The 114,039-nt window shown below is 72.2% G+C and carries 103 protein-coding genes and 2 pseudogenes; 45 read left to right on the forward strand and 60 right to left on the reverse strand.

The window, feature by feature from the left end:
• Positions 1–541: RNA-guided endonuclease InsQ/TnpB family protein (locus tag AC6EXY_RS06935; protein WP_499842315.1), on the forward strand; the 541-nt coding region annotated here is incomplete at its 5' end.
• 32 nt (positions 542–573) lie between these two features.
• On the opposite strand, the gene AC6EXY_RS06940 is transcribed toward AC6EXY_RS06935, so the two are convergent.
• Positions 574–1,347, reverse strand: a complete 774-nt coding sequence (locus AC6EXY_RS06940) for a helix-turn-helix transcriptional regulator (protein WP_165818450.1) — start codon at positions 1,345–1,347, stop codon at positions 574–576.
• 179 nt (positions 1,348–1,526) lie between these two features.
• Positions 1,527–2,051, reverse strand: a complete 525-nt coding sequence (locus AC6EXY_RS06945; RefSeq protein WP_101832564.1) for a hypothetical protein — start codon at positions 2,049–2,051, stop codon at positions 1,527–1,529.
• Positions 2,052–2,312: 261 nt separating this feature from the next.
• Here AC6EXY_RS06945 and AC6EXY_RS06950 point away from each other — a divergent pair, with 261 nt between their 5' ends.
• Positions 2,313–2,861: a histidine kinase gene (locus tag AC6EXY_RS06950; RefSeq protein WP_101832563.1), complete on the forward strand. Its 549-nt coding sequence runs from the start codon at positions 2,313–2,315 to the stop codon at positions 2,859–2,861.
• 73 nt (positions 2,862–2,934) lie between these two features.
• On the forward strand, positions 2,935–4,410 hold the full coding sequence (locus AC6EXY_RS06955) for a cytochrome P450 (protein WP_101832562.1): 1,476 nt from the start codon (positions 2,935–2,937) through the stop codon (positions 4,408–4,410).
• Between the two features lie 160 nt (positions 4,411–4,570).
• Here AC6EXY_RS06955 and AC6EXY_RS06960 read toward each other — a convergent pair whose 3' ends face one another.
• Positions 4,571–5,068 carry a hypothetical protein gene (locus AC6EXY_RS06960; protein ID WP_133150711.1) on the reverse strand — a complete coding sequence of 166 codons (498 nt, stop codon included), beginning with the start codon at positions 5,066–5,068 and terminating at the stop codon, positions 4,571–4,573.
• Positions 5,069–5,692: 624 nt separating this feature from the next.
• On the opposite strand from AC6EXY_RS06960, the gene AC6EXY_RS06965 reads away from it, so the two are divergent.
• Complete coding sequence (locus AC6EXY_RS06965; protein ID WP_499816878.1) at positions 5,693–6,544, forward strand: SAM-dependent methyltransferase; 852 nt, start codon at positions 5,693–5,695, stop codon at positions 6,542–6,544.
• Between the two features lie 103 nt (positions 6,545–6,647).
• Here the strand turns inward: AC6EXY_RS06965 and AC6EXY_RS06970 are convergent, their stop codons facing one another.
• The 9 genes from AC6EXY_RS06970 to AC6EXY_RS07010 all read right to left on the reverse strand — a co-directional run bounded on the left by AC6EXY_RS06970 (position 6,648) and on the right by AC6EXY_RS07010 (position 18,853).
• Entirely contained in the window at positions 6,648–7,655 is a 1,008-nt protein-coding gene (locus AC6EXY_RS06970; protein WP_499816879.1) for an Acg family FMN-binding oxidoreductase, read from the reverse strand.
• Positions 7,656–7,842: 187 nt separating this feature from the next.
• Positions 7,843–9,159 (reverse strand): acetyl-CoA hydrolase/transferase family protein, encoded by a 1,317-nt coding sequence (locus tag AC6EXY_RS06975; protein ID WP_499816880.1) that lies wholly within the window; start codon positions 9,157–9,159, stop codon positions 7,843–7,845.
• The gene (locus tag AC6EXY_RS06980) at positions 9,156–10,553 is read right to left on the reverse strand and encodes an ATP-binding protein (RefSeq protein WP_499816881.1); all 1,398 of its coding nucleotides are present in this window, start codon (positions 10,551–10,553) and stop codon (positions 9,156–9,158) included. The genes AC6EXY_RS06975 and AC6EXY_RS06980 overlap by 4 nt, the downstream gene beginning before the upstream one ends.
• A 74-nt stretch (positions 10,554–10,627) precedes the next feature.
• Entirely contained in the window at positions 10,628–14,365 is a 3,738-nt protein-coding gene (locus AC6EXY_RS06985; protein WP_499816882.1) for a protein kinase domain-containing protein, read from the reverse strand.
• A 47-nt stretch (positions 14,366–14,412) separates the two neighbouring features.
• A complete protein-coding gene (locus AC6EXY_RS06990; protein WP_499816883.1) occupies positions 14,413–15,987 on the reverse strand; it encodes a phosphotransferase in 1,575 nt (524 codons plus the stop codon).
• Positions 15,984–16,778: a hypothetical protein gene (locus tag AC6EXY_RS06995; protein ID WP_101832946.1), complete on the reverse strand. Its 795-nt coding sequence runs from the start codon at positions 16,776–16,778 to the stop codon at positions 15,984–15,986. The genes AC6EXY_RS06990 and AC6EXY_RS06995 overlap by 4 nt, the downstream gene beginning before the upstream one ends.
• 19 nt (positions 16,779–16,797) lie before the next feature.
• Complete coding sequence (locus tag AC6EXY_RS07000) at positions 16,798–17,658, reverse strand: vWA domain-containing protein (protein WP_101832945.1); 861 nt, start codon at positions 17,656–17,658, stop codon at positions 16,798–16,800.
• A gap of 68 nt (positions 17,659–17,726) precedes the next feature.
• On the reverse strand, positions 17,727–18,431 hold the full coding sequence (locus tag AC6EXY_RS07005; protein ID WP_499816884.1) for a hypothetical protein: 705 nt from the start codon (positions 18,429–18,431) through the stop codon (positions 17,727–17,729).
• Entirely contained in the window at positions 18,428–18,853 is a 426-nt protein-coding gene (locus tag AC6EXY_RS07010) for a hypothetical protein (RefSeq protein ID WP_499816885.1), read from the reverse strand. Before AC6EXY_RS07010 ends, AC6EXY_RS07005 begins: the two co-directional genes overlap by 4 nt.
• On the opposite strand from AC6EXY_RS07010, the gene AC6EXY_RS07015 reads away from it, so the two are divergent.
• Together AC6EXY_RS07015 and AC6EXY_RS07020 are read left to right on the forward strand one after the other, a co-directional pair.
• Complete coding sequence (locus AC6EXY_RS07015) at positions 18,854–19,228, forward strand: hypothetical protein (protein ID WP_499816886.1); 375 nt, start codon at positions 18,854–18,856, stop codon at positions 19,226–19,228.
• A 258-nt stretch (positions 19,229–19,486) separates the two neighbouring features.
• Entirely contained in the window at positions 19,487–19,870 is a 384-nt protein-coding gene (locus AC6EXY_RS07020) for a response regulator transcription factor (protein WP_165818484.1), read from the forward strand.
• Here the strand turns inward: AC6EXY_RS07020 and AC6EXY_RS07025 are convergent.
• Positions 19,852–20,538: a response regulator transcription factor gene (locus tag AC6EXY_RS07025; protein WP_243407748.1), complete on the reverse strand. Its 687-nt coding sequence runs from the start codon at positions 20,536–20,538 to the stop codon at positions 19,852–19,854. The genes AC6EXY_RS07020 and AC6EXY_RS07025 overlap by 19 nt on opposite strands.
• Positions 20,539–20,702: 164 nt before the next feature.
• On the reverse strand, positions 20,703–22,703 hold the full coding sequence (locus AC6EXY_RS07030; RefSeq protein WP_499816916.1) for a sensor histidine kinase: 2,001 nt from the start codon (positions 22,701–22,703) through the stop codon (positions 20,703–20,705).
• A 503-nt stretch (positions 22,704–23,206) separates the two neighbouring features.
• On the opposite strand from AC6EXY_RS07030, the gene AC6EXY_RS07035 reads away from it, so the two are divergent.
• The 3 genes from AC6EXY_RS07035 to AC6EXY_RS07045 are packed head-to-tail and all read left to right on the forward strand — an operon-like array spanning position 23,207 to position 26,438.
• Positions 23,207–24,376 (forward strand): DUF262 domain-containing protein, encoded by a 1,170-nt coding sequence (locus tag AC6EXY_RS07035; protein ID WP_101833000.1) that lies wholly within the window; start codon positions 23,207–23,209, stop codon positions 24,374–24,376.
• Positions 24,369–25,481 (forward strand): DUF3696 domain-containing protein, encoded by a 1,113-nt coding sequence (locus tag AC6EXY_RS07040; protein WP_101832999.1) that lies wholly within the window; start codon positions 24,369–24,371, stop codon positions 25,479–25,481. Before AC6EXY_RS07035 ends, AC6EXY_RS07040 begins: the two co-directional genes overlap by 8 nt.
• Positions 25,482–25,487: 6 nt before the next feature.
• Positions 25,488–26,438, forward strand: a complete 951-nt coding sequence (locus AC6EXY_RS07045) for a hypothetical protein (protein ID WP_499816887.1) — start codon at positions 25,488–25,490, stop codon at positions 26,436–26,438.
• An 81-nt stretch (positions 26,439–26,519) separates the two neighbouring features.
• Here the strand turns inward: AC6EXY_RS07045 and AC6EXY_RS07050 are convergent, their stop codons facing one another.
• The 4 genes from AC6EXY_RS07050 to AC6EXY_RS07065 are packed head-to-tail and all read right to left on the reverse strand — an operon-like array spanning position 26,520 to position 32,945.
• A complete protein-coding gene (locus AC6EXY_RS07050; protein WP_499816888.1) occupies positions 26,520–27,953 on the reverse strand; it encodes an NAD-dependent succinate-semialdehyde dehydrogenase in 1,434 nt (477 codons plus the stop codon).
• Complete coding sequence (locus AC6EXY_RS07055; protein ID WP_499816889.1) at positions 27,950–30,310, reverse strand: acetate--CoA ligase family protein; 2,361 nt, start codon at positions 30,308–30,310, stop codon at positions 27,950–27,952. Before AC6EXY_RS07055 ends, AC6EXY_RS07050 begins: the two co-directional genes overlap by 4 nt.
• An 11-nt stretch (positions 30,311–30,321) precedes the next feature.
• On the reverse strand, positions 30,322–31,488 hold the full coding sequence (locus tag AC6EXY_RS07060; protein ID WP_101832996.1) for an acyl-CoA dehydrogenase family protein: 1,167 nt from the start codon (positions 31,486–31,488) through the stop codon (positions 30,322–30,324).
• On the reverse strand, positions 31,485–32,945 hold the full coding sequence (locus tag AC6EXY_RS07065; protein WP_101832995.1) for an MmgE/PrpD family protein: 1,461 nt from the start codon (positions 32,943–32,945) through the stop codon (positions 31,485–31,487). The genes AC6EXY_RS07060 and AC6EXY_RS07065 overlap by 4 nt, the downstream gene beginning before the upstream one ends.
• 95 nt (positions 32,946–33,040) lie before the next feature.
• On the opposite strand from AC6EXY_RS07065, the gene AC6EXY_RS07070 reads away from it, so the two are divergent.
• On the forward strand, positions 33,041–34,201 hold the full coding sequence (locus tag AC6EXY_RS07070) for an RNA-guided endonuclease InsQ/TnpB family protein (protein WP_101832994.1): 1,161 nt from the start codon (positions 33,041–33,043) through the stop codon (positions 34,199–34,201).
• Between the two features lie 64 nt (positions 34,202–34,265).
• On the opposite strand, the gene AC6EXY_RS07075 is transcribed toward AC6EXY_RS07070, so the two are convergent.
• From AC6EXY_RS07075 to AC6EXY_RS07085, 3 genes are all read right to left on the reverse strand, one after another.
• Entirely contained in the window at positions 34,266–35,159 is an 894-nt protein-coding gene (locus AC6EXY_RS07075) for an NAD(P)-dependent oxidoreductase (protein WP_101832993.1), read from the reverse strand.
• Positions 35,160–35,247: 88 nt separating this feature from the next.
• The gene (locus AC6EXY_RS07080) at positions 35,248–36,066 is read right to left on the reverse strand and encodes an N-acyl homoserine lactonase family protein (protein ID WP_101832992.1); all 819 of its coding nucleotides are present in this window, start codon (positions 36,064–36,066) and stop codon (positions 35,248–35,250) included.
• Positions 36,066–36,824, reverse strand: coding sequence for a GntR family transcriptional regulator (locus tag AC6EXY_RS07085; protein ID WP_499816890.1), 759 nt, complete (start codon positions 36,822–36,824; stop codon positions 36,066–36,068). Before AC6EXY_RS07085 ends, AC6EXY_RS07080 begins: the two co-directional genes overlap by 1 nt.
• Before the next feature lie 215 nt (positions 36,825–37,039).
• Here AC6EXY_RS07085 and AC6EXY_RS07090 point away from each other — a divergent pair, with 215 nt between their 5' ends.
• From AC6EXY_RS07090 to AC6EXY_RS07100, 3 genes are all read left to right on the forward strand, one after another.
• A complete protein-coding gene (locus tag AC6EXY_RS07090; protein ID WP_101832990.1) occupies positions 37,040–37,261 on the forward strand; it encodes a type II toxin-antitoxin system HicB family antitoxin in 222 nt (73 codons plus the stop codon).
• Between the two features lie 32 nt (positions 37,262–37,293).
• The gene (locus tag AC6EXY_RS07095; RefSeq protein ID WP_279354670.1) at positions 37,294–37,485 is read left to right on the forward strand and encodes a type II toxin-antitoxin system HicA family toxin; all 192 of its coding nucleotides are present in this window, start codon (positions 37,294–37,296) and stop codon (positions 37,483–37,485) included.
• 139 nt (positions 37,486–37,624) lie between these two features.
• Positions 37,625–38,920 carry a serine hydrolase domain-containing protein gene (locus tag AC6EXY_RS07100; RefSeq protein WP_499816891.1) on the forward strand — a complete coding sequence of 432 codons (1,296 nt, stop codon included), beginning with the start codon at positions 37,625–37,627 and terminating at the stop codon, positions 38,918–38,920.
• A gap of 777 nt (positions 38,921–39,697) precedes the next feature.
• On the opposite strand, the gene AC6EXY_RS07105 is transcribed toward AC6EXY_RS07100, so the two are convergent.
• The 3 genes from AC6EXY_RS07105 to AC6EXY_RS07115 all read right to left on the reverse strand — a co-directional run bounded on the left by AC6EXY_RS07105 (position 39,698) and on the right by AC6EXY_RS07115 (position 42,803).
• Positions 39,698–40,837: a hypothetical protein gene (locus tag AC6EXY_RS07105; RefSeq protein ID WP_499816892.1), complete on the reverse strand. Its 1,140-nt coding sequence runs from the start codon at positions 40,835–40,837 to the stop codon at positions 39,698–39,700.
• A gap of 71 nt (positions 40,838–40,908) precedes the next feature.
• Positions 40,909–42,237, reverse strand: coding sequence for an IS607 family element RNA-guided endonuclease TnpB (gene tnpB, locus AC6EXY_RS07110; RefSeq protein ID WP_101832986.1), 1,329 nt, complete (start codon positions 42,235–42,237; stop codon positions 40,909–40,911).
• Positions 42,234–42,803 carry an IS607 family transposase gene (locus tag AC6EXY_RS07115; protein WP_499816917.1) on the reverse strand — a complete coding sequence of 190 codons (570 nt, stop codon included), beginning with the start codon at positions 42,801–42,803 and terminating at the stop codon, positions 42,234–42,236. Before AC6EXY_RS07115 ends, tnpB begins: the two co-directional genes overlap by 4 nt.
• Positions 42,804–43,018: 215 nt before the next feature.
• Between AC6EXY_RS07115 and AC6EXY_RS07120 the strand changes: the two genes are divergently transcribed.
• The 3 genes from AC6EXY_RS07120 (at position 43,019) to AC6EXY_RS07130 (ending at position 49,486) form a co-directional block, all read left to right on the forward strand.
• On the forward strand, positions 43,019–43,534 hold the full coding sequence (locus AC6EXY_RS07120; protein WP_101832985.1) for a pyridoxamine 5'-phosphate oxidase family protein: 516 nt from the start codon (positions 43,019–43,021) through the stop codon (positions 43,532–43,534).
• Between the two features lie 415 nt (positions 43,535–43,949).
• Positions 43,950–48,971: a putative adhesin gene (locus AC6EXY_RS07125; protein ID WP_499816893.1), complete on the forward strand. Its 5,022-nt coding sequence runs from the start codon at positions 43,950–43,952 to the stop codon at positions 48,969–48,971.
• Between the two features lie 65 nt (positions 48,972–49,036).
• Positions 49,037–49,486 (forward strand): DUF7919 family protein, encoded by a 450-nt coding sequence (locus AC6EXY_RS07130; RefSeq protein WP_499816894.1) that lies wholly within the window; start codon positions 49,037–49,039, stop codon positions 49,484–49,486.
• A gap of 176 nt (positions 49,487–49,662) precedes the next feature.
• Here AC6EXY_RS07130 and AC6EXY_RS07135 read toward each other — a convergent pair.
• Positions 49,663–50,415: pseudogene (locus tag AC6EXY_RS07135) on the reverse strand (IS66 family transposase); the annotation flags it as partial.
• 53 nt (positions 50,416–50,468) lie between these two features.
• On the opposite strand from AC6EXY_RS07135, the gene AC6EXY_RS07140 reads away from it, so the two are divergent.
• Together AC6EXY_RS07140 and AC6EXY_RS07145 are read left to right on the forward strand one after the other, a co-directional pair.
• Entirely contained in the window at positions 50,469–50,825 is a 357-nt protein-coding gene (locus AC6EXY_RS07140) for a nuclear transport factor 2 family protein (protein WP_101832981.1), read from the forward strand.
• Positions 50,822–51,325 carry an NmrA family NAD(P)-binding protein gene (locus AC6EXY_RS07145; RefSeq protein WP_101832980.1) on the forward strand — a complete coding sequence of 168 codons (504 nt, stop codon included), beginning with the start codon at positions 50,822–50,824 and terminating at the stop codon, positions 51,323–51,325. Before AC6EXY_RS07140 ends, AC6EXY_RS07145 begins: the two co-directional genes overlap by 4 nt.
• 21 nt (positions 51,326–51,346) lie before the next feature.
• On the opposite strand, the gene AC6EXY_RS07150 is transcribed toward AC6EXY_RS07145, so the two are convergent.
• Entirely contained in the window at positions 51,347–51,853 is a 507-nt protein-coding gene (locus AC6EXY_RS07150; protein ID WP_101832979.1) for a MarR family winged helix-turn-helix transcriptional regulator, read from the reverse strand.
• A 493-nt stretch (positions 51,854–52,346) separates the two neighbouring features.
• The gene (locus AC6EXY_RS07155; RefSeq protein ID WP_101832978.1) at positions 52,347–53,306 is read right to left on the reverse strand and encodes an alpha/beta hydrolase; all 960 of its coding nucleotides are present in this window, start codon (positions 53,304–53,306) and stop codon (positions 52,347–52,349) included.
• A gap of 132 nt (positions 53,307–53,438) precedes the next feature.
• Here AC6EXY_RS07155 and AC6EXY_RS07160 point away from each other — a divergent pair, with 132 nt between their 5' ends.
• The gene (locus tag AC6EXY_RS07160) at positions 53,439–53,660 is read left to right on the forward strand and encodes a sigma 54-interacting transcriptional regulator (protein WP_279354675.1); all 222 of its coding nucleotides are present in this window, start codon (positions 53,439–53,441) and stop codon (positions 53,658–53,660) included.
• A gap of 164 nt (positions 53,661–53,824) precedes the next feature.
• Here the strand turns inward: AC6EXY_RS07160 and AC6EXY_RS07165 are convergent, their stop codons facing one another.
• Positions 53,825–54,805 (reverse strand): aldo/keto reductase, encoded by a 981-nt coding sequence (locus AC6EXY_RS07165; protein ID WP_499816895.1) that lies wholly within the window; start codon positions 54,803–54,805, stop codon positions 53,825–53,827.
• Positions 54,802–55,137, reverse strand: a complete 336-nt coding sequence (locus tag AC6EXY_RS07170) for a DJ-1/PfpI family protein (protein WP_499816896.1) — start codon at positions 55,135–55,137, stop codon at positions 54,802–54,804. The genes AC6EXY_RS07165 and AC6EXY_RS07170 overlap by 4 nt, the downstream gene beginning before the upstream one ends.
• On the opposite strand from AC6EXY_RS07170, the gene AC6EXY_RS07175 reads away from it, so the two are divergent.
• Positions 55,033–55,398, forward strand: coding sequence for a helix-turn-helix domain-containing protein (locus AC6EXY_RS07175; RefSeq protein ID WP_499816897.1), 366 nt, complete (start codon positions 55,033–55,035; stop codon positions 55,396–55,398). The two genes, AC6EXY_RS07170 and AC6EXY_RS07175, sit on opposite strands and share 105 nt — an antisense overlap.
• Positions 55,399–55,402: 4 nt before the next feature.
• Here the strand turns inward: AC6EXY_RS07175 and AC6EXY_RS07180 are convergent, their stop codons facing one another.
• Entirely contained in the window at positions 55,403–55,753 is a 351-nt protein-coding gene (locus tag AC6EXY_RS07180) for a UBP-type zinc finger domain-containing protein (protein WP_101832975.1), read from the reverse strand.
• Positions 55,754–55,908: 155 nt separating this feature from the next.
• Here AC6EXY_RS07180 and AC6EXY_RS07185 point away from each other — a divergent pair, with 155 nt between their 5' ends.
• Complete coding sequence (locus AC6EXY_RS07185; protein WP_101832974.1) at positions 55,909–56,229, forward strand: DUF7919 family protein; 321 nt, start codon at positions 55,909–55,911, stop codon at positions 56,227–56,229.
• 107 nt (positions 56,230–56,336) lie between these two features.
• Positions 56,337–57,317: an aminoglycoside phosphotransferase family protein gene (locus AC6EXY_RS07190; protein ID WP_499816898.1), complete on the forward strand. Its 981-nt coding sequence runs from the start codon at positions 56,337–56,339 to the stop codon at positions 57,315–57,317.
• A gap of 53 nt (positions 57,318–57,370) precedes the next feature.
• On the opposite strand, the gene AC6EXY_RS07195 is transcribed toward AC6EXY_RS07190, so the two are convergent.
• Both AC6EXY_RS07195 and AC6EXY_RS07200 read right to left on the reverse strand, forming a co-directional pair.
• Positions 57,371–57,631, reverse strand: coding sequence for a Txe/YoeB family addiction module toxin (locus AC6EXY_RS07195; RefSeq protein ID WP_101832972.1), 261 nt, complete (start codon positions 57,629–57,631; stop codon positions 57,371–57,373).
• Positions 57,628–57,879, reverse strand: a complete 252-nt coding sequence (locus AC6EXY_RS07200; RefSeq protein WP_101833004.1) for a type II toxin-antitoxin system Phd/YefM family antitoxin — start codon at positions 57,877–57,879, stop codon at positions 57,628–57,630. Before AC6EXY_RS07200 ends, AC6EXY_RS07195 begins: the two co-directional genes overlap by 4 nt.
• 297 nt (positions 57,880–58,176) lie before the next feature.
• Between AC6EXY_RS07200 and AC6EXY_RS07205 the strand changes: the two genes are divergently transcribed.
• The 4 genes from AC6EXY_RS07205 (at position 58,177) to AC6EXY_RS07220 (ending at position 62,182) form a co-directional block, all read left to right on the forward strand.
• Complete coding sequence (locus AC6EXY_RS07205; RefSeq protein ID WP_101832971.1) at positions 58,177–58,407, forward strand: FitA-like ribbon-helix-helix domain-containing protein; 231 nt, start codon at positions 58,177–58,179, stop codon at positions 58,405–58,407.
• Positions 58,404–58,811: a type II toxin-antitoxin system VapC family toxin gene (locus tag AC6EXY_RS07210; protein WP_101832970.1), complete on the forward strand. Its 408-nt coding sequence runs from the start codon at positions 58,404–58,406 to the stop codon at positions 58,809–58,811. Before AC6EXY_RS07205 ends, AC6EXY_RS07210 begins: the two co-directional genes overlap by 4 nt.
• Before the next feature lie 297 nt (positions 58,812–59,108).
• On the forward strand, positions 59,109–59,417 hold the full coding sequence (locus tag AC6EXY_RS07215; protein ID WP_499816899.1) for a trypco2 family protein: 309 nt from the start codon (positions 59,109–59,111) through the stop codon (positions 59,415–59,417).
• Positions 59,418–59,434: 17 nt separating this feature from the next.
• Positions 59,435–62,182 carry a P-loop NTPase gene (locus AC6EXY_RS07220; RefSeq protein WP_499816900.1) on the forward strand — a complete coding sequence of 916 codons (2,748 nt, stop codon included), beginning with the start codon at positions 59,435–59,437 and terminating at the stop codon, positions 62,180–62,182.
• 27 nt (positions 62,183–62,209) lie between these two features.
• On the opposite strand, the gene AC6EXY_RS07225 is transcribed toward AC6EXY_RS07220, so the two are convergent.
• Together AC6EXY_RS07225 and AC6EXY_RS07230 are read right to left on the reverse strand one after the other, a co-directional pair.
• Entirely contained in the window at positions 62,210–64,726 is a 2,517-nt protein-coding gene (locus AC6EXY_RS07225) for a serine/threonine-protein kinase (protein WP_499816901.1), read from the reverse strand.
• Positions 64,727–64,757: 31 nt separating this feature from the next.
• Complete coding sequence (locus AC6EXY_RS07230; RefSeq protein ID WP_499816902.1) at positions 64,758–69,281, reverse strand: nSTAND1 domain-containing NTPase; 4,524 nt, start codon at positions 69,279–69,281, stop codon at positions 64,758–64,760.
• Positions 69,282–70,329: 1,048 nt separating this feature from the next.
• Between AC6EXY_RS07230 and AC6EXY_RS07235 the strand changes: the two genes are divergently transcribed.
• The gene (locus AC6EXY_RS07235) at positions 70,330–71,052 is read left to right on the forward strand and encodes a glutamine amidotransferase (protein ID WP_207770578.1); all 723 of its coding nucleotides are present in this window, start codon (positions 70,330–70,332) and stop codon (positions 71,050–71,052) included.
• A gap of 21 nt (positions 71,053–71,073) precedes the next feature.
• Here the strand turns inward: AC6EXY_RS07235 and AC6EXY_RS07240 are convergent, their stop codons facing one another.
• The 6 genes from AC6EXY_RS07240 to AC6EXY_RS07265 all read right to left on the reverse strand — a co-directional run bounded on the left by AC6EXY_RS07240 (position 71,074) and on the right by AC6EXY_RS07265 (position 75,874).
• A complete protein-coding gene (locus AC6EXY_RS07240; RefSeq protein WP_499816903.1) occupies positions 71,074–71,364 on the reverse strand; it encodes a helix-turn-helix domain-containing protein in 291 nt (96 codons plus the stop codon).
• Positions 71,365–71,387: 23 nt separating this feature from the next.
• Complete coding sequence (locus AC6EXY_RS07245; RefSeq protein WP_101835821.1) at positions 71,388–71,753, reverse strand: type II toxin-antitoxin system RelE/ParE family toxin; 366 nt, start codon at positions 71,751–71,753, stop codon at positions 71,388–71,390.
• A gap of 97 nt (positions 71,754–71,850) precedes the next feature.
• Positions 71,851–72,474 (reverse strand): nucleoside deaminase, encoded by a 624-nt coding sequence (locus AC6EXY_RS07250; RefSeq protein WP_101835822.1) that lies wholly within the window; start codon positions 72,472–72,474, stop codon positions 71,851–71,853.
• A 44-nt stretch (positions 72,475–72,518) separates the two neighbouring features.
• Positions 72,519–73,601, reverse strand: a complete 1,083-nt coding sequence (locus AC6EXY_RS07255; RefSeq protein ID WP_243408108.1) for a Rieske 2Fe-2S domain-containing protein — start codon at positions 73,599–73,601, stop codon at positions 72,519–72,521.
• A gap of 581 nt (positions 73,602–74,182) precedes the next feature.
• Positions 74,183–74,599 carry a nitroreductase family deazaflavin-dependent oxidoreductase gene (locus AC6EXY_RS07260; RefSeq protein WP_101835824.1) on the reverse strand — a complete coding sequence of 139 codons (417 nt, stop codon included), beginning with the start codon at positions 74,597–74,599 and terminating at the stop codon, positions 74,183–74,185.
• Positions 74,600–74,833: 234 nt separating this feature from the next.
• Positions 74,834–75,874: a hypothetical protein gene (locus tag AC6EXY_RS07265; protein ID WP_101835825.1), complete on the reverse strand. Its 1,041-nt coding sequence runs from the start codon at positions 75,872–75,874 to the stop codon at positions 74,834–74,836.
• A 763-nt stretch (positions 75,875–76,637) separates the two neighbouring features.
• On the opposite strand from AC6EXY_RS07265, the gene AC6EXY_RS07270 reads away from it, so the two are divergent.
• Positions 76,638–77,180 (forward strand): GNAT family N-acetyltransferase, encoded by a 543-nt coding sequence (locus AC6EXY_RS07270; protein ID WP_101835826.1) that lies wholly within the window; start codon positions 76,638–76,640, stop codon positions 77,178–77,180.
• Between the two features lie 64 nt (positions 77,181–77,244).
• Here AC6EXY_RS07270 and AC6EXY_RS07275 read toward each other — a convergent pair whose 3' ends face one another.
• Together AC6EXY_RS07275 and AC6EXY_RS07280 are read right to left on the reverse strand one after the other, a co-directional pair.
• A complete protein-coding gene (locus AC6EXY_RS07275) occupies positions 77,245–77,661 on the reverse strand; it encodes a nitroreductase family deazaflavin-dependent oxidoreductase (RefSeq protein WP_101835827.1) in 417 nt (138 codons plus the stop codon).
• Positions 77,658–78,122, reverse strand: a complete 465-nt coding sequence (locus AC6EXY_RS07280) for a MarR family winged helix-turn-helix transcriptional regulator (RefSeq protein WP_243408110.1) — start codon at positions 78,120–78,122, stop codon at positions 77,658–77,660. The genes AC6EXY_RS07275 and AC6EXY_RS07280 overlap by 4 nt, the downstream gene beginning before the upstream one ends.
• A gap of 392 nt (positions 78,123–78,514) precedes the next feature.
• On the opposite strand from AC6EXY_RS07280, the gene AC6EXY_RS07285 reads away from it, so the two are divergent.
• A complete protein-coding gene (locus tag AC6EXY_RS07285) occupies positions 78,515–79,279 on the forward strand; it encodes a hypothetical protein (protein WP_101835828.1) in 765 nt (254 codons plus the stop codon).
• Here the strand turns inward: AC6EXY_RS07285 and AC6EXY_RS07290 are convergent.
• From AC6EXY_RS07290 to AC6EXY_RS07300, 3 genes are all read right to left on the reverse strand, one after another.
• Positions 79,268–80,311 (reverse strand): NAD-dependent epimerase/dehydratase family protein, encoded by a 1,044-nt coding sequence (locus tag AC6EXY_RS07290; protein WP_101835830.1) that lies wholly within the window; start codon positions 80,309–80,311, stop codon positions 79,268–79,270. The genes AC6EXY_RS07285 and AC6EXY_RS07290 overlap by 12 nt on opposite strands.
• 137 nt (positions 80,312–80,448) lie before the next feature.
• Positions 80,449–81,630: a sensor histidine kinase gene (locus tag AC6EXY_RS07295; RefSeq protein ID WP_101835832.1), complete on the reverse strand. Its 1,182-nt coding sequence runs from the start codon at positions 81,628–81,630 to the stop codon at positions 80,449–80,451.
• Positions 81,631–81,663: 33 nt separating this feature from the next.
• Positions 81,664–82,392 carry a response regulator transcription factor gene (locus tag AC6EXY_RS07300; RefSeq protein ID WP_101835834.1) on the reverse strand — a complete coding sequence of 243 codons (729 nt, stop codon included), beginning with the start codon at positions 82,390–82,392 and terminating at the stop codon, positions 81,664–81,666.
• Between the two features lie 164 nt (positions 82,393–82,556).
• Between AC6EXY_RS07300 and AC6EXY_RS07305 the strand changes: the two genes are divergently transcribed.
• The 3 genes from AC6EXY_RS07305 (at position 82,557) to AC6EXY_RS07315 (ending at position 84,684) form a co-directional block, all read left to right on the forward strand.
• Positions 82,557–83,237 carry a glycosyltransferase family 2 protein gene (locus AC6EXY_RS07305; protein WP_101835836.1) on the forward strand — a complete coding sequence of 227 codons (681 nt, stop codon included), beginning with the start codon at positions 82,557–82,559 and terminating at the stop codon, positions 83,235–83,237.
• 74 nt (positions 83,238–83,311) lie between these two features.
• Positions 83,312–83,989, forward strand: a complete 678-nt coding sequence (locus AC6EXY_RS07310; RefSeq protein WP_101835930.1) for a TIGR04282 family arsenosugar biosynthesis glycosyltransferase — start codon at positions 83,312–83,314, stop codon at positions 83,987–83,989.
• A 5-nt stretch (positions 83,990–83,994) separates the two neighbouring features.
• Positions 83,995–84,684, forward strand: a complete 690-nt coding sequence (locus AC6EXY_RS07315; protein WP_115538038.1) for a class I SAM-dependent methyltransferase — start codon at positions 83,995–83,997, stop codon at positions 84,682–84,684.
• Between the two features lie 150 nt (positions 84,685–84,834).
• Here AC6EXY_RS07315 and AC6EXY_RS07320 read toward each other — a convergent pair whose 3' ends face one another.
• Both AC6EXY_RS07320 and AC6EXY_RS07325 read right to left on the reverse strand, forming a co-directional pair.
• Complete coding sequence (locus tag AC6EXY_RS07320; RefSeq protein ID WP_243408111.1) at positions 84,835–85,302, reverse strand: hypothetical protein; 468 nt, start codon at positions 85,300–85,302, stop codon at positions 84,835–84,837.
• A complete protein-coding gene (locus tag AC6EXY_RS07325) occupies positions 85,299–86,696 on the reverse strand; it encodes a molybdopterin-dependent oxidoreductase (protein ID WP_423748171.1) in 1,398 nt (465 codons plus the stop codon). The genes AC6EXY_RS07320 and AC6EXY_RS07325 overlap by 4 nt, the downstream gene beginning before the upstream one ends.
• Positions 86,697–86,809: 113 nt before the next feature.
• Here AC6EXY_RS07325 and AC6EXY_RS07330 point away from each other — a divergent pair, with 113 nt between their 5' ends.
• Positions 86,810–88,534, forward strand: a complete 1,725-nt coding sequence (locus AC6EXY_RS07330) for a glycosyltransferase 87 family protein (RefSeq protein ID WP_499816904.1) — start codon at positions 86,810–86,812, stop codon at positions 88,532–88,534.
• On the opposite strand, the pseudogene AC6EXY_RS07335 reads toward AC6EXY_RS07330, so the two are convergent.
• Positions 88,481–88,669 (reverse strand): annotated as a pseudogene (locus tag AC6EXY_RS07335) (GNAT family N-acetyltransferase); the annotation flags it as partial. The gene AC6EXY_RS07330 and the pseudogene AC6EXY_RS07335 overlap by 54 nt on opposite strands.
• Between AC6EXY_RS07335 and AC6EXY_RS07340 the strand changes: the two are divergent.
• Entirely contained in the window at positions 88,649–88,846 is a 198-nt protein-coding gene (locus AC6EXY_RS07340; protein WP_243408113.1) for a hypothetical protein, read from the forward strand. The pseudogene AC6EXY_RS07335 and the gene AC6EXY_RS07340 overlap by 21 nt on opposite strands.
• Here the strand turns inward: AC6EXY_RS07340 and AC6EXY_RS07345 are convergent.
• Positions 88,813–89,685, reverse strand: coding sequence for a GNAT family N-acetyltransferase (locus tag AC6EXY_RS07345; protein WP_499816905.1), 873 nt, complete (start codon positions 89,683–89,685; stop codon positions 88,813–88,815). The two genes, AC6EXY_RS07340 and AC6EXY_RS07345, sit on opposite strands and share 34 nt — an antisense overlap.
• Positions 89,686–90,481: 796 nt before the next feature.
• Here AC6EXY_RS07345 and AC6EXY_RS07350 point away from each other — a divergent pair.
• The 4 genes from AC6EXY_RS07350 (at position 90,482) to AC6EXY_RS07365 (ending at position 94,627) form a co-directional block, all read left to right on the forward strand.
• Complete coding sequence (locus AC6EXY_RS07350; protein ID WP_101835840.1) at positions 90,482–90,916, forward strand: VOC family protein; 435 nt, start codon at positions 90,482–90,484, stop codon at positions 90,914–90,916.
• Between the two features lie 197 nt (positions 90,917–91,113).
• Entirely contained in the window at positions 91,114–91,626 is a 513-nt protein-coding gene (locus AC6EXY_RS07355) for a PadR family transcriptional regulator (RefSeq protein WP_499842316.1), read from the forward strand.
• The gene (locus AC6EXY_RS07360; protein WP_101835844.1) at positions 91,623–92,330 is read left to right on the forward strand and encodes an ABC transporter ATP-binding protein; all 708 of its coding nucleotides are present in this window, start codon (positions 91,623–91,625) and stop codon (positions 92,328–92,330) included. Before AC6EXY_RS07355 ends, AC6EXY_RS07360 begins: the two co-directional genes overlap by 4 nt.
• On the forward strand, positions 92,327–94,627 hold the full coding sequence (locus tag AC6EXY_RS07365) for an FtsX-like permease family protein (RefSeq protein WP_101835846.1): 2,301 nt from the start codon (positions 92,327–92,329) through the stop codon (positions 94,625–94,627). Before AC6EXY_RS07360 ends, AC6EXY_RS07365 begins: the two co-directional genes overlap by 4 nt.
• A 14-nt stretch (positions 94,628–94,641) precedes the next feature.
• Here AC6EXY_RS07365 and AC6EXY_RS07370 read toward each other — a convergent pair whose 3' ends face one another.
• Entirely contained in the window at positions 94,642–95,574 is a 933-nt protein-coding gene (locus AC6EXY_RS07370) for an NADP-dependent oxidoreductase (protein WP_101835848.1), read from the reverse strand.
• 66 nt (positions 95,575–95,640) lie between these two features.
• Between AC6EXY_RS07370 and AC6EXY_RS07375 the strand changes: the two genes are divergently transcribed.
• From AC6EXY_RS07375 to AC6EXY_RS07390, 4 genes are all read left to right on the forward strand, one after another.
• Positions 95,641–96,066: a winged helix-turn-helix transcriptional regulator gene (locus tag AC6EXY_RS07375; RefSeq protein ID WP_499816907.1), complete on the forward strand. Its 426-nt coding sequence runs from the start codon at positions 95,641–95,643 to the stop codon at positions 96,064–96,066.
• 140 nt (positions 96,067–96,206) lie between these two features.
• Positions 96,207–96,986 (forward strand): pirin family protein, encoded by a 780-nt coding sequence (locus AC6EXY_RS07380; protein WP_101835851.1) that lies wholly within the window; start codon positions 96,207–96,209, stop codon positions 96,984–96,986.
• Positions 96,987–98,115: 1,129 nt separating this feature from the next.
• Positions 98,116–100,365, forward strand: a complete 2,250-nt coding sequence (locus tag AC6EXY_RS07385) for an MMPL family transporter (protein ID WP_101835853.1) — start codon at positions 98,116–98,118, stop codon at positions 100,363–100,365.
• A 234-nt stretch (positions 100,366–100,599) separates the two neighbouring features.
• Entirely contained in the window at positions 100,600–101,154 is a 555-nt protein-coding gene (locus AC6EXY_RS07390; RefSeq protein WP_243408114.1) for a DUF488 domain-containing protein, read from the forward strand.
• Positions 101,155–101,241: 87 nt separating this feature from the next.
• Here the strand turns inward: AC6EXY_RS07390 and AC6EXY_RS07395 are convergent, their stop codons facing one another.
• Together AC6EXY_RS07395 and AC6EXY_RS07400 are read right to left on the reverse strand one after the other, a co-directional pair.
• Complete coding sequence (locus AC6EXY_RS07395) at positions 101,242–102,090, reverse strand: DUF4097 family beta strand repeat-containing protein (RefSeq protein WP_101835857.1); 849 nt, start codon at positions 102,088–102,090, stop codon at positions 101,242–101,244.
• A 74-nt stretch (positions 102,091–102,164) separates the two neighbouring features.
• Positions 102,165–102,758 (reverse strand): ribbon-helix-helix protein, CopG family, encoded by a 594-nt coding sequence (locus tag AC6EXY_RS07400; RefSeq protein ID WP_101835859.1) that lies wholly within the window; start codon positions 102,756–102,758, stop codon positions 102,165–102,167.
• A gap of 274 nt (positions 102,759–103,032) precedes the next feature.
• On the opposite strand from AC6EXY_RS07400, the gene AC6EXY_RS07405 reads away from it, so the two are divergent.
• A complete protein-coding gene (locus AC6EXY_RS07405; RefSeq protein ID WP_101835861.1) occupies positions 103,033–103,239 on the forward strand; it encodes an AbrB/MazE/SpoVT family DNA-binding domain-containing protein in 207 nt (68 codons plus the stop codon).
• Between the two features lie 13 nt (positions 103,240–103,252).
• Positions 103,253–103,963 carry a Fic family protein gene (locus tag AC6EXY_RS07410; protein ID WP_101835863.1) on the forward strand — a complete coding sequence of 237 codons (711 nt, stop codon included), beginning with the start codon at positions 103,253–103,255 and terminating at the stop codon, positions 103,961–103,963.
• A 61-nt stretch (positions 103,964–104,024) separates the two neighbouring features.
• Here the strand turns inward: AC6EXY_RS07410 and AC6EXY_RS07415 are convergent, their stop codons facing one another.
• Positions 104,025–105,668 (reverse strand): carboxylesterase/lipase family protein, encoded by a 1,644-nt coding sequence (locus AC6EXY_RS07415; protein WP_101835865.1) that lies wholly within the window; start codon positions 105,666–105,668, stop codon positions 104,025–104,027.
• A gap of 249 nt (positions 105,669–105,917) precedes the next feature.
• On the opposite strand from AC6EXY_RS07415, the gene AC6EXY_RS07420 reads away from it, so the two are divergent.
• Positions 105,918–106,790 carry a TauD/TfdA dioxygenase family protein gene (locus tag AC6EXY_RS07420; protein WP_101835867.1) on the forward strand — a complete coding sequence of 291 codons (873 nt, stop codon included), beginning with the start codon at positions 105,918–105,920 and terminating at the stop codon, positions 106,788–106,790.
• An 82-nt stretch (positions 106,791–106,872) separates the two neighbouring features.
• Here AC6EXY_RS07420 and AC6EXY_RS07425 read toward each other — a convergent pair whose 3' ends face one another.
• The 7 genes from AC6EXY_RS07425 to AC6EXY_RS07455 all read right to left on the reverse strand — a co-directional run bounded on the left by AC6EXY_RS07425 (position 106,873) and on the right by AC6EXY_RS07455 (position 113,516).
• A complete protein-coding gene (locus AC6EXY_RS07425; RefSeq protein ID WP_101835870.1) occupies positions 106,873–107,883 on the reverse strand; it encodes a ketopantoate reductase family protein in 1,011 nt (336 codons plus the stop codon).
• Entirely contained in the window at positions 107,880–108,428 is a 549-nt protein-coding gene (locus AC6EXY_RS07430) for a DUF7700 domain-containing protein (RefSeq protein ID WP_101835872.1), read from the reverse strand. The genes AC6EXY_RS07425 and AC6EXY_RS07430 overlap by 4 nt, the downstream gene beginning before the upstream one ends.
• A gap of 58 nt (positions 108,429–108,486) precedes the next feature.
• A complete protein-coding gene (locus tag AC6EXY_RS07435) occupies positions 108,487–109,833 on the reverse strand; it encodes an LLM class flavin-dependent oxidoreductase (protein WP_101835873.1) in 1,347 nt (448 codons plus the stop codon).
• 82 nt (positions 109,834–109,915) lie between these two features.
• The gene (locus AC6EXY_RS07440; protein WP_499816908.1) at positions 109,916–111,022 is read right to left on the reverse strand and encodes an ABC transporter substrate-binding protein; all 1,107 of its coding nucleotides are present in this window, start codon (positions 111,020–111,022) and stop codon (positions 109,916–109,918) included.
• Positions 111,023–111,097: 75 nt separating this feature from the next.
• Complete coding sequence (locus AC6EXY_RS07445) at positions 111,098–111,979, reverse strand: TauD/TfdA dioxygenase family protein (RefSeq protein ID WP_101835877.1); 882 nt, start codon at positions 111,977–111,979, stop codon at positions 111,098–111,100.
• Complete coding sequence (locus tag AC6EXY_RS07450; protein ID WP_101835879.1) at positions 111,976–112,776, reverse strand: ABC transporter ATP-binding protein; 801 nt, start codon at positions 112,774–112,776, stop codon at positions 111,976–111,978. Before AC6EXY_RS07450 ends, AC6EXY_RS07445 begins: the two co-directional genes overlap by 4 nt.
• Positions 112,776–113,516, reverse strand: a complete 741-nt coding sequence (locus AC6EXY_RS07455; RefSeq protein ID WP_207770582.1) for an ABC transporter permease — start codon at positions 113,514–113,516, stop codon at positions 112,776–112,778. Before AC6EXY_RS07455 ends, AC6EXY_RS07450 begins: the two co-directional genes overlap by 1 nt.
• Between the last annotated feature and the right edge of the window lie 523 nt (positions 113,517–114,039).

Genomic DNA, 114,039 nt, shown 5'->3' on the forward strand with positions numbered 1-114,039 from the left:
CCGGCAGCGGGCAGCCCGGCTCGCGCGCATCCACGCCCGCGTCGCGAACCAGCGCCGCGACGGGCTGCACAAGCTCACCACCCGGTTGGCGAAGAACCACAACGTGATCGTGGTCGAGGATCTCCATGTCGCCGGGATGGTCCGTAACCGGCGCCTCGCACGCGCCGTCTCCGACGCGGGGATGGCCGAGATCCGCCGCCAGCTCGCCTACAAGACCCGCTGGTACGGCTCGCGGCTGCACGTCGCGGACCGCTGGTACCCGTCCTCGAAGACCTGTTCCGGCTGCGGCTGGCGAAACCCAAGCCTCACCCTGTCGGACCGTACGTTCACCTGCCAGTCCTGCGGGCTGGTAGCCGACCGCGACCGCAACGCCGCGGTCAACCTGGCAAACCTCGTCGCCGCCAGTACATCGGAGACGGAAAACGCCCGTGGAGTCGACCAGAAGACCCCGCCCGCGGGGCAGGTGGCTGTGAAACGGAAACCGGGCACGGCCACGGCCGGTCAGACCCGGGGTGCCCCACCGAAAGGTGAGGCGGCATGAACGCCAGCTATCTGGCGCCCTCACGCAACGGTTCAGCGCTCGGCGACGATGACGCAGCAGGCCGGGGCGACGCCCTCGCCGGCGACCCGCAGGTCGTCGCGCAGGCCGAGCCCGTCGATGACGCCGGCGACGTAGCGCTCGTTGAGGGTGCAGACGACCTCGGGATGTGTTGCGGACAGCCGCCGGAACGGGCAGTTGCGCAGCACGAGCCGCGGCCCGCCGTCCTCCCCGCCGACGGAGCCGACGCTCGCGCCGGCAGGCTCGTATCCCAGCTGGCGGAGCGCCGCCGCAGCCCGGCTGAGCGGCTTCAGTGCTTGCGGCGCCTGTGCTTTCGGCGCCTCATGTTCCGCTGAATCCCGCTCCCCGGCCGCGAAGGCGACCGTCTGTGCCCGCGCCTGGTAGTCCTCGCCGTCGAGGAGGTCGGCGCTCTGGACCAGGATCCTGGCCAGACGCTCATAGCGCCGCGCCGGGATGGCGACCTCAAGGTCGACCTCCCGTGCCTGGTAGAGCTTGGCGGGACGGCCCGCGCCAGGGCCACCCCGGCCCGCCGGCCGCGCGTAGGTCACCGCCAGCAGGCCGGACTCGGCGAGCCGGTCCAGATGGAAGGCCGCCGTGGTCCGGGCGATGGCGAGACCCGCGGCCACCTGGTCGCGGGACATCGGCGCCGTGGCACCCCGCAGGTGGGTGTAGATCGCGCGGCGCTGCGGGTCGGCGACCAGGCGCAGCGACGACCACGCCGCCTCGTCGACATCCCCGATCCCGCCCAGGTCTGCCGTGCCGACCCGGTCAGCGGGCAGTCCATTCACCGCGCGGCCCTCCGTCTCCTGGATTGCGGTTCCGCGATCTTGGCGCTTCATGCTACGAAGCCCGCCCGCGGCTGCCGTCGGCCGGATGCCGTCGCCGCCCGACCCTCCCGTGACGTGCGGCGGCGGCAATCCGTCCCCACCCCGCCGCCGAGACGACCGCACGGGTGGGCTCATCCCCGTCAGACGACAGTCGGTGAACCTGACGCCGACGCCGCGGGCACCCGCTCGCCCTCGGCGGACCCGGTCTCGGCGGACTCGCCCTCGGCGGACTCGGTCTCGGCGAGCGCGTTCCACACCTTGCTCAGCAGCACGTGCGGAGGAACGTCGACCTCCTCAGGGGCGGGCTCACCGAGGATGCTCGGGACGTAGCCGCGCCGGTCGGCGAAGATGTTGAGCATGAAGCAGCCGTCCGGCCCGGCCTCCTCGGGACCGTAGACGGAGCCCTTCTCCTGTAACCGGATGTCCCCCGGGCCGTACCACTTCTTGCCGACCCGCAGGGAGCCACGGAGGATCACCGACATGTAGTGGGTCTTGTGGTAGTGGACCGGGAACTTGTAGTTGGCGGTGACCTCCATCGGGAACACCGCGGGGTCGCTCGGCCCGGCACCGAGGAAGAAGGCGGCGAAGCGGGTGCCGTCCTCCATGGTGGTGAACTCGGGGTCGTCGAGGTTCGTCTCGTACCTGCCACGCGCGGTGCGTTCCATTCGAAGCTCCTTTGACGCCTGCCGGACGGCGGACCGTGTGCCAGCTCACACTGCCCACGCCCGACAGTAGGAGCGCGACCCCCCGCCTGTAAAGAGGAAGTTCACTTTCTTTAGAAGCCGCCGATCCGATCCGGCCCAGCCCCAGCTCACACGAACCTCACGTCTGGTCCGCAGGTGGCACGCATGCTGGCCGGGTGTCCTTGGCCTGTCGGCGTGCACCTCGCCGCCAGGACCATCCCGAGGGCAGGTGTTCCGATCCCGATGACGACGCGCACACAGCGGGCCGCGCGCGAGCCGCACAGGCCGTGGCGGCAGCGGCTGCTGCTGGTCGCGGCGGCGCTGGCGGTGCTGCGGGCGGTGCAGGCCGCCGTCGCCGCGCTCACGGTACTGGCGGTCACCGCGCTCGAGCTGGAGCGGCCGGCGCCGCGGTTGCACCTCGCCCGCCTCGGCGAGGTCGAGCCGCGCCCGCTGACCCCGCCGACCGCCCTGGTCATGCTCGCCGTGTCCACGGCCTGCTGCGTCCTGCTGTTGCGGGGCCGCGGCATCGCCTCGGCCTTCGCCGGTGTGAAGGCGTTCGCGCTGGTCGCGGCGGCGACGATCGCCGGCTGCCTGGCCGCGGGGCCGATGGGCACCAGGCTCGTGGTGGCGGGATGCGGCGCGAGCCTCGTCGTCCTGCTGTGGCCGGCGGTGCGCACCGCCGCCGTGAGGGTGCTGACGGCGATCGGCCTGCCCCACACCGACGGTCGCATCGCCGACGTCGCCCTCGCGCTCAAGATCGCCGTGCTCACCGCTCTGGTCCTCGCCCCATGACGGCGTGCCCATCCCGCGGTGGACCCGTGTCGCCAGGTCACCGAACCGGTACCGGACCGAAGGGTAGCTTCCGATGAGCAGTGCCACTGACACGTCTCACTCACCTCACGCGCATCACCCGCCCGCCGCCGCACCGGCGTCGGCCGCCCGGGATGCCGAGGAGGTGCCGGGCCCGACCGACGGTCCGGTCGCGTCGCTGCGGCGGCTGCGCGCCGATCCGCTCAACCGGTTCGGGGAGCTGGCCCGCGAACACGGGCCGGTGGTGCGGATCGCGCGCTGGCCGGTGTCGGCGTTCCTGGTCACCGAGCCGGAGGCGATCGCCGACGCCCTGGTCAGCGGCCACCGCGCCTACGCCAAGGGGGCCGTGCGGCGGCGTGGCCGCGCCGGTTCCCGGGAGACGGTGGTGCAGCCGCTGGCCCTGCTGCTCGGGCAGGGGCTGCTCACCAGCGCCGGTGACGTCCACCGCCGCCAGCGCCGGTTGATGCAGCCGCTGTTCCACAAGCAGCGCATCGCCGGCTACGCCGACGCGTTCGCGTCCATCGCCGCCGACACCGCCGCCGGCTGGGACGACGGGCAGCTGCTCGACCTGCACGCCGAGATGACCAGGATGACCCTGGCGATCATCGCCAGGACCCTGTTCGACGTCGACCTCGACAGCCGCGTCGTCGACGTGGTGCGCACCGCTCTCGACGAGACGATGCCCGCCGCCCGCCGCGCCCCGATGCCCGGCTTCAGCACCGTCGAGCGGCTTCCGCTGCCCGGCGCCCGCCGCCGTCGCGCCTCCCGCGACGCTCTCGACCAGGTGGTGCTCGACCTGATCGCGCAGCGCCGCGCCGCCGGGGCGACCGGCGCCGATCTGCTGTCGCTGCTGCTGAGCGCCCGCGACGCCGACACCGGCGCGCCGATGGACGACGCCCAGGTCCGCGACGAGGCGCTCACCCTGCTGCTCGCCGGCCACGAGACCACCGCGAACGCGCTGTCCTGGACGTTCCACCTGCTCGGCGACGCCGCCGAGGTCCGCGCCGTGCTGCAGGCCGAGCTCGACGAGGTTCTCGGTGACCGCCTGCCCACCATCGACGACCTGCCCCGCCTGCCCTACACGGGCGCGGTGTTCCAGGAGTCGATGCGGCTGTTCCCGCCGGTGTGGGCGATGGGCCGCCACCTCGTCGAGGACCGCGACGTCGCCGGCTACCGGCTGCCCGCCGGCTCCACCCTCGTGTTCAGCCAGTGGGTGGTGCACCGCGACGCCCGCTGGTGGTCCGAGCCCGACCGCTTCGACCCCACCCGCTGGCTCCAGCCGCCCGACACCGAGGCCGACGCCGCCAGGAGCACGCCGCCGCGGCCGCGCTTCGCCTACTTTCCGTTCGGTGCCGGTCCCCGCCAGTGCATCGGCAACACGCTGGCCGTCACCGAGGGGATCATGGCCCTCGCCACCCTTGCCCGCCACTGGACCTTCGCCCCGGTCCCGGGTCGGGTGGTGACACCGCAGCCCCTGGTCACGCTGCGCCCGCGGAACGGACTCCCCATGACCGCGCGCCGCCGGCCCTGACGGACTCTTCCCTACCGGGTCGGTGGTCGTCAGATGAACTCACCAAAGCCGAGAAGCCCCGGTCCGACCCACCCCATGTTCGGGCGGATCGGACCGAGGCTCCGGCGCCGGTTCGGGTCAGTTCGACCTCGGGCCGGGAGGACTCAGACCGACCACCGAATCAGTGCCGGAACCATTCGTCGGTGGTGTAGTCGGTCCGGCCGTCCGCAGCCGTGAAGTCAGTTCGGACATTCACTCTGAGCTGGTTTGTCCCACCACGCTTGTACACCTTCAGCCACACATAGCTCGTCGCGTAGCTACGCCGGTAGGTGGCAAGGATCCAGCCGTTTCCCCGGCTGACGGCGGAACGGCTGCCCCAGTCGCAGTCCGTCGGGTGACACTTTCCCCACACCCGGACGCCGTAGCCGCCGCCGCTGGTGGAGCAGTGCCCGTCCGTGTCGCAGAGGACCTGGTCACCGCATCCCTGGGTCACGGTCACCCGGGTGATCGACCGGGTGTTGGGATTGATGTTGCGCCAGGATCCCGCGAGCGGGGAGCTGACGCAAAGGGCATGCGCGGGCGCCGACGACGTCACGGCGAAGGCGCCGGTGAAGCCGACCGCGAGGATCAGGAGGACGAGTACGGCGCCGCCACGCCGAAAGGGGAGTGCCAAGGACACGATCGGTTCACCTCTGCGTTTCGTCGCGATTCTGTGTGCGCCCCCGACAATGGTCCGCACCAGACAGCGGATCAGGTCGACGATGAGGACGCGGCGCAAGTCCAGAAACCTGCCCTGAGGTCGCCACGATCGTACCCGGCCGAGATCGATTCACGTCATCGTTCGACGGGAATGGCCACGCACCCGCGATACAGGAGACAATCGTCTCCGCGCACCAGGACGAAGCCGCGCCATTCCGGGCTGAGCGCGACCGGCGTCGGGGGACGGCGGCGGTGGTCGCCGCGTCGAGCATGGAGTTCACCGCGCTGTGGGCGCCGTTCCCTGGCCGACATCGAGCCACTCGTCGCCCGGGTCCGTGCGGCGGATGTTGCCGGTCCGGCCGCGTACCGCGGGGACGGCGCGGGGGCTGTCGCCCGCGGCCGAGGCCTGGCCCCGGCGACGAGAGCCCCACCCCCTGACCGCGCAACCGGGCATCGCGGCGAACGGCGTCCAACCCAGAAGGCACAAGAAGCTGACTATTCGCACGGGCGGGCTGATTCGACGCAGAATGCCCAGCTACTCTTTGGCTTCGAGAGGCCGCGCACCGACAAGGGGCGCGCACGAACACGAGAAGGTGGTGCCTGCGTGACCGATGCCGTGGCCGACGACGCCTCCGCGGATGATGCCTACTCCTACGAGGAGGCCAGCAGGGCCGCCGAGCTCGACACCGGCGTGGCGCACACCGCCCGGGTCTGGAACTACTGGCTGGGCGGCAAGGACAACTTCGCGGCGGACCGCGCGGTCGGCGACCAGGTCGAGTCGATGCTGCCGCACATCGTGCCCACTGCCCGCGCCGACCGCGGCTTCCTGACCCGGGTGGTGCGCCACCTGGCCGTCGAGGCCGGCATCCGGCAGTTCCTCGACGTGGGCACGGGCCTGCCCACCGCGGGCAACACGCACGAGGTCGCCCAGTCCGCGGCGCCTGACGCGCGGATCGTCTACGTGGACAACGATCCGCTGGTGCTCGTGCACGCCCGCGCCCTGCTCACCAGCACTCCCGAGGGCGCCACCAACTACATCGAGGCCGACCTGCGGGACACCGCCACGATCCTCGCGGAGGCGGCCCGCACCCTCGATCTCGCCCAGCCGGTCGCCCTCACCCTGCTGGGCGTCCTGAACTTCATCCCGGACGAGGACGAGGCCATCGACATCGTCGGCCGGCTGGTCGCCGCGGTCCCCCCGGGCAGCTACCTGGCGATCGCCCACGCCAGCAACGAGGTGTTCCCGGAGGACGCCGAGCGCGTCCGCCAGTTCTGGAACGAGAACGCCACTCCGCCGATCACCTTCCGCGACGCGAAGCAGATCAGCCGGTTCTTCGAGGGCGTGGAGCTGCTCGAGCCCGGTGTGGTCTCCTGCTCGCGCTGGCGCCCCACCGCGGCGGATCTGGAGACCCCCGCGGAGGTCCAGCAGTTCTGCGGCCTCGGCCGCAAGGCCTGACGTCCGCGCCCGGCCCGTTGAGATCCTCACCTGACGTACCCGCTCTGGGGCCGTCGTGGGCGTTCGCGGGTCAGGACGGCCCAGGGACGGGCGAGGGGGTTGGTCAGGCGCCGAGGTCGAGGACGTCGGTGAGGGGGCGGCGGGGGGTGGGGGCCGCGGGGGTGGCGGCCGGGTCGGGGTAGCCGACGCGGAGGATCATCTGCGCCTCGCCGCTGCCGCCGGTCGCCTCGCGGACGAGGCCGCGGGTTGCCTGGATGTCGATCGCCTGGCCGAGCGGGGACGCGGCAACTCCCGCGGCGGTGGCGACGAGCAGCACCCGGCCCAGAGCCCGGCCGGCATGCAGGCGGTCCGTCGGGCTGTCGCCGTCCGTGCCGATGATGAGCACACCGGGGTGCTCGACCTGTAGCTCGCCGAGGTGCTGACCGGCCTCGCCGACCACGTCGAAGTCACGGACGGGGAACTCCGACTGGCGCGCCCGCTCATGGCCGACGACCACGTCGCGGGGAATGCCGTCGGTGGCGTTCGGGTCGGTGCGGCTCCACTGCCGCAGCTCCGGCTGGTATTCCGGGTCGTGCGCCTCGATCCAGTCGGCGTGCGCGAGCAGGACGGACAGCTCCACCCGGGCGTTGGTGCGGTCCATCGGGACCAGCCAACAGCTTTCCGTCTCGGCGGCGTGGCGCAGCCCGCGGACCAGCTCGACGGGCAGCGTGGCCGGGTCGAACGGGCGCCGGTCGGTGTGCCGGTGGACGATCGCGGTGAGCAGCGCCACATCACCCTGTGCCGGCTCACAGCGGCCGACGGCGCGCAGGGTGGCCAGCCGTCCGGTGGTGATGTCGTCGCCGTCCGGCAGTTCCTCGAGCTGGACCTCGAGGCCGGCGGCGCGCAGCGACAGCCAGGCGTTGAGCAGGGCCGCGCCGCAGCTCATCAGCAGCTGGCGGTGGTCCGGGTCGGCGACGGGAAGCGCCCGGGTGAGATCCGCGTACAGCTCCAGGGTGTCCTCGCGCAGCCGCCAGTGCCAGGGCTGCGAGTTGTGGATCGACGGCGCGAGGATCGCCGTCTCCACCGCCGCTCGGACCTGGTCGATCGACAGTGTGGTCGCCCCAGTGGTCATCGTTGCGCTCCTCCACCGCCCGGGCGGGGTTGTGCTGGCGAGCCGCCGGGCCGGTCCTCGTTCGAACGTGTCGTGTTCAGGCATGTTCAGTGTTCCCCCCGAGGCGGGAGCATGCGCCATCCGTACGCTGTTCAGTGGGAGGACGATGGTCCTGGGCAGAGGGGAGCTTCGGCCCCGGTCGCCGCCGTCAGCCGGTGAGCGCGGCGGTGAGCTCCTCGCGGGCGCGGGGATCGGCGACGGCATGGATGAGGGCGTCGGCCTGGTCGCGCTGGCTGCGGCCCCACAGCTCGGCCGTCCCGTGCTCGCTGACGACATAGCTGTGCTGGAAGCTCGTGGTCGGTTCGGTGATGGCGGGCACGATCGTCGACGTCCCCGACTTCGCGTGCCAGCTCGGCAGGGCGATGATCGCGTGACCGTCGGGGGCGTGCAGGGCGCCGGCGACGAAGTCGGGCTGGCCGCCGAATCCGGACCAGATCCGTCCGTGCACGTGGGAGGCGTTCGTCTGGGCGCGCAGATCCACCTGCAGCGCGGTGTTGACGGACGTCATGGTCCGTTGGCGGGCGATCTCGGCCGGATTGTTGACGGTCTCGGTGCGCAGCAGCCGGACGCGCGGGTTGCGATCGATCCAGCGGTACAGCTCGGCCGATCCCAGCACGAAGCTGGTCGTCAGCGCGCTGTCGGCGTCGAGGGCGCCGGCGTGTTCGAGGTCGAGGACGCCGTCGGAGAAGGTCTCCGTCCAGATCCGCAGGCCGCGCCGGCCGGACAGGGCTGCCAGGGTGGCGTCGGGGACGGCGCCGATGCCGAGCTGCAGGGTCGCGCCGTCGGGGACGAGCGCGGCGACCCGTTCGCCGATCGCGGCCCGCCCGGCATCCACCGGCCGCGGGGTGGGGCTCGCCAGGGGGAGATCGACCTCGATCGCCGCGTCGATCGCCTCGACGGGCAGTTCGGCATCACCGTGGGTGTAGGGCATCCGCCGGTTCATCTGGGCGACGACGAGGCCGCCGCCCGCCCGCGCCGCCTCGACGGCCGCCGGCAGGATGTTGACCTCGGTGCCCAGCGACACCCGGCCGTCGACCGGCACGCTCGTGTGCACGACGACGACGTCCGGCCGGCACGGCCCGCTGAACAGGCGCGGGACCAGGCTGAGCCGGCATGGCAGGTAGCGCAGCGCCGGATCGCCGCGCATCGCCGGCCCCACGAACGGCGTCGTGGGGATCACCCCGGCCCGCCGCGGGATGTCGCCGTGCGCGTTGAGGACGAACAACCGGTAGGACGCGACGGCGGCGTCGATCGCGCGCAGGGCGACGGATGGCGTCGCACAGTTCCCGGACGCGACCACCAGAGGTGGCCCCTCGGGCCCGGCGCTGGCGGCGGAGGCGGCGGAGGCGGAGGCGGAGGCGGCCGGGTCGGGGCCCGAGGCGCCGTCGGCGCGGTGGCGCAGCGCACTGGCGACCAGGGAGCCGAGTGCGTCGGCGGTCAGGCGTCGGGGGGCGGTGTTCGTCATCGGCCTGTGGGGAGGCGGACGCACAGCACGGTGCGGCCCGGCGCGGAGTCGATGGTGATCGTGCCGGTGTGGCGTTCGACGACGATACGCCGGGCGATGTCCAGGCCGAGGCCGGCGCCCTCGCCGACACCCTTGGTGGTGAAGAACGCGTCGAAGGCGCGGGCGGCGACCTCGGGTGGCATCCCCGGGCCGGTGTCGGCGACCTCGACGACGACGGCGTCCGGGTCGGCGCGCAGGGTCAGGCGCAGCGTCCCGCTGCCGTTCATCGCGTCGAGGGCGTTGTCGATGAGGCTGGTCCACACCTGGTTGAGCTCGCCGGCGTGCGCCGGGATCCGCGGCAGGCCGGCGGCGTAGTCGCGTTCGACGGTGACGCCGTCGCCGACGCGCGTGCCAAGGACGATCAGTGTGCTCTCCAGTCCGTCGGTGACGTCGATGTGCTGCATGGACGCGCGGTCCATCTGTGAGTAGGACTTGATGGCGTTCACCAGCCCGGAGATGCGCTGGGTGGACTCCTTCAGCTCCGCCAGCAGCGCGGTGGCACTCAGCGCCCCGGCGACCCATTCCAGACCCGGTCCCAGCGCCGATTCCCCGGCAACGGCGGCCGCCCGCTCGCACCAGGCGACATCGGCCCCGGCGGCCGCCAGGGTGGGGGCGAGGATCCAGTCGCGGTCGACGTCGTGGCGCAGCAGCCAGGACGACAGCTCGTCCTCGCGGTCGGCGAGGTCCAGTGGATCGGGGGACGCCGCGATGGTCGCGATCTCCTGGCGCAGCTCGTCCAGCGCGGCGAACTGAGCGCCCGTCAGCCCACCGCCCGCCGCACCACCGCCCGCCAGGCGAACGGCGCCGGAGAGCAGGGTCTCGCAGCTGGCGGCCAGATCGTCGACGGCGCGGGTCGCGGCCGCCGCCGGGTTGTTGATCCCGTGGGCGAGGCCGGCAGCCAGCGTGCCGAGGGCGACGAGCGACTCGCGTTGACGGGCCGTCGCCTCGATGGACCGGGCCGTTCCGTAGACGCCCTGGAGGAGATGACTGCCGAACGGGAACCAGGCGTCGACCCGGCCACGCAGCACGGCCGCGGGTATCCGCAGCACCCGGCCGGCCTTCGCGCCGCGGGCGGTGGCGAGGTAGATGCCCTGCTCGTCCCAGGCACGGAAACCGCCGGCCCACCGGCCCGGCACGTCCATCCGGCTGACCACGGTCTTCTCCCGGCCGATGTGCCGCTCCAGGTCGAGGGCACCCTCGACGAGCACCCACCAGTGGTCCGCGGGCTCGCCCTCGCGGAACAGCTCCACCCCGGGCTGCACGGACAGCTCGGCGCCGTCCTCGGCGAGCTGTCCGAGCTGCGGGTCAGTGAGCCCGGCAAAGACGCTCAGTGTACGGAGTTCGTCGACGCGCATCAGCTGATCATCCAGAAATGCCCCACCGGACAGACACTATCGTCCGTCGACTCCCGCCCGGACCGTCGCGATGGTCACCGTCCCCGACGGGGTGCCGCCCCGCGGCGAAGCGCGTACCAGGTCGCCCCCGCGACGGTCACGGTCAGCAGCAGGGCGGCCGCGAGATCGATCCCCCAGGTGCCGGCATCGTTCTCCCACATCGGGTCGGACTTCGGATTGAATTTTGTCGTGGCCCCGACCATCGCGAGGCCCCAGCGGGCCGGCATCAGGTCGCCCAGCTGCTCCAGCGGCGGATGACCGTGCAGCGAGATGAGCGTGCCGCCCAGCAGGAACTGCAGGAGCAGGATGACGACGAGGATCGGCATGCCGCGGTCGGCGTTCGCGATCAGTGCGGAGACCAGCAGCCCCAGGACCATCGCGGCCACCGAGACGACGATCAACGCGACGGTGACCTCGGCGAGCCCGCTGCCCAGGACGACCGGAGTGTCCGGCCCGGGCTGGCCGGCGAGCCCGACGACGGCCAGGATCACCGCCTGCAGCCCGGTGATCATGCCCAGCACGACGAGTTTCGACCACAGGTACGCGCCCCGGGACAGCCCGATCGACTGCTCGCGGTGGAAGACAGATCGCTCCTTGACCAGCTCGCGGAACGCCCCGGCGAAGCCGGTGAACACGCAGCCGAGGACGAGCACGACCATCATGGTCCCGATGCCCTCGCCGTCGGTGCCAGTTGCGGCGTCGTCGACGGACAGGCCATGCCTGCCGGGCAGGAGCTGCGCGAACAGGCTGAGCACCAGCGGCAACGCCAGCAGGAACAGGGCGTAGGCGCGGTCGGCCGCGATCACCGCGAGATACCGGCGGGCAAGTGCCGAGAACTGGCGCAGCGCCGGCTGCTGGCGCGGCGGCAGGTCGGGGACCGGTCGGCCCGGCTCCGCCGAACCTACGCCCGGCTGTGCGGCGCTTCGACCCCCCGGAGCCCCCGGAGCCCCCGACGCCGGCCCACTCGCGGGCCGCGCCGAGGAGCCCGGCATCCCGTATTTGGCGTGGTACGGCGAGGCGCGGAATCGCGCCGTCCAGTCGACGTTGCGATCCCGGTCGAGCAGCAGGAACATGTCGGCGAAGTCCCGCTCGCCGAAGTAGGCCAGCGCCTCCCCCGGCGGGCCGAAGTAGGCGAGCCGGCCGCCGGCGGCGAGCACGAGCAGGCGGTCGCACACGTCGAGCTGGGCCGGCGAGTGCGTGACGACCACCACCGTGCGGCCGTCGTCGGCGAGGGTTCGCAGCGTCTGCATCACCGACTTGTCCATGCCCGGGTCCAGGCCGGACGTCGGCTCGTCGAGGAAGAGCAGCGACGGGCGGGTGAGCAGCTCCAGGGCGACGCTCGTGCGCTTGCGCTGCCCGCCGGACAGCGTGCTGATGCGCTGGGCCGCCTGGTCGGTCAGCCCCAGTTCGCCGATCACCTCCTCGACGCGCGCGTGCCGCTCGGCGGCCGGGGTGTCGGCGGGGAAGCGCAGCTCGGCGGCGTATCGCAGCGCCCGGCGGACCGTCAGCTGGGAGTGCAGGATGTCGTCCTGCGGGACGAGCCCGATGCGCTGGCGCAGCTCGTCGTAGGAGGCGTAGAGATCGCGCCCGGCGTAGCGGACCTCGCCGGAGTCGGCCGGGCGCTGCCCGGTCAGGGCACCGAGCAGCGTGGACTTCCCGGCCCCGCTCGGCCCCACGACGGCCAGCAGGCTGCGCCGCCCCAGCGCGAACCCGACCCCGTCGAGCAGCCGCTTCCCCGAGCGCGTGACAACCAGGTCGTCGGCCTCGAAGGAGATGTCGCCCTCGTCGGTGTACTCGACGAGCGTCCCGCCCTGCAGCCGCAGCAGAGCGTGCCCGATGCCGACGATGTCGTCCGTCGAGACCGTGGCCTCGCCGACCCGACGGCCGTTGACGAACGTCCCGTTCCAGCTACCAAGGTCGACGATGCGCCACCCGGACCCGGCCTGCCGCAGCTCCGCGTGCCGGCGTGAGACGAGCGGATCGTCGAGCATGACGTCGCACTCGGGCGCCCGGCCGATGACCACCGACGCTCCCCCGACCGGATGCAGCGCGGTGGCCGGCCCCTGCCACCACCCTCCGCCACGGGTTTCCCCCGGCTTCGACCCCGTCGACGCGGGCGACGGACGCCGCACCGGAGGCGGGGCCGATGGCCCGATCGGCGCCGACTGCGAAGGCGCCGCTGTCCGCGTCGGCGTCGGCCCGGTGTGAGACGCACCGCCTGCCGCGGAGGCGGCAGCGGGCCACGGCGGCGAGGCGGCGGATGCGGCCGGCTGGACGGGCGGCGCCGACGGCTGGACACCGGGCGCGGCCTGCTGGACGGACGGGGACGGCTGGACGGACGGGGACGGCTGGACGGGGGTGGGCGACGCTGGCGGCGCCGGAGTCGTGGCCTGCCACCATCCAGGTGCGCGGGTGGGTGGCGGCGAGGCGGCCGCGCCTGCGGGAGGCGTCGAGGTCGCGGGTGGTGTGGTGGGTGCAGGAGGTGTGCTGGGTGCGGGTGGTGTGGTGGGTGCGGGAGGTGTGCTGGGTGCGGGAGGTGTGCTGGGTGCGGGAGGTGTGCTGGGTGCGGGTGGTGCGCTGGGTGCGGGAGGTGTCGTGGGTGCGGGAGGTTTCGTGGGTGCGGGAGGTGTGGTGGGTGCGGTGGCGCCTGGAGTGCGTGTCCACCATGCGCCGGCCGCGAGCGGGCGGGCCGAGGACGGGGCCGATGCGGCGGGCGGTACAGCCGGCGACGACGCCGGTGCCGGTGACGGCCCTGGCGCCGGTGACGGCCCTGGCGCCGGTGACGGCCCTGGCGCCGGTGACGGCCCTGGCGCCGGTGACGGCCCTGGCGCCGGTGACGGCCCTGGCGCCGGTGACGGCGTGGCACCGGCCGAGGCCGCGTACCAGGGCGGGCGCGCTGCCGAGGCCTGTGGCGGAGTCGGTGGTGCGGGCGGAGCCGTGGGCGGGGACGGGGTTGGGGGCACCGTCTGGAGGGCCTCGCGTGCCGCGTCGGCGAAGGCGGATGCGGACGGGTGGCGGTCGGACGGGTCCTTCGCCAGGCCGCGGGCGAGGACGTCGTCCAGGGTGGGGGGCAGCCCGGGTCGCGCGGCTGCCAGCGTCGGTGGCGGATCCTGCAGATGGGCGCGGATCACGCCGAGCCGTTCGGCCGCGACGAACGGCCGGCGGCCGGTCAGGCACTCGAAGAACAGGCAGGCGAGCGAGTAGACGTCCGAGCGGTGGTCGAGCCGCGTCGACCCGAATCGTTCGGGTGCCATGTACTCGATCGATCCGATCATCTCGCCGTCCGTGGTGATGCCGGCGCCGTCGACCGAGCGGGCGATCCCGAAGTCGACCAGGTAGACGAAGTCGGTCGGGCGAGCGCGGCCCGCGCACAGCACGTTGGACGGCTTGACGTCGCGGTGCACCAGCCCGTCGGCGTGTGCGGCGTCCAGTGCCGCGGCGAGCTGTTCCACCACGCCGACGGCGACCGACGGGTCGAGCGGTCCGTCACGGAGGACGGCCCCCAGATGGGCGCCCTCCACGAGGCGCATATCGAGGAAGAGCTGGCCGTCGATCTCGCCGTAGCGATGGATCGGGATGACGTGCGGCTCGCGCAGCCGGGCGGCGATCGCGGATTCCCGGCGGAACCGCTCGGTGTACTGCGGGTCGCCGGCCAGACCCGGCAGCAGCACCTTGAGCGCCACCATCCGCTGCTGGCCGGTGTCGTACGCCCGGTATACCTCGCCCATCCCGCCGCGCCCGAGCGGCGCCTCGATCCGGTACGGACCGAACATCCGCACCGGCTGTGACTGAGGCTCTGGCTGTTGCCCTGGCTTGGACATCACGTTCCCCCCGGAGGTCCTCGTCGGCGCCGCGCTCGGATCGCGAAAAGGAACAGGACGAGCAGCACCGGCACCAGGGCGAACGCCGCGGCGCCCGCCAGCCCCAGCGCGGGGCTGAGCGCGCCGACGAGGACAGCCCAGACCGCCATCGCCACCACCGCGACAGGCAGGGCCCGGCCGAGTGCGCGCAGCGCCCTCCCCGCGGACCTGCCCCGGCCAGCAGCGGGACCCGGTCCGGCGGCGCCCGCCGATCTCCCGCGGTTTCCCCGTCCGGCGCGGGTCGCCGATGGGGAACCGCCCGCAGGCGGCGCGGGCGGCGACGCCGTCGGGGTGCCCGCCGGGGCCGCCTGTGTCCGCGCTGGCGGTGAGAGAGGCGGGGTGGAACCGCCTGTCTGCTGCCACCAGGTGGCTCCCGGCTGGGGAGGGGCGGGTGACGCGCCGACGGTGGTGGGAACGTCGGGCCAGGGCGACGCGTTGGCGCCGCCGGTCTGGTCGAGCCGGGACGGCCGCGCGGGAGCGGGAGCCGGAGGGACGGGAGGCGTGGAGGCCGCGGAGGCGGCTGAGGTGGCAGAGGTGGCGGTGGTGGCGGTGGTGCGCGTCCACCAGGGCAGGGGGGCTTGGAGCAGTGCTTCCAGGTCGGTGCTGGCCGTCCAGTCCGGAGCGCAGCAGGCGCGCAGCCGGGCGGCGAGGCGGTCGATCTCCGGGTCGTGCAGCCGGTCGACGCGCGTCCATGCCTGGGTCTGGTGCGGCGGCTGGTAGTCGCGCCGTCCGAACAGCAGGTTCTCGCCGTCGTTGAGCTGGTCCCACTGGGTTGGTTCGCGGGCGAGCGCCAGCAGCGACAGGTAGATGACGAGCCCCGGGAAGGTGTCCATCCACGGGCCCCAGACCCGGTTCTCGGGCTGGTAGTTGCGGTGGCCGCCCTCGGACGGTGGCGGCAGGCCCTCGAAGGGGGCGATCCACGAGCTGTCGAAGTCGACGAGCCGGGGCCGGCCGGTGTCGTCGACGAGCACGTTGCCGTGCTGCAGATCGCCGTGGGCGAAGCGGGCGGCCTGGGCTCGGCGCAGCAGGTCGCGCCATGCGCCGGCGAGGGTGGCCAGCGCATCGCGGTCGTCGTCGTCGACGAGGTCCTCGACGTGCTGGTCGAGGGGGCGGCCCGCGACCCATTCCATCTGGACCATCGGCCAGCGCTGACCGTTGACGAGGATCGCCCGTTCCACCCACTGGCAGGCCGCGACGTCGCCGGTGAGGCCGCGCTCGGTGAACCAGGTGTTGAGCGCCGTGTACCGCTGCTGGGTGGAGGCGTCGTCGCGGGTGAAGAAACGCAGCGCCTGAGGGGTGCCGCCGACCGTCGCGCGGAACACGACGGCGGTGCTGCCCGAGGCGGGGACGGGAATGCCCAGCATCGGGTGTGTGTCGAAGGTGGCCGCGGCGAGGTCGGGCCGGTCGAACACGACGTCGGGCCGCTGCACGGCCCGGATGTAGTCCTCGGCGGACGGGTAGGCGGGCGACTCGCGGGTGGAGGCCGGGCCGGCCGGGCGGTCCGGCGGGCGGGAGGCCGATCGGCGGGTGGTCACAGGCACATCACCAGATCCCCGGGCGCCTCGGTGAGCAGGCGCACCCGCAGCAGTGTGACGTCGTCGTTGTGCAGCCGACCGGCCGCACGCTGGTCCGCGACGATCGCCGCGAACGCCGCGTCGTGGTCGAGCGCGGCGAGCGCCCACCACAGCGACGACTCGTCGCGCGCGGCCTCGACCAGCAGCCACTGGGCCAGCGCGTCGGTGGCGACGAAGAGCACGTCGCCGGCGCGGACCTCGCCGGCGCCCAGCTCCAGGTCCCGCAGCATCGGGTCGAGCGCCTCCGGGCGGGTGCCGACACCGGCGGGCGACAGGCCGAACTCGTCGACGCCGATCGGCGGGAAGTGGCTGAGCAGCCGACCGTCGCGGATGTGGAAGAGCACGGTGTCACCGAGCGCGGCGGCTTCCCAGCGGGCGCCGGGCCCGTCGAGGTCGGCGAGTCGGCAGCCCAGAAAGGTCGCGAACGATCCTTCGGTGAGAAACTTGTGGCGCTCGATGACCGTCGCGAACCGGGCGGGTGCCTCGGCCGCCCACAGCCGCTGGACCTGCTCGAACCAGACGCCCAACGCGTCGTGGGTGATCGCCGGCCCGGTGTGTGCGACGAACGACGCAACCAGGTGTTCCACCCAGCGGATCGCGTCGTAGGCCTCGGTCGCGCCGTCGACGACCACGAACCGGGGTTCCACGCCCGCGGCCGGGTCGCCGTCGTGGTAGGCAGCGGCGTCCTCCCATTCCAGCGGGGCGCTGCCCTGCTTCTCCAGGGCGAAGCAGGTCGAGCAGGCGAGGATCATCGACTCGTCTCTCCGTCCCTTATCTGTCCCGGACGTCCGCGACCCTGGTGCCGATTTCCAGGAACCAGACGAGGGTGGCGAGACCGGCGTTGAACACGAACCCGCGGGCACCGTCGGCGATCTCCACCCGGGCGCCGCGCGCGTTCGCCACCATCGACGACGGCAGCACGCTGGAGATCCCGAACAGGTCCGGTCCCGGTTCGGGCAGCCCGGCGGCGGTGGTCGGGAACAGCACCTCGGGGGCGAGCCGCGGGGACAGGAAGATGTTGAACAGCAGCGCCCGGCCGTCCCGCGTCTCGATCGAGGTGAGCCGGGCGGCCCACTCGGTCAGGTCGGCGCCGTCGTACGGGCTGTCGGTGACCATCCCGTCGGTGATGTTGATGACGATCGGCGGGAACGAGTCGGGATGGTTCGCCGCCCACCCGTAGACGTGCTCGCCGGCCGCCGCGATGGCCTGGCACATCGGCGTCCGGTAGCCGAACACCGGCTCGATCCAGACCGGGAGCCGGGAGCCCGCGACGGCGTCGACCGTCTCGTCGTCCGGCCCGCCGCGCGGCGCCTCGACCCGCAGCGGACTGTCGAACACCTGCGGGATCGGCACGATCGGCTGCCCGCCCAGCGCCGGCTCGACACCCTCGCCACCCGCCACCGGGCAGGCGCCGTAGCCGAAGACGCCCACGTCGAAGTAGTGCCGGGCCCGGCCGCCGACCTCCTTCGCGGACTTCACGCACAGGTCGAGCAGGATCTTGTTCACCGCACGGGCGGCGCCCTCGGCGAGGGTGCCCCCGCTGGACTGCCACGGCTGCTTCATCGAGTCGGACCGGTCCAGCAGGAACACGATGCAGCCGGGGTTCGCGCGGGAGAAGGTCTGCTCGTACATGGATCATCCGTCCTGGTCATGGGTCAACGGGCGCGGGGTCAACGGGCGCGGGGGCGTCGGGAGCGGGGTCATCGGGAGCGCCGCCGGCGGCTCGCGACGACGGTGGCGGGCCAGGCGCTGCCCGGCTGCCAGGTCCACTCGTGGCCGTCGACGCGGCACCGGAACATGTGTCCGACAGGACCGTTCGCCGCGTCACCGGGCCTGGGGTCACCGGACCTGACGTCCACGCGGAACGCGCCGCACCGCGGGCACTGCACGACGCGGGGAGCCTCACCCAGCCGAGCGAGATCGCGGGGCGCCGCGCGGACCGGCGCCGTGCGCACCAGCTCGCGCGCCGCCGGCGCCGGGGCGCCTCTGTTCCACCAGTCGCCGCCAGAGCTGCCGCGGGAAGCACCGCCAGAAGCACCAGCGGACGCGCCGACGGGTGTGCCACCGACAGAGCCCGCCCTGCCGGCCGGCGGTGAGAACGGAGCCCCGGCGACGGTCCCGACCTCGGTCGGCCAGTCATCCGGTTCGACCTGCTGCTGGTGCGGGGCCCGCGGCGAGGCATCTCGCGGCCGGGGCTGCCACACCAACGCGGCCGCGATCAGGGTACTGGCGACGACAGCCCCGAGGACGACGGCGAACGAGGTCCACCAGCCCGGCGGATCGGGCAGCCACAGGGACCAGCCGAACAGGGCCGCGACCAGCGCAGCGGCAACCGTGGCCGCGAGGATCGCCAGGTGTCGGAGCGGATCCTCCCCGGTCCGCGCCGGTGCGCGCCGCGCGCTCACTTCGTGTTGATCCGCAGCCGCATGGGCACCTCGCCCGCCCGGTCGAGCGACAGGCAGTTCCCGCCCTGCGCCGACTTGGTCGTGGTGATGGCACCCGCGTCCCCCGCGCCTGCCCCCTCGTCGGCCAGATCCGGCGGGATCGCAGGCGAGCCCGTGGCCGTGGGGGTCGGGGTCGGGGCCGGGGTCGGATCGGCGAACTGCCAGCCGTCCGGCGGGCTGACGCAGACCCTGGCGGGCCCGGCCTTCGTCGACGGGGTGACCTCCACGCTGATGGTGACCTCCGGCGGGGGCGGTGCTGTGGACGTCGGGTCGAGGTCGACCAGCAGGCCGGCCAGGCCGACGGCGCCGAACGCGATGGCCGCCGCGTACGCCGGCGCCAGCGCCGGATTCCGCCACGGCGCGCGGCGGCTGGTCACGCGCATGTGAACTCCGCCGGGACACCACTCGAACCCGCCCGGCTCGGGGCGGACACGTTCACCGTGAAGGTCTGGGCGCCGGTGTACCTCCCGCCCACGTGGATGACCTGGCTCTCGCCCTCGTTGAGGAACCCGGACGAGGGCAAGACCGAGACGCCGGCGGCGGGCACGGCGGTCCAGCGAACCGAGCCATCGCGAGCGGAGATCTTCAGCTCGCTGTCGATGTTCGAGCAGTCGACCCGGTCGGTGCCGCTCGTCCCCCGCTGGGAGACGTCGACGGTCCCCGTCGAGTCCGGATGTTCCGAGCCGCCCCCCGACCCGCTCGATCCGCCGGACCCGCCCGAGCCACCGCCGACGCCACCCGAGCCCCCCGACCCGTGACCTGGGCCACCAGCGCCACCGGAGCCCGTGCTGATCTGAGAGGACGAGCCCGAGTCGCCGTTGTGCTGACCCTGGAGGACCACGAACAGGACGACCGCGACAAGCGCGCCTCCCAGCACGGCCAGCACTGCTTTCATGAGCGGAAGTCTCGGACGATCAGGACTGCGGCACATCGGTGCCAACCCGGACTTCCCGGACCCGAATATCTCCGTGTTACCCCTGAGGTCGCTGGGCGCACCCGGTGCTACCGTGCCACCGATGGACCGGGTGGCGGTGGGCCGCGTCTTCATCGTGGACGACAACGCGCCGTTCCGGACCGTCGCCCGCGCGCTGCTGGAAAGCGGCGGCTACCAGGTCGTCGGGGACGCCGCGACCGGGGCGGAGGCGCTGGCCCGGGTGCCCGCGACCGGTCCCGACGTGGTGCTGCTCGACGTCGCCCTGCCTGACATGGACGGCTTCAGCGTGTGCCGGGCACTGCGCGACGCCTCCCCCGGTGTCACGGTCGTGCTCTGCTCGGTGCGGGACGCCGAGCAGTACGGCGACGCGGTCGAGCGCTGCGCGGCCGCGGGCTTCCTGCCCAAGTCGGCGCTGGCGGCGGACACGCTGGCGCTGCTCGTCGCCCGTCAGGACGAGCGCAGGTAGGTCAGCACCGCGAGGACGCGGCGGTTGTGCTCGGTCTCGTCGGGCAGGGTGAGGCGCACAAAGATGTTGCGGACGTGCGTTTCGACGGTGCGGTTCGTCAGGTGCAGCGCGGCGGCGATCGCCGCGTTGGAACGGCCCTGCGCCATCAGCGCGAGGACCTGGCGCTCCCGCGGGCTGAGATGGGCCAGCTCGTCACGCCGGTTCCGGGCGCCAGCGCCGACCAGCATCGGGACGATCTCGGGATCGAACGCGCAGCCGTCGGCGGCGACCCTGCGTACGGCGTCGAGGAAGTCGGGGCCGGTCACCCGCTCCTTGAGGAGGTAGCCGACGCCCCGCGCGGAGCGCCCGATCAGCTCGTCGAGGTGCGCGACCTCCAGATGCTGGGACAGCAGCAGCGTGCCCGTGCCGGGATGGCGCTGCCGCAGCAGCAACGCGGCGCGCAGCCCCTCCAACCGCTGGGTGGGCGGCATCCGGATGTCGACGACCGCGATGTCCGGTCGGTGCCGCTCGACCGCCTCCAGCAGGCCGTCCGCGTCCCCGGCCTGTGCGACGACCTCGCAGCCGTCGCGGTGCAGCAGCTCGGCCAGGGCATCCCGGAACAGCGGTGCGTCGTCGGCGAGCACCACGCGCGTCGCCGTCCCGGACGGCACGCCCGGCACGGACGGCACGGACGGCACAGGCGGCACGGACGGCACAGGCAGCACAGGCGGCACAGGCAGCACAGGCGGCACAGGCAGCACGGACGGCACAGGCAGCACAGGCGGCACAGGCAGCACAGGCGGCACGGACGGTGTGGCTGGGGCGGACGGTGTGGACGGGATCTCGGCGCTGATCACGGCCCCTCCGGAGGCAACGAGGTGGGTAGGGACGGCTCATCGTGCCCGGGAGCGTCAACGGGTGTGAGCGACTCGGCCTCGCCGGACGGCTCGACCGGCAGGGGAAGTTCCGCATGGACGGAGGTCCCGGCGCCGGGCGCACTGTGCACGGCCAGGGCTCCGTCGAGCGCGGCGACCCGGTCCCGCAGCCCGAGCAGACCCGTTCCGGCGCGCTGTTCGGCGCCGCCCACGCCGTCGTCGGCGACGGTGACGAGCAGCCGACCGCCGGTCACCCGGACATGGATGTGCACGACCGACGCCTGGGCGTGCTTCGCCGCGTTCGTCACGGCCTCGGCGGCGACGAAGTACGCCGTCGCGGCCACCCGCGCCGGCAGCGGCGGCAGCGCGGGCCCGTCGACGACGCGCACCGGATACGGGCCGCGGGCGGCGAGGGCGCGCAGCGCGGGAAGAAGCCCGGCCTCCGTGAGTACCGCGGGGTGGATGCCGCGGGCGAGTTCCCGCAGGTCGCGCAGGGAGGCGTCCAGCCCGTCAGCCACACGTCCCAGCAGGGCGACGAGGTCGGGGTCGGGCGCCGCCGGACCGAGCCGGTCGCGCGCGAGCCGCAACAGCAGCGCGGTCGTGACGAGCTGCTGCTGGGCGCCGTCGTGCAGGTCGCGTTCGATCCGTCGGCGCTGCTCGTCGGCGGCGGCGACGATGCGGACCCGGGACGCGCGGACCTCCGCCAGCCGGGCCCGTGCCTCGGCGGCGAGCCTCTGGTTGTCCAGTTCGAGCGCGGCGGCCGCGGTCACCGCGCGCAGCACGTGCCGGTCGGCTCGCAGCGCCGGGTCGTGCAGGAGGACGGCGACGACTCGCGTGCCGCGCCGAACCGGCGTCACCGCGTCGGCCAGCCTGAGTACGACGGGCATCCCCTCGGCGTCCACATAGCCATCCGCGTCGTCGTCGCTGGCGCCGTGCGCCGAGGTGGTGGCATGCGCGGAGTTCGGGGAGCGCGCGGAGCTCGGGGAGCGCGCGGAGCTCGGAGAGCGCGCGGAGCTCGGAGAGCGCGCGGAGCTCGGAGAGCGCGCGGAGCTCGGAGAGCGCGCGGAGCTCGGAGAGCGCGCCGCGCTCGTGGGGTACGCGGCGCTGTCGGCGTGCGGCGCGTTGGGAGAGGTCGCGTTGGGAGAGGTCGTGGTGGGAGAGGTCGTGGTGGGAGAGGTCGTGGCGGTGAAGGGGCTGGGGTAGGCGATGCGCAGGGTCGGGTCGCCGAGGGCGCGGGCCAGCAGGTCGCGCAGGTCTTCCGGGGGTCCCTGCGGCAGCGCGAGCAGCAGGTCGCCGACGGCCGTCCGGCCGAGGCGGACACGCAACGCGCCGGCCAGGAACGCCAGCGGCAGCCCAAGCGTGGCGAGATGCGCGACATCGTTGACCAGCTGCGCGTCCTCCCCGGACAGCGCCGGATGCGCCAGCGACGCCGCGGTGCCGACCAGCCCGACGCCGTACACCGGCGCCAGCACACGCCGGGCGGGCGGGGTGGCGACCACCCAGCGTCGGATCAGCAGCAGGCCGACCACCACGGCCACCACAACCTGAACCCCGTCGATCACCTCGTCCTGTAGCTGGCCGTGGTTGGCGACGAACAGCAGGTTCGGCGTTACCGACTGGTAGAACGGCACCCCCGCCGGCACGGCGACGAGCACGAACAGGAACAGCGAACCCATCAGCGCCCGCTCGACCGGCGCCCGCAGGCTGCCCTCCGGGAACGCCAGCAGCAGGTGCACGAGGCACGCCGACGCGACACTGCGCAGGAACAGCCCGGCCGTGTGCGGCACCGGCTCTGTCGAGACCTGCAGGTCCTCGGCGAACCAGGCGATCCCGACCGTCACCATGCGCAGCCCGAGCCGACCCGGCCGGCGCAGGTGCACGACCGAGCCGGTCAGCAGGTAGAGGCCACCGACCATGCCGGAGAACAGGGTCGTGGTCGTGCCCCCGTCGCGGCCGCCGGCGGACACCGCGAGCACCATCGCACCGAAGACCGCCCCCGCCGCGGCGAGCAGCGGCACACCGTACGGGCCGCGCGCCGCGCTCCCCACCCCCGGACCATCCCCACCCTGGCCGCGACCACCGTTCGGACCGCTGATCGACTTTCGGAAAAGCTGATCCATTATCCGGCAATTCGGTGACCCTCGGCAAGGAGGTGACTCGCCTCCGGCAAAGGTTCGCGAGATGCGTCCCGCCCGGAGGAGGCGGAGCGATGTCGACCGCGACCGACGGGACGTGACCGCCTGGAGTCGACGTCGGCGCTCGGTGGCGATGCGGAGGCGGCCAACTACCAGATCACGAGTTCCGGGCCGGTCGATCTGCGGCCAGCCGACTCCGACCGACTCCTCTCCCTATCCTCGGCGTATCTCCTCGCGTCAGGAACCACGGCCGGTCCAGCATCACCGTGACCAGCCACCCGGCTCCGGACGGATAGATTACTGACACGGGGAGCGACAGCAGTCACGGCGGAGCGGGTTGGGACGGTATGAGCGACAGCATGGCATCGGGGGATGTGCCAGAGGAGCATGATTCGCTTGGCCGCAGCACGGGAGTCGAGGCCGAGGAGCCGCAGGACACGGACCTGATTCGTCGGCCGTTCGACCCGGACAAGATCGACGTCATTACCCGGACGCCCACCGTCGACCTCCTGCTCTCGCGGATTCGCCACGGCACCCTCGACCTTGAACCCGAGTTCCAGCGACAGCGAGGAATCTGGACTGATCAACGCCAGAGCCGCCTCATCGAGTCCCTGCTCCTCCGCATACCGCTGCCCACCCTGTACGCCGCCGAGGGCGAGGACGAGATCTGGACCGTCGTCGACGGGATACAGCGGCTGACCGCCATCTCGCGATTCATCGAGCCGCAGGTCAACGGCGCCGACCGGCTCATCCTGAGTAGCCTGGAGTACCTTGGGAAATCGTACAACGGAGCGTCCTACGATGGCCTTCCTGGACGGCTCCAGACCCGACTTCGGGAGACGGAGCTGGTAGTTCATCTCATCAGGCCAGGAACACCAGAGGAGGTGATGTTCAACATCTTCGCGCGCATCAACACCGGCGGGATGCCACTTTCCACGCAGGAGCTCCGACACGCCCTCATCAAAGGGCCAGCACGCGATCTGCTCCGAACCTGGTCCAGATCGACCGAGTTCATCAACGCCACAAGCGGCAGTGTCCGCGAGGAGCGGATGGCCGATCGCGAGATGGTCCTCCGCTTCATTGCTTTCCGCATCACCTCACCGGGTGACTACACCTCACAGGACTTCGACGCATTCCTGCGGGAAGCAATGAGGAGCACCAACACTCTCAGCCACGATCAGCGGGATGGCCTGCAGCAGGAGTTCAACAAGGCCATGCAAGCTGCCGGCGACATCTTTGGGCCACACGCCTTCCGGAAACAGTATCCAGGCAGAAGCAATCGATTTCCGATCAACAAGGCGATTTTCGAGGCGGTGGCCGTCAATCTCGCAACTCTGACCGACACACAGATCCAGGCCCTGGTGGAACGCAAGGATGCAGTGAATTCCCAGTTCGCTCTACTGATGACCAACCAGGCATTCGAGAGATCGGTATCACAGGGCACCGGAGATGTCGCCAAGGTCAAGCTGCGATTCGGCCAGGTCAGGGAATTGTTTCGCGAGGTTCTCGGTGATTGATCGCCTCCGGCTCCAGAACTTCAAGGCGTTCGCCGCGCTGGACCTCGCCGTTGCACCGCTCACCCTGCTGTCCGGCATCAACGCGGTCGGAAAGAGCACCGTCCTCCAGTCACTCGCGGTACTGCGGCAGTCCTTCGATGCCGGCACGCTCGCCGACGACGGCCTCCTGCTGAACGGCGAGCTTGTCGATCTGGGCACCGGTCAGGATCTTCTCCATGAGGACTACCGCACGAGCGACGGTGAACTACAGATCGCCATCTCGCTATCGGCGGACGGGCACGAGTACCGCTGGTCCATGCGATACAGCCGGGAGGCCGATCTGCTCCATATCGACGACCAGCCGCCGCCGCGCACCTACGACGTCGCCCTCTTCCGACGAGGCTTCCAGTACCTGCGGGCCGACCGTGTAGTCCCTGCCGTCTCCTACCCCAAGTCCTACGAGAACGCGATCCGCCGAGGATTCCTGGGGGCTACCGGAGAACACACGTTCAACTACCTGCGATTCCATCAGGACGACCACCTGCCGGACGCCACGACAACCCATCCCGACGCCGCCTCGTCCTCGCTACTCGACCAGGTCACCGCCTGGATGCAGCAGCTGTGTCCGGGCGTGAACCTTCGCGTGAACGATCTGGAGGGCACGGACCTCGTCCGCCTGAACTACGGATTTTTCGGCACCGCGGGCATCAGCTCCACGAACCGTTACCGCCCGACCAACGTCGGATTCGGCCTCACCTACGTCCTCCCCGTGGTGGTCGCCTGCCTCACCGTCGAGCCGGGCAGCGTCATTCTTCTCGAAAACCCTGAGGCCCACCTTCACCCCCGGGGCCAGACGCTCATGGGCAGGCTGGCCAGCCTGACTGCGGCGCGTGGCGTGCAGATCTTCATGGAGAGCCATAGCGACCATGTCCTCAACGGCGTTCGGCTCGCCGTCAAGCAGAGTGTCCTTGACACGGCGGACGTGGCCCTCCAGTACTTTGAGCGGTCCGCCTCCGACGAGGTGACCTCGACCCGTCCCATGGTTGGCCCTGACGGCATGCTCTCAGTGTGGCCGGACGGATTTTTCGATGAATGGGACCACTCCCTGGATGATCTCCTCTCGTAGGAACTGATGACTATCCTCCTCTTCTTGAATGAGAAGTCGCATGACGGCGTGGGCGACGATGACCGGCGCACGGACCGCGAGAACGCGGGCGATCTCCTCACTGATTTCGTTCGCCTCCTGGTCGAGATCCGGAAGCAGCGTCGTGACGTCGCGCTCGTCTCCGCGATGCCCATCCGCGAGATCAGGTTCGGCGGCGACTACGTCTTCGCCCGCTGGGCGGGCGATCACAGGAACAGGGAGCATCTCCGCCTACTCAAGGCCGTCATGAACCGCGCCCCTTTTCAGGATATCGGGCCGCTCAGTGCAGACGGACTGGTCTCCTACCTCCTCGATGAGCAGGAGGTCGACGGCTTGGGGTACGCGCACGCTTTCGGTGGCCTGGCAGTGAGCATGATGACCGCCGAGCGGTGGAATGCCGCAGAGATCGACGTAGTCCGCCGCGAACTCGTGGAGCACGACGACTCCGGTCTCGATCTTGTCGATAGAACGACAACCGTGCGCCACGCAGCCACTCGCCAGCACGTAAATTCCCATGGCTCCTGGCTGGCCGGCGCCGGATTACGCCAGCTGCATACCCCCAGTCACCTCTGGAACGCGAGAGCGGACCTGTTTCCTCATCTCGCCTTCCTCGCTCGGGTGGAGAGCGATCTCCTTGCACTCGGCCCCGTGCATCTCAGGCAGGTGTCCGACCGGCTCCTTGAGCTGGAGAAGGCGATGTCGTCGTGGAATCCCAGAATCACCGCCGCGCCGGCGTGGATGTCCAAAGTGACACCGGAGGCCGAGCAGCGCAGACTGCTATGCGTGTTCGAAGATCTCGACGGGACAAGGCGCTCCTTTGATCTGCATGCCAGATTCACTCCGGGCGCGGGTCGCATCCATTTCAGGACCGAGTACGCGGCGCGCCGGATTATCGTGGCCTACATAGGAACAAAAATCGAACACAGACGGACGGGTTGACGCCTGCCGCCCTGGACGTGGGCCGGGTGCGTCGCCGTGCCGCGGCTGGCGACGCACCCGGTCCGGGTCGCGTGGCGCGGGCTAGCCGCGGCTGATGTACTTGAGGCGCTGGAAGGCGCGGACGCCCTCGACGCCGCCCTCGGTGCCGAGGCCGCTGAGGTGGAAGCCGCCGAACGGGGTCTCGGGGAAGGACGGCTTCCAGCTGTTGACGGCGACGGAACCGGCCTCCATCTCGTCGGTGATCCGCGCGATCGCCCGGGAGTCGTGCGTCCAGGCGTAGGACGCCAGGCCGAACGGCAGGCGGTTGGCCTCGGCGAGCGCCTCGTCGAGATCGTCGACGCGGGCGACGGTCTTGAGCGGGCCGAACGGTTCGACGGTGGCGGCGCGGGCGTCGGCGGGGACGCCGGTGAGCACGGTCGGGCTCCAGAACGTGCCGGTGTCGCCGAGGCGGTGGCCGCCGGTTGCGACGGTGGCGCCGCGGGTGCGGGCGTCGTCGGTCATCTCGGCCAGCGCGGTCAGGCGGCGGTCGGTGGCGACCGGGCCCATCTGGGTGCTGGGGTCGCGGCCGTCGCCGACCTTCAGGGACTCGACCGCCGAGACGAACGTGTCGAGGAACTGGTCGTAGACGCTGGCGTGCACGAGGAATCGGGTGGGCGACGTGCACACCTGGCCGGAGTTGCGCAGACAGGCGGGTATGGCGGTGCGGGCGACCCGTTCGACGTCCACGTCACCAAGGATGATCACGGGCGCGTGGCCGCCGAGTTCCAGGGTGGTGCGGACCATCGAGGGGGCGGCGAGGCGGTTCAGTTCGGCGCCGACGGCCGTCGACCCGGTGAACGTCAGCCCCTTGATCCGCGGCGACTCGGCGAGGGTGCGGCCGATCAGCGGCGGATCGCCGAACACGATGTTCAGCGCGCCGTCGGGGACGCCGGCCGCGAGCAGCGACTCGGCGAGGATCAGCGCGGCGCTCGGCGCCTCCTCCGCGGGCTTGAGGATCACCGAGCAGCCGGCGGCGAGCGCCCCGCCGAGCTTGCGGGCCGGGGTGATCGCCGGGGCGTTCCACGGCGCGAAGGCGGCCACCGGACCGACCGGTTCGAGCACGGAGTACTGCAGGACGCCCGGGTCGCGGGCCGGGATCACCTGGCCGTAGCCGCGGCGCGCCTCCTGCGCGGCCCACTCGACGTGCTCGGCGGCGAGCGTCACCTCGGCGCGGGACTCGGCGAGCGGCTTGCCGAGCTCCAGCGTGATGACCATCGCTACCTCGTCGATCCGCTCGCGGAATCGGCGGGCGCCCTCGGCGAGGATCCGGGCCCGCTCGATCGGCGGCACCGCCCGCCATACGCGGAACCCGGCCTCGGCGGCGTCGAGGGCCGCGCCGATCTCGGCCCGGGTGGCGACCGGGAGGTGGGTGAGCGTCTCCCCGGTGGCCGGGTTGATGACGGGCAGCGTGGCGCCGCCGCTGCCGGCGGTCCACGTCCCCCCGATGAGCATGCGGGGGGTGGGGTGCTCGGTCATGCTCGGGCCTCCTCGTCGGTGGGGCCGTCGGCCGCGAGGGGGTCGTCGGCGGTGTTCGGGGTGGCGGCGGGCTGGGCGCGCAGGTGGACGACGGCGTCGAGGGCGAGGGCGCCCTCGCCCTGGGCGCGGACCAGCACCGGGTTGATCTCGGCCTCGAGCACGTCCGAGCGTTCGGCAAGCCGCGAGACGGCGGCGATCAGCGCGGCGAGCGCGGGCAGGTCGCCGGGGGGAGCGCCGCGGTAGCCGCGCAGGACGGTGGTCGCGCGCACCTCGTCGAGCATCGCGGCGGCGGTCGCCTCGTCGACCGGGGCGAGCCGGATCGCGCGGTCGGCGTACAGCTCGGTGAGCACGCCACCGGCCGCGACGAGGACGAGCGGACCGACATAGGGGTCGACGCGGTAGCCGACGAGCATGTCGCCGAGCCCGGATTCCATCGTCTGGACGAGTACCTGGGTGACGTCGACCTCGGCGTGCTCGGCGACGGCCGCGCGGATGTCCCGGGCGGCGGCGGCGAGCCCCGCGGCGTCGACCCGCAGCCGCACCCCGCCGACGTCGCTCTTGTGCCCGAGCTCCCCCGTCAGCGCCTTGACCGCGACCGGAAAACGCAGGTCCGCCGATCCCGTGGCGGCGGAGACGGCCGCGCCGTCAGCAGTCGAAGCGGTGCCGGTCGCGGACGTGGCGGCGGCCGGCGGGCCCAGCTCGTCGATGGTGAGGACGCGGTACTCCGCCGCGCGGACGCCGAGCGGCGCGAGCAGCGCGTAGGACGCCGCCTCGTCGAGACGACGGCCCACTCCCCCGACGGCCGCACCGACGTCGGCGCCGACGTCAGTGCCGAGGTCGGTGCCGACACTGGCGCTGTGGTCGGGGGCGGCGCTGGTGCCGACGCCGCCGGTGGGGGGACCGGGACGCGGGGCGGTGCTGGGGGACCGGCGGGCGAGGGCGGCGTAGGTCGTGTCGGCGCAGGACTCGGGCGTGCCGAAGGCCGGCACGCCGGCGGCCCGCAGCGACGCCAGCGCCTCGGGAGCGTGCGGGACGAGGAAGGCGGCGAGGCCCGGCCGGTCCGCCCGATCGATGATCGGCTGGACGGCGAACGTCGGCGAGAACCGGGCGGACGAGCCGACGACGGCGATGACCAGGTCGAACTCGCCGCAGCCGAGCATCGTGTCCAGGGCTGCGGACATCACCTCGGGGCGGGTGCCGGCCAGGGTGAGGTCGACGATCGCCCCGGGCGCCGCCGGTGCGCCGGCCGCGGCGAGCGCGTCGAGCGTGGCGGCCGACGGCCCGACGACCGTCACCCCGCGCACGCCGAGCTGGTCGACGACCATCGCCGCGCCGCCGCCGGTCGTGGTGACGACGCCGACCCGCGCCGCGGCGACCGGCGCCGGGGTCGCGGGGACGCGGCCGAGCAGCGGCAGCCCCTCGAGCAGGCCGTCGAGGGTGTGCACCCGGGCGATGCCGCAGTCGGCGAGGAAGGCGTCGGCGACGTCGTCCTCGCCGGCGAGGACGCCGGTGTGGGAGGTGGCGAGCTCGGCGGCGGCGGCGGACCGGCCCAGCTTGTAGGCGAGCACCGGCCGTCCCCGCTTGGCGGCGGCCGCGGCGAAGGCCCGCAGCTCACCGGCGTGCCGCAGGTTCTCCAGGAACAGCAGGTAGCCGGTGACGGCGGGGTCGGCGAGCGTCTCCTGGCAGATCTCGCCGATGCTGAGATCCACCTCGCCGCCGACCGACACCAGGTGCGAGAAAGCGGTCCCAGCGACCCTCCCTCGGGACAGCAGCGCGCCGATCATGCTACCGGAGTGCGAGGCGACGACGATCCCGCCCGTCCCGCCGGCACCGGCACCGGCACCGGTGACGTCGGCGAAGGCGGCGTTGGCGGTGAGGGTGAGGCCGTTGCGGGTGTTCACGACGCCGAGGCTGGACGGGCCCAGCAGCCGGATCCCGTAGCGGGCGGCGACCTGTTCCAGCTCGCGCTGGCGCTGCGCGCCGGCCGGCCCGGCCTCGGCGAACCCGCCGGCCAGCACCGTCACCAGCGGAACGCCGCGGCGTCCGCACTGTTCGACGGCGCCGACGGTGGCGGCCGTCGGCGTCATGAGGAACGCGTGGTCGGGCACCTCGGGCAGATCCTCGATCGAGGAGTAGACCGGTTCCGCGCCGATCGAACGACGGCCGCTGTTGATCGGGTACACGTTCCCGGCGTAGCCGCTGCCCCGCAGATAGCCGAGCGGCCGCGAGGACGCCTTCGTCGGATCGGCGGACGCGCCGACGAGCGCCACGGCCCGAGGCGCGAACAAGGCCGCCGCCAGCGCCTCCCCCCGCAACGGCACGCGAGCCGCGTCCCTCGTCATCTCGGCCCCCGTCATCTCGGCCATCGTCAGCCCCGCTGGCTGAAGCGGCGGCCGAGGACGTCCTCGGCGATGCGGTTGCGCAGGATCTCGATCGAGCCGCCGGCGATCATCCAGCCGCGGGTGCGCCGGAAGCAGTACTCGACAAGCGTCTCGGTGCTGTAGCCCATCGCGCCCATGACCTGCATCGACTGGTCGGCGGCGAGGAAGCCGGCCTGGTTGGCGGCGAGCTTGGCGACCGACGTCTCGTACGCCGAGGGCAGTCCGTTCGCCGCGCCGCGGGCGGCCCGGTCGAGCAGCAGCTGCGCCGAGTCGAGGGCGACGGCCATGTCGGCGAACTTCCACTGGATGCCCTGGAACTCGGCGAGCGGCCGGCCGAACTGGTGGCGGGCCAGCACGTGCTCGCGGGCGGTGGTGAACGCGAGCCGGCCCAGCGCCAGCGACCGGGACGCGTTGCCGAGTCGCTCGACGTTGAACCCGCTGATCTGCTTCTTGAACCCGCCCGGACCCAGCAGCACGTTCTCCGCGGGGATGTGGCAGTTGTCGAAGACGAGCGGCGCCCACTGCTCGCCACTGAGGTACTCCGACGGCTCGCCGACCGTGAGCCCCGGCGTGCCCCGCTCGACGAGCACCGACCCGATGCCGCCGACGCCCGGCCCGAACCGGACGTAGACCAGGTAGAGGGTGGCGTCGATGCTGTGCGTCGACCAGATCTTGGTGCCGTCGACGCGGTAGCCGTCGCCGTCCGGGGTGGCGGTGGTGCGCAGGTCGGTGACGGCGGAGCCGGCCTCGGTCTCGCTCATCCCGAGGCCGATCAGCGTCCTGCCGGCGAGCAGGTCGGGCAGCCAGCGGGCCTTCTGCTCGGCGGAGGCGTACTCGGCGAAGGTACGCAGCGGGCCGAAGTTGCCGGCCTGCACGACGTCGGCGCTGCGCGGGCAGACCTGGCCGACCTCCTGGATGGCGACGACCGCGTCGAGCAGCGACGCGCCCTGGCCGCCGTCGGCCTCCGGCACGGTCAGCCCGATCAGTCCCTGCTCGGCGAGCAGCCCCGCGACCTGCCAGTCGTAGCCGGGCGAGTGGGCGCGGCGCAGCGCGTCGGCGCCGAGCCGGTCCTTCGCGAACTGGCGGACGGAGGCCGCGAACGCACCGCGGTCCTCGTCGTCGATTCTGGCCCCGGGGTCGATCGCGGCGGTCATGCACTCTCCTGTGTCGTGATCCGCTTCCGTGCGACGGGCGCCGCGGGAACGGTGGTCGGCGGAAGGTCGGTGGCCGGCGCAGGGGCGGCCTGCAGGGCGGACATGAGGCCCAACACGTCGTCGAACGCCCATACCCGGTCAACGACGCGCCGGGCGGCGTCGGCGCCGAGGACGGGCTCGGCAAGCCGGTGGAACTTCGCGGTGAGCTGGACGTCGTCGACGGGCCGGGACGGTTCGCCGAGCGGCTGGTCGACGAGCGCGACCAGGTCCGGCGCGTCGCCGGCACCGCGGCGGCGCACCGTCACCCGGGCCGGGCGGGAACGCGGGTAGCGGGCGTCGAGCTCGGCGTCCGACGTCACCCGCACCCGCGACACCAGGTCGACGAGCTCGGGGTTGGTGCGATGGGCGGCGTCGAACTGACGCAGGCCGATCTCGCCGTCGGCGAGCGCCACCGCGACGGCGTAGGGCAGGCTCATCTGCGCGTCGATGAGGGTGGCGACGTCGGTGTGGCCGTGGCGGGCGGCGACGTCGTAGGTGTCGACGCGGATCTCGTCGATCTGGTCGGGCGCGAGGGCGTGCTCGCCGCGCAGGTCGAGGATCGCGTCGACGGCGGCGTGGCCGTGCCGGCAGCAGGGGTAGATCTTGACGTAGGTCCGTTCGAGCAGCCAGTCCTCGCCGAGACCGTCGAGGACGGTCGCCGGGTTCCAGTGGTCGCGGGCGAAGGCGTGGAAGTAGCCGTTCGGCCCTTCGAGGACAGTGTCGGGGCCGGTTACGCCGGCGCGGGCGAGGTAGGCGCTGATCACGCCGTCGCGGGCCGCCTTGCCGGCGTGCACCCGCTTGACCTCGGCGCCGCTACCGAGGAACTCGAACAGCCCACCCGCGTGCGACCCGGCGAGGCCCAGCGCCGAGCGCGTCTGCTCCGCGTCCAGGCCGAGCAGCAGGCCGACGCCGGCCGACGCGCCGAACACGCCGGCGATCGCGGTGTTGTGGAAGCCGGCGTCGCGGGTCGCCGGATGGCCGGCGGCGGCGAGTCGGCAGGTCACCTCGACGGCGACCGCGGCGGCCCGCAGCGTGGTGGGACCGTCGGCGCCGAGGGCCTGCGCGGCGGCGAGGACGGCGGGTAGCGTCGGCGCGCTCGGATGGACCGACCCGGGGGTGTAGCCGTCGTCGATGTCGAGCGCGTGCGCGGCCGTGCCGTTGGCCAGTGCCGCGCCGGCGACCGACGCCCGGCCGCCGCCGAGCACCGTCGCCGCGTCACCGGGATACATCTCGGCGACCAGCTCCCGGGTGGCCACCGCCGCCACCGTGTCCGTCCCGGCGATCGCCGCCGCCAGGAAGTCGAGCACCAGGCGCCGCACCTGCCCCGCCACCGACGCCGGCATCACCGGGGCACCCGGCGCGCCAAGGCCGTGGATCCAGTCGGCGAGCTCCGCGGTGACCGCCCGCGTGTCGCTCACCGGGATCTCGCCGTGGATGCCCCGGCGTTCAGGCCGGGGAGGAAACGGCGACCATGGTTGGCCACAGGTAGATATCCCATTCGTAGAATCGGAGTATGTCCCGCTACCGACTTTATCCCACCGCCATACAGGCAGTGGCGATGGTCGAGCATTGCGGGCATACGCGGTACGTGTGGAACCTCGCCGTCGAACAGCAGTCGTGGTGGAATCCCCGCCGCGGACCCGCACCCGGCTACGTGGAGCAGAACCGGCAGTTGACCGAAGCCCGCCGCGCTTTCGACTGGCTCGCCGCGGGCAGTATCATCGTTCAACAGCAGGCTTTGCGGGACTTCTCCACCGCCATGGCCGGCTTCTTTCGCGGCTCCCACCGGAAACCCGGTTTCCGGAAACGCGGTCGGTCCGAGGGGTTTCGGATCGTTGCCGTGAAACCCTCCGATGTGCGACAGGTCAACCGCCGCTGGTCCGAGGTGCGGATCCCGAAAGTCGGCTGGGTGCGGTTTCGTCGTAGCCGGACGGTGCCGGACGCACGCTCCTACCGGGTGACGCGGGACCGTGCTGGCCGCTGGCATGTCGCGTTCGCCGCCGTGCCCGCCCCGATCGCCGCGCCGGGCGTGGGCGAGGCTGTCGGGGTGGATCGGGGTGTGACGGCGTCGGCCGCGCTCAGTACGGGCGAGCTGCTGCGATGCCCCGGGCTGCGGCCTGCAGAAGCCGCCCGGCTGCGACGGCTCCAGCGCCGCCTCGCCCACGCCCGGCGTGGCAGCAACCGGCGTGCCGCGCTGAAAGCCCGGATCGCCCGGGTGAAAGCCCGGGAGGCCGACCGGCGGAAGGACTGGGTCGAGAAGACCAGTACCGACCTGGCACGCCGGTACGATCTGATCCGCGTCGAGGATTTGAACGTTCGGGGTATGACCCGGTCGGCGCGGGGCACGGTGGAGGCGCCGGGCCGGAACGTGGCGCAGAAGGCCGGGCTGAACCGGGGCATCCTCGCTGCCGGCTGGGGACTTCTCGCCCGGCGGTTGGAACAGAAAGCCCCCGGCCGGGTCGAGAAGATCCCGGCCGCCTACACGAGTCAGCGTTGCTCGGCCTGCGGGCATGTGGCAGCGGAATCGCGTGAGAGCCAAGCGCAATTCTGTTGTGTCGCCTGCGGGTTCCAGAGCAACGCCGATGTGAACGCTGCAATGAATATCGCCGCAGGACGTGCGGTGACTGCGCGGGGAGGCGCCGGGTTGCCGGTGCCCGTGAACCGCGAACCTTAACACTGCGCACCCCCTGGTGGGTATGTAGGAGTTGGAATCCCCCGCCTTCAGGCGGGGGAGGACGTCAATGTCCCGGCTCCGGGCGGGACTGCTCCGAGCGGTTCTGGTCCGCCCAGTCCTGGAAGATCTTGATGACGGCGACGCAGTCCTCGCCGCCCAGCCCGCGGGCCCGGGCCATCTCGAAGACCTGGTGGACCATGCTCCCCGTCGGCATCGGGTGCTCGGCGTCATGCGCGAGCGCGAGACCGAGGCGCAGGTCCTTCTCCGCGAGCGAGACCGCGAACCGGGCGTGGTAGTCGTCGGCCAGCACGTACGGCCAGCGCTTGAGGAAGTGGAACGAGCGCCCGCCGGACCGGCTGAGCACGTCGAACAGGGCGTCGCGGTCCATGCCGAGCTTCTCGCCCAGGGTGAACGCCTCGGCGGCGACGACGATGGCACCCATCGCCATCTGGTTGTTCACCAGCTTCACCGTCTTGCCGGTCCCCACCGGCCCGACGTGCTCGACCGTGCCGAGCACCTCCAGGACGGGCCGGGCCCGCTCCAGCGCGGCGGGTTCGGCGCCGACCAGTTCGACGAGCTTGCCGGCGCGGGCCTCGTTCGGCCCCCCGCTGACCGGCGCGTCGACGACGGCGACGTTGTGCACCGCCGCGGCCTCGGCGACGGCCAGCACGGTGCGCGGCAGCGTCGTGCTCAGCTCGACGAGCACCCGCCCCGACCAGAACGCGAGCACTCCGCTGTCGATCACGCTCGCGGTGACGATCTCGTCGTTGGGCAGGCTGACGACAATGACGTCGGCCGCGCCCAGCCCCTCCGGCGTGCTCGCCACGCCACCGTGCTCCACCGCCCGGGCGACCGCCTGCGGGCTGATGTCGTACACGAGCGTCTCGAACCCCGAGGCGACCAGCCGCTCGGCGACCGCTCCCCCCATCGTGCCCAGACCGATCACGGCCGTCCTCATCCACACCCTCCTCGTCGCGTCGTGCCCATGTCCGTGCCCGCGGCCTTGCCCACGCCCGTGTCCGCTTCCGTGGCAGAGCCGCCTTCCGTCAGCGATCCGCGCGGACGGGGCCACCCGTCAGCTCGACGGCGACGCCCTCGAGGCCCGCCGCCGCGTCGGGGTAGCGCGCCATCACCGCCGGATCGTGGCCCGGGATGATGTGGCCGTCGGGGCCGGCCAGAGCGCGCAGCCGGTCGAACGCGGCGTGCGCGCCGCTCACCGAGTCGACCGCCGAGTAGGGCCGGTCCTGGGTCAGGTTGTCCTCGTAGTGACTCGCGTCCGAGGCGAGCACAACCACGCCCCGGCCGGTCTCGACCCGCACCACCTGCAGCCCCGCGGTGTGCCCGCCGACCCGGTGCACCGAGACACCCGGGGCGAGCGTCTCGTCGCCGTCGGACCACAGCACCCGGCCGTCGAGGTTGCGGACGACGACGCCGGTGACGTCCTCGGGCTCGACGACCCGGCGAAACGACGGCCGGGAGGCCGCCGGCCCGGTCCAGAACTCCATCTCGCGGCGCTGCAGGCGGACCAGCGCGTTCGGGAAGCGGTCCAGCCCGCCGCAGTGGTCGAAGTGCAGATGGGTCAGGATGATCTCGTCGAGGTCGGCGGCGGGAGCGCCGAGAGCGGCCAGCGCGTCGAGCGGGTCGCCGCGCAGCACCTGCTCGCGGCCGCGGCGCTTCGCGATCGCCCGGTCGAAGCCGGTGTCGACGAGGACGGCGCCACGCGACCCGGCGATCAGCCAGACGTAGTAGGCCATGCTCCGCTCGGTGTCGGCGGCGGTGGCGTGGTGGAACACCTCCGCCGGCGCCACGCCGTCCCGCAGCGCGTACTGGATCGCGTAGACCCGTAAGTCCCCGCCAAGGTTCATCAGGCGTCTCCCTCCACCGGCCGCGGCGCGGCCTCGGTCGAACGCGGGGCGGCCTCGGTCGAACGCGGCGCCGCCAGCGCGGTGACGGCCGGCGCGGACTCGGTCGTGAACAGGCGCAGGCGCAGGTCGCGGGCCCGGGCGAGGTGGCCCTCGGCGATGCGCTGGGCGGTCTCGGCGTCGCGGTCGCGGATCGCGGCGAGCAGGCGGCGATGCTCGTCGTGCGCATGCGCCCAGCGGCCCGGAAAGCTCAGCGTGGTGGCCGGCAAATGCGTGACCTGGGCGGTGAGCCGCTGCTGCAGGTCGGCGAGGGTCGCGTTGTGAGCCGCGGCGGCGAGCGCGTCGTGCACCGCGCGGTTGGCGCGCACGGTGGCGGCGCTGTCGGCCGGATCGATGCCCGCCTCCGCGATGACGGCCTGCTCCAGGCGGAGAAGGTCGAGGTCGCGGTGGCGGGTCGCCGCGTCGGCGGCGAGCGCGCCCTCCAGGAACACCCGCGCCCGGTAGATGTCGACGATCTCCTCGGGGGACCGTTCCCGGACGCGGACGACCATGCCGCGCCGCTCCATCAGGCCCTCGGTCTCCAGCCGGATCGTCGCCTCGCGGATCGGCGAGCGGCTCACCCCGTACTGCCGGGACAGCGACGCCTCGGACAGCCGCTGCCCCGGCGTCAGCCGGCCGGCGACCAGATCAGCCTTGATCCGCTCGTACAGCTGCTCCGCCTTCGCACCTGGGGTGACCAGCGCGTTCGTGCTGTCGGGCATGCGGGGGAGCCTACGCCTGTCGACAGCTGCCGACAACCCGAAGCCGAGACACGAGACGGGATCCGCGGGGGACCAGCAACTCGGACAGACATGGAACACGTCGACGTCGACTACCGGCCGCGTCCCGGCAGGTCACCCAACCTGTCGCCGACTCGGGTGCGCGTCGCCGGAGGGAACTCGCGCGATGCGCACTCGCCGGTACTAGAATGATCTCCATGGAGCGAGCTGTCCGGCTGACCGCTGTCGTCACACACGAAGGCGACTGGTATGTGGCGCGGGCCCTCGAGGTTGAGGTGACCAGTCAGGGACCGAGCGTGGAGGAGTCGCTGGCGAACCTCCGTGAGGCGCTGGAACTGTACTTCGAGGACGAGCCGATCCCCGCAGCCTCCGTCGACGGTCCGATCGTCGCACCCGTCGACATCCGCCTTTCCGCGTGACATCAGCGCTACCCCGAGTCTCGGGCTCGGAGGTGGTTCGGGCGTTGCGTCGGGCCGGCTTCGACGAGGTGAGCACCCGTGGCTCTCACTGCAAGCTCCGAAGCAAGACCGAAGCCCGAACCGTGATCGTTCCGCTTCACCGCGAGCTGGCGACCGGTACTCTCGCATCAATTCTTCGCCAGGCCGGTATGGATGCTGAGGAATTGCGAACTCTGCTCAGCTGAGTGTTCGAGAGCCCAACCAGAGCTCGTGCCAGCCGGGTAGGTAGTGCGACGGTCAGCTTCGGTGCGGGGGCCATCCCCACCGGCAAGACGGGTGCGCGCACCGCTGTGCGTCCGCCAGCCCGTTGAGATCGTCTGGGTCATGACCTCGACACCGCGGGACCTCGCGGAACCGCTCACGCCGCCAGGCCACCAGCCCACGTTCGCCGCGCGCGGACTCCTGCCGCGAGCGGTCGTCGCCGCGACGACGGCCGCGCTGGCGACGCTGGTCGCCCTCGCCTCCACGGCCCCGGCCTTCGCCGCCGGCGTCGCGGCCGCGGCCGCGACGAAGCCCACCCCTGCGACCAGCGCCACCCCCAGCTCCGCGCCACGGACCGGCCAGCACGACGATGCGCTGCAACGCCAGGTGAACGCGATCCACGACGGCGGGGCGGTCGGCGTCCTCGCGGAGGTGACGACGCCGGCGGGCAGCCGCCGCGCGCGGGCCGGCGTCGCCGACCTCACCTCCGGCGCGCCGGTGCCGCTGGACGCCGAGTTCCGCATCGGCAGCACCACGAAGACGTTCGTCGCCACCGTCATACTGCAGCTCGTCCAGGAGAAGCGGCTGTCCCTCGACGACACCGTCGCGCGCTGGCTGCCCGGGACCGTCACCGGGAACGGCAACGACGGCAGTCGCATCACCGTCCGTCAGCTGCTACAGCACACCAGCGGCATTTACAACTACACCGACGACCTCACGCAGCTGACCAGCGCCGACGGATACAGGGCGGCCAGGTTCCGCAGCTACACCCCGCAGCAACTGGTGGCGATGGCGATGAAGCATCCGCCCGGCTTCGCGCCCGGCAGCAGAATGTCGTACTCGAACACGAACTACATCCTCGCTGGGATGATCATCCACCGGGTCGCCGGCCAGAGCTGGGCCCACGAGGTGAACGCGCGCATCATCCGCCCGCTGGGCCTGCGGCACACGTTCACCCCGGGCGCCTTCCCGTTCCTGCTCGGCCCGCACGCCGAGGGGTACTCGACCTTCGGCACGTCCACCCCTGTCGACGTCACGGTCTTCAACCCGACCGCCGCCGACGCCGCCGGCTCCATGATCAGCACCACCGACGACCTGACCCGCTTCTACACGGCCCTGCTCGGCGGCCGCCTGCTCGCCCCGGCGACGCTCACCGCGATGAAGACCACGATCCCGGCCGACTCACTGGCACCCGGCGTGCGCTACGGCCTGGGCCTGGGCTGGCTCCCGCTGTCCTGCGGCGGCGGCTACTACGGCCACCCGGGCGACGTACCCGGCTTCCACATCTGGGACGGCATCAACCCCGACACCCACCGCACCGTCGTCGTCGCCAGCACCGGCGACAACGGCGACCAGGCCCAGCAGGCCGTCACCACCCTCGTGGACCAGGAACTCTGCCACCCGACCGCGGCGCGGTGACGACGCGAGGGGATCGCGGCGCGGGCATCGGCTCGGACGGGCCGCCTGCCCGGAACAGGGGCTCCAGCAGCGGTTCCTCGATGTCCCGCGCCCAGGCGGGCGACGCCGGCGCCGACCGGTCCGCACCCGCCGCCCTCGACCCGCGGCCGGCCCTTCCACCACGCCGGTACCCGCCGGAAACGGCCGGCAGGTCGATGTCCAGCCAGTGACCACGGCCTCGGCCGGCCGCCCACAGCGTTATTGGTCTGAAAAGCAGCCGCGACTCACCAGGGGCCAACGTCACCCGAAGGCCGTCCTCGAACACGGTCAACGAGTTTCTTGTGCTCCTGTTGACAACCCACCAGTGCCGGACATGGAATGTGAGGGCGCCGACGTACCGAGGAGTCTCCAGATCATTGCCGTCAAGGCGATACGTGTTGTCCGGGGCACGTCCGAACGTGAACTCGTGGGGCGCGTCAACCGGGTACACCCTTGTTCCAACGGTGACCAGCAGTTGTGGGATCGACGAGTCGGGCGGTACCGCTCCTGTCATCGCGACCGCCTTTCGTCCCCGATTCCCGAGAAGGAAGTGACGTCAACCTATCGACGCCGGGAACGTCCCCTCACGGTGGGGGCACCATCGCCACGAGGCAATCCGCCGGCTATCCTGTCCCGACCCCGCCGGGCCGCGGGCACGCACGATCGAGTCATGCCCTGGCCGACCTGCGGCCTCCTCCGCCGCCCAGCTGGCTTGGCCGGAACGCCGTCACCGGCCAGCCGGCCGGTCCGCGCCGACTGCTACCCGCAGTGTTCCCAGCCGCTCGTGTAGGAAGTGCCGGCGTAGGTTCCGCCCCACTTCACGCACCGGCCGGGCGCGGTGACGTACTTCGGGCCGGCGTAGTACGCATAGCTGCCGGAGTCCACCTGCTTCGTGGAGGATCCCTGGACCTGTACCCAGGCGGTCATCGCCTGGGCGGTGCCCACCCCGGCTCCGTACTTCATCGTCACCACGCAGTTCCGTGTGCCGTCGTACAGGAGATAGATCTTGGCGGTGCTGCCCAGCGCCTGCTGGTCGATCTGGGAGTAGCCGGCACCGCAGACCTGGCTTGGCGTGTATGGGTTGGCCTTCGAGGCGGGCGCCGATGACGGCGCGGGCGCGGGTGGCTTCGGGCTCGGCTTCGGGTTCGGGTTCGGTGCCGGTGTCGGCACCCGCGCGGGGCCCGGGGCCGTCCCGCCGGAGCCCGTCCCCGCCGAGCCTGATCCGCCCGGAGCCGATCCCCCGCCGCTCGTGCCCGGGCCACCCGTCGCCGACCGGACCGGCAGCGACGATGGATCGAGCGCGGTTTCGATGGCTCCGGCCGGGCTCGGCGCCCTCCCGACGGCTGCTCCTGTTCCCTCCGCGTCGCCGGCCCCGCCCGCGCCGCCGGCCCCACCGATCGCGTCCTTCGCCGCCTCGGCCGCAGCCGAACGTGACCCCTTCGACGGGACCGAGGCCGACCCCGCGTTACCGGCGGCGGCCTCGTGCCCGCCCGACGGCGAACCACCCGATCTGGCCGTCGCCCACACCGTGAGCGCGATCGCGACGACCAGGGCGACCGCACCTGACGTCGCGGCGATCAGGCGCCTGCGGCGGCGCTCGGGTCGCTCGGGGGCGGGCGGGCCCGCCGGGGGCTTCGCTCCCTGCGCCGGTGACGCGGCCAGCGTGGCTCCCGGCGCCGACGGCGCACCCCATGCGCCCGGGCTGTCTGGCGTGCCCGGTGTGTCTGGCGCGACAGGAGACTGAGGGGCACTCGGCGGCCCGGCCTCGGTCGCCGTCAGAACGGGGAGCGGTGGGATGGCGGAGGGCTGCGTCGGCGGATCCTCTCCCGACCCGTGATCTACCCAGGAACGCGTACCAGCCCCGTCGGTGGCCTCGGTCCCGACACCCGGTAGCTGCATCGCCACTCCTCTTCGCCCATATGCGACAGATGCCCTGAACCGTTGCATGAGAGCGCCAGATGTGCTAGCGGTCATGCCGCCCCGCCTCTCGGCGAGGCACTCCCGGTCTGATCCGCTCGCGCGGTGCCGGGTTCCCGCTTCGCAGCCACCCGCCCGCTCGCGCGGGTCTTACGGTCGACTCCACGGGCGTTTACCGTCTCCGACGCACTGGCGGCGACGAGGGAACGCAGGTTGACCGCGGCGTTCAGGTCGCGGTCGAGGACGAGCCTGCAGGACTGGCAGATGAAGGTGCGGTCCGACAGCGTCAGGTTTGGGTTTCGCCAGCCACAGCCGGAACAGGTCTTCGAGCTTGGGTACCAGCGGTCCGCGACGACGAGGGTCGATCCGTACCAGCCGGTCTTGTAGGCAAGCTGGCGGCGGATCTGCGCCATGCCGGTGTCGGCGACCGCACGGGCCAGCCGCCGGTTACGGACCATTCCGGTCACATGCAGGTCTTCCACCACGATCGTGTCGTGGTTCTTCGCGAGCCGGGTGGTGAGCTTGCGCAGCCCGTCACGGCGCTGGCAGGCGACCCGAGCGTGGATACGGGCGAGCCGGCCGGCCCGCTTGCGCCGGCCGGCCGAACCGGGTTTCGACCGGACGTAAGCGCGCGACGCGGTACGCAGCCGGCGCAGCGACCCGCCGAGATGCTTCGGGTTCGGGATCGTCTCGCCGGTGGAGAGGACAGCGAGATGCTTCACTCCGAGGTCGACGCCGACCGGCCCGGCCCTGCGCTGCCGCGGAGACGGGCCGGCGGGGACCTCCCGGTCCACCTCGACCGTGAACGACACGAACCAGCGGCCGGCGCTGCGCGACACCGTCGCACCCAGCAGCCGTGCCGAACCGCCCGCCAGCCGACCGGTAAGCGCGCCCATCGACTCACAGACCTTCACCCGGCCGATCCGGGGCAGCTTCACCCGCACGTCGCCGGCCGGGCCGTAGGCGCCGGTGGTGTACCGGAAGCTGTCGCGGCCCTTCCCGCGCTTCCTGAAACGGGGGAACCCGACTCTGCGGCCTTTCCGCTTCCCCCTGCGGGAGTCGGAGAACGCTTTCAGCCCCCGAGCGAGGTGGTCAAGGCCGGCGGAGAACGCCTCCTTCGAGCACACCGCCCACCACCCGGCGACGTCGTTCTTGACCTGGTTCCAGGCGAGTCGCAGCGCGGGCAGCGTCCACGGCACGGCAGTGAGCGCACTGTCAGGAATGCCGTAGGACTTCTCTGCCTCCCGCTGCGACAGCGCGGCCTTCACCCGGGCCAGACCCCAGTTGAACGCGAACCGGGCCGCGCCGGCATGCCGGGACAGCGCGGCGAGCTGGGCGTCGTTCGGGTCGAGGGCGAACCGGTACGCCGCAAGCGTCCTCACTCGGACGCCTCCGTGGCGGCTTCGACGGCCCGGCGGGCTCGGTTCGTCGCAGCGCGCCGGCCATACAGCCGGGCGCACAGCGACGTCAGGATCTCGGTGACGTCCCGGACAAGGTCGTCGTCGACCTCGGCCGGGTCGACGACCAGCAGCCGCCGGCCAGATGCGGCGAGCGCCGCCTCGACGTACTCGGCGCCGAACCGGGCGAACCGGTCCCGGTGCTCGACGACGATCGTCGTCACCTGCGGGTCACGTAACAGCGCGAGGAACTCCCGGCGATGGCCGTTCAGCGCCGACCCGACCTCGGTGACCACCTTGCCGACGGGAAGGTTCTGCCCGACCGCCCAGGTGACGATCCGCGCGACCTGCCGGTCCAGGTCCGGCTTCTGGTCAGCGGACGACACCCGGGCATACACCGCCGTCGTGCCGGTAGCTGGCAGCGCGGGTTCGTCGACGAGGATCAGCCCCCCGACCCTGCGGGCGGGCACCGGCAGTTTGCCGTCAAGGAACCACTGTCGGGCGGTCGAGTACCCGACCCCGTTCGCGACAGCCCACTCCTTGAGGTTCACACTCACGATCATACGGCATCACCCGGCGCTATCCGGCGCTCAACCGGCAACAGATATCAATCCTCCCACATGGCCACGGCGGACGGCTGGCGACATCGATGGCCAGAGAGCACGTCACCCGGACCGGGCCGGACGGCTGGCGGCGGGTGCCGCCCCACCGGCCGCACCGGCGCCACGGCGGTTGCGGACCGGCCCCGCGGGGAAGCGAGGCGACTATGAACGATGAGCCGCTGACCGAGCTCGACGAGCGCTTCAGCGACGCCGGCACTCAGGCCACCACCTGGGCGCAGGCCCGCGCCGTGCTCGAGGCCGCCCAGATCAGCTGGATCTCCGCGGTGCGCGCCGACGGCCGGCCGCACGTCACCCCCCTGGTCGCCGTCTGGCTCGACGACGCCCTGCATTTCAGCACCGGCCCGGCCGAGCAGAAGGCCGTCAACCTCGCCGCCAACCCCCACGTGGTCATCACCACCGGCACCGACACCTGGGACAGCGGCCTCGACGTCATGGTCGAGGGCACGGCTTCCCGCGTGACCGACGCGGCGACCCTGGAACGCCTCGCAGCCGCCTGGCGCACCAAATGGGACGGCAGTTGGCGCTTCGACGTCCATGACGGCGCCTTCCGGCATCCCGGCGGCGAGGGCATCGCGCACGTCTACGCCGTTCACCCCGCCAGGATCCTCGCCTTCGGCCGCCGCCCCTACACCCACACCCGCCATCTCCCCCGCCGATGACCGGCGGGGAAGCACGGCGGTCCGGATGACTCATTCCACCGGATCCCGCACAGCTCCGCCGCCATTCTCCAGCCGGTCGATGGCGATGACCAGGCACTGGGCGTTCTCCTGGCTGCGAAGCAGATAAGCCGTCTCCCTGAACGACTCGTCGTCCTCCGACCAGTGACAGCGACCCTGCCCATAACCGGGCTTGACGGGCGCCGTCCTGGAATCGGCCGAGGCACCACAACCTCGAGGCAATTTCATCGCCGAGCGTCCCCACCTGGACTTTTGTAGCGAAGAGCGGGTTTATGGTAAAAGGTGGGCCGTTGCCGGACGTCGACCGCCCAGGCTTTCGATCATCCTGACCCGAGCTACTGGAGGCACCGCGGTGACGCATCGCCTGATCATTCCTGGTTACTCGGCCGGTTGACCGGTGACCACCAGCGCGGCCGACCCGGACGACCTGCAGACCTTCGTCACCGACGCTGCGGCGGCACGGACCGAATTGTCAGGCGCGGTTTCGGCGGTACAGAGCCGCTACGACTCGGTGGTGTCGGCGTTCGGCTCGCAGTACACGTTGAACCATCCGGACCTGTGGGCGAAGATGTCCACCCACCTGATCGACGCCCAGGAGCGCGAGCGGTTCGTCGACAGTGTCAAGGGGGCTTTTGTCGCGGCGGACGGCGGTTCCCCAGGAACAGCGGCCGGAATAGTCACGATCAGAGATACCATGATTGCCGCCGCGCTGGCCAAGGCTGGTGTGGGCGCCCTGCCGTCAACAGCATTGACGGTGGATGCTCCGGAGATTCGGGGCCGCCCATTGGACAGCGGCTTCGCCGAGGACCCGGTGTGCACGGCCAACGGCAACCTCGTCGAGTCCGAACTGGACCTGCCGATGCCGGGAAGAGCTGCCGGCCTGGGCTGGCGGCGCACCTACAACTCACGAGCCTTCGCCGACCGCGGTGTTCTTGGTCTGGGCTGGAGCTGCTGGGCCGACACCGCTCTCGACCTCACCGCGGACGTCGTGCGGTGGCGGTCTCCGGACGGCGCGGAATCGCTGGTGCGGCGCCCGACCGCGGGCGATCCCTCCCCCATGCCGTTGCTGGGTGCCGTCCTTTATTGCCTGGCTGCCGCCCCCTCAGATTCGGCGGAGGGAAGCCCCAACGAGATCGCGCCCGCCACCGAACACCAGCCCGAACCTGACCAGCCAACGGCGCCGACCCGGGGGCCGGCGACGGATGCAGCGGCGGCCGGAGGCTTCCGTTTTGTGCGCGACGCCGGGCAGGCTTCCGAAGAGAGCTGGTGGTACGACCCCGCCGGCCGGCCGGTCCGGATCGAGTCCGGTCCCCGCGCCTGTGTGCTCGCCTGGGAGAACGACCGGCTCGTCCGGATGTCGGAGCTTCGTTCGGGCCGTTATCTGACACTGGACTGGGACACCAGCCGGGACCTCATCGTCGGGGTCCGCACCAGCGACGGCCGGTCGGTTCGCTACCGCTATGACGATGCGGCGAACCTGATCGAAGCCAGCGGCGGGCCAAGCGGCACACGAAGCTATCGGGCGCGGGCCGGCCTGTTGCTCGGAGTCGTGGATGCCGACGGTGTCGAGCTGGTCCAGACCGACTATGACGAGGCGGGCCGCGTCATCAGCCAGCGTTCCCCCGAGGGGCGGCTGACGCGTTTCCGCTACTCGGGCGGACACCGCACGATCGTCAGCGACGAATCCGGCGGCGCGATCAACAGCTACCAGCACGATCAGGCCGGCCGGCTCACGGCCGTCGTCGATGACGCCGACCACGTGATGCGCCGCAGCTTCGACGTGGCCGGCCGGCTGGTCGGCGTTCAGGAGCGTTCTGGTGCGCGCTGGGCAATGGAATATGACACCGCCGGCAACCTCATCCGGCGGACGGGCCCCGAGGATTTCGACGAATCCTTCACCTGGGACGCGGCCGGTCGTCTGCTGGCGCATAGCGATTCCGGCGGGCACGAGACCCGCTGGACCTACGCCGCGGCGTTTCGCACCCCGACCGAGATCGTCGATCCCACCGGTGGCGTCACCCGCCTGACCGTCAGCGCCGACGACCTGCCGACCTGCATCGTCGATCCGGACGGTGTGGCCTGTCACCTGCGCTGGAACGACGACGGCCAGCCCACCCGCATCTGGACCCGCGGTGGGGGGCAGACGACCTTCCGCTACGACCGGGCCGGGCGGCTGGTCGGGATGACCGGCCCGGATGGGCAGGTTCGGGACTGGGAGACCGACGCGGCCGGCCGGGTGATCCTGGAGCGTTTCGCCGGGCTGACGCGCCAGTTCGGTCACACCCCCGCCGGCCGTCCCGAGACCTACGTGGACGCGGCCGGGAGCCGGTGGCAGTCGGCCCATGGCCCGTCGGGCCGTGTCAGCGAGGTGGTCGATCCGCTCGGTTCGACCGTGCGCTTCGACTACGACCGGTTCGGTAACACCAGCCAGGTCGTGGCACCAGACGGGAACGCGTTCACGTTCGCCCACGACGGCCTGAGCCGTCTGGTCGCCGTCACCGATCCGGCCGGCGCGACCTTGCGGCGTGGCTACGACGCCGACGGCCACCAGACCACCGGTACCAGCGCGGCCGGCGCCGGTTGGCGCCATGAACACGACGGACGCGGTCACCTGGTCGCGATCACTGGGCCGGGCGGTCAGACCTGGCAGCGGACCTACGACCGCGTGGGACGGCTTGTCAGCCAGACCGATCCCACCGGCGCGCGCACCCATCACGAGCATGATGCGGCCGGGCGGCTCGTCAGGGTCGTTGATCCCGCCGGTAACCAGACCTCCTACGTCTGGACGCCGGGCGGACGCCAGGCCGCCATCACCTCACCGTCCGGGCGGACCATCACCTATCGCTACGACCGGGCAGGACGGCTCGCCGAGACGCGCCTGCCCTCCGGTGCCACCGAGCGCTACCAATGGGACGCGGCTGGTCGGCTCAGCGCCCTCATCCGTCCGGACGGGCGCACCATGCGCTGGGAGTACGACCGTCTGGGCGCCGTCTCGGCGATCACCGGCCCGTCCGGCGGCCGCGTGGTCGCCGAGAACACCCCACTCGGCCTGCCAGCCCGGCTCACCCTGGCCGGCGGCGCCACCTACCGCTACCGCTATGACGCCCGCGGGGCACTGACCGAGATCACCGACCCCCGCGGCGCCGTCAGCTCCTATCACTACGACCTGCGCGGACGGCTGGCGTCCTGGACCGATCCTCTCGGCGGCACCACGCGCCTTGGCTACGACGCCGTCGGCCGGCTGGCGACCCGCAGCGATCCGCTGGGCCGGACCACGACCATCAGCCGCGATGCCGACGGCCTGCTCCACACCGTTCAGCACGCCGATGGCTCGGGCGCGCGCATCTGGCGAGATCGGGCCGGGCGGATCACCGGCCGCGGACCACTCACGGCCGACGCCCCGGAGATCACCTACGACTACGATCCCGCCGGTCGTCTCCTCCGTGCCCGCGAGGGCGGCGGCCGTGACGTCCGGCTGCGCTACGACTCCGTCGGCCGGCTGACCCGTCGCACCACCGCCGCCGGAACCATCGCCTGGGACCATGATCCTGACGGCCGTGTCACCACCGTGGGAGTCCCCGGCGCGCCCGGCCTGCGCTACCAGTACGCCGCCGACGGCGATCTTGATGCCGTCATCGACCCGGACCGGGGCCGGCTGCGCGTGCCCTCCCGGACCGCGGCCACCCAGGCCGGGGAACGCGACGCCGACGGTCGTCTTGTCCGCACCACCGTGGCGGGCCAACCGGTCCGCTTTGCCTACGACGCGGCCGGTCAGCTCATCCAGGCTGACGGCCCCTGGGGTCGCCACCGCTACCGCTGGGACCTCGGCGGGCGCCTGATCACCGAAGAACGGTCTCGGGCTGACGGCACGACGACGACCCAGACCAGGCGGGCCCGCTACGACGCCGCCGGCCAACTGACCGAGACCCTCGACACCGCCGAGGGTGGAAAGCGGATCCGTACCGTCTACGGCTACGATGCCGCCGGCCGCCGCCGCACCGAACGGCGCAGCGACGGCCGCACCGTCAGCTACGACTGGGACGACCTCGGGCGTCTGGACGCTGTCCATCGCACCGGCGCCAGCACGACCCGGCTCGTCACCGACGCTGGTGGCGCTCCGATCGCCGTGGGCGGCACCCCCGTGCTGTGGGACTCCCTCGCCGGGCCGGGCCACGCCCGCCGGCTCGGCGATCGATGGGTCACGCCAGAGACACAGCCACCTGGCGCCCAGGGTCCCCATGACCCCTGGGGCGAGACCACGCCGGCCACCGATCCGGCCACCGAGCAGGGTGCGACGATCGGGTTTCGGGGCGAGCTCGCGGTGAACGGTCTCGTCTGGCAACGCGAACGCGTCCTGGACCCGGCGACCCGTTCGTTCCTGTCGACAGATCCGCTTCCGCACGTACCCGGCATGCCCGGCGCCGCCAACCCGTATCAGTACGCCTGGAACAATCCGGTCGGCTTCCTCGATCCCACCGGCCAGCGCCCACTCACCGACAGTCAATACCAGGACTACCTCTCCCAGCAGCGCGCCGGTGTCTTCGAGAAGGCCTGGACGAACATCAGGGAGGACCCCTGGGGTTCGTTGGCCGCTGTGGGGGTCGTCGCCACCGGCGTCGGTCTGTGTTTCGTGCCCGGCGGCCAGGCCATCGGCGCCGGCATTCTCGTCGGGGCCGCCACGTCCGGCGGCATCGGCCTGGTCACGGGCCACTTCGATCCCCGCGCCGTGGCCATTGGCGGCATCGTCGGAGCGGTCGGCGGCGGCGCCGGCCAGGGCACGACCCGTCTGCTGTCCGCCGGTGGTTCCTATCTCGCCGCTGCCGGCTCGGGCGCGGCAGCCGGCGGCGCCGAGGACCTCGCCGCCCAACAACTCGCCCACCCCGGCCACGTCAACCTCACCGAGCTGACCATCAGCAGCGCCACGGGCGGCCTCGCTGGCGCCGGCGGCCGCGCCTTCGCCCACCGGGCGCCTTTCACGCAGAGTGGTCTCGGGATCGGCCACGTCACCCCGCCTGCCACAGAAGGGATTGATCTACTCCCGGCACCGCCTCGGCCCGTGTTCGCCGGCCACGGGGCGATCCGGCCCGGCGATCCCTCGACCGTCACCATCCCCGAAGGCACCAGCCTGACGATGTACATCCGACATGGTATGCCGATATCCGATCAGCTCGGATATGCCATCGAGACAAATGATATCGCGACCATGGCTCGTGTCGAGGCGAGAGGTCCGGACTTCTACGAAAAGTTCACCTACCCTGCCGGCAGCAGCATTCCAGATTATTCGCTTCTACCCGGGCCGAACCTCCACATAGCGCCAACCTCTAGAACCGTGGACAGACCGACACGACTCTCCGAGCTCCTAGAGCCCAATATGGGGGACTGGCACTGGGCTGCCTGCCGGGTGGTCGTGGGCTGGTAGGCCGCAGCCCCATAGGACCGCCGCCCATCAGGAAGAGCAGAGCAAACGACGCGAAAGGCCGTCCAATGACATACCTGAAGGATCTTTCTGCACATCCCTATCTCGAAGTGACGTCCAGGGTCGATGGCTGGCCGCCGCCTGGGACTCCGGCGCTCACGGTCGGCTGGCTGGAGCCCGAGCACGAATTCCCGACCGCACTTCCCGACGGCGCCTTCCTCGACGCCCTGTTCTATCTTTGCGCCCACCACTCCATCCTTCGCACTCGGGGATTCCACAACTGCCTGCTACCACACGCCACGATGACAGCCCCCATCTGCATCGCCCACCGAGGGGGCGAGGAAGCCCGGCTCGGCAGCGCCGAGATCGGCGTGGTCGGCGCCGGCGGGGAACTGTTGCTCGCGCCTAACCTGGTGTTCCACTACGTCGAGGGACACCACTACCGGCCACCCGACATCTTCGTCGAAGCGGTGCTCGCCCGCAGGGCCGTCGTCCTACCAGCGGATATTCCGCTCTAATGGTCGCGCCCGTTGCTTCGTCGGGGCCCGCGCGTCCGGCTTAACCACCTGGAAAGTAGCTGTTCAGCTCGGGTGGTAGGAGGTGCGTTTGACGCTTGTCCGCGTCAGGGCAGGGTGGAGAGCCCCGTGCGGGACGCGCACGGGGCTCGTGATGGCGGTATGGCAGGCTGGGCGCGTCAGCCGGGTTCGGCGGCGGGCGGTAGCCAGAGACCAGTTGCGAAGAGGCGTTCGAGGACGTCGCGGGTGTTCAGGCCCCACTTGGCGGCGGTCGATGGATAGGACTGCACGACGGCGAAGTCGACGAGGCCGGCCAGGGTCCGCCAGCACCCACCGGAGGTTCGTTGCTGAACCTTGACCGGCCTGACGGCGCGCTCCGCTTGGTTGTTAGAAAACGGCACGGTCGGGTCGACGACGAACCGGAGGATCATGTCCTCCTCGCGGCGCATCCGGCGGATCAGCGTGCGGGCGTCGTGGGCGAGCGAGGACAGGTCGCCGTGGTTGTCGGTCTCACCGCGGGCGAGCGCGTCGCGATAGTGGTTGCGGATGAAGACGACGGCCTCGGGCGCGAGTGCGTTCTGCGCGGTGTCGCGGGCGTCGCACGCGGCGTGGTGGGCGTCGAGCAGCGTCGTCGCCATCGCCTCGGCCCACAGCTGCCCGTCGGGGTCGCCGTCGTGGATGGACCGCAGGTCACGCAACGTGTGAGCACCGCACCACGCGTGGCGCGGAGGCGGCGGTTCGACGATCTGGTGGCACCGCGTCGTGGCCCGCGGCGCCCCGGCCAGCGGGAATCCGCAGTCCCCGCATAGCGACGGGTCGGCCGTGCGGATCCCGTCCGGGTCATCGACCATCGCGCGGGTCGTCCCCGCCATGCCGGGCTGCTTGCCCTTCGGCCGGCCCGTCGAGGTCCGCGACGACCGGGGCTTGGCCTTGACCGCCTATCACGATTAGATGACACTTCACGTAAGACGAGAATGGGAGAACCATGTCCGACGAGATCGAGTCGCTGATGAAGGCGAACCTGCACGAAGTCTTCGGCGAGCGCGACCCGCTGCTGCGCGCCGCAGCGGTCGAGCGCACCTACACCGAAGACGTCGTCTTCGCCGACCCGGAAGAGGTCGTCGTGGGGCGCGAAGCCCTGAACGCCAAGGCGCAGAGGCTGCTCGACGAAGCACCCGGTTTTGCGTTCACCGAAGGCGGACCCATCTTCGTCAACCACGATCTCGGCTTCCTGGCCTGGCACTTCGGACCCGAAGGGCAGGCGCCGGCCGCGAGAGGCATGGACATCTGCCTCGTCGAGAACGGGCTCATCGCGAAGGTCTACACGATCATCACCCCGTGATCGAGCGTGGCAGCGCGGTGACGGTGCGAACCGACCTGCGGGACGTCGCTTCGCGTGGCTCGAGAGTGAATCTGACGGTGATCAGGCCGGTGTTCTTCATGGACAACCTGATCAACTGGTCTCCGGTCTCCGGCGACGACCGGCAACGGGTGTTTCGGTATCCGTTGCTCCCCGGTGTCCCGTTGCAGATGATCGCGGTCGAGGACATCGGGGAGATCTGCGCGACGGCTGTCATGGACGCAGGGAAGATTCCCCACGGAAGCCTGGAGATCGGCGGAGACGAGCTCACCGCCGAGGAGATCGCTGAGGCATTGCAGGCCGAGTCCGGTGTGCCGACGCGGTTCGAGGCGGACCGGATAGATGAGATCGAGGACGATGATCAGAGAGCCATGTACGAGTGGTTCGGCAAGCCACCGTCGTACGCCGCGGACTTCGGCACCACCGCCCGGTTGCGGCCATCGGTGATGCGGCTGCCGGAGTTTCTTGCACGGCAACGATGACGGGGACAACCGCAACGTGGATCATGGGTGGTCGGCGGGGCGCGGCAATGTGCCGTGTGCAATGAGGTTGTCGTAGATCTGCTCGAACAACTCGGCGAGTTGCCGGGTTCGCCGACTGTCGAGCGGTTCGAGGAACATCGTCCGCACGAGCTCGACGTGACTGGAAGACGCCGCGGCGAGCGTGCCGCGCCCTGCAGATGTCAGCGACACCACGGTGACCCGCTTGTCGGTCTCGCTGACTGTGTTCTCGACCAGGCCCCGGTCGGCCATGCGGCGGATGTGGTGACTGACTCGGCTGCGCTCCCACCCGATGCGGATGGCCAGATCGGAAACCGAGAGAGTCGCGTGCTCGTCGCTGATCAAGGCCACGAGAACGTCGAAATCGGCGAGGGAGAGCCCATGCTCGGCCCGCAGCTGACGATTCATCTCGTACCGTAACCGCAAGTGCACCTTCATGTACGCGTACCAGGCGCGGGTTTCGTCGTCCGAGAGCAAGGCGAACGGCGACTCCGGTGCGATCTCGTGCATGAGGATGCGACCCTCCTCTGTGCTCTCGTCCCAGCGCCTGCTGCCTGCTCGACGATAGCGCAAGCGGGCGCCTCAGTCGGCTCGGGCAAGGTCGCATCGGCGCGACGAATGCTCGAAGGAGCCGAACGCGATGCCACCTGGTTGAGGTCACCAGATCTGGACATGCTGGTGCAGCGATGCTGAGCATTGCTCGCCGAAGGCAACCAGGTCGCCATCCATTTTGAAGCGTCGCTCGAGCGGGGACGCGATGGGCTGGCAGTACTGGAACAGGCACGGACCCAACTGGCTTACGGCCGGTGGCTGCGCCGGGAACGACGTGTGCCCGAGGCTCGAGAGCAGCTGTCCGCGGCGCTGTGTCGAGGTGCTGACCCGTGTCGAAGGCCGAGGTCGCGCAAACCCGTGATCGTCATCGACCTCGACGCGGGACGGCCAGGCAAGCGGCTGGTTACAGGTGTGAGCCCGCGGAACGGCCCAAGCCTGTAACCGGCGCCCCTCAGGCGGTGCCGAGTACGCCGGCGAGGAAGCCGATGCCTTGCGTGATCGCCGCTTGCGCGGCACGGCTGCCACGCAACGGGTTGAGCCCGACGAAGTCATGCACGATGCCCTGGTAACGCACCGCGGTGACCGGCACACCGGCCTCGCGCAGCTTGGCCGCGTACGCCTCACCCTCGTCGCGCAGCACGTCGGCCTCGCCGACGATGACGAACGCCTCGGGAAGGCCCGCCAGATCGTCGGTCGTCGCCCGCAGCGGCGATGCGGTGATCTCGGCGCGCTGCGCCGGGTCGGTGGTGTACTGGTCCCAGAACCACTGCATGCCCTCGCGGGCGAGGAAATAGCCGGTCTCGAACTGGTGGTAGGAGCCGGTGTCGAAGCTTGCGTCGGTCACCGGGTAGAACAACAGTTGGCCGGCGAAGGAGATGCCACCGCGCTGCTTGGCCAGGATCGTGGTGACTGTGGCCATGTTGCCGCCCACCGAGTCGCCCGCGACGGCGACCCGGCTGGCGTCCAGGCTCTGCGTGGCACCGTGGGTGTGGATCCATTCCGCCGCGGCGTAGATCTGCTCGATCGCGGTCGGGTACTTCGCCTCGGGCGAGAGGCTGTAGTCCGGGAACACCACGGCCGCCCCGGTCCCGGTCGCGAGTTCGCGGATCAGCCGGTCGTGGGTCTGCGGCCCGCCGAAGACCCAGCCGAGGCCGTGAACATAAAGGATGACGGGCAGGTCACCGGTCGCGCCGGCCGGGCGGACGATCCGGATCGGCACAGTGCCGGTCGGGCCGCCGGTGATCGTCAGGTCGGAGATGTCGGCGTCGGGCACCTGGCCGGGATTGGCCTGCACGCTGTCGACGATCTTGCGGCCCTCTTCCGGGGAGATCTGGTATAGGAACGGGGGCGTGGAGTTCGCGTCGGCGAAGGCCTGGGCGACCGGTTCGAGGACGGGCTTGGGCTCAGTCATCGATGTTCTTTCTCTCGTGGCGCCGAATTCCGGAGTGGTGTGGTGCTGACGTGTCGTGGCCTGCCCCAACAGCCGGCGGCGCCGACTTTGTCCTCATGCGGGACAGCTGGGAAGAACGGATGACGTCTCCTGATCGGCCGCTCGTCGGAAATGTCGGTGCTGACTCATCTGATCGACATGATGACGGCCACGGGGCAGGCCGTCATCATCGCCGGTGAGGCGGGGATCGGCAAGACGATGCTGGCCGAGGCCGCTGCCCGGGCGGATCACCGCAGCCCGCCACCACCTCGCCGCGGCGAGTGCGGCTTTCGAGGATGCCGGGGGGCGGGGCTGGGCGGCGCGGGCGGACGCTGAGCTCACCGCCGCCGGCGGCACGCCCGCCACCGTCTCCCCAAGGATCGGAGGTCGGGACGAGCTCACTCCGCAGGAGCTGCAGATCGCATCGTTGGCCGCCGAAGGGTTGACCGTGCTCGACGAGCCGGCCGACGTCTGAGCCGGCAGGGCGGACACTGTGCCGATCACGCGTGCATCCGGGCCAAGCCGGCCTCGGTGTCCCGTTCACCGGCGACCCCGGTTTCGATCACCGCGCGCCGGAGGGCGGTGAGGTCGTCCGCGGTCAGCACCAGGTCGACGGCCGCGGCGTTCTCGTCGAGGCGCGAGCGGTGCCGGGTGCCGGGGATCGCGACCGCGCCCTGGGCCTGAACCCACGCGAGCGCGACCTGGGCGGGCGTGGCCTCCTTGGCCGCGACGATCCGCCTCACCTGGTCGACGACCCGCAGGTTCGCCTCGATCGCCTCCGGCTGGAACCGGGGCAGCGTCCGACGGGCGTCGCCGGGCTCCAGGTCGTCTACCGTGGTGATCTGGCCGGTGAGGAAGCCGCGGCCGAGCGGGGAAAACGCAACCAGCCCGATGCCCAGCTGCCGGAGCGTGTCCAGCACGCCGTTGTCGAGCACATCCCGGGAGAACAAGGAGAACTCCGACTGGACCGCAGCGAGGGGATGCACCGCATGCGCGCGCCGGATGGTGGCCGCCGAGACCTCCGAGAGCCCGATGTGGCGGACGAGGCCGTCGCGGACCAGTTCGGCCATGCCGCCGATGGTTTCCTCGATCGGCACGGCGGGATCGACCCGGTGCAGGTAGAACAGGTCGATCACGTCGGTGCCGAGGTGCCGCAGGGAACGCTCCGCCGCGCGGCGGGCGTACTCCGGGCGGCCGTTGAGGCCGTGCGGGCGGCCCTCGTCGTCGAATTCGGTGGCGAACTTCGTCGCGAGCACCGCCTCGTCGCGCCGGTCACCGAGCGCGCGGGCGATCAGCTTCTCGTTCTCGAACGGCCCGTACGCCTCGGCCGTGTCGATCAGGGTGACGCCGATGTCGAGGGCGTGCCGCAGAGTCGCGATCGCCTCGGTCTCGTCGGTGGTGCCGTAGAAGGCGCTCATGCCCATCGCGCCGAGTCCCTGCGCCGGGACGATGAGACCGTCGCCCAGTGCCGTGTGCTTCACGCGTTCTCCTTATTGTTCTGTTCACGACGCTCGTCGAGCACCTCGAGAAGGCGGTGCATCTGCACCGGCATGTCCCCCGGTTTACGGGCGGTGATGAACTGTCCGTCCTCCACCGTCGGCTCGTCGACGTAGGTGGCGCCGGCGGCGCGTATCTCGGGGGCGACGTCCCGCCAGGACGTCATGCGGCGGCCTTCGGCCAGCCCGGCGCTGATGAGCACCTGGGGTCCGTGGCACAGCGCGGCCACCGGCCGACCGGTTGCCGCGAATTCACGGACGAAGTCCAGCGCCGCCTCGTTCCTGCGCAACTCGCCGGGGGCGAGGCCACCCGGCACGAACAGGGCGTCGTAGTCCTGCGCCTGCGCGCCTTCCCGGAGCCCGAGCAGGACCGGATCGACTTCGTCTCGGTGTACGAGCTGGACCTCCACAAGTCCACGCTGTCGCACCGCTTCAGGACGTTGCGCGAAGCAGGGGTCACCTCGACGCGGGTGCGGGGCCGGGAGCACGCCGTCCAGCTGCGGCGAGACGACCTCGATGCCCGCTTTCCGGGCTTGCTCGGCAGCGTGCTCGCCGCGGCCGCGGACATCGACGCCTGACCGGTCACCGGTGCAGGTGCTCGGCCCAGTCACCGGGCACCCGCGCGGCCGGGCCCGGCACGCCCTGGCTCAGCGGACGGTGCTCGGGAGCGGCGAGCGCGGGGCCGCTTTCGTACATGACCTGCTCGCCGTAGTCCCAGAACCACTTCTCGCCCGGCTCGAAGCTGCGCACGAACCGGTGACCGGTGGCCGCGGCGTGCCCACTGGCGTGCTGGTTGGGCGAGGAGTCGCAGCAGCCGACGCGTCCGCACTCGGCGCACCGCCGCAGGTGGAACCACCAGCTGGGCGGGTTCATGGCTTCGCAGTCGGCGCAGCCCGTGCCGCTCGGCGGCACCGCGGGGTCGATTCCCTCCATGGGGCTCCTTCACTCGGAACTCCGGCGCGCGGGCAGATCGCGGCCGGAGTGGTCAACGTAGGTCAGCGTGGCTGAGAGGTCGAGCCGCGGGCAGGTCCTCGCCGCGTCGCTCATCGCCGGGTCTGCTGCTCGGCCGGGGTCAGCCGCAGGAGGTTGTGACCGAGCAGCGGTCCGGCAGGCACCTGGTGCAGCCGGCCACGATCCGGGGATTCCACAACTGCCTGCTACCACACGCCACGATGACAGCCCCCATCTGCATCGCCCATCGAGGGGGCGAAGAAGCCCGGCTCGGCAGCGCCGAGATCGGCGTGGTCGGCGCCGAGATCGGCGTGGTCGGCGCCGGCGGGGAACTGTTGCTCGCGCCTAACCTGGTGTTCCACTACGTCGAGGGGCATCACTACCGGCCACCCGACATCTTCGCCGAAGCGGTGCTCGCCCGCAGGGCCGTCGTGCTACCGGCGGATATTCCATTCTAGTGGTCATGTGGTCGCGGCCGCCTGTGCGGGAGGAGTTGCGGGCTGATCTGGGGGCGCCTCGGCGGGTGCGTCGTCTACGCAGCAGCCCGCGGTCGCGGGTGTGGCGGGTGGAGCTGGCCGGTGTCGGCGGGCGTGCCGTGGTCAAGCAGTTCGTCGACGCGCCGCGGGCAGCCGAGCGGTACGCCCGCGAGGTGGCCGCGCTGAGACTCGCGTCCCAGGTCACCCCGCCGGTGGCGCCCAGACTCCTCGGCACCGACCCGGCCCGGCGCCTCCTCATCGTCGAACACGTGCAGCCCGGACGACCCGGCGAGGACTGGGTGGTCGGCTACGCCGAGGCGCTGGCACGGCTCCACTCCTGCGCCAGGGCGGCGGACCCGGATGCGCTCCCGGCCTGGTCCGGACCGACCGAGGACGACGTCGACGCCTTCGTCGCCCTCGCCAATGCTCTCGATGTCACCCCGCCAGCGGGAACGCGCGCTGACCTGTACGGCCTGGTCGAACGGCTGACCCGCCCGCCAGGGCTGGCCGGCGCTCCACGCCTGACCAACACCCCGGGCCTGGCCCTGCTGCACGGCGATCCCTGCCCGGGCAACGATCTGCACACGAGCGACGGCATCCGGTTCATCGACTTCGAGCAGGCGTCCCTCGGCAACGGCCTCGTCGAGCTCGCCTACCTGCGCATCGGATTCCCGACCTGCTGGTGCGCCACCGCTCCGCCGCCCCGACTACTGGCCGAGGCCGAGGCCGCCTACCGCGCTACCTGGCACCACCACACCAGAACCGACGTCCCGGACGATCTGACCGACGCCTGCGCCGGCTGGCTGCTACGCGGCGACTCCCTCGTACAGCTTGCGCACCGCGGGACCCGCGACCACCTCGCCACGATCCCGCACCGCGACTGGCGCTGGGGCACGGCGACCGCCCGCCAGCGCCTCGCCCACCGCCTCGCGGTCGTCCACCACCTGACCGTGCACGAGGGCGGGCACGACGGACTGCGCCAGCTCACCGCGGCCATGCACGACGCCCTCAGAACCCGCTGGCCCTCACTTCGGTCCCTCCCCCAGCAGCGCCCACGGCGGGCGCGGTGAACCACCACGCTGGCCGAGGGTCGAATCCCGCTGGGCAGGTCCGGGCACGCGAACTACCGGCCATAGTGATATCGGCACTGGGCGACCCGAATCTCGTCTCCGGTCGTCCGGTAGACAAGACGATGCTCGTCGTTGATGCGGCGAGACCAGTACCCCTGGAACCCGTGTTTCAGGGGCTCCGGCTTACCGATTCCCTCGTTGCCGTTCCGGGCGATGTCCTGGATCAGAGCGTTGATGCGGCGAAGGATCTTACGGTCCTGCCCCTGCCACCACACATAGTCATCCCAGGCGTTCTCGTCCCAGACGATCTTCATTCCACCAGATCCCGCACGGTTCCGCCACCGCTCTCAAGCCGGTCGATGGCGGTGAGCAGGCGCCGCGCGTTCTCCGGGCTGCGGAGTAGGTAGGCCGTCTCCTTGAGCGACTGGTAGTCGTCGAGGGAGACGATGACCACGGGCTCGTGGCCAGCTCGCGTGATCACGACTTCCTCCCGGTCCTGCACCACGCGGTCGAGCGTCTCGGCGTAACGTGCGCGCGACTCCGAGTACGTCATCGTCCTCATCGAGCCTCCCGAGCTCTCGGCCACTTGTACAGGAAATCGTACGTCACGTCGGCGTTCATGTCGCGGGCGATCACAACCGGTCCATCACGGCGCCGCAGAGATCGCATCCCCTGCGTTGCCAACGTCGCGATCCTCGCCGCGAGGCGGGTCATGGCAGCGTTACGGCAGTCTGTGTCGCGAATTCCGGGGCAAAGCGGACAGGGAACCCGGGGTTCGCGACACGGTGCCGCCGTTCCCCGCATCAGCGAACCTCGACGTGTGCCTGCATAACGCAGGCACACGGGCTAGGGTGCGACCATGACGGCGATCACCATCCGGGACGTGCCCGAGGCGACCCTCGAAGCGCTGAAGGCCAAGGCCGCGGAGGGTGGACGCAGCCTGCAGGCGTACCTCCTCGACCTGGTGACGCGGGAGGCACGCACGCCCACGTTGGCGAGCATGATGGCCCGTCTTGACGCCACGACCGCGTCCGAGGTCGCCACGTCGGACATCCTCGCGGCGATCGACGAGGGCCGGGCGAGCCGTTGAACCGCGACGCGGCGGTGATCGACTGCTCGGCTCTGGTGAGGACCCTGACGGACCACGGCGATGCCGGTGCCGCCGTCCGGCGCCGACTCGCCGGGTTGATCTCGCTCGCGGCGCCGAGCCTGCTCGACTACGAGGTCCTCTCGGCCCTGTACGGGATGCGCCGAGGCCGCCGGCTGACCGAGCGGGAAACCACCAGAGCCATCACCGACTACCAGGTGCTACCGCTCGAACGGCACGAGACCTTCGCACTGTGGCGGCGGGTCGGCGAGCTGCACCACAACCTCAGCGCGTACGACGCGCAGTACGTCGCGCTCGCCGAGGCGCTCGGCCTACCCCTGATCACCAGCGACGCCCGCATCGCCCGCAGCGGCGCGGCCTCCTGCCCCATCGAGGTCTTCGGCTAGCTCAGGTGCGGAGTTGTGATCTCCAGGTCCCGTCCCCTCGGCCGGCGGCCGCACCCCCAGCCACCGTCACCCGGAGCGGCCATGATCAGCACCGGCCGCCAGCCGGTCACGTAAGCCACATCTCGGACGAACCACGCGCAGGTAGGAGGCCATCGCACGGCGACGCGAGCCACATCCTGTGGCCAGCTGTCGTCCTATCCGATCGGAGCGTCACCCTGACTCCGTTCGGGGTTGTCGACTGGCTTGTTGTGGTGATGTGCGAGCATTCGGTCACCTGTTTCGGTGATCGGGGATGTCGTGACGGATGAGCCGTGGGTCGGGCTGGCTGAGGCGGTCGGGGCGCTGCGGGCCGAGCTGGAGGCGGCGGCGGACGCGGCGGGGGATCATCCGCGGTTCCGGTTCGAGGTCGAGCCCGTCGAGCTGGAGTTCGCGCTCGAGGTTCGCCGGGACGGCGCCAGCGAGGCCGGGGTGCGGTTCGGGGTGGTCACCCTCGGCGGCAAAGGCGGAGTGTCCGCCGCGTCCACGCACCGGCTCAAGCTGGTACTGAAGCCGCAGGATGGTGCCACCGGCGGTCCGGCCCGCATCCGGGATCGGGAACGCGGCTGAGTCGTCGGGGTCCGGCGATGGGGGCGGGGGTGCCGTCCGGGCGGGTCGTCGCCGTCCGGGCGCGGCTGTCCGACGAGGAGGTGTCGGTCGGCTCCGGCGTGCTCGTGTCGGACCGGCTGGTCCTCACCGCGGCCCATGTGATCGCGGAGCCGGGCGGCCGGGTGCTGGGCCCGCTGGAGGTGCGGCTGTCCGGCTCGGCCCGCTGGTGGCCCGCGACGGTCTCCTGGGCCGACCTGTCCGACGCGATGGATGTCGCGGTTCTCCGCGTCGGCGCCGAGGGCGACGGATGGGAGCCGCCCGCGCTGCCGCCGGTGCGGTTCAGCCGGCTGACTGGCCTGGCCGGCCAGGTGGACTGCGAGGCACAGGGCTTCCCCCGCAGCCTGAAGGACGGCGAGGAGCGGGTCCGGGACCATGCGACCGGCCCTGTCAACCCGGGGGTGGATGAGCAGGGTCGGCGCTACGACGTGCTGATCCGCGAATTCCCCGCGGAACCGCCGCCCCGCTCGGGCCAGTCATCGCCCTGGTCGGGTATGTCGGGTGCGGGCCTGTTCGCGGACGGGCTGCTCCTCGGCATCCTCACCCTGCGCACCGGCGGTTTCGGGGAGCGTCGCCTGCGCGCGACCCCGCTGCGGGTCCTCGCCGCCGACGCCGCGTTCCGCGACGCGCTGACCGGCGGGCGGCCGCTGGCGCTGGAGTCGGTGGAGCTGCACCGCCTGTTCACGGAGACGATCGACGACTGGGGCGACTCCCCCGCCCTGCTGCTGCACCCCCTGCGCGCGGTCGTCGGCTTCTACGGCCGCCACGACGAACGCCGCGCCCTCACTGACTGGTGCACCGCTTCGACCGAGCCAGCCACCAGGGTCCCGGGCACCAAGGTCCCGGGCACCACTGCCAAGGTGCAGGCGCTGACCGGACCGGGCGGCCAGGGCAAGACCCGCCTCGCCGAGCAGGTCTGCGCGGATCTGGCCGCCGCTGGCTGGGTCGCCGGCTTCCTCGCCGCCGACGCCACCACCGACCAGATCACCATCCTGGCTGACACCAACACGCCCGTGCTGATCGTCGTCGACTACGCCGACACCCGCCACGACCAGACGCACGCCCTGCTCCGGATCCTGCGGCAGCGGACCGCGGCGCCCGTGCGGGCGCTGCTGCTGGCCCGCTCCGCGTCGAGGGACAGCGGTTGGTGGGCCCAGCTCCGCTCGCAGTTCCCGGACCTGTGCGCCACCGTCGAACCCCGACCTCTGCCGCCCCTGCAGCCGGACGGCACCCGCGCCGACGCCTTCCACCATGCCGCGATCGACCTGGCCACCGTCTGGGCACGAACGGACTCCACCGCCGACTGGCCGACCATCGCCCGCAGGCTTCCCGCCCCTCGCGATCTGGACGCCAACCGGTACGCCCTGGCTCTCACCCTGCAGATGGCCGCACTGACCGCTCTGCTGCAGGCCGGCCCCCGGCCCGTCGAGGCCAGCGCCGGCGACGATGTCGCGGATGTGCTGCTCGGCCACGAGCAGCGCTACTGGACGGCCAGCGCCACCGCCCGCGGCCTGGCACCCCGCTTTCCGGATGTCCTGCTGCGCTGGGCCGTCGTCACCGCCGCCCTGTGCGGCGCCGCGGACCGCGCCGAGGCGGTGGACACCGTCGGCCGGCTCGCCGACCTCCGCGAGGAGCCACCCGCCTCGCGACTCACCCTCGCCGAGTGGCTGCACCACCTCTACCCGGCAGCCGACGACCGCTACTGGGGAGCCCTGCAACCGGACCGCATCGCCGAACATCTCGTCAGCCACACGCTCACCGCCGGCAGCGACCCCTACCCCCAGCTCGCCACCGACGTTCTCGCCACCGCGCGCCCCCGCCAGCTGACTCAGGCGCTCATCGTCCTCGCTCGCGCCGCCGCCCACCAGAACGGCGTTCCCGCCCTCCTCGCCGGCCTCCTCACTCAGCCACCGATCAGCTCCGCCGTCACCCAGCTCCCCCTGCATGACCTGACCGCGATTCTGGACGCCTTCCCCAACTTCTCCCTGCGCCTCACCGACACCGCCGCCACCCTCACCGGCCTCACCATCGACCAGCTACGCCGCAACACTGACCAGCCGCCCGACCTCGCACGCCAGTTGAACAACCAGTCCGTCCGCCTGGCCGACCTTGGACGGCGCGAGGACGCCCTCACCACCATCACCGAAGCCGTCACCCTCTACCACCGGCTCGCCACCACACACCCCGACACCTTCACCCCCGACCTCGCCAAGTCCCTGAACAACCAGTCCAACCGCCTGGCCGACCTCGGACGGCACGAGAACGCCCTCACCACCATCACCGAAGCCGTCACCCTCTACCGCCAGCTCGCCACCACACACCCCGACACCTTCACCCCCGACCTCGCCAGCTCCCTGAACAACCAGTCCAACCGCCTGGCCGACCTCGGACAGCGCGAGAACGCCCTCACCACCATCACCGAAGCCGTCACCCTCTATCAGGACCTGTACCGGCGTTACCCGCAGGCATTCGCCGCCGGGCTGATCCGATCGCTCGCCAACAGCGGCGAGAGGCTCCGCGGCGCCGGGCAGACTGACCGGCTGATTCGGGGCCTCGCGCAGGCCCGCGGCGTCGCGAGCAGCCATCAGATCGACGACTTCGATGCGTGGATCGTCTTGTTGCTGCGCGATGAGCGTCTCGAGCAGCCCGACGTGTTCGACGCGGCCTGGCGGGAGATCACCGGGACGCCGGTCCCGGACGGCCTGGACCCCGGCCCAGCCGACGGATGACGGGGCCGCGGCGCGGACGACGGCGGGTCAGGCGGTGAGGGTGGTCAGGACGCCGGAGGGCGAGACGATGCGGATGCGCTGGCGGCCGGTCTCGGCGATGTAGACGGAGCCGTCGGGGGCGAGCGCCAGGCCGCGCGGGCCGTCCAGGCCTGCCATCACCGCCGGTGTGCCGTCGACGGAGGCGGCGGAGCGGCCGCCACCGGCGAGGGGGCGCACCAGCCCGTCCCAGGTGATCGCGAGGACGCGATGCTGGTAGGGGTCGGCGACGATCAGGCCGCTGGGACCTGCCTCGATGGCGGAGGGCCGGCCGATGTCGGTCTGGTCCGCGCGGGTCGCGTCCGTCCGGCGGCCCGGTCCCGGTCCCGAGGGGTCGCCGTACGCGGACGGTCCACCGAGGCCGCCGGCCGCGGTGCCGGCGAGAGTGGAGATCCGGCCGGTGGGGTCGACGAAGCGGACCCGGCGGTTGTTCGTGTCGGCGATGACGAGACCGCCGCCCGACAGCGCGACGTCGTGCGGCCCCGACAGCCGCGCCCGCACCGCCGCGTCGCCATCGCCGGACAGGCCGGATTCGCCGCAGCCGGCGACCAGCTCGCCGACACCGTCGGGGTAGACCCGGATCACCTGATGGTTGTCGGTGCTCGCGATATACAGCACGCCGTCGGCGCCGACGGCGAGGGAGCGGGGGCGGTTGAGCGCCAGGTGCGCCGCCGCGACCCGCACGCTCGGCGCCAGCGGTGGCCCGGCCAGTCCGGAGCCGGCCCAGGTGCTCACCGCGCCGTCCGGGCCGACCCGGCGGATCCGGTTGTTGAAGTGGTCGGCGATGTACAGCGCGCCGTGCGCGTCCACCGCGATGCCGTACGGGGAGTTCAGTTCGGCGGTGGTCGCCGGGCCGCCGTCGCCCGCGAGACCGGCGTGCCCACTGCCCGCGTACACGGCCACCGTGCCGTCCCCGGAGATCCGGCTGACCTGGTGATGCAGCGGCTGGGAGACGAACAGCGACCCGTCGGGTGCCATCGCCAGGCCGAAGGGATGGGCCACCGTCACCGGCGCACCGCCCTGGCCGGCGGCGGCCGGCCGCCGGGACCGGCCTCGGCCGAACAGCGCCCGGCGCGGGGTGAGCCGGCCGGGCTGCGGGGTCCGCCCGCCCGACGGTGGCGGCGGCGGTGGCGGGGTCTGTGCGGCGGGTGGCCGCGAGGTCAGTCCGGTCGGCGTCACGACGGTGGGCCCGGCCGGTGCTGGTGTCGACGGCCCCGCCGGCCCTGCCGGCCCTGCCGGCCCTGCCGGCCATGCCGGCCATGCCGGCCATGGGGTCATGGGATGGCCGGCCGCTGGTCCCGCGGGGGACGGCGGTGCGCTGGCGGGAGGACCCGCCGGTCGCGCCAGCCCGGCGGGGGGCGACGACGGGGTCACGGCCGAACCAGCCGGCGGCCACGCCCCCGCCGACGCAGGGGTCACGGGCGGGCCGGCCGGCGGCCAGGACGAAGCGGGTGCCGGGGCGGGCTGAACGGGTGCCGGGGAGAGCGGGGAGGGTGGGGCGGAGGCGGACGGGTGGGAGCGGTCGACGGCCATCCAGGGGGCGATGATCGTCGCCGGTTCGTCCGCCCAGGGGCCCGCGTCGGCATCACCGCCCTGGGCGCCGCCTCCCGTCGGCGGGGTTCCCGTCTGGGCGGCGTCGCGGACCTCCTGGGGGAGGTGCAGGGGCAGCGGGCAGCGGTCCAGCCAGCCGGGGCCCCAGGCGTCGGCCGCGGCGCGGGCGAGTTCCACGGCGAAGGCGCGGGCGGACGGGGGGCGGTCGTCGATGTTCCCGGCCAGGGTGTGGCGGACGGCGGCGGCGATGCCGGGGGGCGCGGACGGCATCGGCGGGGGCTCGGCGCGGGTCAGCCGGTCGGCCAGCTCGGCGGAGCCGGGTTCGCGGGGGAACGGCGTCTCGCCGGTGAGCAGTTCGAACAGGACGACGCCGAGCGCGTACAGGTCCGAGCCGGGGCCGATACCACTCTGGGTGATCTGCTCCGGGGCCATGTAGCGGGGCGTGCCGATCATGGTGGCGGTGGCGGCGGCCGACTCGAGGATCTTGGCGATGCCGAAGTCGGTGACCTTCGGCTGCCCGTCCGCGGCGAACAGGATGTTGTCGGGCTTGATGTCGCGGTGGAAGACCGATTCCTCGTGGGCTCGTTCGAGCGCTGCCGCGACCGCGAGCCCGACCGCGACGACCTGGTCGGCGCTCAGACCGGTTCGGGCCCGGGCCCGCAGGGTCTCCCCGAGCCGCTCCATCACGAGCAGGCGCAGCTCGTTCTGCTCGGTGTAGTTGTAGATCCGGACGATGTGCGGATGGGCGAGCCGTTCGAGCAGCCGCGCCTCCGCCCGGAAGCGGGTCTGGCCGTCGGCGTTGTCCGACTCGCCGACCAGCATCTTGATCGCGACCTGGCGTTCGTCGAGGTAACGGTGCTGGCCGGCCAGCACGAGCCCGAAGCCGCCGTGCCCGATGATGCCCTGGATCCGGTAGTCGGGCAGCGCGGCCTCGATCCGGGTGAAGTCGAGCGTCACCGAACCCGCCTCGCCATCGGCGTCATCCGCGTCATCGGCACGGCGGGCGGTAGGGCAGGTCGGGCAGGTAGCGCCGCCATTCCTCCCGGGTGATGGGGTCGCCGGCAGCGGCGCAGATCATGCTCGCCTGCCGGTCGACGTCGAGACCGAGCAGGCCGATCGCCGGTTCGTGCAGGACGGGGACCAGATCGGCGTTGTCCGCGGTGAACAACAGGTCCCAGGTGTCGAAGCCGGTGAGGAAGTCGCCCCGCGGCTTTGGCGCGCGCAGGTTGGACACGTCCCACAGCCGGATCTCCGCGCCTCCGGTGGCGAGCGTCCGGCCGTCGGGGCTGAAGCGCAGCTTGAGGATGGCGCCGTTGTGCGGGGCCAGCCGGCCGATCTCAGTGGGACGGGCCGGGTTGGTCAGGTCGTAGAGGTAGACCACCCGTCCGTCACCACCCGCGGCGAGAGTGCGGCCTCGGGGGGCGAAGCCGATGTCGTTGATCTTACCGGCGAATCCGCCGAGACGGCTGTCGATCGTGAGCCGGCCGCGGCGGCGCAGATCCCAGAGGATGATCTGCCGGTCGGTGCCGACGCTGGCCATCAGGGTGCCGTCGGGAGAGAACGCGATGCGTTCCAGGACGGCGTCGGTGCGGTGCGCGGAGTTGTTGTGGGCCAGCGAGACCGGGTGCGCCGGGTCCGAGACGTCCCAGACGGCGATGTCGTTGCCGCTGCCGACCGCGAGCAGGCGGCCGTCCGGGCTGAACTCGATGATGTGGCCCGTCCGGTCGTTCTCGATGATGCTGCCTGTCTGCCGTGGATGGGCGGGATCGGCGACGTCCCAGAACCTGATGCCGCCGTCGCCGGAGGTCGCGAGCACCTGGTCGTCCGGGCGCACCGCGATCCAGTAGAGGCCGCTGAAGCTGCCGTCGTGCGCCTCCACGGAGGACAGTTCCGTCACGTGGCGTTCGCCGTCGATCCGCCACAGCGCGAGCTCGCCCGCGTCGTCGCCGGTGGCCAGGATCCGGCTGTGGAAGAAGGTGCCGCCGGCCTGCATCGACCCGGTGTGGCTGGCGATCAGACCAGTCCACGGTGTGCGCCGCAGCACCCCGTCCTCGGCGCCGATCGCGATCGTCGCGTCGGTGGGGCTGACCGCCACCGCCCAGGTGTTCCAGCCGACGGTGATCGACGTCAGCACCGACGACGAGCGGGCCGGATCGACGATGAAGGCGGCGTCGCTGCTGGTGGTGGCGATGACGTTGGTCGCGTCGAGGTAGGCGAGCCCGGTCACGGTGATCGACGCGGCCACGTCCGTCTTCGCCGGCACCGGCGCGGCCGGCTGGGAGATGTCGAAGTGGCTGATGACGCCCGCCTCCGAGCCGGTGACGACGCCGCGGCCGTCCCGGCTGACCGCGACGGCGAGTATCCCCGGCAGGTTCGGGCCCGAGGGCGCGTTCGGGTCGACGAGCCCGGCGAGCAACTGGGGCGCGGACGGGTTCGTCACGTCCCAGACCGCCGCGTGCCCGTCGGCGGACGCGGTGACGGCGTGCCGCCCGTCCGGGGTGAAGGCGACCGCCCGCACCACGTCGGTGTGGCCGGCCAGCGCCCCCGACCGGACCGGGGTGGCCGGACGGGTGACGTCCCAGAGCACCACCGTGGTCCCGTAGCCGCCGGTGGCGAGCATCGCCCCGTCGGGGCTGAACGCGAGGGCGTAGACCTCCCGGTGGTCGGGCGCCGGCGGCAGGGTGGCCAGCAGCCGCGGGGTGGACGGGCGGGCCACGTCCCACAGCTTGACCTGGCCGTCGGAGCCGCCGGTGGCGAGCACCGGCGCGGTCGGGCTGAACGCCACCGACTTCACCGCGAAGGCGTGCCCGCCGTGGGCCACGTCCGGCAGCCGCCCGAGCGGGCCCTGCCGGTTCTTGTCGGTGCCGTCCCACAGTACGACCGCGTGGTCGTCGCCTCCGGTGGCCAGCAGCTTCCCGTCGTGGCTGTAGGCGACCGCGCCGATCGGGAGGGTGTGGGCGCCGATCTGGCGGGTCACCGTCGCCGCGGCGAGCACCGCCGTGCGCGCCTCCGGGGTGTCGGCAACGTTGTGGGCGACCAGGCTGAGCTGCGCGGCGAGGCTCGGGTCGAGGGGGCGCAGCTTGTCGGCGCGGGCGGCGATCGACTGCGACAGCGCCCGGTCCCGGTCCTGGTCGGCGGACGAACGCTGGTCGTAGGCGTAGGCGGTCGAGCCGACGGCGAGTAGCGCGAGGACCGTCAGCACGGCGGCGAGGATCTTCAGCCGGCGGGTCCGGGCCGCCGCGGCGCGCTGCTCGCCGTGCTCCCGGTCGCTGCTCGCGTCGTAGAACTCTCGCGCCCCGGCGCCGAGACCCGCGTGACGCTCGCCGGTCTCGACCCAGTCGCGGGCGGCGGCCAGCCGGGTGCCGGAGATCAGGTAGGACGGGTCGCGGCCGCTGCGCTCCCAGGTCTCCGACGCCTCGGTGAGCTGCTGCCAGGCGAGCGCCCCCGCCCGGTCCAGATCGATCCACTCCCGCAGCCGCGGCCACGACCGCAGCAGCGCCTCATGGGCGATCTGCGCGGTGTCGGCGTCCACCTCGACGAGACGGGCCCGCACCAGCGCGTCGAACACCACCGGCGCCGCCGGATCGCCGATCTGGGCGAGCAACTCGGTCCGCGACACCCGCCGGCGGGTGTCGTCGCCGCCCTCGCCGACCCGCACCATCCGCATCAGCAGCGGCCAGACAAGCCGCTGGCCGTCCGCGTCCAGCGCCGCGTACATCTCCTCGGCGGTCTGGGCGATCGCGCCGGTCAGGCCGCCGATGCGCTGGTAGGCGGCGACGGTGAGAGTGTCGCCTTCGCGCGCGAGCCAGGTGGCCCGCAGTGCGTGGGCGAGCAGCGGCAGGGAGCCGGGATCAGCGACGACGTCGCTGGTCGCCGCCTCGGCGCCGAGGTCGCGCAGCATCACCTCGACCAGGCCCGGTTCGAGCCGCTGGCCGGCCTGGCGCGCCGGCTCGACGATCGCCTCCCGCACCTCGCTCGCGGTCATCGGGCCGACCACGAACTGCCCCGACTGCAACGCGTCGACCAGATCCGGATGGGCGGCACAGGACGCGAAGAAGTCGGCGCGCACCGCCAGCACCACCACCGCCGGCGGCGTGCCCTGGCCCGAGCCGCGGGCCACCGCGCACAGGCCGCGGATGAAAGCATCCCGTTCCGCCTCGTCGGCGCAGAGGGTGAACGTCTCCTCGAACTGGTCGACGGCGACCACGAGGCGACGGCCCCCTTCGCGGCCGCCCTCGGACCGGTCGAGCAGCTCGGCGAGCATCCCGGTGAGCCGGTAGGGGTCGGCGACGGCGCCTTCGAGCAGCACGCTCATCGCCGCCGGCAGGCCCAGCACCCGCGCGGTGCGCCTCGCGAGCTCGCGGATCGGGCGGTCCGTCGGCGTGACCACGACCTGCGGCCAGGACGCCGACCCCGGCAGCCCACCCCGCGCCAGCGCGGGCAGCAGCCCGGCGCGCAGCAGCGACGACTTCCCCGCCCCCGACGCGGCGACCAGCACCAGCGGCCCGGCACCATCGAGCCGAGACGCGAGCCGGCCCACCAGATCGGCCGTCGCGCGCTCCCGCCCGTGGAACCACTGCTGGGACGACGCGTCGAACGAGGCGAGCCCCGGGTAGGGGCAGACCTGCACCGTCTCTACCGCCGACGCCGCCGGCACGATCTGGGTGTCCGGGAACGCGTGGGCCGCCGCAACGACCGGGTTGACGGGCACGGGAACGGGCACGGGCACGGGCACGGGCACGGGCACGGGCACGGGCACGGGCACGGGCACGGGCACGGGCACGGGCACGGGCACGGCTGGAGTAGCTGCGAGCGCGGAGTCGGCGGAGACCACGGCGGTCGGGACGGGCGGGTGTGTGCCGGCGGGGTCGGGCGGGGGCGGGGTGAGTGGAATCGTGCCTGGGCCTCCTGGCGACTCGAAGTCGGGCAGGATCCGCGTCGCGGGTGCCTCCTGGACGAGCAACGGCGGAGTGTGCGCGGCATTGCGGGCCAGGATCAGGTCGTCCGACCACGCCGCGGGCGCCAGGGTGGCGGCGACCTGGCCGCGTTCGGCCAGCATGTCCGCCAGCCGCCGGTTGACGCCGCCGAGGGTCAGGTTCGCTCCGCTGGCCGGATCGCCGTTGACGAGGAGGTGGCGCAGCTCGGCGGTCAGCGGAGTGAGGGCGGCCGCGGCGAACCGCTCCGCGCTGGCGGCGCGCGAGACCAGCAGCTCCGTCCGTCCACGACCGGCGGCGCTCTCGTTGTCGTTGTCTTCCAGGCCCGGTGCGCCGCCGAAAGTGTCGACCACGAGCAGGCTGCGGCTGACGTCCATGCTTCCCAGCACCGCGAGCACGGAGGACACCATCTGGGCGCCGACACCGACACCGGCGGCTCCTGGCGGCATCTGGTCAACCGCGCCGACCAGATAGACGAGGACGGCCGTGGGGGCCCGCCGCGCGACCCGGGCCACCGCACGGCAGACCTCGGCCGTGTCCGCCGGCCCGGCCAGCGTGGCCAGCGCACCGACTGGCACACCGCACCGCCCGGTGATCTCCCCCGCCAGTGCCGCAACGCTGCGCTGAACGACCGTGGCGACGCGATCACCTGGCCTGTCGCCACCACCACCGACGACAAGGACCTGGACACCCGCATCGCGAAGGCCGACCGAGACACGAGTCGACGGACCGTTCACTGACTCCCCTTGGTCACGGCAGGAAAAGGAATGGACGGGAAACCTGGCGCCCGCCAGGCCCCACAGGAGACACGAAAGCACCCTATCTCCAGCCTCTCCGGGCGACCCCCGAAAGGCGCGTATACGACAGCTCTGACTCACGGTGCCGCAGATTTCCGGCAGCGGCACGGGCGCGGCACATCAACGGCACGACGACGTCACGCCCTTTATGAATGGCCCGAGAAGAATCGCGCGCCCGGAACCAGCGAAAAGCCCGACGCCCGCCACGAGACGGCCGTCACGATCAAATTGTCGTCACGATCAAGGTCCTGGAAACAACCCGGTAGAAGGACACAGGCTCCCCCCAGCCCGGCACTCCCCGGCCGGTGACCACACTCACTGCGACCGCCACCCGAAACGGCCAGCTCGACGCCGGGGTCGGCGGTTCCCGTAAGCGGCATAACGGGCGGGCTTCCCACGGGTGGGAAGACACGTGCGTGGGACAGCGGCCCCGTGTCGCTGATTCGACGTGGCGTGCCCGATCTGCCCAGATTGTGCGACACGGACCGCCGCGATCATGCCGGAACGCGGCCATCACCGGCACCGCGACGACACCGCCGAAGATCACAACTCAGGACGCGGGCTAGCCCGCCGGGCGGGCGTCAGCGCCGCGTTCCGCGGAACGCACGCGCGGCAGTAGCCGGCCTCCGCGACCGCGTTCGGTGTTGTGATCCCGGGCCACGTGCGAGTACTCGCCCTGGGTGCAAGGGAGTGCGGTCCCATGGCACTGCGGCGTCAGACGGAGCGGCCACCGGCCGGGGCCGTCGTAGGGTTGCGGGTCGGGGACCCCACCACCGGGGCGGTGCCTGGCGACGGCGCACGGTTGGCGAGAGCAGGCGGGGGTGCGCGGGTGAGCGTGCAGGCCAGGGCCGGAAGCGTGGTCGCGGTGCGGCACGTGCCATTCGAGGATCTCGGGATTCTCGGGCCTTTGCTGGAAGCGCGCGGGTACCGTGCGCGTTATGTCGACGCGGGCGTGGATGCCATCACGGACGCGGAGCTCCTGGCTGCCGACCTGGTGATCGTCCTGGGTGGTCCTGTCGGGGTCGGCGACGTTTGTCAGTACCCGTTTCTGGGCGACGAGATCAGGGCGGTCGGCGCACGGCTGGAACGTGGGCGACCCACTCTTGGCGTATGTCTTGGAGCGCAGATCATCGCGCATGCGCTGGGTGCCGAGGTGACGCCGACGGGCCGGGTGGAGATCGGGTATTCGCCATTGACGTTCACGCCGGCCGGGCAGGGTTCCGTCCTCGCCGCGCTGGGGGACGGCCCGGTGCTGCACTGGCACGGTGACCAGTTCGCCATCCCGCCCGGCGCCGACCGGCTCGCCGAGACACCCGGCTTCCCCAACCAGGCGTTCACCGCCGGACCGTCCGTGCTGGGCCTTCAGTTCCACCTCGAAGCCGATCACACCCAGATCGAACGCTGGCTGATCGGCCACGCCCACGAACTCGCCACCCACGGCCTGGACCCACGCGAACTCCGCGCCGACGCGCACCGCCACGGCCCCCACCTCGCCGCCCGCGCCCGCGCTGTCTTCCACGCCTGGCTCGACCAGATCGACTCGTCTGTGTGACGGTGCCGCCGCTGGCGAGCGTCACGCGATCGCGGCGATGTCTCCGTCCTCGAAGTAGATCGCCTGATGGAGACGGCCTCCAAGCGCGGCGGCGTATCTCGCGACCACGTCCTGACCGGAGAGCGAGCCCTGCTCGATCTGGGAGATCCGGCCCTTGGTCACCCCCATTCGCTCGGCCACCTGCTGCTGGGTAAGCCCTCGTGTCCGCCGCACCTCAGCGAGCCGGTGGCCCACTGCGATGGCGAGCAGCTCCTGTTTGCCCGCAGCGACCGCTTCCTCCCCACCGACGCGGGCAACCTGCTCGGCCCGCACGTCAGACCACCGCGTGTAACCACTCATCGTCGATCGCCCTCTTCCTGACCGCGTTCCACCAGGTAGGTCTTGTACCGTTGCTCCGCGAGCGGGATCGCCTCCGCGTACCAGGCGTTCCACTGACCGGCTTTGTCCCCGGCGACGAGCAGGATGCTTGCGCGCCACGGGTCGAAGCAGAAGAGGATCCGTACCGTACCGGGCCTGAGTTCCTTCAGATTCGGCACTGATGAGCCGCTGATCGTGTCGACGAGCGGCCTACCCAGCCCCGGCCCGACGTCCGCAAGCAGGTCGATGGCCTGCACGACACGTGCACGCGTTTCCGCGTCCAAGCAGTCGATCCAGCCACGCACCTCGTTGACGAGGTAGACGTCCCACTGTCGACCAGCCACTCGGCGAGTATAGCTTCCGCTATACCTCGGTGCAGATGCGAACCGCCGGGGCATGGCTGCGCGCCCGACGGCCTGCGTCGGCCCCCGAGGCCCGACATCAGCCCGGCATCGGGCCGCGGCGGGCGTTGTAGACGGTGACGTCGTCGCGGTTGCCGTAGGCGGCGAAGACGGCGAGGGCCTCGTCGCGCAGGATGTCGGTGCGCACGGTGATGCCGCGGCGCTCGAACTGCTCGGCCCAGTCGTCGCGCATGGGGCCCTCGTCGAAGCCGGTGAGCCGCTCGATCTCGTCGCCCTCGCCAGCGATCGTCAGCGCCTGGATGCCGGACCACATGACGGCGCCGTAGCACATGACGCAGGGCCGCCAGTTGACGACGAGCTCGACGGGGCTGCCGGCGGCGCTCAGGTCCCAGGTGCCGAGGCGGGTCTGGGCGATGGACAGGGCGACGACCTCGGCATGCATCGTCGACAGGCCGGTGGCGAGGACGAGGTTCACTCCGGCGGCGAGGATCTCGCCGGTGTCGGGGCGGGCGACGACGGCGGCGAACGGGCCGCCGCAGCCCTCCTGGTGGTTGCGGGCGGCGAGGCGGTGGGCGAGGCGCATCCGGTCCTCGACGTCGGGGATCACGACGGCCGCCGGTCCGTCCAGGGCGGTGCCGGCGGCGCGGACCTCGTCGTCGACCCAGGTGGGGAGGGTGACGGCGAGGGTGCTGATCGGGTTCATGGGCGCGGGCCTTCCCGTCGTCTGGCTGTGGGTCTGGCGGTGGGTCAGGCGGTGAAGAAGTGGCTCAGGCCGAGCGCGCGCAGGCCGCGGCGATAGGCGACGGAGCTGCGGTCGGCGGGGATGTTGACCTCGATGCGGGGGTCAAGCGGCAGGTTCTCGGGGCGCTGGGCCTCGACGATGGCCCGGTCCTCCTCGAAGATCCGCAGGTTGAAGTCGTAGACCGCCTGTTCTGGCTGGTCGGTGGCGAAGTTCTTGGCGATCGGCGCGAACATCCTGGTCTGGCGGGCGGAGACCGGCGACGCGGCATTCATGATCGACAGACGGCCGCCCTCGGGGAAGTGGACGACGAGGGTGGCGGTGAACGGCAGGTGCGCGTCGAAGTGGCGCAGCCAGCGGAACCCGGGTGGCGCCTCGAGGCCGCTGCCGCGCGGGTAGTTGGCGACGGTGCTCCAGTAGTCGGCGGCGAAGCCGTACTCGGTGGGTGTCGGCGTGTAGTCGGGGACCTCGGCGTTGTCCGGGTCGGCGAAGGTGTCGGTGTGCACGAAGGCGAAGTGCGCGACGTCGAGGAAGCCCTCCACCTGACGGCCGGCGAACGCGGCGACGTCGAACGGCGGACAGGTCACCCGCTGGAAGCCGGGCTCGTCCCAGTGCGGCATCCGCGGGATCACCACGTCCGACGGGATGTTCGTGCCCGGCTGGCCGGTCGGGTCCGGCGAGGCGGTCGCGGGCCGGTCGGGGCGCAGGCAGGTCCAGACCAGGCCGTAGCGTTCGATGGTGGGGAAGGTCGTGAGCGTCATGCGGGCGGGGATCTTCGCGCTCGGATGCGCCGGGATCGCGACGCAGGCGCCGGCAGCGCCGAAGTGCAGGCCGTGGTAGGCACAGGCGATCGTCTCGCCGTCGCCGCGGCCCAGGGTCAGCGGCGCGCCGCGGTGCGGGCACAGGTCGCGGGCGACGACGACCTCTTCGCCCGCACGGTAGATGACAAGCCGTTCGTCGAGCAGCCGCGCCGCGACCGGCTGGTCGCGGACCTCGCGGGACAGCGCGACCGGGTACCAGTGCCGGGCGAGGATCGCCCAGTCGGCCGGGTCGAACGTGCAGTCCGACGGCAGCGCAGGCGGGGACGCCACGGGAGGTGTCGGCGTGAAGGCGGGCGTGTGGAGGGCGTGGAGGGCGTGAACCATGGGGCCTCGGCAGGATGAGGACCGCGGGCCTGCGGGCGCGCGGTGGCGGGATCGGCGGAACAAGCCGTGCGTCTCCTCGACGTCGGCCGTCGGCCGACCGACGTGCGACGTGCGACGTGCGACGTGCGACGTGCGACGTGCGACGTGCGACGTCAGGCGTCGTGCGCGATCCGCCCGCGGGTCCAGGCGTGCCGATGAACGTGACGGCGCACGTCCACAGGGCGGTTCGTCCGCATCCGGCGCGCTTCCTCCCGCCCGTTCCCGTTCCCGTTCAGAGCTTTACCCGCCTTCGCGAGCCAGGGTGGCGGCGCGGGCCGCGCCGGCTCCCCGACTGTCCGCCGCCGCCGTTACGGGGCGGTGGCAGCCGTCGAACGTCGGTGTGTCGCCGCTGGAGACGATCATGTCGGGCTGGCGCGGACCGGTGGTCCGGCCCCGGGCGGGGAGGGCCGAACCACGGCCTCGGGCGCCGGGTGGCTCGCTGGTGCCCGTTGGGGCACACGGCTCGTTGGGGCAGACGGCTCGCCTGGTCAGGCGCCTCGGGCGGTGAGGGCGACGACGGGGATGGTGCGGGTCGTCTCGCTCTGGTAATCGGCGAAACCCGGGTAGAGGGAGGCCTGGCGCTGGTACAACCGGTCGCGATCCGGGCCGGTGATCTCCTCGGCGTGGACATCGACCGTCTCGTCGCCGACCTCGATCCGCGCGTCGGGATGTGCCTTGAGGTTGTGGTACCAGGCGGGGTTGGAGTCGGCGCCCGCCTTGGACGCGAACACCAGGTACCGCTCGCCGTCCTTCAGGTACATCGCGGGATTGACGCGCGGCTCGCCGCTGCGCGCGCCGACGGTGTGCAGCAGCAACAGAGGGGCTCCCGCGAAGCCGCCGCCGACCTGGCCGTGGTTGGCGCGGAACTCCGCGATCGTGCGCGCGTTGAAGTCATCCTCGCTCATGGGCGCGGGCCTTTCTGGTCGGGCCGAAGCGGTTCGGTGCCGGATCGTCGGGTGGGACCGCCGGGGCATCCGCCGGCTGGGTCATTGCCGTCTCCCTTCCGTCTCCCTTCCTCCAACCGCCACACGTGGTCCGAACTTCCACGCATGGTCCGAAACACCGCGCGGGGTCCGAACGTTCACGCGCGGTCCGAACCGATCGGTCGATGCCCGCCTGATTCGCCGCCAAACGGCTGGTCAGTCGGTCGGGCGACGCCAGAAGCGGCCGGCGAAGCGCACGTCCCGCCGGTCCGGCGAGCGGTACTCGAAGGTCATGCCCACGCTGCCGCCGATGGTGATGCCCGTCTTCATGCTGGCCAGCAGGTCACGGCCGAGGATGCGGATCTTCGCGGCCGCCCATGCGTCCTGGTCGATGACGGTGGCCTGCGCGTTCGGCCAGTCCGGCATGGCGTAACCCGCGATCGCGTTCGCGGCGGCGATGGCGTCCTCGACGCTCGGCAGCAGGGCGAGCAGCGGGAACAGGGGCTTGCGCGGCAGAACGCCCCAGGCGTTCTTCGCGGTGGCGGTCTCGGGATTCATCCGGTTCGCCTTCAGGATCTTCGCGCACTTCAGGATCGCGGACATCACGAAGGCGTAGCGCCGCCGGTCGGTCGGGCCGTGGTGGGCGACGGCGGGGTCGTCCTCGAACCGCGATTCATACCAGGTGACGGTGAGAAGCGGATGCATGATTCCCGCGCCGACGTCCGCCGTCGAGAGGTTCAGACAGATCTGCTCGACCGGAATACCGACGGTCGCCTGGATGTCCGCGTCGGGCACCTCCGCGCCCAGGCGCAGAATGTAGTCGCTGTCGAGCACCCGAAGCTGGAACCCGTCGAACTCCCCGTCCTGCAGGGGACCGTCCCGGAGGGTCCACAGGGCGTCGACGGTGACGCCCAGGGCGGCGGTCCGCCGCTGCCAGCCGGCATCGTCGTTGCGTTCGGTCGGGGTGGTGCGGAGCTCTATCTTGAAGGTGTTCGGGGCGGCCCGGTCCGGGAGATCCCGGGTGATCTCGACCAGCACCTCCGTACTGCCCACCTCCCCCACCAGTCCGAAAACCTTGTCCGGAGTCCGGACGTCTGGAACGGCAGCACCCGTGACGATGGCCCGGTACTGCTCCGCGCTGACTTCGGCGGCGGCACCGACGAGTTCCTCCTCGGTGCCCAGTGAGAATGACCGGAAATCCCGGCGATAATACGCGGGAGAGGTGTCGGCCGGCTGCGGCTGGACGGCGTGGCTCACAAGGTCCCCCCATCGGACGAGACAGCGGCACGCGGCCACCGGGCCGACGCTGGTCCGGCGGGCGCGGGCCTGACCCTAGGACACGGGCGATCGCCGGGGGACCCTTTCGCCGACTTTTGGAAATGCCTGCGGCACGGTTATCCCGCCTGCCACAGCTGCCAGCCGATCCACTCCACCCAGTCGGCGTCGACCCGCCTCCGCCTGCGCGCGGCGATACGCCATCGGACGGCCGCGCCGTGAGCACCGCACCCGGACGGCCGGCGGGCAGCCGCGCCCGTGGGCGCACAGCCGCCGGCAGGCCGGCCGTCGGGAGCGTTCAGCCGCCGAGCGGAGGGAAGTCCCAGCCGTTCCAGGCGGCGCGTTCGCCGTCCCGTGGCGCGTCGACGACCCGGGAGGGCGAATTCCAGATCATCGTCGCGCGCCGCGGGACGATGTAGGCCGGCCAGGTCGGTCGGCGATGCTGTGCACCGCAAGCGCCGCCGTCGTCTGACGCTCGAAGGCGGCGGAGTGCACCAGCGAACCGTTCCCGGCCGAGTATCCGGCACCCACCCGCGACTCCGCCTCCTTCCTGGGAACCAGGGACCTCTCGTTCCCAGGAAGGAGGGAGGGATCGGCAGCCACCGATGTGCGCCCGGAAAATTCGGTACACCCCGCCCCGGACCCGTGGCAGCGTTCTCCTCGTCAGGCCCACCACGCAGGCCCACCACGCAGGCCCACGCAGGCCGACCACACGGCACGACGGACCTACCCGGAGCGGAGCAGGATGATCAGTTGGCGGCGACTCGAGGAGTCGGACTTTCCGACGCTGCGGACGTGGCTGGAGCGGCCACACGTGGCCCGGTGGTGGAACCACGAGACCACCGTCGAGGCCGTGCACCGCGACTTCGGCCCCGCGACGCGCGGCGAGGATCACTCGGAGGACTTCCTCGCCCTGCTCGACGGGGCGCCCGTAGGGCTGGTGCAGCGATGTCGGATCGCGGACGAGCCGCATTACTTCGACGAACTGGCCCCCCTCGTCGAGCTTCCCGCCAGCGTCATGACCATCGACTATCTCATCGGCGAGCCGGAGCTGACCGGCCATGGCCTGGGCCCCAGAATGATCGCCTCGATGGTCGCGAGAATCTGGTCCGACCATCCGGAGGCCAGCTGCGTGATGGTGCCCATCGTGGCCTCCAACCGGGCGTCCTGGCGCGCGTTGGAGAAGGCCGGATTCCGCCGGGTCGGGCAGGGGCCCCTCACACCCGACAACCCGGTGGACGATCCGCTGCACTACGTCTATCGCGTGGACCGTCCGTCAACGTCCTGACCGACCGCCTCCCCCACTGGCCCGCTCGGTGATCTCGGCCGGCCGGCCCGGCGACCTCACCCGGCTACGCCGGACGTTGGCTCACGATACGGAAGGTGGGGTGATCAGCCGAGTCCGGGAGAGTGTCGAAGCTGCGCTGGACGGTCGGGAAGCGGCCGTATTTCCGGAGATACTCCGTAAGCAGGGGAGAGCGTTCCTCGGGCGGAACCTCGGCCGTCTCGATCAGGCGGGTGCCACTGCGGTCACGCAGCCGCGCGTGGCCGGCGGCACGCATGTTGCGGGACCATTCGCTGTCGCCGTAGGCGGAAACCAGGTACTGCTCGCCGGCATGCTCCAGAACGGCGACGGCAATGCTGCGCGGGCGGCCGGTGACGCGGCCGGGAACCGTGAGCGTGTGGACGACGGCAGGCTGGAACAGCCGTGCCATCCGGCCACCGATCACTCGCGCCGGCCAGGACGGCCGAAGATAGGAGCGGTTCATGAACCTCGCCTTTCACTTCCGAAGTCGGATTCTTCCGCCTGGGTGTCCCCCGTGTCGCCCACGTTGGCGACGAGGCGGGTGAGCAGAGCACCCGCCGCCGCCACCTCCTCGTCGGACATGCCCCGGCGAAGTCGCCCGTCGAAGGCCACCGTCGCGGCCCGCAGGCGGAGAAACGCGGCTGCCCCGGCGTCGGTGAGCGCGACCAGGTGGACCCGGCGGTTGTCGGGGTCACGCGTGCGCGTGAGAAGGCCCTGGGCCTCCATGGCATTCAGATGGTGGGTGAGCGTCGCCTCCCGGATCCCCACCGCCGCCGCCAGCTCACGCTGACTGGCCCGCGCTCGGGCCGTCAGGTTCATCAGCACAAGCCACATCGGCAGCGACCCACCCGCCTCCGCCAACGCCTCGTCGTAGGCACGGCGCACGACCCGCGCCGAGCGCGTCAACTGCAGCCCGATTGGCACTCGCGATGGACCCACGAGCAGAAGTCTACCCACCGTTACATAGATGTCAAAGGGTTCGACGTCTATGTGTAGGGTGGGCGGTGTCGGCGCGGGTCCTCACCCGCGCAGCGGGGCGTGGGCGAAGGCGGTCATCCCGTCGGTGAAGGGCACTGTCGGGTGTCCCGCGGCATGGGAGATGGCAAGCGCCAGCACGCCCGGCCAGGTGACGCCACCGCCGATCGGGAAGCCGAGCCGGCCCGGTCCGACGCGTCCCCCCGAGGCCGCATCGGGCCGAGCAAGATCCCTCGTCGGTGCCGCCCCGGTTCGTCTCGACGATGCCGCGGTGGCGCGCCGGCTACCTCCGTACCAGTACGGAGACTCACCACCGAGCGCGATGTGGCAATAATGCGCATATGGTCTCAATCCGGCACATCGTGCTGGCGTTGGTGTGCGCGGCGATCATGGCGATGGTGGCCGGCTGCGGAGGCAGTGACGCGAACCCCGGCGATCTCGCGACGTCGCCCTCCCCCGGCGAGACGGCGTCGCTGGCGGACGCGGCCGCCGCCTGCACCGTCATCGCCCGCGCCGGACCGGACCTGCCGGACCCCACCGCCGACCTGAACGATCCGGACACCCTGCCCGCCGCCACGGTCCACCGGCTACAGGGCGCCGCCGGACTCGCGAGTGCGGCGGCGCGATCCGACCCGCGGCTCGGGCCCGTCGGCTGGGCGGCCGAACGGCTCGACGACGATCTGCAGACCCTCGACGTCCGCGACTTCGCATCCGCGACGGAGGCCACCGTCACCGCCTGCCGCGATCTGCGGCTGCCCTCGACGGTCACGCGCTCGTCCGCCCAGGCCGACGCGGCCCTCGGCTGCGCGGCCGCCAGCCGGGCCCGGGACCGCTTCAGCGCCGCCTCCCCCGGCGGCGCGAGCCCCGGCAACGACGACCGCTTCAGCGGCATCGCGCTGCTGCTGCAGGCCGCCTTCGAGGCTGATTCCACCTACCAGACACTCGCCCAGCTCGGCCAGGCGCTGCCGGAGGACCTGCGGCAGGGCACCGTCGACGAACTGTCCGCGGACGGCGCGGCCCTGCTCACCGCCTGCGGCAACGCGGGATTCCTGCGCGGCCGCGATGACCGGGACGACCGGGTCACCGGCTCGTCGTCACCGGCGTAGCGGGGCGCGCGCGAAGGCGACCATCCCATCCGTGAAGGACACCGTCGCCTGGTAACCCAGCAGGTCGCGGGCACGGTCGGACGAGGCGACGACGTGCCGGACGTCGCCGATCCGGTACTGGCCGGTGACGACGGGCATGGGTCCACCGAAGGCGCCGGCCAGGGCATGCGCCATGTCGCCGACGGTGTGCGGCTGCCCGGAGCCGACGTTGACCGCGACGAGCCGGCCCGGCGCGGCGTCGTGGCGCAGCGCCGCCAGGTTGGCGCGGGCGACATCGTGGACGTGGACGAAGTCGCGCAGCTGGCAGCCGTCCTCGAAGACCCGCGGCGGCTCGCCGCGCTCCAGGGCGCTGCGCAGGATCGCGGCGACGCCGGCGTACGGGGTGTCCCGGGGCATGCGCGGGCCGTAGACGTTGTGATATCGCAGTGCCAGGACGCTGCCGCCCGTGGCCGTGGCCCAGGCGGCGGCGAGATGCTCCTGGGCGACCTTGGTGGCCGCATAGACGTTGCGCGGATCGAGCGGCGCGTCCTCGGTGACGGGCGTCGAGAGCAACGGCCGCCCGCAGCGCGGGCAGGGCGGCTCGAACCTGCCGGCGTCCAGGTCGGCGGTCCGCCGCGGGCCGGGCCGCACCGGTCCTTCCACGGCGCAGCGGTATCCGCCCTCGCCGTAGACGACCATCGAGCTGGCCAGGACGAGACGTTCGACGCCCCGCCGGGCCATCGCGGCGAGCAGCACGGCGGTGCCGAGGTCGTTGTGGGTTGCGTAGGCGGGCAGGTCGTCCAGGTCGACGCCGAGGCCGACCATGGCCGCCTGATGGCAGACGGCGTCCATCCCGTCGAGCGCCGACGCGACCGTGGGCGGATCGGTGACGTCGCCGACCATGAACTCCGCCTGGTCGTTCAGGACGGGCCGGACGCGGTGCACGGCCGGCAGCAGCGCGTCGAGGATCCGGACGGTGTGCCCCGCCTCGACCAGCACGTCGACGACGTGGGAACCGATGAAACCGGCACCGCCGGTGACAAGAACCCGCATGCCCGCGACGCTAGCCGCGCCCCGGACCGCCAGATCTTACGAGCCGCGGAAGCCCGGGCAGCCGCTCGCGGTCGGGCCACGATCAAGCCGCGACCAGGCCTCCGACAGACCCCGGTGAGGCCGGAGTCAGATTGGTGTCAGGCCGCGGGGAGCGCGACGACGAACCGGCAGCCGCCATGCTGGTTGTGGACGGTGACGTCGCCGCCGTGCGCCTCGACGATGCCGCGGACGATCGCGAGCCCGATGCCGGAGCGCACCCGCGGCTGGTGGGGATGGTCGCCGCCCTCCCCGGGCGTGCGCGCGCTCTCCCCCCGGAACCCGAGGTCGAACAGCCGGGGCAGATCCTCGGCGGGGATGCCGCCGCACCGGTCGGCGACCGCGACGATCGCCCGGCCGCCGACCGCGGTGCCCGCCCCGGTGGCCCGCCGCGCGGCGCGACCCCGCTCGACCCGGACCTCGACCGTTCCGTCGTCGGGCGTGTGGCGGATGGCGTTGACCAGCAGATTGATCAGCGCACGGCTGACCTGGGCGGCGTCCGCGTCGACGTAGACGGCGTCGTCGGCGCGGCCCGCGACGGTGACCCCGCGGGCGCGGGCGATGGGATCGACGACCGCGACGGCGTCGGACACGACGTCGGCGAGGCACACCTTCTCGATGGTCAGCTGGAGTGCTCCGGCCTGGAGCCGGGCGAGCTCGAACAGGTCATCGACCATGCCGGTCAGCCGTTCGGCGTCGGCGAGCATCCGCCGGTGGTAGCGCGCCGTCGTCGCGGCGTCCGGGACCATGCCGTCCGCGAGTGCCTCGGCGGTCGCCCGGATGCCGGCCAGCGGAGTGCGCAGGTCATGGCTGATCCAGGCGACCAGCTCACGCCGGCTGGCCTCCAGGGCACGTTCGCGCTCCCGCGCCTCGACGAGGCGGACGTGGGTCGCGTCGAGCGTGCGGGCGAGCGCCGTCAGCTCGGCGGTCGGCGCGCGGCCGGCCCCTTCGTAGAACCCGTCGCCCAGGGTGTCCGCCGCGCTGGTCAGCCGTCGAGTCGCCATCACGAGTGGCCCGCCCAGACGTATCGCGGCCACGGACGCGACCACGGCCGACACCGCCACGACGATCAGCACGACCCGAAGGTCGTGGCGCGAGAGGAACATGGCACGGGCCGTGCCGACGACCCCCGCCGCGACCGCGAGGATCGGTACGACGCACAGCACAAGAGCCGTTGCCCATAGTGACCGGCCGCGCAGCAGCCGCAGCAGCGGCACGCCGGACAGGGCGGCCACCGTCGAGCAGGCCAGGGCGATCCCGACGACCTGCATCTGCTCGCTCACGTCAGACTCCCCTCCCCAGCAGCCAGGCCGCGCCTACCCGTCGGCCGTGCGCGGCTGCCGCGCGGAACCGGGCCGGGCTCCGACCGGCGGGTCGTACCGGTAGCCGACGCCCCACACGGTGACCAGCAGCCGCGGGGCCGTCGGATCGTCCTCGATCTTCTCCCGCAGCCGGCGGATGTGCACCGTGACCGTCGACGGATCGCCGTAGGTCCAGCCCCACACCTGTTCGAGGAGCTCGGCGCGGTTGAAGGCGCGGCCGGGGTGACGCAGCAGGAACACCAACAGGTCGAACTCGCGCACGGTGAGCGCGAGCGGGGCGGCGTCGCGGGTCGCGGTGCGGGCCGCGGCGTCGACGACGAGGGCACCGGCGCGCAGCACGCCGGCGCCGGGCGGCGGTGGCTCGTGCGCCCGCCGCAGCACCGAGCTGACCCTCAGGGTGAGCTCGCGCGGCGAGAACGGCTTGGTCACATAGTCGTCCGCGCCACACTCCAGCCCGGCGATGCGATCGTCCTCCTCGCCGCGCGCCGTCAGCATGATCACCGGAACGGGACCCCGCGCGCGCAGCCGCCGGCAGACCTCGATCCCGTCGAGCCCGGGCAGCATGAGGTCCAGGACGACCAGGTCCGGGGCGGTCATCTCGGCGATGCGCAGCGCCGCCGGCCCGTCCCCGGCCCGGTCGACGTCGAATCCGGCGTTGCGCAGGTATCTGTCGACGACCTCGGCCACAGTGGCGTCGTCGTCGACCACGAGGACACGGGCCACGCCGCCACCCTAAAGCGCCGTGGGGCCGCCCGGACGACGCCGAAGCCCCCCGTCACCGGTTCGTAAGAACCTCCGCCGAAGCCGCCACGAGAACGTCCCTCCACCAGCGGATTTCCTTGTTTGGTAAGGGTCGGTGGCACCCGGCCGTCACTAGAGTCCCGATCATGATCACGCATGGTCACCAGGAGCCGCCGTCGGTCGACGTCGTGCTCCCCTGCCTGGACGAGGCCGAGGCGCTGCCCTGGGTCCTCGATCGGATGCCGCCCGGCTACCGGGCCGTCGTCGCCGACAACGGCTCCCGCGACGGCTCGGCGCGCATCGCCCGCGAGCGCGGCGCCGTCGTCGTCGACGTGCCGCGCCGCGGCTACGGCTCGGCCGTGCACGCCGGACTGCTCGCCGCGGACGCGGACGTGGTCTGCGTCTGCGACGCCGACGCCTCGCTGGACCCGGCCCAGCTGCCCGACCTCGTCGCCCAGCTCACGGCCGGGCGCGCCGATCTCGTTCTCGGCCGTCGCCGCCCCACCTCCCCGCGGGCCTGGCCGCCGCACGCCCGGCTCGGCAACGCGGTCGTCGCCCGGCGGCTGCGCCGGCGCGGCGTGCGGGTGCACGACCTCGGTCCGATGCGGGCCGCCCGCCGCGCCGACCTGCTGGGCCTGCCGGTCACCGACCAGCGCTTCGGCTATCCCCTGGAGCTGCTGCTGCGCGCCGCGCAGGCCGGCTGGCGCATCGTCGAGACCGACGTCGACTACCACCCCCGCGTCGGCCGGTCGAAGGTGACGGGCACGCCGCTCGGGACGGCGCGCACGGTCCGGGACATGACGGCCGCCCTCGCGAGCCTGCGATGAGCGGGCCGGCGGCTTCGGCCTCGGCCTCGACCTCGGCTGCGGCTGCGGTGACGGCTGCGGTGACGGTGCTGGTGATGGCCAAGGAGCCCGTCCCCGGCCGGGTCAAGACCCGGCTGACCCCGCCGTTCACCCCGGTCCAGGCGGCGGCCGTGGCCGAGGCGGCCATCGCCGACACCCTGACCGCCGTGCGCGGCCTCCCCGACCATCCCGGCGTCGGACCGGTCCGGGCCGTCCTCGTCCTCGACGGCGCCGCCGGCCCGTGGCTGCGCGCGCCGATCGACATGCTCCCGCAGGCCACGGGACCGTTCGACGCCCGGCTCGCCGCCGCCTTCGACGCCGTCACCGGCCCGGCGCTGCTGATCGGGATGGACACCCCGCAGGTGAGCCCGGCCCTGCTCGCCAAGGCCTGCGACCTGCTGACCCGGCACGACGCCGTGTTCGGCCCGGCCGCCGACGGCGGGTGGTGGGCGCTCGGCCTGCGGCGCCCCGACGGCGGCCTGCTGCGCGGGGTCGCCACCTCCCGGCCGGACACCGGGCGCCGGCAGCGGGACCGCCTGGACCAGGCCGCCCTGCGCATCGCGACGCTCCCCACGCTGCGCGACGTCGACACCGCCGCGGACGCGGACGCCGTCACCCGGCTCGCCCCGCACGGCCGCTTCGCCGCCACCGTGCGGGCGATCCGAACCGGCGCCGCACCCACCGCCGGCGCCGCACCGGCCGCCGGGCGGACCACCACGCTGGCCAGCCGTTGACCACCGTGGCGACACCTGCCGGGCACGCCACGCAGCGGACGCGGCCCGGTGCGCAGGACGGTTCACCGACGTCGCTCTACGAGGCGGCGCTGCGCTCGGCCGACGGACGGCTGTGGGTACGCCACCCCGACGGCCGGCGGGAACTGCTGCCGGTGCCGACCTGGCGCGGCGGGCTGGCCGCCGGCGACGCGTCCCTGCTGCGGCGCTGCGTCGGCCCCACCCTGGACATCGGCTGCGGCCCCGGCCGGCTGGCCGCGGCCCTCGCCGGGCGCGGCGTGCCCACGCTCGGCATCGACGTGGCGCCGTTCGCGGTGCGGCTCGCCCGCCAGGCCGGTGCCGCCGCGCTGTGCCGCGACGTCTTCGGCCCGCTGCCCGCGGAGGGCCGATGGTCGACGCTCGTGCTGGCCGACGGCAACATCGGCATCGGCGGCGACCCCGGACGGCTGCTCGCCCGTGCCGCCGCGCTGCTCGGTCCGGCCGGTCAGGTACTCGTCGAGCTGCGAGCCCGGCCGCGGCCGTCGTCCGCCGCAACGCTGGTACGCCTGGAGGGGCCGGACGGACGGGTGTCCGGCACGTTCCCGTGGGCGTTCGTCGGTCCCGACGACATCGGACCGTCCGCCACGGTCGCCGGACTGGCCGTCACGGAGACCTGGCGCGGCGGCGGCAGGCGATTCGCGACGCTGCGCCGGCCATGAACGCCCACTGATCGGCGCCCCTCGGGGTCCGCGCCCGGCCCACGCCCAGCGCGGACCCCGCCAGCCGTCCCCGCCGTCCGCGCCGTCGGCCCGCGCCGCACACCGCCGGCCCCGCGCGGTCCGCGCCGCGCCCGCGCGGTCCGCGCCGGATCAGGACCCGTCCGGTGCGGCCCTGCGCCCGCGCCGTGCCCGCAGCGCGCGCATCGCGATCAGGGCTGCGGCGACCGCCCACACGGCGCCGAGGACGATCGCCAGGTTCCTCCCGTAGGGCAGCGGATCGACCGACGGGTTGTCCGGCGCGCCGCCGTAGCCGCGCCACAGCGGCAGGCTCGCCAGCGCGACGGACACGCTGGCCAGCAGCGTCCCCTGCACCACCGCCCGGTACGGCGCGCGCACCAGCCGGGTGAGCACGAACCCCACCGCGGCCGTGACCGGGAAGGCAACCAGGTCGTGGAGCAGCAGGCCACCGATCAGCCACCGGGCCGCCTGCGGCGGGTGCGTCGCATGGGGCATGCCCAGCAGGCCGTGTACGCCGTACCCGAGCACCGCCAGTCCGGCGACGGCCACCAGGCCGCGCACGACGGCGCCGACGGTCGGCCGCACGCCGCTGCGCTTCACAGCATCACCACCCGGTGCACCCACTTGGTCTGCAGGACTCCGGGCCGATTCGGGGCGATGAGCCGAGCTGGATAGCCGTGGTCGAGGTTGAGGTCGGCCCCGTCCAGGCCGGTGGCGAGCAGCGTCAGCGGGTCGCGGGCATGCGGCGGTCGCACCTCGCTGGCGCGGTAGCCACCGCGGCTCTCCAGCGACTCGACCCGCACCGTCGCGCCCGCCGGGATGCCCGCGGCGTCGAGCAGGTCCCGCAGCCGGGGGCCGTGCCAGGTGGCGTCCGCCGACCAGCCCTCCACACAGGTGATCGGCAGGGTCGAGATGTGCTGGCCGAAGGCCCGCAGCTCGACCAGGCTCAGCGTGTACGGGCGGGGGCCGACGACCTCCAGCCGGTAGCCGGGGTCGCGGGCGAGCGTGCGGACCCGCGCGGCGGCCGCGGTCCTGTTGACCGGCAGACCCTGCGGCCCGACATCCGGCCGCCGCGGGCCGAGCAGGTCCAGCGAGGCGAGGCCGGGCACGAACTGACCGGCGCTCGTCACGGTGATCACGCCGGCCGCGGCGCCGACGGCGATCCCGAGTCCGCGCCGCGACAGTCCGGTCCCCGCCGGATCCGGTGCGGCGCGCGGATCAATATCGACCGCGTCGCCGGTGGGCTCACCGGTTCTCGGCCCGTCCGAACCGGGACCGTCGGGCTTGGGCTTGGGCTTGGGCTCGGGCCCGGGCTCGGGTTCGGGCTCGGGTTCGGGTTCGGGCTCGGGTTCGGGCTCGGGCTCGGGTTCGGGCTCGGGTTCGGGTTCGGGTTCGGCCTGATCGGATCCCGGACCGCCGGCGTCGCGCGCGCGGCCGGCCCGGCCACGCCCGACGTTCGCCCGCACGACCGTGACCTTCGCGGCGATATGCAGCAGCAGCGCGCCGATCGTGATCCAGGCGACCCAGTAGTGGGTGACCGTGAAGAAAAAACGGAAGCGGTACCACTGGGCGATGTTGGCCACGCCCGTCGCGAGCTGGAAGAGGGCGCCCGCGACGAGCGGGACGATCGTCAGCCGCTCCAGCGCGTGCGCCACCGAGCGCACCGGCGGCCATTCCCACAGCCGCGGATACACCGTCCACAGCTTCGCCAACAGCAGCGGAATGCTCGCCAGCCCCGTGGCCACATGCAGGCCCTGCGTCAGCCGGTACAGCCACACCGGCCGGGCCGGCCAGTCCAGCCACGACGGCGGATGCTGCATGAAGTGCGAGACCAGCCCGGTCAGGAAGCACACCCCGAACGCGACCCCGAGCCAGATCCCGAGCAGCGCGGCCATCCGCGGGTCATGCAGCCGGCTGGGGAAGGCGTCCTCGCGCAGCGGGCCGCGCCGCGGGATCGCGGGTGGTCGTGGGAGTCGTTCGGGGAGCACGCGCACCCAGGCACCGTAGGTCGGGCGGAGCGATCTCAGGGCGCCGCGAAGCCTTACGGAACGGAGAAACCGGCCCGCGCCGTGGCGGTCGCGACCGGGACAGCCGCCAGTGTGGGTGCATGCCGAGCGCTGTCACCCTCGCCGACCAGAGCGGCCCGCCCGCGCCCCGCGACCAGCGGGCGGAACGGCCACGGCGGCCACAGTGGTCACAGCGGCCACCCGCGCGGCTCGGGTCACGCGCGCGGCGCGCCGCTCTGGTCGGCGCCGCGGCCGGGCTGGCGGGGCTGGTCACCACCCAGGTGATGATCCAACACCAGCCCGGCTACCTGGTCAGCAGGCCCGCGTTGCTGTACCTGGTCCTGCTGTGGTGGCTGCTCGGCCTGGTCACGGCCGTCCTGCTGCTGCTCGCCGCACCCCGGCGGCTGGCCGTCGTCCTCCTACTCGGGGCGACCGTGGCGATCCAGGGCGTCGCCCTCACCGGCGGCCCGCGGCTGTCCGACGACCTCTACCGCTACGCCTGGGACGGCAGGGTGCAGGCCGCCGGCATCGACCCCTACCGCCACGGCCCGCTCGACCCCGCGCTGGCGCGCGTCCGGGACGACTGGCTGTTCCCGGACTCGGCGGGCTGCACCGCCGACCATCCGCGCCCGCACTGCACCCGGCTGAACTATCCGCGCGCCCACACCATCTACCCGCCGGTGGCGCAGGCCTACTTCACCGCCGTCCACCTGCTGCCCGGCCCGCCACGCGAGCACCGGCTGCAGCTCTACGCCTCGCTGTGCTCGCTGGGGGTCGTCTGCCTGCTCATGCGGATGCTGACGGCCCGCGGCGGCGACCCGCGCCACGCCGCCTTCTACGCCCTGACCCCCCTCGCCGGCCTGGACGTCGCCGCCGACGCGCACGTGGACGTTCTCGGCGCCCTGTTCGCCCTCGGCGCCCTCGCGCTGCTGACCACGCCGGCGATGGACTCGGCGGGCCGGCGGCGGGCGTGGCTCGCCGGGGCGCTGCTCGGGGCGGCGGTGGCGGTCAAGCTCTACCCGGCGCTACTGCTGCCCGCGATGGTCGGCCGGGGACGGGCGGGCCGGCGTGAGCGGATCGAACTGGTGGGCGCGGCCGTCGCGGTCGTCGCGCTGGCCTATCTGCCGCACGTGCTGGCGGTGGAGACGGGCGTGCTCGGCTTCCTCCCGCAGTACCTGCATGTCGAGGGCTACGACCAGGGCAGTCGGTTCCTCCTGCTCGCCGGCCTGGGCCTGCACGGCTCGGCGGCGAAGGCCGCGGCGGCCGGAGTGCTCGCCGCGGTCGCCGTCGCGGCCCGGCGCGCCGACCCGGCCCGGGTGCCGGCGGCGCGCGCCGCGCTGTGGCTCGTCGGCGCCGCGTTCCTGACGGCCACGCCCGCCCAGCCCTGGTACGGCGTCCTGCTGGCGGTGCTCGCCGTCGCCGCCGGGCGGCCGGAGTGGCTCGCCGTCGCCGCGGCCGCCCACGTCCTGTACATCTCCCTGTTCACCGACGTGCCCGGCGACGCCTGGACGCTACGCGTCGGCGCCTACGCCGTCGCCGCGCTCCTCGTGCTGGCCGCCGCCGCCCTGCGCGCCGTCCGGCCCGGGGGACGGTGGGCCAGGACGGCGGGCCGGTATGGCACGGTCGAACCAGACCCGGTCCCGCAGTTCGATGCCGTCGATGACGACGCCCGGCGGGTAGCCGGTGGCCTCGGTGAACGCGTCGCGCTCGATGGAGCGCATCCGGAACCCGCACCGCTGGTAGAAGCGCAGGTTGTCGAGGCCGGCGGCCGCGGTGGCGACCAGCAGCGTCGTCACCCGCTCGGCCGCCAGCAGCTCGACCAGTGACGCGACCAGCGCACGGCCGATGCCTCGCCCCTGCAACCGCGGGAGCACCGCCATGTTCTTGAGCTCCGCCTCGCCCGGCCGCTCCGTCGGCACCACCTGCAGGTGGCCCACGACGTGCCCGTCCAGCCGCGCCACCAGGACCCGGCCGAGCGCGAGGTAGCCGTCGAGCTCGGCCGGGGAGTCCTCGGCCAGCTCGAACAGGGCGCGCAGCTCACGCCGGGGCCCGGTGTACGTCTCGATGCGCACGTCGGACACCTGGGTCGTCCGCTGTCCGGGCATCAGAACTCCTTCACCAGGATGGCGCGGGTGTAGAGCAGGTCGAAGCCGGAGCGCTGCACGTTGTGCTGCGAGCGCGAGCCCGGCTGGGTGGTGACGACGGCGATGTCGCAGCCGGCCGCCGCGGCGTCGGCGAGCCGGGCGGTGAGCAGCGCGGACTGGATGCCCCGGCGGCGATGCGCCTGCGCGGTCGCCGCCCCGGTGAACTGCGCGACGCCCGCCGACATCCGCATGCTGGCGCCGCCCGCGAGCACCCCGTCGCGCAGCGCCGCGTAGCGCACGAGCCCGCTCGCCCCGGCCAGGTCACGCATGGCGTTCACGATCACCTCGCGGGGGAACTCCTCATACGAGGGAACCCCCTGCGTGTCCTGGATGGCGACCGCGTCGGCCACCACCTCGACCCAGTGGTCGAGCTCGCCGGCCCCGCTGGGACGGACCTCCACCCCCTCGAGGGCAGCGCGGCGCGGCTCGCCGGCGGCGGCGAGGGCGAGACCCAGCACGTTCTCGAACGAGACGAGCCGGTAGCCGCGTTCGGTCAGCAGGGCGCCGATCGGCTCCTCGACCAGGTGGGCGAGCTCGACCTGCACGGCCGCGCCTCGGGCTGCGAAGGCGTTCTCGACCTCGTCCAGCTCGGAGGTGCTCGGCACGCCGTCGAAGCCGAGCCCGGCGACCTTGTTGAGCGGCGAGTCCGCCTCGGCGAAGCTCGCCACGCCCCCGGCGATCGGCCGGACGAATCCCGCCGCGTCGCCGAGGCGCCGCCCGGCGGTCGTGCTCCAGCCTGCGATGAGCCCCGCCTCGGCCCCCTCGATGCGCGCGGCGAGCGCCACGTCGCAGAACAGCGGCGACCGCGCGGGGGTCGCGATTCTGATCGACATACCCGGGCTCCTTCGGTGTGAGCGCCGTCCATGACCTGAGGACGGCGCGGCTCGCAGGTTCCGTCCCGCGAACCCGCTCGGCGTCACACGACCGTTCCTGCTGGGCTGATCGCCATATCACCGCATACGCCGAGCATCAGCGGGTTCCCGGCTCGCGCAGACCAAGTTTTTCGCCACGCCGCGAACAACAGGGCGAAGGATATCCAAACCATACTCCTCGCGATCCGGACAATGCCCCACCACCAGGAAGTTCTCGCGCGCCGAGCCAGGTCCAGAACCTTCTCAGGTCGACCTCGCCAAGCCCACGGAACTCCGTTTTCGCGCCACCTTCCCGAGGTTTCGACCGTCACGCGAAAAAGATGTCGGAGGACGCGTCTACCGTGGTGTGCATGGGTGACGGCGGTGCCGCGGCGCTGGCGCGGGGGACGACAGAACGTGCAGGTGGTGGGACTGCCGCCCAGGCGGTCACCCGAACAGACGTGCTCGCCTACCGGGTGCGCGCGCAGCAGCTCGACGGCGCGGCCACGGCCCTGGCCGACGCGGCGGCCCTGGACTTCGGCGTGCAGGACACCGGGCCGGACGGCGGACTGTGGGCTCTGGCCGTCCGCGGGGTCAACGTCGCGGACCTGTCCGGCGACGAGCTCGCTGCTCGGGCCTGCGGCCCCCAAACAGGTGGCCGAGTTCCTCGATTCCCCCGTCAAGGAGGTCCGGGCGCCTCGCCGCGTTCCGCCAGGTCACGTTCACCAATCTCGACATTGACGACTGACGACAGCCGCCGACGACCGACAGGAGACGCATGAGCCGCGACATCCAGATCACCTTCGACAGTGGCGACCCCGCCCGGCTGGCCGCCTTCTGGGCCGAGGCGCTCGGCTACCGCCCGCAGGACCCGCCCGCCGGTTTCCCCTCCTGGGACGAGGCCCTGGACGCGATGGGCGTGCCACCCGAGCGCCGCGGCGACGCCTCGGCGATCATCGACCCCACCGGTTCCCGCCCGCGGCTGTTCTTCCAGCGGGTCCCGGAGGGCAAGCAGGCCAAGAACCGCGTGCACCTCGACGTCCGTGCCGCGCCCGGTCTCGACGGCGACGCGCGCATGGCGGCTCTCGAACGGGAGGCCCGGCGGCTCGTCGCCCTCGGCGCCACCCGCCTGCGGCGGCACGAACCCGCTCCCCCGCACGCCGGCCACATCGTGATGGCCGACCCCGAAGGCAACGAGTTCTGCCTGGACTGACGCGACGAGGCGGGCCGGTCCGACGCGCGGTCCGCGATCGTGACGGGGCGGCGCGCGTGCCCGCCGATCAGTTCCGTCCCGCTCACGACGGTTTGCTGCCTTCCGAGCGCCGGTACCTCGACTGTGCCGTGCACGCCGATCCGGAGTATTGACCCGAGGTATACACCGAGTGTAGACACTCAGATATGACGGTTCCCATGGCACTGCTCGGCCTGCTCGAACGAGAACCGAGCCACGGCTACGACCTCAAGCGCGACTACGACGCGTTCTTCGGCCGGGGCCGCCCGCTGCCATTCGGGCAGGTCTACTCGACCCTCGGCCGCCTGGCGCGGGACGGGAAGGTCACCGTCGGCGATGCGGAGCCAGGCGACGGCCCGGACCGCAAGCGCTACGTCATCACCGGTCAGGGGGTCACCGACCTGGAGGCCTGGCTGCGCGAGCCGGTCGCGGCGGAGCCGCACCTGCAGACGGTGTTGTTCGTCAAGGTCGTGTTGGCGCTGATGTCAGGCCGCCCCGCCGAGGGCTACCTGGATGCCCAGCGGGCCGCCCATCTGCGCCGGATGCGCGAGCTGACGGAGCTGAAGCGGACCGGCGGGCTCGTCGACGCGATGCTCGCCGACCACGGCCTGTTCCACCTGGAGGCCGACCTGCGGTGGATCGAGATGACGACGGCCCGCCTCGACGCGCTCGCCGAGGTGGTGCGATCATGACAGCGGAACCGAGCCGGGCGGCCCCACTACTGGAGGCACGCGACGTCACCCTGTCGTTCGGGCCGACGCCGGCGCTGCGCGGCGCGAGCCTGTCGGTCCTACCAGGCGAGATCCTGGCGATCATGGGGCCGAGCGGCTCGGGCAAGTCGACGTTGCTGCACTGCCTCGCCGGTATTCTCGCACCTGACTCCGGCGAGATCCACTTCGCCGGCCGCCGCCTGGACACGATGCCCGAGACCGAGCGCAGCGCCGTGCGGCGTGACCGCTTCGGCTTCGTGTTCCAGTTCGGTCAGCTCGTCCCGGAACTGTCCGCCGAGGAGAACGTGGCGCTGCCTCTGCTGCTCGGCGGGGTCGCGCGGGCCCGGGCGCTGGCCCGCGCGCGGCCGTGGTTCGACCGGCTGGGGATCGAGGAAACGCGCACGCGCCGCTCGGGCGAACTGTCGGGCGGCCAAGCCCAGCGGGTCGCGCTGGCTCGCGGCCTGGTCGCCGAGCCCGAGGTGCTCTTCACCGACGAGCCGACGGGCGCGCTGGACTCGCTGTCTGGCGAGACAGTGATGAACCTGCTGGTCACCGCTGCCCGGCAGCAGGGCACGACGGTCATCCTCGTCACCCACGAGCCGCGCGTCGCCGCCTACGCCGACCGTGAGGTCGTCGTTCGCGACGGCAGGGTCAGCGCGCTGCAACCAGCGCCGGCCCCGTCATGATCCGCCTCGGGCTGCGGCTCGCCCTCGGCGGCGGCCGGGAGGCGATCATCCGCCTGGTCCTCATCGCGGCCGGCGTCGCGCTGGGCGTCGGCCTGCTGCTGTTCGCCCTCGCCGGCCTCAACGCCGTCTCCGCGCAGAACGACCGCTACGCCTGGCTCGAGACGGGCGTCGGCACCAGCGCCGGCACCGACTCGGCCGGTGGAGTCGGGATGGCCGGAAGGATCGGGGTGGCAGTCGGAGCGCCGGCCGGCTCAGCGACGGACCCGCTCTGGTGGCGGCTGAGCTCCGACCGGTTCGACGGCCACGTCATCGGCCGCGTCGACCTGGCCGCAACCGGGCCGCACGCACCGCTACCGCCCGGCATCTCACGCCTACCTGGGCCGGGACAGTTCTACGCGTCGCCGGCGATGAGCACGCTGCTGCGCTCGACCCCCGGTGACCAGCTCGGGGCCCGCTACCCGGCCCGGCAGGTCGGCCTGATCGGCGCGGACGCGCTGCCCTCGCCGGACTCCCTGATCATCGTGATCGGCCGGCAGGTCGGCGACCTGGCGCAGGCGCCGGGCGCCGAGCTCGTCACCCGGATCAGCACGACCTCGCCCAGCGGCTGCCAGGGCGACTGCGTCGACATCGGCATCAACGCGAACGGCATCGCGCTGATCCTGTCCGTGGTGACGGCCGCCCTGCTGTTCCCGATCACGATCTTCATCGGTACGGCGACCAGGCTGTCCGCCGCGCGCCGCGAACAGCGCTTCGCCTCGATGCGCCTGGTCGGCGCGACCCCACGGCAGATCTCGGTGATCTCCGCGGTGGAGTCGGGCGTCGCCGCTGTGGCCGGCACCGCGGCCGGCTTCGCGCTGTTTCCGCTGGCCCGGCCAGCGGTGGCAGGGATCAACCTCACCGGCGACCGGTTCTTCTCCGCCGACCTGTCGCTCGGCGCAATGGACATCGCGCTGACCGCGGTCGGCGTGCCGACGGTGGCCGTCCTCGCGGCCTGGCTCACCCTGCGCCGTGTGATCATTTCGCCGCTCGGGGTCACCCGCCGGGTCACCCCGCCGGCGCCGCGAGCCTGGCGCGCCCTCCCGCTGCTGGCAGGCCTCGGTGAACTGGCCTGGTTCGTCCACGCCGGACGGCCGGCCAGCACGGGCGGTCAGGTCGAGGCGTACCTGACCGGCATCCTGCTGACCATGGTCGGGCTCGTCGTCGTCGGGCCGTGGCTGACCTCGGTGACGGCGCGCCTGCTGGCCGCGCGGACAAGCCGCCCCGGTGTGCTCATCGGGGCCCGGCGACTGGCCGACAACCCCCGGGCCGGCTTCCGCGCGATCAGCGGGCTCGTCCTTGCCCTGTTCGTCACCAGCGTCGCCGTCGGGATCATCACGACGATCAACGCGTACGGCTCCGGCGGCCGCGGCCGTCCCCTCGCGCACCGGGGCCCGGACCAACGCGGCACCCTGATCGATCGCTACACCACGTTCACACCGGACGGCCCGCGCGATGTCGCGTCGATTCCGGCCTCGCTGCCCGCCCAGCTGCGGGCGATCCACGGCGTGCGTGGCGTCACGGTGATCCACACGATCTCCCCCGACAGCTCCGACCATCCGGCGATCGGCGCGGTGTCCTGCGCCGAGCTGGCGACGACCCCGGCGCTCGGCCGCTGCCCGGCCGGCACGCCGACTGTCACGATCGGCGATGCCGGCTGGTCTCCGGGCACTGCCCACGACCGGCAGTGGCCGGCGGCTCCCGTCTCCGCCGCCCGGCTCGCCCGGCTCCCCGTCCAGTCACTCGCCGTGACGACCGATGGCCCGGCCGCCCTCGAACGCGCCCGCACCGCGCTGCGGCGCGCCAACCCGCAGCACACGATCCCCATCACCATCGCCGAGGAGGTGGACCGGGACCAGCAGCGCAACGCCTCCTACCAGCGACTGGCCGAGATCGTCGCCCTCGTCAGCCTCCCGATCGCAGGCTGCGGCCTGGCGGTCAGCGCGGTCGCCGGCCTGGCCGAACGCGGGCGGCCCTTCAGTCTGCTGCGCCTGGCCGGGGCGCCGATGGGGCTGCTGCGCCGCGTCGTCCTGTTCGAGAACGCGGTGCCGCTGGTGGTGCTCGCCCTCGTCTCGGTCGTGACCGGCTTTCTGACCGCCGGGCTGTTCCTGCACTCCCAGCTCGACGAGACGCTGCAACCACCACCCGCGGACTACTGGCTGCTCGTCGCGGCCGGGCTCGTCGCCTCCCTGACGGTCGTCGCCTCGACGTTGACGTTGCTGAACCGCGCCACCGGGCCAGCTCTCGCCCGCAACGGCTGAGCCGCCGGCCTCGCCTACCACCCACACAGCACGATCTTCCCGCGGACGCGACCCGTCTCGAGGAGTTCGTGCGCCCGGGCGGCCTCGGCGAGTGGCAGGGTCCGGGTGATCTCCACCCGCAGGGCACCGCGCGTCACCAGGTCGGTGAGCTGCCGCAGGTCGTCGCCCGAGCGCTCGACCCCGAACCGGACGTAGCGCAGCCCGCGGCGGGCGGCGAGCGTGCGGACCTCGGTGCGGTCGGGTCCCCTGCCACGCACGTCGACGAGCACGCCGGTCGGAGCCAGGACGTCCAGAGAGCGCGGGCCGTAGTCCTCGGCCATCGGGTCGATCACCATGTCGACGTCGCTCAGCACCGCCGCGAAGTCGACCCGGGTGTAGTCGATCAGCTCGTCGGCGCCGAGCGCCCGCAGGAACTCGTGCTTGTCGGGCCGGGCGGTGCCGATCACGTAGGCGCCTCGCTGCTTCGCGATCTGCACGGCGAGGTGACCGACGCCGCCGGCCGCGGCGTGCACGAGAATCCGCTGGCCCGGCCGCACCGCCCCCACCCGGACCAGTGGCTGCCAGGCGGTGAGCCCGGCGATCGGCAGCGCGGCGGCGACCAGCGGATCCAGCTCGCCGGCCGGTGCGAGCGCCTCCTGCCGGGCCACGGCGAGCTCGGCATAGGAGCCGCGCGGCGGAGCGGTGAACCCGTACACGCGGTCTGCGGTCGAGAACCGGGTGACGTCGGCGCCGGTCGCGGTCACCACCCCGGCAAGGTCGAGGCCGAGGATGAAGGGGTGGGCCATGGGAAGGTCGAGCAGACCGGCCCGTGCCTTCCAGTCGGCGGGATTGACCCCGGCCGCGCTCACCTTGATCTGCACCTCTCCCGGGCCCGGGACGGGTGGATCGGCCTCGATGAGACGGAGAACGTCGGGACCGCCGAAGGCGGTCTGGCTGATCGCGCGCATGGCACGACGATTCCGTCCGCCAGTACCCGCCGTAAAGTAGGCACCTTTCTGATATCCAGGTACCTCATGGGTACTGGATATGACGAGGAGACCGAGAGGTGGCGCGCCCGATTCCGCAATGGCTGCGCCTCGCGGACCGTGCTGGAGGTCCTGGCCAACAAGTGGGCGCTGTACGTGCTGTCCGCCCTGCGCCGCTCCGGCGGGCCGATGCGCTTCAACGACCTGCGCCGACTGCTCGGCGACATCACCCAGAAGATGCTCACGCAGACGCTGCGGAACCTGGAACGCGACGGCCTCGTGTCGCGCACCGTCTACCCGACGGTCCCACCCCGCGTCGAGTACGCGCTGACCGAGCTCGGGCTCGACGTCGGCACCCTCACCGACGCCGTCGGCGAATGGGCGGTCGTCCACGCCCCCCAGATCATCGCCGCCCGCACCCATTACGACGAGCGCGCTGCGGCCGGTCCGCTCCCGCTGTCCGTAGGCCGCTGAGCGCCGATCATCGCCATAGCGGCGAGGAACCCCGGTCCCGCGGGACCGGCGCCGGAGCCGGGAAGAGAGCAGCCGGGGCATTAGTTGTCCGTGCAAGCATCCGCGGCTGGCGGGTGCACCCGACCGCAGAAGGGATCGTCATGACGCGCACCACGCAGGCGAAGGTGGACGTCCGCCGAGCCGACTCCCGCGCCGCAACCCGGATCGGGTGGCTCGACTCCCACCACTCGTTCTCGTTCGGGCGGCACTACGACCCGGCGAACACCCACCACGGGCTGCTGCTGGTCAGCAACGACGACACCGTCGCGCCCGGGACCGGTTTCGAGACCCATCCGCACCGGGACATGGAGATCGTCACCTGGGTACTCGGCGGTTCGCTCGTCCACCAGGACTCCGTCGGCAACGCGGGTGTCCTGTACCCGGGTCTCGCCCAGCGGATGAGCGCCGGGCGCGGCATCCTGCATTCGGAGAAGAACGACTCGTGGCGGCTCGGCGGCGAACCGCACGACGAGCCGGTGCATTTCGTCCAGATGTGGGTCGCGCCGGATACCGAGGGCATCGACCCTGGTTACGAGCAGCTGGAGATCACCGACGAGCTGCTACGCGGCGGCCTGGTGCCAGTGGCCTCCGGGATGGCACGCCACGACGGGCAGAGCGCGATCCGGATCCGCAACCGGCACGCCGCACTGCACGCCGCCCGGCTGACCCCCGGCAGCGCTGTGGACCTGCCCGAGGCCCCCTACCTGCACCTCTTCGTCGCGCAGGGCGAGGTGACGCTGGAGGGCTCGGGCCCGCTGCAGACCGGTGACGCGGTCCGCTTCACGGCGACGGGCGGGCAGCGCCTCACCGCCAGCGCCGCTGGTCCGGCGGAAATCCTCGTCTGGGAGATGCACACCGACCTGGCGGGCCTCGCCCGCTGAGCCCCACCGCACCGATGCCAGCACCAGCACCAGCAGATCGCGTCTCGAGTTGTGATCCTCACGGCTGCCGGTGCGGCTGGTCGTGACAGCGTCCCGGCAACATCACGGCGGCCCGTGTCGCGAACATGGGGACAAACCCGACAGGAAACGTGGAGTTCGCGACACAAAGCCCACCATCCCCCGCAGGCGCTTCCCACCCACGGGAAGTTCGCCCCATCCTCGGCGTTACGGTCGGCGCCGACACCAGAGATGATCAGTGATTCTCGGTGTCGGGTCGCCGCGCGTGAGGTCGCTGGCGGGTGTTGCAGGGCTGAGGGCTACATGTGTCGTTCTGCGAAATCTGCCTAACCATCCGCGGCAACGGCCCTCCCCGGGTCCGTGGGTACCGGGTCAGCCGGAGAAGTCCGCGGACACCGCCGGGGCGGGGGCGATCTCCGCCCGGGCGGTGGCCCCCGCGCGCAGGGCTGAGGTCGATTCCGCACAGGATCAATGTGTCGCCCTGCGGCCAGGATTCCGAGGACCCGCGGGACCGTCCGGCCTGGAGACACATCGATCGAGCAGGGGGGGACGCGGGCACGCCCGTTCCTCTGCCGCCATAGCCGTCCAGCCTGGCGCATCACTACAGAGTGTGACGGACTCTCGAATCCGGCGGCCGGACCCTTCGCACGTGACCGCGGTCCGCATGGCCCTCATCCGGCCGTTGCCCGAGCTCGGAGGGTGGGCGATGTCGGATGGTGGGCGATGTCGGATGGACGACAGGACACCGCCCCGGGCGCGTCGAACATGCGTTCGCAACCCTGATAGGGTCATGGCACCCAGCTCCTCGGTGAGCGTGCACGTCAGAACGTCAGGCCGGCCAGATCGAGTCGCGCGGCGCACATAGCTGATCAATTCCGCGAGAGGAGATGGGAATCCATTGCGTGAACAACCAGATTGACCTGGTTCGTTGGCCAGTGGCCAGTCTGCCTGAGGGCTACCCATATGCTTGCCAGTGACCAGACCTGGGGGTACCCCGTTCCCCTCTAGGGATCACCACGGGACGATCAGCGTATCTGCGCGGCGCGTTTGCCTGACCGCGTACTCGCCACCCGGAAGCCCGCGTGGCGCAAGGCTCCGATCAGGAGAGTTCATGAAGACCATTGCCCAGTTCGCCATCCGCCGACGATGGCTCGTCATCGTCGGCTGGCTCGTCGTGATCGTCGGTGCTCAGGGCATCGCCGGAGCGATGGGCGGGGCGGCGTACAAGGACACGTTCAGCCTGCCGCACACCGAGAGCGCGACCGTCGCCAAGCTGCTCACCGCGGCCGGCATGGACAACCAGAACGGCGCCGCCGGCACCGTCGTCCTGAAGAACAAGTCCGGGGCGTTCACCGCCGCGCCGGCGCAGCTCCAGCCGGCCCTGGCCAAGCTCTGCACCTCGGGCGACCACGTGGCGCTGATCTCCACGCCGTGGCAGTCCATCGACTGCTCCCGAGGCGCCGCCGCCAAGGCCGGAAACCCCCAGCTGCTGAATTCCGCGCGCGGGTCGACCACCGCCCTCGCCGTGATCACGTGGGAGAACAACCACTACGACGCGAAGCTGTTCGACAACGTCTACGACTCGCTGAAGGGTCTGGACAGCCCGTCGCTGCAGGTCGAGTTCACCGGTAACGCCTTCGCCGGCATCGGGCAGAGCCAGGGCTCCGGCGGATCGGTGTTCATCGGCTTCGCCGCCGCGTTGATCATTCTGGCTCTCGTGTTCCGGACGGTGGCTGCCACGGTGCTGCCGCTGGCCAGCGCGGTCGTCGCGCTCGTCGGCGGCCTGGGGGTGATCTACATCCTCACCCACGCGATCAACGTCTCGAACATCACGCCCTATCTGGCCGAACTCATGGTCATCGGTGTCGGCGTCGACTACGCGCTGTTCATCGTGACCCGGCATCGCCGCAACCTGCGCCGCGGCATGCCGGTGTCCGAGTCGATCGTGTCGGCCATCAACACCTCGGGCCGGGCCGTGCTGTTCGCCGGTACCACCGTGTGCATCGCCATCCTCGGCCTGATCGCGCTCGGCGTGAGCTTCTTCAACGGCATGGCGGTGGCGACCGCGCTCGCGGTCGGATTCACCATGGCCGCGTCGCTGACCCTGCTGCCCGCCCTGCTGAGCCTGTTCGGGCTCAAGGTGCTCACCCGCAAGCACCGCGCGGCCGTACGCGCCGGCGACTACCTCACCGACCAGCAGGTCGGGTTCTGGGCCCGCTGGTCGGAGTTCGTCGCCAAGAACCGCCTGGTCGTCGGTGTCATCGCCGCAGCGGTGATGGTCGCGCTCGCGGTCCCGTTCTTCTCGATCCAGCTCGGCGCCAGCGACCAGGGCAGCGACCCGAAGAGCTCCACCACCCGGGTCGGCTACGACCTGATCAAGTCGGACTTCGGCGTCGGCTACAACTCGGCCCTCGAAGCCGTCGTGAGCGGGCCCGGCGCCGCCGACAAGGCGTTCCTGCGACGCGTGTCGACGGCGATCTCCGAGACTCCCGGCGTCGACCGGTCCAGTCTCGTCACGAGCCCCCTGAACAAGGACATCGCGTTCGTCTCGTTCAAGACGACCACGTCGCCCCAGTCGCACAAGACCTACACGCTGGTCCGGCACCTGCGCTCCGACGTGCTGCCGCCGCTGTCCAATGGCACGCCGACGCACATCTACACCTACGGCGAGACGGCGATCAACGTCGACTTCGCCAAGGTTCTCGCCCGCAAGCTGCCGGTGTTCATCGCGGTGGTCGTCGGGCTGTCCTTCCTCCTGCTGCTGCTCGCCTTCCGCAGCCTCGTCGTCCCGCTGACGGCGGCGGTGATGAACCTGCTGGCCGCAGCCGGCTCGTTCGGCCTGCTCGTGGCGATCTTCCAGTACGGCTGGGGCTCGGAGGCCCTGGGCGGCGGACCCGGCGGACCGATCGACGCCTGGATCCCGGTGATGCTGTTCGCGATCCTGTTCGGTCTGTCCATGGACTACCAGGTGTTCCTCGTGAGCCGCATGCACGAGGAATGGGTCCACACCAAGGACAACAAGCGCTCGGTCACCGTGGGCCAGGCCGAGACGGGCGGCATCATCACCGCTGCCGCCCTCATCATGATCGCGGTCTTCCTCGGCTTCCTGGTCTCCCCCGGCCGACAGATCAAGATCTTCGGTCTGGGCCTGGCGTCCGCGGTCTTCCTGGACGCGTTCATCCTGCGCACGATGCTGGTGCCCTCGCTGATGCACATCATCGGCAAGGCCAACTGGTTCTACCCGCGCTGGCTGGACAGGGTCACGCCCCGCGTGTCCGTCGAACCCCCCGACGACCACGACGGGCCGCCCGCCGGGAGCACACCCCAGACACCCCCGCCCCACGAGACCGTCAACGCCTGACATCCTGCGAACCAACCGGCCCCGGACAGCTCCTGTCCGGGGCCGGTCGCTTTTTGCCAGCGTCACAGGCGGTCCGCGCGGGCGGCGGCCACGGCGGGCGCGAGCTGCTCGGTCATGGCGATCCTGCGCGGGCTGGTGGAGGCCACGAAAGGCTGACCACGGCGCGCTGGACGTGTCGGTTGGCCGTGGGGTGGCGATAACGTCGCCATGGCCTCGGGTCCTCATGATCGCGAGTTGGGCGAGCTGCTCACGGTCGGCCACGGCACGGCGGATCGGGAGACGCTGACCGGGTTGCTGCTGGGTGCGGGGGTGGAAGAGGTGGTGGATGTGCGCAGCGCGCCCGGCAGTCGGCGCAACCCCGACGTCGCCCGCGCCGTCATGGCCGGGTGGCTACCGGCGGCCGGAATCGGCTATCGCTGGGAACCAGGGCTCGGCGGCTTCCGCCGGCCGAAGCCGGACTCCCCTGATGTGCTCTGGCGCAACGTGTCCTTTCGCGGCTACGCCGGCTACACCCGTGACCCGCGGTTCCTGAGTGCGATGGACGGCCTGCTCGCCGGCGCCGCACAGGTACGGACCACCGTGCTGTGCAGCGAGTCGGTCTGGTGGCGCTGCCACCGCCGGATCATCGCCGACGTCGCGGTCCTCGCACACGGCTGGACGGTCCGGCACCTCATGCATGACGGCCGCCTCGTCGACCACACCCTCACGGCGGGCGTCCGGCTCCGCCCCGACAACCTGCTCCTCTACGACGGTGCTGCCGCCGGCGGCCCGAGCACGGACCTCCGATGAGTACTCCCATCCCGGTGACAGGGCTTCGACAACACGATCTTCACCTACCGTCGTTCCGACTGACCGTACCGGCCCCGCCCGCGGTGATCAGGAACGGTGCAGCCTGATGTCGCCGAAGGATGTCTGCACGCGGAGCTCGACCTTGTGGTCGGCCTCGCCGGGTTCGTCGGAGACGCTGTCGAGCGCGTTGTGGACGTGGCCGTATCCGGTGTTGGCGTCCAGCCAGGCCGCGGTGCCGGTGGCGATGCCCACCTCGACGTCGCCGTTCGCCGTGCGCAGCGCCACCGCGCCTCGAACCACTCCGTCGACCCGGATGCCGCCGTTGGCCGTCCGCACGTCGGCGCCGGCGACCGCACGCTCGATGTCGATCCTGCCGTTCGCGTTGCGGACGCGGACCTCTCCGGACACCGCGCCGATCCGGGTGGCACCGTTGGAGTTGCGCACCGTCACGTCGCCGCCCACCGGGCCGATCCGCACCTCGCCGGTGCCGGTGTGGACGTCGGCGTCGCCCACCACATCGTCGACCGTGATGGGCCCCGCCCCGGAGCGCAGCCGCGCGGACCCGCACCGCTCCAGCCGGATGGTGCCCATCGACGTCTTGACGCGACAGTCCCCCAGCACACCGGAGCCGGTCACGTCCGCGACGGACGCCTCGCAGTCCAGCCGCGACCCGGCCGGCAGCTCGACGGTGACATCGACGGACCGCTTCTTCGTGGAGAAGTTCAGCGCCCCCGCCCGAGGTGCCCGCACGAGCAGGACGCCGTCGGAGTACTCGACGCGGGTCTGCTTGGCGGCCTTGACGTCCGAGTCGTCGTCCGGGTCGGTCGGGCGGACGTCGACGACTGTGTCCGCGCGGTCGGTCGCGATGATCCTGGCGTTGGCGACGATCAGCTCCAGAGTGGCCTGGATCGGTGCCGGCGTGTCGAAGACAGGCATGACTGTCCTTCCGTAGGTAGTGACTGCGGTGGGAGGTAGTGACTGCGGTGGGGGTGCCGGTGTCGGCGCCGGTGTCAGCGCACCCAGCCGGTGACGTGCTGTCGGCCGGGTTTGCCGCGCTCCGACCGGAGGGCGGCGTCCTGCGCCGGTCGCAGGACGGCGGCGGCGGCGCGGACGAGCCAGGCGTTGACCGAACGCCCCTCCCCCGCGGCCGCCTCCTCCACGGCGGCCTTCAGCTGCTCGGGCAGCCGCACGTTGATCCGCACCGTCGCGCCGTCCTCCGGCGCGACCTCCAGCACGGCGGCGGACGCCCGTTCCTCGGCCGACCGCTCCCCGGCCGGCCGCTCCCCGGCCGGCCGCGTGCCGGTGGGCCGCACGTCGGTCGGCCGCATGTCGGCCGGCCACGGCGCGACCGGCTGGTCCGCCGGCGGCAGCGCGACGACGAACTCGGGGTCCCGCCCGCGCAGCCGCAGCTGCACCGAGCCGGGCGCGAGCTCCCGCGTGATCTCGTCCGCCGCCGCGGACAGCGTCTCCAGCAGCGTCAGCCGGATCGCCGACTCCAGCCCACCCGTCAGCCGCTCGACCAGCGCACGCGCCTCGTCGCCGCCGCCCTCCAGCACCGCGACGAGCTCCTGGCCGAGCCGATCCACATACGTTCCCAACTCCATGGCACCACTATGGCATCGCCGTGGCTCACATGCAAGCATCGCGACGCCACTATGACGCCAGAAGGATGCCATCCATGGCGCCGATGAGCCCCGCGGGGCGCGGCGCAGCCGACGGCACGACCGCACCGCCCAGACGCCCATCCGGGCAGCGCGCCTCCGCCGGCGCGCGTTCCGCGGAACGCAATCCCTCACCAGGGAAGTCGGCGCGGCGCCGCCTCGACTCTCCGGACCGCCGACCCGAGACCTGGTTCGTACCTGGGCGTAGCCTGTTCGTATGCAGAAGAAGGTCGTCACGATCGGGAACTCGGCGGGTATCACGATCAGCCCGACCGAGCTGCGCGCCCTGGGCGTCACCCCCGGAGACATCCTCGAGGTGACAGTCCGCGCCGGGGTCCTCGAGGCGCGCGCGGTGAGCCGCTATGAGGACGCTCCCATGGCCGAACTGATGGCCGTCATCAACGCGGCCCGAACTCGCGCGTGACCAGGAGCCGCGCGTGACCTGGACTCGAGCGGAGTTCCTGGCCGCGGTCGCCGGCTCCGGGGTCCTGTCCCCGGAGTATGCCGACGATGTGCTGGTGCGCCTGGCACACCACTCCACCGCGATCGAGGGCAACACCCTGACCCTTGCCGACACCGTCACGTTGCTGGTCGACCAACGTGTGCCTGTGGCGGGTACGCCGGTACGCGACCTGTACGAGGTCGCGAACCACTACGAGGCCTTCGCCCGTGTCCTGCGGGCCGTCGCGCAGGACGAACCCCTGACCACGGCGCTGATCCTGCACCTGCATGCCACGCTGATGGACCACCTGGCCCACGACCGTGGTCAGTACAAGACCTCGACCAACATCGTTACTGGCGCCTCCTGGCAGCCCACGGCGCCCGCCCGGGTGCCCGATCTCATGCGTCAGTGGGCCGATCAGACCGAGTGGCAGACCGCGAACCTCGACAACGAGGCCCTGCTGGAAGCGGTCGCCAGCGCGCACATCGCATTCGAGCGCATCCACCCGTTCTCCGACGGCAACGGTCGCACCGGCCGGGCGATCATCGCTTACCAGACGATCCGCAGATTCGGCTTTCCGGCCATCGTCCAGGTCACCCGACGACCCGCCTACATCACCATGCTCGACGCCCAGGACGCCCCCGGACTGTCCCGTCTCCTCGCGGTCTCCCTCGCCGACGAGGCCGCCCGCCGCACCCAGGCGTAGCCGCACCACCGACGTGAAGGCGACCTCGTCGATGGGGAGCCGGCAGGTGCGTGGCGGCCTGTCAGCCGAGCAGTGGGAGGGGCGGGAAGGTGTGGTGCTGCCAGATCAGCCGGGAGCGGTCCTGGGGGTAGGCCGTGACGGTCGTGGGGGTGTCGAAGACCTGGGTGAGGCGGCGCTCGGGGTCGAACGCCTGCCAGCCCGGGTCGCCGTGGGTGGCGAAACCGGTCCAGGCGGTCCGCATCGCGGCGGACAGCGTCTCCGCCTCGGCGGCGGGGCTCTCGCCGAACAGCAAGGCCGTCTGGCCGGTGGTGAGGTTGCCGAACACGAGCGGGACGTCGAGGCCGTGGCAGGCCCCGAGAATGCCGCCCATGCCCGGGGCGGCCCAGGCCAGCTCGTACAGATGCGCCTGGCCGCCGCCCGCCACCTGAGCCTCGGCGAGGCGCAGGCTCGGCATCCGGAACAGCCAGTCGGAGTGGACGAGCTCGTACAGCTCGCCGGGACCCGCCTGCGGGTAGGCGTCGCGGTAGCCGCGCGCGCCGCCGGGACCGGGCGCGAGGTCCTGGAGGGCCTCGGCCGCCTGCTCCGGCCTCACCTGACCGAGCAGGCCGGACATGGCGGTGAACAGCCGCTGCTCGTCGCGGGTGTGCCCGACGAGCAGACCGACGTCCCGGGCCGCGCCGCCGGCCACGGCCTCCCACGGCGTGCTCGGCAGGACGTCGCCGTCGACGACGGGGGCGAACAGGATCGACCGGCGCGCGGCCAGCCCCCAGCGTCCGGCCCTGGCCATGCGACCGGCCCGGCCCACTGCCCCGCTCGCCCCAGCCGCGCGCGGCTCACCGGCCGCGTCCAGGTCACCCGCGTCCAGGTCACCCGCGTCCAGGTCACCCGCGACCGCGTCGCCGGCGGCGGCGAGCAGCGCGGGATCGACACCGGCGAGGTCGGCGACGGTGGGTCGCGCGCCCACCTCGGCGGCGAAGGCGACGGCGAGGTCGGCGGCGAGCTCCGGTGCGAAGAACGTGCCCGGCACGCTCTGCGCGATGGCGCGGCGAAACAGCCCCCGCGCACGGGGCATGGCCAGCAGTGCGGCGACGGATCCGCCGCCGGCCGACTCGCCGAAGATCGTGACCTGGTCGGGGTCGCCCCCGAAGGCGGTGATGTTGTCGCGTGCCCATTCCAGCGCGGCGATCTGGTCGAGCAGGCCGCGGTTGGGCGGCGCGCCGGCGATCTGCGCGAAGCCCTCCACGCCCAGGCGGTAGTTGAACGTCACGACGACCACCTGGCCGTCCCGGGCGAGATGGCCGCCGTCGTACTCGGGCCGTCCGGACGTGCCGAGCACGTAGGCGCCGCCGTAGATCCAGACCATCACCGGCAGCGCCGCGGCGGGGTCGACGTCGGGCGACCAGACGTTGACGGTCAGCCAGTCGTCGCCCACCGCGTCCTGGGTGGACGCCTGCTGGCCGAGCACCTCGCTCTGCGGGACCGCCGGACCGAACGTCACGGCTGGCCGCACACCGTCCCAGCCCGGCGCCGGCCGCGGCGCGGCGAAACGCAGCTCGCCGACCGGCGGCGCGGCGTAGGGGACGCCGCGGAAGACCGCCAGGCCCCCTTCCCGGCTGCCCCGCACGACCCCGCCCGTGAGGCGTACCTCGGGCGCGGACCCGGATGAGGACGTGGCGACGACCGATTCGGCGGCGACTGGCGTCACGGTTCTCCCTTGGACGCTGCGTGCTCCGTCATGGCCGCAGGCGACGGCATCATCACGCGGAAGCCGCCTCGTCGCCACTCGTTTTTCGCGGTGGACCGCCGCTGTGGGGCTGACCGCGAGGCTCTCGTCGGGGCCGCCGGCGCGGACGAGGGGAGGGCGGGCCGTCGGCGGAGCGGGCAGACAGGGCGATTGTGACTGGAGTGTGTCCGGGTTTCGGGGAATCTCGACCGGACGTGTGAAGATGGTGCCATGTCTCCCCCGGCCGGCCGCCGCGGCGCCACGGCGCTGCGTCCGCGGCCCGCGCCCAGCCCATTGCCAGGTGCCTTCGGGGTTGAGGTGCGCGATCTGGATCTCGCCGGCGCCGCGGGCCGTGACCAGGCCTGGTTGTCCGAGCTCCTGCTGCGCCACGGTGTCGTCGTCCTGCCGGACCAGATCCTCGACCCGGACGAGCACATCGCTCTGGCGGAGCACTTCGGCGAGATCACGCCGTCGAGCGCGGTGATCCCCGGTCTCAGTCGGGCCTATCCGCAGATCAAGGTCATCGACAGCCGGCGGTGGGACGGCGGCCTCGATGCCTGGCACAGTGCCATGCAGTACATGGCCGAGCCGGCCGGCGTCGTCGTGCTCTACCTGCGGGTCGCGCCGCCCGGCGGGGCCAGGATGCGGTGGCTGTCCCGGGAGGCGGCCTACCGATCCCTGGACCCCGAGCTGCGGGCCCGGGTGCGCGACCTGCGCGGGGTGCATCACGCGCCGGTCATGGACGAGTACGTGCGCGCTTTCGGTCCCGGCCGCTGGAACGGGCGGATGATCACCCAGGTGGATCCGATCGAGCATCCGGTCGTGCGGGTGCATCCCGAGACCGGGCGGCTCGGGCTGTTCATCGATCCCTGGAGCACCCGGGCGCTGGTCGGGGTGTCGCCGGAGGAGGGCCGCCAGTTGCTGGAGCTCCTCATCGAGCACCTGTCCAGGCCGGAGCACGAGGCCTCCTACGTGGCCGAGCCCGGCACGGTCGTGCTCGCCGACGCGCGCTCGACGCTGATGCGGGTGTCGGACACACAGGGCCCCCGCATCCTGCACCGGGTCTGCGTCTACGACGTGCGGCCCACCGGCACCGAGGACTGAACCGCGGGTGCGGCCCGCGTGCCGCCGCACCCGCCTCGCGCCGCGGCGCGTCGTGCCACGGCGCGGCGCCGTCGGGTCGCCGCTACGCCGCCAGGGCAGCCTTCCGGAGCCGGGGCAGGAGTATGTGCAGCGGAAGCCCGCGGGCCGGCCGAATCCCGCGGGACACCTCGTCCACCAGGGCGGCGACCAAGGAGTTGGCCGGGGTGGGCACGCCGTGGTCGCGGCCCAGCCGGGCGATCTCCCCGTTGAACTCACCGACCTCAGGTGCCGTGCCGCCGCGCAGCACGCTCTGCGCGGTGGAGCCGCCCGGATAGGGCCGGCCCGGGATCTCGGCGAGGCGCTGCCCGTCCACCTGCGCCGCGAACACGTCCCGGTCGACGACGGGTAGGCCGGCCGCGGCGAACACCGCCTCCGCCTCGCGACCGAGGAGGTCGATCGCGTCGAGGAAGCCGTCGCCGAGGCCCGACAGGACGTCGACGGCGTTGCCGAGGTTGGTGAGGAGCTTGCGGCGTTTCCAAGCGAGGATGTCGGGCACTGCCCGGGCGGTGAACCCGGCCGCGGTGAGGGTCTCTGCGAGTTCCGGCCCGAGCGCCCCCACGCCGCCGGGATGGCTCCCCAGGACGAGGACGCCGCGCGCGGGCGCCGCGTAGTTCACCACCTCCCCCGGGGTGAGGTACGCCGACGGCAGGTACACCATCACCCCGTAGACGTCGGTGAACCGTTCCCGCGCGGCCGCCTCGTTGCGCAGGCCGTTCTGCAGGCAGACGACCGGTGTCGACGGCGGGGCGACCTCGGCGAGGCCGGCGAGCGCGTCGGCGGTGTCCTGGCTCTTCACCGCCAGCAGCACGATGTCCCGACCGCTCCAGGTGAGCTCGCGGGGATGTCCGGCGACGGCGATCCGGCGGCGTTCGTCGACGCCGTCGGCAAGCAGGCGCAGGCCGTCTCGGGCGATCGCGTCGCGATGTGCGCCGCGGGCGACGAGCACCGTGTCGTACCCGGCGCGGTCCAGCTGCGCACCGACCGAGGCGCCGATCGCCCCGGCGCCCAGCACGACGTAGCGGATCGGGAGTGCCGCGGTGGCCGTCGCGGTCATGCCGCGGTCGGGCTGACCCGCTCCAGGTCGGCCACGCCCCGAGCCACGGCGTCGACGGCTGCCGCGATCGCGTCGGGATCGAGCCGCGCGGCCAGGTCAGGGCGCCCGGCCCGGGTCAGCAGCGCCGGCAGGTGATGGCGCAGCCGTTCGAGCGCCCAGGGGTAGACCGGGCCGTTCGCGTCGACGTCGTAGCCGACGATGGTCTGCGCCACGTCCGGCTCCACGATGTAGTGGTAATGCGGGCCGTCGTCGAAGCAGTCGAAGCGCAGGTACTCGCGGTGCGTGCTGGCCTCGCGCACGTGCAGGGCCACCCCGCCCGGCGGGTTCTCGTCGAGTTCGCGCAGGTAGGCCTCGGTCTGCTCGGCCGTGCGGCCGTCGTCGACCGCGCCCAGCACGGAGGCGGAACGCGCGATGGCCTTGCTGTCCACGATCCGGGTGGCGTAGCCGATCTCCAGCACGCCGGCCGGGACGAAGGTGGTCTCGTCCTCGACGATGGGGATGGGACCCACGGTCAGGTCGTGGCCGATGGGGGGGAACGTGCTCATGGCGGTCTCCTCGCTCTGGTTCTGGCACCCGGCGGGTCGGGCGGGGCCGTGGGGTCGGTCAGGCGGTGGCCGTGGCCCCGGCCGTGGCGAAGCGGCTGGCCGGGCGGGGCAGGCCGAGGTGCTCGCGCAACGTCGTGCCCGTGTACTCCGTGCGGAACATCCCACGGCGGCGCAGCTCCGGCGTGACGTGCTCGACGAACGCCTCCAGGCCGGACGGGAAGACGTCGAAGTTCAGGTTGAAGCCATCCGCCGCCCGCCCGTGGAACCAGCGGGCGATGTCGTCGGCGATCTGCTCGGGCGCGCCGATGACCTGCCGGTGCCCGCCGCCGTTGGCCAGCAGCAGCTCGCGGACCGTGTAGTCGTGGGTGCGGGCCATCGCGACGATCGCCTCAAAGAAGCCGCGCGAACCGGTCGCGTACGAGCTCACGTCGGGCAGCTGGTCGTAGGGCAGCCTCGCGTCCAGCGGCAGCTGCTCGGGTTCGACGCCGAGCTGCGCGGCCAGCCGGGGCAGTTCCACGTCGAACGGGAAGTAGGCGTCGAGCTCGGCCTTGCGCGCGCGGGCCTCGGCCTCCGTACCGCCGATGATCGGGAACAGGCCGGGGAGCACGACGAGGTGGTCGGGGTCGCGCCCGAAGCCGGCGGCGGCCTGCCGGATCTCCGTGTAGAAGGCGGCGGCGGTCGGGAACGTCGGCTGGGCGGTGAACACGATGTCGGCGACCCGGGCCGCCAGCCGCTTGCCCACACCGGACGACCCGGCCTGGACCAGGACGGGCCGGCCCTGTGGGGAGCGGGGGACGTTCAGCGGGCCCCGGACCGCGAAGTACCGGCTCTCGTGGTCGATCGTGTGCACCTTCGCGCCGTCGACGAACCGGGAGCGGAGCCGGTCACCGACGATCGCGTCGTCCTCCCAGCTGTCCCACAGGTCGGCGAGGACGTCCACGAACTCCTCGGCCCGTGCGTAGCGGGCGTCGTGGTCGGGGGTGGTGCGCAGCCCGAAGTTGGCGCTCGCCTTCGGCGAGATCGTCGTGACGATGTTCACGGCGGCCCGGCCGCGGCTGATGTGGTCCAGCGAGGCGAACCGGCGGGCCAGGTTGAACGGCTCGTTGAACGTCGTCGAGACGGTGCCGATGAGGCCGACGCGTTCGGTGACGGTGGCGAGCGCGGTGAGCAGCACGCTGGGTTCCAGCGCGTTCCACGGTTTCTCCGGCGGCTCCTGGTGCAGTGAGACGCCGTCGGAGAGGAAGACGGCGTCGAAGGTGCCGCGCTCGGCCAGCCGGGCGATCCGCTGGAAGTAGTCGATGTCGAGAAAGAGGCGGGGATCGTCCTGGAAACGCCAGGCGCCCGGGTGCCTGCCGGCGTCGAGGATGTTGACGTTGAGATGAAGCTGGCGGTCGGGAGAGGGCATCGGTGAGGCCGTTCCTCTGTGAGCGGTGTAGAGGCCGGGACGCCGGCCGGACCCCGGTGCGGGGCCGGCCGGCGGTGCGCCGTCAGCTCTGCGGAAGACGCGGAACGGAAGTGACGAGAGAGTCGTAGCGGTTGTCGAAATACGGCGCCAGGTCCACCGTGCGCGGGATGAAACCGGCCTTGTGCAGATCGTCGGCCTGCGCCTGCTCGGCGGCGATGAGCGCCGCGTCGATCGGCACGCCCTGGTTCTGCACCACCGCGCTGGCCTGCGCGGTCTTCTCCGGGAAGTGCAGATCGGTCATGAGGGCCTTGGCCAGGTCCTCCGGGTGCAGCGCGTTCCACGCCTGGGCTTCGGCCTGGGCCTTGACGAAACCGCCGATAGCAGCCGAGTACCGCGCGTCGGCCAGCCTCTTGTCCGTCGCATAGGAGAAGGTGACGGTGGGCGTGCCCGCCCGCGTGCTGTCCCAGATCGTCTTCGCGCCGATCGCGTCGACCGCCGGCTGGATCTGCACGATCGAGGCGATCGACACGTCGACCTTGCCCGACTGGAACGCGGCGAGCTGCGCCTGCCCGGTGAGCGGCACCAGCTTCACGTCCTTGGGCGTCAGCTTCGCTTCTTTCAGCAGCGCCGCGAGCACCGACTGCGGCCAGCCACCGGTGATGTAGGAGATGGAATGGCCCCGCAGGTCGCTGATGGAGTTGATGCCGGCCTTCGGATTGGCGACGACGGTGAGCGCCGCGTGCTCCTTGGCATTGGCAGGCTGGACCGCCCCGACCACCTTCACCGGGAGTTTCCCGCCTTCGGGCAGGCCACTGGCCGCCAGCGGCAGCGAGACGTCGCCGATCAGCGACGAGGTGTCGACCACGCCGCTCTGCACCGCCTGCAGCACCCGCGGGCTGTCGGGGAACGCCACCCATTCGACCTTGAAGGGCAGCTTGTCAATAACGCCCGAGCCCCTGAAATTGGACACGGTGAAGGCCGCTGAGCCGCCCGAGACGCCCACCTTCAGAGTGAGCCCGGACAGGTCCACCGCGGCGCTGGAGCTGGACCCGGTACCGGTACCGGTACCGGAGTTCGCCGACGCCGCCCCGCCCCCGCTGGAGCCGCAGGCCGCGAGGGCCACTGCCGCGAGGCTGGCGACCAGACCGAGCGCGGCGCGGGGACGCCGCGTACCCCGTCTGCGTTCCATGGGACTTGCTGTAGACACTGTTGCACTTTCCCTTCACGTCAATCTGCGAAATGGCCGGTCGAGCCGGTGCGCGGGTCAGGCCACGCCGACCGGCCGGGTGCCGCGCAGCTGCACGCGGTGCACGATGCGCACGGCGTCCGGGTCGAAGTCGTCCCCGCGGCGGTGCCAGACCGTGCGGTTGTCCCACAGGGCGACGTCACCCTTGTTCCAGCGGTACTGGATGAGGTGTTCTGGCTGCAGGGCATGGTCGTAGACGAGTTCCAGCAGCACGCTGCTCTCGTGCGCGGAGAGCCCCTTGATGGACCGGGTGAATCCCGGGTTGACGAAAAGGCCTCGGCGGCCCGTCTCCGGGTGGACGGTGACGACGGGATGCTCCGCGCCGCCCGCGGCCGTGTTCGCCTGCTCGTCCTCCCAGACCTGCACGCGGCCCTCGAGCAGCGGGACACGGTCGGTGCTCGACCGGAAGCTGTGCACGGCGACGAGGCCGTCGAGCAGCCGCTGGATCGGCGCGCTCAGCGTCTCGTAGGCCAGCTGCGCCGAGGCGAACCAGGTCGCGCCGCCGACGGGCGGCAGCGTGACGACGTTGAACACCGAGCCGGCGGGCGGCGTCGACTGGAAACTGATGTCGACATGCCAGCCGTGATGCCGGCCGCGCCTGACGTACTCCTCCTTGTTCTCCCGGCTGTCGAACGCGACGACCTCCCGGTGCCTGTCGTCGATCGGCGGCAGATAGGCGCTCGGCGCGGTCACCTCACCGAGAGCGCGGGCGAAGGCGGTCTGGGCGTCCGCGTCGATGTTCTGGCCGGGGAAGAAGAGGACCTGCCGGTCGAGCCAGGCACGGCGGATCGTCGCGAGGATGTCGGCGTCGAGTGGCCGGCTGAGGTCGACACCGGTGACCTCCGCGCCGAATCCGCTGGTCAGCGGCCTCACCTGGACCTGCGTCGCGAGGGTGGTCATGTGTGTGCCTCCTGCACGGGATCGCTCGGGTGCGCGGAACGGTCCGTCGGCTGCGGGCCGCGCACCCCGAGCAGGTTGAGGAAGTGGTAGCGAAGGTCGGTGGCGTAGGAGTCGCCGGTCTGGGCCCGGCGCTCCTTGTCGATCACCACCCCGGAGTCCAGCCGCTTCGACCGCAGCACGAGGACCCGGTCGGCGAGCCGGATGGCCTCGTCGACGTCGTGGGTGACAAGCAGGACGGCCGGGTTGTGCCGGCGGCACAGGGCCGCGACCAGTTCCTGCATGCGCAGCCGGGTCAGCGCGTCCAGCGCGGCGAACGGCTCGTCGAGCAGGAGCAGTCCCGGCTCGCGCACCAGGGCCCGGGCCAGCGCGACCCGCTGCGCCTCGCCGCCGGACAGGGTGCGTGGCCAGGCCTGCGCGTGATCGGCCAGGCCGACCTCGGTGAGAGCCTCGAGTGCCCGCTCCCGGCCGGTGCCGCGCAGCCCCAGCACCACGTTGCGCCACACCCGGCGGGACGGGATCAGCCGCGGCTCCTGGAAGACCACCGACCGCTCCCGCGGGACGGTCACCGTGCCCGCGTCGAGCCGGTCGAGGCCCGCGAGCGCCCGCAGCAACGTGGTCTTCCCGCTGCCGGACGCGCCGAGCAGCGCGATGAACTCCCCCGGGGCGATGCTCAGGTCGACGTCGTCCAGCACGATCTGGTCGCCGAAGGCCCTGCGGCCGCCGCTCACCCGCACGGCGGGGCGATCCCGGGACTCCGGCGCGTCCACGGTCTCGGAGGTGGCGATGCCCGTGGTCATCAGACAATGCTCGCTTTCCAGCGGAGAAGCAGCCGTTCAAGATTGCGGACGACGAGGTCGACGACGATGCCGAGAAACGCGTACACGACGACTCCGGAGATTATGATGTCGGTGCGCAGCGTGCCGTTCAGGTCAAGAACGAGCACGCCGATTCCGGACTGGGTGTTGATCTGCTCGGCGGCCACCAGCGCGAGGACGGAGACACCCATCGAGAACCGGATGCCGACGAGAATGCCGGGCATCGCCAGCGGCAGAATCACCTCCCGCGCCAGGGCGAGTCCGCTGACCTTGAAGACGCGGGCCGCCTCGATGAGTTTCGGGTCGACACCCCGGACGCCGGCGTAGGTGTTGAGGTACGCGGGAAAGATGCAGGCGGCTGTGATGAGTGCGTACTTCGCCTCCTCTCCGATGCCGAACCACACCACGAACAGTGGCACCAGCGCGATGAAGGGAATCGTCCGCAGCATCTGCAGCGACGAGTCCAGCGCCTCCTCGCCGATCCGGGACAGCCCGGCGACCAGGCCCAGGGTGATGCCGATGGCCGCGCCGAACAGGAGCCCGACGCCCGCGCGCCGCAGCGAGACGCCGATCGCGGGGAGCAGGGTCCCGTCGGTGGTGAGCTCGCGGATGGTGTCGGCGACGCGCCAGGGCGAGGGCAGCAGGCCGGCGTCGACCAGCCCGACGGAGCAGATGAGCTGCCACAGGCCCAGCAGGGCGATGGGCCCCGCGGTTCTGAGCACACGGTGCAACGTGCGCGAGCTTCGCGCCCGGGAAACGCTCCCGTGCGCCGCGGACGGCAGGTCGATCGTGACAGGGGGCGCTATGCCGGCCTGCCGCGTCTCCACCGGGGCCTCGATGGACATCTCTGGGTGCTCCGCAATCAGAGGAATGGGCGACGGGAAAAGGGGATCGGTGGCCTCGCACTCCCCGGGGGCGTCGCGGGACTATCCGGCGCGAATCCACGGCAGGACGCCGTGACAGGACTGACAGAAAAAGATGGAAGCTGGACCGGAGCAGATGGAACACCGGTTCAGAAAAGGCCGCCGAGCCTGGTCGGACGGCATGCCTGGTCGGACGGCACTACCGTGGGCCGCGCGGGCCCGGCAGGTCAGCCAGAACAGCAGGCGGTGGTGACGATACAGAGATCGATCGACCGGCGCCTGGTGAGAAAGCAGCCGACGAAGATCGCAATCGGGCGGGACCGGGCAACACCCTGGACTTTGCGCAGGACATCCTCGGTCATGTTGTCAGTATACGGATTGG

This window comes from Frankia sp. RB5 (assembly GCF_059816245.1).

Excerpts from the sequence above, each read along its gene's own strand:
- AC6EXY_RS06945 (WP_101832564.1), bottom strand. The coding sequence starts at position 2,051 with ATGGAACGCACCGCGCGTGGCAGGTACGAGACGAACCTCGACGACCCC.
- AC6EXY_RS06950 (WP_101832563.1), top strand. The coding sequence starts at position 2,313 with ATGACGACGCGCACACAGCGGGCCGCGCGCGAGCCGCACAGGCCGTGG.
- AC6EXY_RS06955 (WP_101832562.1), top strand. The coding sequence starts at position 2,935 with ATGAGCAGTGCCACTGACACGTCTCACTCACCTCACGCGCATCACCCG.
- AC6EXY_RS06970 (WP_499816879.1), bottom strand. The coding sequence starts at position 7,655 with ATGACCACTGGGGCGACCACACTGTCGATCGACCAGGTCCGAGCGGCG.
- AC6EXY_RS06975 (WP_499816880.1), bottom strand. The coding sequence starts at position 9,159 with ATGACGAACACCGCCCCCCGACGCCTGACCGCCGACGCACTCGGCTCC.
- AC6EXY_RS06980 (WP_499816881.1), bottom strand. The coding sequence starts at position 10,553 with ATGCGCGTCGACGAACTCCGTACACTGAGCGTCTTTGCCGGGCTCACT.
- AC6EXY_RS06985 (WP_499816882.1), bottom strand. The coding sequence starts at position 14,365 with ATGTTCGGTCCGTACCGGATCGAGGCGCCGCTCGGGCGCGGCGGGATG.
- AC6EXY_RS06995 (WP_101832946.1), bottom strand. The coding sequence starts at position 16,778 with ATGATCCTCGCCTGCTCGACCTGCTTCGCCCTGGAGAAGCAGGGCAGC.
- AC6EXY_RS07000 (WP_101832945.1), bottom strand. The coding sequence starts at position 17,658 with ATGTACGAGCAGACCTTCTCCCGCGCGAACCCCGGCTGCATCGTGTTC.
- AC6EXY_RS07010 (WP_499816885.1), bottom strand. The coding sequence starts at position 18,853 with ATGCGCGTGACCAGCCGCCGCGCGCCGTGGCGGAATCCGGCGCTGGCG.
- AC6EXY_RS07020 (WP_165818484.1), top strand. The coding sequence starts at position 19,487 with ATGGACCGGGTGGCGGTGGGCCGCGTCTTCATCGTGGACGACAACGCG.
- AC6EXY_RS07030 (WP_499816916.1), bottom strand. The coding sequence starts at position 22,703 with ATGGTGCTCGCGGTGTCCGCCGGCGGCCGCGACGGGGGCACGACCACG.
- AC6EXY_RS07035 (WP_101833000.1), top strand. The coding sequence starts at position 23,207 with ATGAGCGACAGCATGGCATCGGGGGATGTGCCAGAGGAGCATGATTCG.
- AC6EXY_RS07045 (WP_499816887.1), top strand. The coding sequence starts at position 25,488 with ATGACTATCCTCCTCTTCTTGAATGAGAAGTCGCATGACGGCGTGGGC.
- AC6EXY_RS07050 (WP_499816888.1), bottom strand. The coding sequence starts at position 27,953 with ATGACCGAGCACCCCACCCCCCGCATGCTCATCGGGGGGACGTGGACC.
- AC6EXY_RS07055 (WP_499816889.1), bottom strand. The coding sequence starts at position 30,310 with ATGACGGGGGCCGAGATGACGAGGGACGCGGCTCGCGTGCCGTTGCGG.
- AC6EXY_RS07060 (WP_101832996.1), bottom strand. The coding sequence starts at position 31,488 with ATGACCGCCGCGATCGACCCCGGGGCCAGAATCGACGACGAGGACCGC.
- AC6EXY_RS07070 (WP_101832994.1), top strand. The coding sequence starts at position 33,041 with ATGTCCCGCTACCGACTTTATCCCACCGCCATACAGGCAGTGGCGATG.
- AC6EXY_RS07075 (WP_101832993.1), bottom strand. The coding sequence starts at position 35,159 with ATGAGGACGGCCGTGATCGGTCTGGGCACGATGGGGGGAGCGGTCGCC.
- AC6EXY_RS07080 (WP_101832992.1), bottom strand. The coding sequence starts at position 36,066 with ATGAACCTTGGCGGGGACTTACGGGTCTACGCGATCCAGTACGCGCTG.
- AC6EXY_RS07085 (WP_499816890.1), bottom strand. The coding sequence starts at position 36,824 with ATGCCCGACAGCACGAACGCGCTGGTCACCCCAGGTGCGAAGGCGGAG.
- AC6EXY_RS07090 (WP_101832990.1), top strand. The coding sequence starts at position 37,040 with ATGGAGCGAGCTGTCCGGCTGACCGCTGTCGTCACACACGAAGGCGAC.
- AC6EXY_RS07100 (WP_499816891.1), top strand. The coding sequence starts at position 37,625 with ATGACCTCGACACCGCGGGACCTCGCGGAACCGCTCACGCCGCCAGGC.
- AC6EXY_RS07105 (WP_499816892.1), bottom strand. The coding sequence starts at position 40,837 with ATGCAGCTACCGGGTGTCGGGACCGAGGCCACCGACGGGGCTGGTACG.
- AC6EXY_RS07120 (WP_101832985.1), top strand. The coding sequence starts at position 43,019 with ATGAACGATGAGCCGCTGACCGAGCTCGACGAGCGCTTCAGCGACGCC.
- AC6EXY_RS07130 (WP_499816894.1), top strand. The coding sequence starts at position 49,037 with ATGACATACCTGAAGGATCTTTCTGCACATCCCTATCTCGAAGTGACG.
- AC6EXY_RS07140 (WP_101832981.1), top strand. The coding sequence starts at position 50,469 with ATGTCCGACGAGATCGAGTCGCTGATGAAGGCGAACCTGCACGAAGTC.
- AC6EXY_RS07150 (WP_101832979.1), bottom strand. The coding sequence starts at position 51,853 with ATGCACGAGATCGCACCGGAGTCGCCGTTCGCCTTGCTCTCGGACGAC.
- AC6EXY_RS07155 (WP_101832978.1), bottom strand. The coding sequence starts at position 53,306 with ATGACTGAGCCCAAGCCCGTCCTCGAACCGGTCGCCCAGGCCTTCGCC.
- AC6EXY_RS07180 (WP_101832975.1), bottom strand. The coding sequence starts at position 55,753 with ATGGAGGGAATCGACCCCGCGGTGCCGCCGAGCGGCACGGGCTGCGCC.
- AC6EXY_RS07195 (WP_101832972.1), bottom strand. The coding sequence starts at position 57,631 with ATGAAGATCGTCTGGGACGAGAACGCCTGGGATGACTATGTGTGGTGG.
- AC6EXY_RS07200 (WP_101833004.1), bottom strand. The coding sequence starts at position 57,879 with ATGAGGACGATGACGTACTCGGAGTCGCGCGCACGTTACGCCGAGACG.
- AC6EXY_RS07205 (WP_101832971.1), top strand. The coding sequence starts at position 58,177 with ATGACGGCGATCACCATCCGGGACGTGCCCGAGGCGACCCTCGAAGCG.
- AC6EXY_RS07220 (WP_499816900.1), top strand. The coding sequence starts at position 59,435 with ATGGGGGCGGGGGTGCCGTCCGGGCGGGTCGTCGCCGTCCGGGCGCGG.
- AC6EXY_RS07250 (WP_101835822.1), bottom strand. The coding sequence starts at position 72,474 with ATGAACCCGATCAGCACCCTCGCCGTCACCCTCCCCACCTGGGTCGAC.
- AC6EXY_RS07260 (WP_101835824.1), bottom strand. The coding sequence starts at position 74,599 with ATGAGCGAGGATGACTTCAACGCGCGCACGATCGCGGAGTTCCGCGCC.
- AC6EXY_RS07270 (WP_101835826.1), top strand. The coding sequence starts at position 76,638 with ATGATCAGTTGGCGGCGACTCGAGGAGTCGGACTTTCCGACGCTGCGG.
- AC6EXY_RS07275 (WP_101835827.1), bottom strand. The coding sequence starts at position 77,661 with ATGAACCGCTCCTATCTTCGGCCGTCCTGGCCGGCGCGAGTGATCGGT.
- AC6EXY_RS07285 (WP_101835828.1), top strand. The coding sequence starts at position 78,515 with ATGGTCTCAATCCGGCACATCGTGCTGGCGTTGGTGTGCGCGGCGATC.
- AC6EXY_RS07290 (WP_101835830.1), bottom strand. The coding sequence starts at position 80,311 with ATGCGGGTTCTTGTCACCGGCGGTGCCGGTTTCATCGGTTCCCACGTC.
- AC6EXY_RS07305 (WP_101835836.1), top strand. The coding sequence starts at position 82,557 with ATGATCACGCATGGTCACCAGGAGCCGCCGTCGGTCGACGTCGTGCTC.
- AC6EXY_RS07310 (WP_101835930.1), top strand. The coding sequence starts at position 83,312 with ATGGCCAAGGAGCCCGTCCCCGGCCGGGTCAAGACCCGGCTGACCCCG.
- AC6EXY_RS07330 (WP_499816904.1), top strand. The coding sequence starts at position 86,810 with ATGCCGAGCGCTGTCACCCTCGCCGACCAGAGCGGCCCGCCCGCGCCC.
- AC6EXY_RS07345 (WP_499816905.1), bottom strand. The coding sequence starts at position 89,685 with ATGTCGATCAGAATCGCGACCCCCGCGCGGTCGCCGCTGTTCTGCGAC.
- AC6EXY_RS07350 (WP_101835840.1), top strand. The coding sequence starts at position 90,482 with ATGAGCCGCGACATCCAGATCACCTTCGACAGTGGCGACCCCGCCCGG.
- AC6EXY_RS07355 (WP_499842316.1), top strand. The coding sequence starts at position 91,114 with ATGGCACTGCTCGGCCTGCTCGAACGAGAACCGAGCCACGGCTACGAC.
- AC6EXY_RS07360 (WP_101835844.1), top strand. The coding sequence starts at position 91,623 with ATGACAGCGGAACCGAGCCGGGCGGCCCCACTACTGGAGGCACGCGAC.
- AC6EXY_RS07365 (WP_101835846.1), top strand. The coding sequence starts at position 92,327 with ATGATCCGCCTCGGGCTGCGGCTCGCCCTCGGCGGCGGCCGGGAGGCG.
- AC6EXY_RS07370 (WP_101835848.1), bottom strand. The coding sequence starts at position 95,574 with ATGCGCGCGATCAGCCAGACCGCCTTCGGCGGTCCCGACGTTCTCCGT.
- AC6EXY_RS07375 (WP_499816907.1), top strand. The coding sequence starts at position 95,641 with ATGGGTACTGGATATGACGAGGAGACCGAGAGGTGGCGCGCCCGATTC.
- AC6EXY_RS07380 (WP_101835851.1), top strand. The coding sequence starts at position 96,207 with ATGACGCGCACCACGCAGGCGAAGGTGGACGTCCGCCGAGCCGACTCC.
- AC6EXY_RS07385 (WP_101835853.1), top strand. The coding sequence starts at position 98,116 with ATGAAGACCATTGCCCAGTTCGCCATCCGCCGACGATGGCTCGTCATC.
- AC6EXY_RS07395 (WP_101835857.1), bottom strand. The coding sequence starts at position 102,090 with ATGCCTGTCTTCGACACGCCGGCACCGATCCAGGCCACTCTGGAGCTG.
- AC6EXY_RS07400 (WP_101835859.1), bottom strand. The coding sequence starts at position 102,758 with ATGGAGTTGGGAACGTATGTGGATCGGCTCGGCCAGGAGCTCGTCGCG.
- AC6EXY_RS07405 (WP_101835861.1), top strand. The coding sequence starts at position 103,033 with ATGCAGAAGAAGGTCGTCACGATCGGGAACTCGGCGGGTATCACGATC.
- AC6EXY_RS07420 (WP_101835867.1), top strand. The coding sequence starts at position 105,918 with ATGTCTCCCCCGGCCGGCCGCCGCGGCGCCACGGCGCTGCGTCCGCGG.
- AC6EXY_RS07425 (WP_101835870.1), bottom strand. The coding sequence starts at position 107,883 with ATGACCGCGACGGCCACCGCGGCACTCCCGATCCGCTACGTCGTGCTG.
- AC6EXY_RS07430 (WP_101835872.1), bottom strand. The coding sequence starts at position 108,428 with ATGAGCACGTTCCCCCCCATCGGCCACGACCTGACCGTGGGTCCCATC.
- AC6EXY_RS07435 (WP_101835873.1), bottom strand. The coding sequence starts at position 109,833 with ATGCCCTCTCCCGACCGCCAGCTTCATCTCAACGTCAACATCCTCGAC.
- AC6EXY_RS07440 (WP_499816908.1), bottom strand. The coding sequence starts at position 111,022 with ATGGAACGCAGACGGGGTACGCGGCGTCCCCGCGCCGCGCTCGGTCTG.
- AC6EXY_RS07445 (WP_101835877.1), bottom strand. The coding sequence starts at position 111,979 with ATGACCACCCTCGCGACGCAGGTCCAGGTGAGGCCGCTGACCAGCGGA.
- AC6EXY_RS07450 (WP_101835879.1), bottom strand. The coding sequence starts at position 112,776 with ATGACCACGGGCATCGCCACCTCCGAGACCGTGGACGCGCCGGAGTCC.